The sequence below is a fragment of the Flavobacterium aeripolare genome (assembly GCF_013294025.1).
In the GTDB taxonomy this organism is placed as follows: domain Bacteria; phylum Bacteroidota; class Bacteroidia; order Flavobacteriales; family Flavobacteriaceae; genus Flavobacterium.
Map to the genome: position 1 here is coordinate 1 of NZ_JABSNL010000010.1, position 115,343 is coordinate 115,343.

Consider the following 115,343-nt stretch of genomic DNA (forward strand, 5'->3'; position numbering starts at 1 on the left):
CCGCCTGCGCAGATGGTACTGCAGTTATGTGGGAGAGTATGTCGTCGCCTTTCTTTATCCTGAATTTATTTTAGGATCTCTAAGAACCCTTATCCAATCGGATAAGGGTTTTTTGTTGTGTAAAATGTCACGTCCAGAAATAGATCAACTTATCCAAACATATCCTATAATTATATTTCATTTATGTGTCGTGTAGTTTTGTAGATTGTTGAAAATTAGAGAAATAGCTTAATTTTATTCTTTGGAAAAGATTATTAATTGTGATCGTTTCCTCTAAATATTCTTATGATTTCACTATTTTCCTTTAATGAGACTGTAGTTAATAAGCTATCTTAAAAAGATGTTATTTAGTGTTATTTAATTATGTATTCGAATATAATTGATTTTAGATTAGATAAAAGCATTTAATTTTATGGTTTGTTATGGCTAAGATCTTTAGTAATTAAGGATCATAACGAAAACCTGTGGATTGGGACATATTAAGCATATATATTAGTTAGCCTAAAAAGGAAGTATCCTATATTTCTAACACCTCTATCCCGATAGCTATCGGGAGTGATCTGAAGGCTTTTATTTTGGCATTGAATGATTCTGCAGAGGCATTAGTACTTCTGTTGTCAAAATAATTTAATATGGTCTGATAATGATTTGTAATTGTACGAGAGATTGTTCCCAAAGATTTGAATCCGGATTGATCTACTTTTTCATGCCATTTGGCTAGTTTTGCAAACCCAATGATTTTGTCAGTTGTTCTGTCAAAGATAGCACGCAAGTCTTGTGTTAAATCGTATGCTTTTAAAATGTCTGGATATAATTTAAACATTAAAGTGGCACGTTGCGTTTGGTTTTGCATCCATCTTGATTTGTTTTTGTATAGAAAATAGTGACTTCTTGCGAGTAATTGCTTAAGTGTATCTCCATTTGAAATTATTTGAGATTCGAAATTTGATTTGCTTTTTTTTGCTTTTTCAATAGCATTATTTTCTTGATCAATAGCTTCCCAACGATATTTAATCCTGATTTCCTGCAAAGCCTCTGTAGCTAGTTTTTGAACATGAAATCGATCTGTAACACGAGTTGCATTAGGAAAGCATTTTTTGGCAATCAAATTCATATTTCCCGCCATGTCTAAAGTTATTTCTTTAACTAGATTTCGTTGTTTAAGAGCAATTTTTTCTATCACTGCAATAACTGTATCGGATTTAGTTCCTGCAATCATAGCTACAATAGTTCCCTTTCTTCCTTTTCCAGATTTGTTAGTTAAAATAGTGTAGAGTTCGCCATTTGAAAGAGACGTTTCATCTATTGATAGATTCATTCCAATGTTTTGCGGAAAAATAAGCCATTCTTCTGAATGTTTTATTTGATCCCAAGCTTTAAAATCACTTAAAAAGTCTTTGTATTGACACTGGAGGTTTTTGCCAGAAACTCCATAGAAAGAAGCAATAGTATTACAATCATTTGGGCTAGAATCTATTGATCTCTTTTAAAAAAGACGCAAACTCCTGTATTACACGAGTTCCGTCTGCTACTAAATTCCTCCCGAAGCTTCGGGATTGAAAACAATTTTACCTGTGTCCTCATTAAGCCATCTTCTACGAGTGATATGAAGATAGACTTTATAACCACGGATAGGGAAATCCTGGACTGTTATTTCAGCAAAGAATCCTCTTGAACTTAATTTGTTTTGATGATATTCTTTTGGTAGTGAATTAATCTCTTTTAGATAAAGATGGAGAGCTTCATTTTCTTTTTTATAAGATGTAAGTTCAAAATAGTTTATTATTATCTCAGGTAGTAATAATTTTAGGATCTCATTAAAAGATTCTTGCATTGGGATAAGATTTTAAAATACAAATATCCTTATTTAAATATTTCCCCACAACTTTTTGTCTTGATCCGTAATTAATCTATTTAAATAATGTACATTATGCGGCTTCCCTTTTTTAATAGGAGATTAATTTTAATTATTTGATTGCAATTGAATATTTTGGTCATTATATTCCATTTCACACGTAATTTATTGTTATGTATATGGTCGGAATTTTGCAAAATATATCTTTTTGTTTGCAAATATTTTAATATGAATTAAACCCTAAATTAATGTTAAATCAAATTAGGTACGCTTTATTAAAATGATTGGTTTAAATCATTTTGTTTATTATTCCTTATTTTTGTGTTCAAAAAATAAATTTTAAGATGAGAAAAATTTTAATGTTGCTTACTGCGGGTTTTATTTCAAATTTGTATGCTCAAGAGCGACCGAAACTTGTGGTAGGAATTGTTGTTGATCAAATGAAAATGGAATATTTATATCGTTTTTCAGATGACTTTTCTAATGATGGTTTTAAGCGCTTGATGAATAATGGATATACCTTTCAGAATATGCATTATAATTACATGCCAACTTACACTGCGCCAGGTCACGCTTCAATTTACACAGGTACAACACCTGCTTCTCATGGAATAGTTAGTAACGAATGGTTTAGTAGAAAGCTAGGTAAAGATATGTATTGTACTGATGATGCTGACGTGAGTACTGTAGGTAATGGAACAAAGGAAGAAGGTGAAATGTCTCCTAAAAATTTATTGACTACTACTATAACAGATGAATTAAGACTTGGCACAAATTTTCAAGGTAAAGTAATAGGTTTGAGTCTTAAAGACCGTGGAGCTATTTTGCCTGCTGGACACTTTGCCAACTGGGCATTTTGGTATAGTAAAACGGGTTCTTTTATTTCTAGTAGTTTCTATGGTAATAAATTACCTGATTGGGTTCAAAAATTTAATGATGAGAAGCATTATATGCCTTATATCAATAAAGGGTGGGACCTTTTGAAACCAAAAGCTACATACAATGAAAGTCTAGACGATAATAATCCATATGAGGGTAAATTATATGATAGTGCAGTACCGGTTTTTCCATACAATCTTAAAGAGATGTATGCTAAAAATGATGCTGGTGTACTACGATCAACACCTTTTGGAAATGATTTATTAGCTGAGTTTGCTAAAAAAGCTTTAGAAAAAGAAGAGCTTGGTAAAGATAATATTACTGATTTTTTAACTGTTAGTTTTTCTTCTACGGACTATGTTGGTCATTTACTAGGACCAAGATCAATGGAATTACAAGACACCTATTTGAGATTAGATCAAACTATTGCTGACTTTTTGCAATATTTAGATAAAACTGTTGGTAAAGATAATTATTTATTGTTTCTAACTGCTGACCACGCTGGTGCCGAAAATGTAAGTTTCTTGAAGGATCATAAGTACAACGTTAACAGCATTAGCCCAAAGGATATTCGTGCTAATTTAAAAGATTTCTCAATGAGAACTTTTGGTGCTGATTTAGTTCTTAATTATGGAAGTTTCAATTTGTTTTTTAATAAAGAGATCATAAACGCCAAAAAACTAGACCTAACTACTGTTAAAAATTCTTTTAAAGATTATTTAATGAAGCAAGATTACGTAAAGAGAGTGTATACAGAGGAAGAAATTTTAAATGCTACAGGAAATGATTATTATTTAAATTTCATTGCTAAAGGATACGATGTTACTCAAAATGGTGATTTGATTATATTAGATAAGCCAGGCTACATTGAATATCAAGGTACTGGTACCTCTCACGGTACTACTTATACTTATGACACACATGTTCCTGCTATTTTTTACGGGTGGCATATCAAGAAAGGAGAATCTTTCAATAAAAAGGTAATTACTCAGATAGCTCCAACAATAGCTCAAAAAATTAAAGTTGCTTTTCCTAACGGAACTGAAGCAAACGTTCTTGAAGAAGTTTTAAATGAGTAATCATTATAATTTTTTGTAGAAAAAAGGTGTATTTATAAAATACACCTTTTTTTTTAACTTCTTTTATACTGTTGTAGCTGGTAATGAAATTTGATTTTTTAGTAAATCTTCAAATGTTTCATGAGCACGAATTAAGTGACCTTGACCATTCATCCATAGTACTTCTGCTGGTTTGTATCTTGAATTATAGTTGGAGGCCATTGAGTAACAATAAGCACCTGCATTTCTAAAACTTAAAATGTCGCCTTCCTTAATTTCTGGTATTCTTCTGTTATTTGCAAAAGTATCTGTCTCACATATATATCCTACTACCGAATAAAAGCGCTCCTTTCCTTTAGGATTTGAAATGTTTTCGATATGGTGTTGTGATCCGTATAACATCGGTCGTATAAGGTGGTTAAATCCACTATCAATTCCTGCAAAAACTGTAGAAGTAGTTTGTTTGATTACATTTACTTTTACTAGGAATTGTCCCGCTTCACTAACTAAAAATTTCCCTGGTTCAAATATTAAGGTTAGGTCTTTACCGTATTCGATACAGAAAGCGTTGAATCTCTTAGATAATTTTTTTCCTAACTCTTCAATATCTGTTTCAATATCGTCTTTTTTATAAGGAACTTTAAAACCACTACCAAAATCCAGAAACTCTAGATTCTTGAAGTTTCTAGCTGCATCAAATAATATTTCGGCAGCATATAAGAATACTTCGATATCTAAAATGTCTGAACCAGTGTGCATGTGAATACCTACAATGTTCATTTTTGTATTTTCAACAATACGAACAAGATGTGGTAATTGGTGAATTGAGATTCCAAATTTACTATCAATATGTCCCACAGAAATGTTAGTGTTTCCACCTGCCATAACGTGTGGATTGATACGTATACATACGGGAACATTAGGATGTTTAGCACCAAATTGCTCTAGGATTGATAAATTATCAATATTAATTTGAACTCCCATCGCGTTTACCTCTTCAATCTCTTCAAGAGAAACTCCGTTAGGGGTATAGAATATTTTTTCTGGATCGTATCCTGCGTGAAGTCCTAATTGTACTTCTTGTATCGATACTGTATCTAGTCCAGATCCCATTTCTTTAAGTAGTTGTAGTATAGCAACGTTAGACAATGCTTTCATTGCATAGTTGATGCGCAAATTAGGTACCTTAGAGAAAGCTTTAGTTAATCTATTGTACTGTGATTTTATTTTTTCGGCATCATATACATATAGAGGACTGCCAAATTGTTCTGCTAGTTGAAGTAAGTCTTTTGATTGCATCGTTATTATTTTTAAGCAAATTTATTACTCTTTATCTGTTTCCACAAGCGATTATATGATTTCTCACAAAATGTAACAAAAAGTTGTAATTATAACAAAACAACCATTTTATTGTTAATTTGTCTTCAACCAAGTTATAGTTGTAGATAGCTGATAGATACTATAGTTTATTCGAAGGTAACGAGGACTTGTTGCACTACGATACTTATCAGGAAGTATTTTAATCTATAACGATAGTACATTCTTAGGTACTAAAAAATAAAATGGCTGCCTAAATATTTAATTTGGCAGCCATTTTTAACTTATTTATTTTGGTTACAGATTTGGTAGATCACCAGTACCTTTTGTAGGTAAATTTGTTGATCCCATCAAGAATAAATCTACTTCTCGGGCTGCTTCACGACCTTCAGAAATTGCCCAAACAATCAATGATTGTCCGCGACGCATGTCACCAGCTGTGAAGATATTCGGCTTGCTTGTTTGATAATTTGTTGCTTTGTAGTTGCTTCTCATATCTGTTTCAAGGCCTAATTGCTCACTCAATGTTTGCTCTGGTCCAGTAAATCCTAAGGCAAGTAATGCAAGATCACATGGCCAAGTCTTTTCAGACCCTTCTTTTTCTATTAGTTCAGGTCGTTGTCCGGGAGTTATTTTCCAGGCTACTTCAACTGTTTTTAGTCCTACTAATTCTCCTTGATCATTAGCTATGAATTCCTTAGTGTTTATTAACCAATTTCTTTCGCAGCCTTCCTCATGAGATGAAGATGTTTTAAGTTGTAATGGCCAATATGGCCATGGCGTAGTTTCGCTTCTTCCCACTGGAGGTTTTGGCATGATTTCAAAATTTGTAACTGATTTTGCACCTTGTCTGTTTGATGTACCTACGCAGTCAGATCCTGTATCTCCACCGCCTATTACAATTACATCTTTGCCAGTTGCTTTAATTTGGTTAGCAATTTTCTCACCGTAAAGTACTTTAGTTTGTTGTGTCAAGAAGTCCATGGCTTGCACCACACCTTTTGTTTCAATTCCTTTAGTTGGTAAGCTTCTTCTCTCCGTTGCTCCTCCGCATAAAACGATAGAATCAAATTCATTTAATTGATCTACACTATAATTTACACCAACATTCACATTGGTTTTAAAAGTGATTCCTTCTAATTCTAAGACCTTTACACGGCGATCAATGATTCCTTTCTCTAGTTTGAAATTCGGAATTCCGTAACGCAACAAGCCACCAATGGCGTTGTCTCTTTCAAAAACGGTTACCGTATGTCCAGCACGATTTAATTGTTGGGCTGCTGCCAATCCTGCAGGTCCAGAACCTATTACTGCTACAGTTTTTCCTGTTCTTATTTCTGGAGTTTGTGGCTTAATCCATCCTTCTGCAAAACCGCGTTCGATAATATTTTTTTCAATATTTTCAATCGCCACTGGTTCTTCGATAATTCCTAACACACATGATTTTTCGCATGGAGCAGGGCATAAGCGGCCGGTGAACTCAGGGAAATTATTTGTCGATTGTAATATCTCTAAGGCACTTTGCCATTCTTCTTGATGAACCATATCATTAAAATCAGGAATAAGATTTCCTAATGGACATGAGCTGTGGCAAAAAGGAATGCCGCAATCCATGCATCGTGAACCTTGCTCTTTAATTTTATCTTTAGGTAATTGAATAGTGAATTCGTTGTAATTAATTACACGGTCTGCTACTGCTATATTACTTTCGTCTGTTCTATCGTATTCTTTAAATCCTCCTATCTTTCCCATAACTATGCTGTTGCTATTAGTTCTTCAATTTTCTGTTCCTTTGCTAATCGTTGTAACGCAATTTTATAGTCACGTGGCATCACTTTAACGAAGTGTTTTTGTTGGCTTTCCCAATCCTCTAATAATCTCTTAGCAAGTGGACTGTTAGTATACATCGAATGGTTTTTAATTAAACGTCTCAGTTTTATTAAATCATCTTCTTCTAATGTTTCTAATGCAACCATTTCCATATTACAAAGTCCGTTTTCAAATTGCTTGTGTTCATCATAAACATAAGCGACACCACCGCTCATACCAGCAGCAAAGTTTCGTCCTGTTCTTCCCAAGATAGCAACTGTTCCTCCAGTCATGTACTCACAACCGTGATCTCCAATTCCTTCTACAACCGCAGTAGCCCCTGAATTCCTAACACAAAAGCGTTCTCCCGCCATACCATTAATATAGGCCTCTCCGGTAATTGCACCGTAAAGCGCGACATTACCTATGATGATATTTTCTTCAGGTTTAAAAGTAGCTGTAGGTGGTACTTTAATAATTAATTTTCCTCCAGACAATCCTTTTCCAAGGTAATCATTACAATTTCCATGGATTTTAAAGGACAAACCATTGGTTGCAAATGCTCCAAAACTTTGACCTGCAGATCCTGTAAAATCGACTAGTATAGTGTCTTCAGGTAAGCCTTGTGCTCCGTAAATTTTTGATATTTCATTACTTAAAATAGCTCCTACTGAACGGTCTGTGTTTTTTATGTCAAATGTTACTCTAGTTTTTTCTTTTCGATAAATAGAAGGAATAGCCGCTTTTATTATTTCGAAATCTAATACATTATCTAATGCGTGATCCTGTGTCGTTGTATTGTGATTAGGTACTGTTTTAGCTTTTTCTGGCTTGTATAAAATAGTTGACAAATCTAATCCACTTGCTTTATAATGCTTAATTGCTTTATTCACATTCAGTTTTTGAGATTGCCCTACCATTTCCTTTAAGGTTCTAAAACCTAGTTCAGCCATGATCCCTCTTAACTCTTCAGCAATAAAATACATGAAATTAATGATGTGCTCTGGTGTTCCTTTGAAATTTTTTCTTAATTCTGGATCTTGTGTTGCAATACCCACTGGACAGGTATTCAAGTGGCAAGCTCTCATCATGATACAACCTGATGCAACTAATGGTGCTGTTGCAAAACCAAATTCTTCTGCACCAAGTAATGCTGCAATGGCGACGTCACGACCTGTTTTAAGCTGCCCGTCACATTCTAATACTACACGACTTCTTAAATCATTTAATATCAATGTTTGTTGTGCTTCGGCTAGACCAAGTTCCCATGGAATACCAGTATGTTGTAATGATGTTAGTGGTGCAGCACCTGTTCCTCCATCGTAACCTGATATTAAGATTACATCTGCTTTTGCTTTAGCAACTCCGGCAGCAATTGTTCCTACACCAACTTCAGAAACTAATTTTACGTTAACACGCGCTTCTCTGTTGGCATTTTTTAAATCGAATATTAATTGAGATAAATCTTCGATCGAATAAATATCATGGTGTGGTGGTGGCGATATCAACCCTACGTAAGGTGTAGAGTTTCTAGTCTCAGCAATCCAAGGGACTACTTTTTCACCGGGTAATTGTCCACCTTCACCTGGTTTAGCTCCTTGAGCCATTTTAATTTGTATTTCTTTAGCGCTAGTTAAATAATTAATCGAAACTCCAAAACGACCAGAAGCTACTTGCTTAATAGCACTGTTCTTTGAATCTCCGTTTACTTCTTTTTGAAAACGTTTTGGATTTTCTCCACCTTCACCAGAATTACTTTTTCCGCCAATTCTGTTCATTGCAATTGCTAAATTCTCGTGTGCTTCTTGACTAATTGATCCATAAGACATGGCACCAGTCTTGAATTTTTTCACAATTTCGGTCCATGGCTCTACTTCATCAATAGAAATTGGATCTAAATTATTGAACTCAAACATGCCTCGAATGGTCATTAAGTTAGCACTTTGCTGATTAACCATATCAGAATATTCCTTGTAACTCTCTGGACTATTTAAACGAACAGCCTGTTGCAATTTTGCGATAGTCGTGGGATTAAACATGTGTTTTTCACCATTTCTTCTCCATCTATATATTCCTCCAATTTCTAGTGGCAATAGACCAGCAATTTTAGAATTAGGAAATGCTTTCTGATATCTCAGTTTAATTTCTTTTTCGATTTCCATCAAACCAATTCCTTCAATTCTTGACGGTGTATATGGAAAGTACTTAGATGAAAAAGTTTTATTCAAGCCTAATATTTCAAAAATCTGTGCAGCTCTGTACGAATGTAGCGTAGAGATACCAATTTTATTCATGATTTTCAGAATCCCTTTTGCGATAGCTTTATTATAATTTGTAATAGCATAATCAGCATCAACACCTGTAATGAAACCTTTACTTACTTGCTCGCGAATAATTTCGTTAACCATATAAGGGTTAATAGCACTGGCACCGTAGCCAAATAATAAGGCAAAATGGTGCGGTTCACGGGGCTCAGCAGATTCAATTATGATTCCGAATTTAGATCTTACCTGCAATTTGTTCAAAGAGTGGTGGATGTATGAACAGGCTAATAACATAGGGATGGGAGCAAGTTCTTCACTTACACCTCTATCTGATAATATGATAATATTGTATCCTTCATTTACTGCCTTGTAGGTTGCTTGTACACATTTTTCTAAGGCACGCTCTAAGCCATTAACTCCTTTTTCTATTTTATACAAAGTAGAAATTGAAGCCGACTTAAAATCAGGATGGTCAATATTTTTTATTTTATCTAAATCCTCTTTTGAAATAACAGGATTTTGAATTTTTAATTTTTTACACTGTTTCGATTCAATGTCAAAGATGTTGTAGTCACCACCAATGGCTAAACTAATATCAGTGATTATTTCCTCACGAATTCCATCTAAAGGTGGGTTTGTAACTTGGGCAAATAATTGCTTGAAATAGTTGTATAACAGCTGTGGTTTTTCTGAAAGAATTGCTAATGGCGTATCGTTACCCATAGAGCTAATCACTTCGGCACCCTTAGTTCCCATTGGGTTTATTGTAGTATTTACATCTTCAAGTGTATAACCAAATAAACGCAATCTTGTTTCATAGTCTAATTTCTCTGTTGGATTTTCATTGTTTGTATACGGTACTTTTGCAAGTGGTAATAAATTTTCATTTAGCCATTGACGGTAAGGACGTTTTGTAACAATCGCATTTTTAATTTCGTCATCTTCAATGATACGACCTTCGTTCATATCTACAAGGAACATTTTCCCTGGTTCTAGACGACCATGCTGAATAACATCTTCAGGTTTTATATCAAGTACTCCAATTTCTGAAGACATGATTACAAAGCCACTTTTAGTTAAAGTATATCGAGAAGGACGCAGTCCATTTCTATCTAATAACGCACCAATTACATTTCCATCTGTAAAAGGAATAGAAGCAGGGCCATCCCATGGTTCCATAATACATGCGTTGTATTCATAGAAAGCTTTCTTTTCATCAGACATTGTTTGATGTTTTTCCCATGCCTCAGGAACGACCATCATCATTGCTTCTGGAAGTGTACGACCAGTCATCAATAGTAATTCGATAACCATATCCATAGAAGCAGAATCTGACTTACCTTCTAATATAATAGGGAACATCTTTTTTATGTCTTCGCCAAAAATAGGACTTTGCATCAATTCCTCTCGAGCACGCATTCTACTTACGTTTCCACGAAGGGTATTAATTTCTCCATTATGACACATGTATCTAAATGGTTGTGCCAGCTCCCAAGAAGGGAAGGTATTTGTAGAGAATCTTTGATGTACTAATGCTAAACGAGTAACCAAATCAGTATCTGATAAATCGGTGTAATATCTACTAATATCTTCGGGCATTAAAAGACCTTTATATATTATTGTAGTTATAGATAGACTAGAAAAATAAAACATATGACTTTGAGAAATTTTAGAATCTCTAATAATATGTTCGCCTATTTTTCGAGCAGCAAATAATTTTGCGTTAAATTCCTGTTCTGTTAAATCTAAATCGTTTTTACCTACAAATACTTGAACCACTGTTGGTTCTTTTTCAGCAGCAATTTCCCCTAAGTTAGTAACATCGACAGGTACATTTCTCCAACCAATAACTTTTAAATTTTGATCGCTTACTGCTTTTTCGAATGTTTTTTTACAAAAATCTACTTGGTTTGTTTTTTTTGGCAAGAATAGCATCCCCACTGCATATTCTCTAGTTTCTGGAATTTCAAAATCACAAACTTTCTTAAAAAAATTATGCGGAATATCAAAAAGTATTCCTGCTCCATCTCCTGTTCTACCATCTGCACTTACCGCTCCACGATGCTCTAATTTAATTAAGATATCGAGGGCTTTGTGAATAATATCGTTAGATTTTATTCCGTTTAAGTTACAAATAAATCCTGCGCCACAGTTGTCATGTTCAAATTCTGGCAAATAAAGGCCTTGTTCTTTAACTTTCATGCTCTATATTTTTTTTTATACAAAAATACAGGATTCGATAAAAATAATGTATTGATTGATAGTTAAAGCTGATATTTTTATAGTTATAATAGAATAAAGGCTAATTATTGATAATTGTATTGTGAGACTATATCTCAATTAATAAATCAATAATCTAGTACCATTGAAATCACTGAATAATAAATTAAATTGGCATTTAACGCTATTTTAAGAGTAAAATTCAATCGTTGTAGTGTTTTTTATGAGGTAATAATAATAGTCTTCATCTAAATTAAAATGGCAGTTGAGATTCATTATTTAAAGTTTTCGAAAGACAAAAAATAAATTCTTCAATAAGAAATTTTAAATAAACAAAAACATTTCACAGTTTAGTTGAATTTTGCTATTTTTGTGCCACTTATATTCTGAAATAAATTCAGGATTCAGACAAATTCTATATTATGAACATACACGAATATCAAGGAAAAGAGATTTTAGCTAGCTACGGAGTTCGCATTCAACGTGGAATCGTTGCTAATACTGCAGATGAAGCGGTGGAAGCTGCAAAACAATTAACTACTGAAACGGGAACGAGTTGGTTTGTTGTAAAAGCGCAAGTTCACGCAGGTGGACGTGGTAAAGGTGGTGGAGTTAAACTTGCTAAAAACTTAGATCAAGTTAAAGAAATTGCAGGACAAATTATCGGAATGCAATTAGTTACTCCTCAAACTTCTGCTGAAGGTAAAAAAGTAAACAAAGTTTTAATCGCTGAAGATGTTTACTATCCTGGTGAATCTGAAACTAATGAGTTTTATGTTTCTGTACTTTTAAATAGAGCTACAGGTCGTAATATGATTATGTATTCTACTGAAGGTGGAATGGATATTGAAGAAGTTGCTGAGCACACGCCACATTTAATTTTTACTGAAGAAGTTGATCCTTCTGTAGGTTTACAAGGTTTTCAAGCAAGAAGAATTGCTTTTAACTTAGGACTTTCTGGAAACGCTCATAAAGAAATGGTTAAATTCATTGGTGCTTTATACAATGCATACATTGGATCTGATGCTTCTATGTTTGAAATCAATCCAGTTTTAAAAACTTCTGATGATAAAATATTGGCTGTTGATGCTAAAGTAAATATCGATGATAATGCTTTATACAGACAACCAAAATATAACGACATGCGTGATATTCTTGAAGAAAATCCAATTGAAGTTGAAGCTAAAGAAGTAGGATTAAACTATGTGGATCTTGATGGTTCTGTAGGATGTATGGTTAACGGAGCTGGTTTAGCAATGGCAACTATGGATTTAATTAAGTATGCTGGTTTTGAGCCTGCAAACTTCCTTGACGTAGGTGGAACTGCTGATGCAAAACGTGTTGAAACAGCTTTCCGTATTATCTTAAAAGATCCTAACGTTAAAGCTATTTTAATTAACATTTTTGGAGGTATCGTTCGTTGTGACCGTGTAGCTCAAGGTGTTGTTGATGCATACAAAAATATGGGTGATGCAATTAAAGTACCAATCATTGTTCGTTTACAAGGTACAAATGCAGCTATCGCAAAAGAATTAATTGACAATTCTGGAATGCCAATCTTATCTGCTGTTGAATTTCAAGAAGCAGCTGACCAAGTACAAGCGGCACTTTCTTAATTAGAAAAAAATAGATGTACAAAAAAACCTGTTAGTTTGACTAACAGGTTTTTTTATGTTTTAAGCTCACTTATAATTAAGGCTTGAATTCCTTTTGTTTATGAATTGACTATTTGGGCTATATCAGCTGAACTGTATACGTTAAAGCCAGTTGTGTTTTGTAAAGCAATAACTTCTAATGCCTTCGCTACCGTAGTACTTTCAATAGGTTTGTAATTCTTCAGATTTCCAATTAATAAAAATGAGAAAGCTTTCATTACAAAACCACCAATTTTTTCTCCAAAGCGAAACTCATCTCTGTTTCCTAAAAGTATAGAAGGGCGCAATACTGCGACGCTATTAAATCCTGACTGCTTTAAAAATTCTTCTATGCTTCCCTTAGTTTTCAAGTAAAAATTACTCGAATCCTTATCAGCACCCATCGAAGAAATAATCAAAAATTGATTCACTCCGTTTTTTAATGCAATGGTAGCAAATCTTTGAGGGTAGTCAAAATCTACTTTTTTAAAAGCTTCTTTACTGCCCGCTTTTTTAATTGTTGTACCTATTGTACAAAAGAAATCATCTCCTTTAACTAATGATTCGTACGATTCTATAGTATTGAAATCGATAATCTCCTCAATTAATTTGGGATGGCTAATAGCCGTTTTTCTTTTATTAAAAGCAATTACCTTGCTGTACTCTTTGTTATTCAGTAAATTTTGTAACAATGCAGAACCTATTAAACCGGTACTTCCTATTATTAAGGCAGTTTTCATGATTTAACCTTTTTTGTTTTTCCCAAAGTTGAATTTTACCTTTTCTACAACTTGCGTTTTATTGTTACCTTTAGGGAATTGCTTCTTAAATGGTTTTTTAGCTGCGCTAGTTTTAGAAGGAGCTTCATCAGCTCTCGACTGCTCTTCGTCTCTAGGTTTTGCTTTAAACTCTACTCTCTCCTTAGAAGTACTTTTAGCAGGAATTTGTGCTTTATGTTTTGCTAAAACATCATTTGGGTTTTTAGGATTTTCTTTTGTCCCACGTAAGTGTATTACAAGCGCGTTAAGAAAATTGCGAAGAACTTGATCTCCACACTCCATATAATTTTCGTGTTTTTCATCACGGAAAAATGCTCCCAATTCAGATTTAGTGATTCTAAAATCAACTAATTCTAGGATTTCAATTATTTGGTCGTCGCGAAGCATTAATGCCACACGTAATTTCTTAAAGATATCGTTATTTGTCAAGATGTTATGTTTTTTTTACAAAGGTACGTTTTATATTAATTTCAGTTCAAATAAAATTTCAGTAATTACAATAAGGAAACCCCTGTGCCATTACCACTTGAATAGCTCAGCTTTCCGTACTCTAATGTTACACCAGTTGCGATATCTTCTTTTAACAGTAGAGCGCCATCCATATCTACATAGTCTAGCAAAGGTAATAAATGTGCAATCGCCGAAATCCCAACATTTGACTCCGTCATGCATCCTACCATAGTTTTAAGACCCAGTTTTTTTGCGTTTACTAACATTCTTCTCGCAGGTGTTAGTCCGCCACATTTCATTAGTTTGACATTAACCCCGTGAAAGTGGTTGTGACATTTAACGATATCGGTTTCTGTAATGCAGCTTTCATCTGCGATAATAGGTAGAACAGCATTATTAAAAACTTCTTTGTGCCCTTTCCAGTTTGTTGCTTTAAGCGGTTGCTCTATAAATTCTACACCTAGCTCTTTTAGAACGATAGCGTTGTCAATCGTTTCTTGAACTCCCCATCCACAATTTGCGTCTACTCTAAATATTGCGTTACTGTGCTTTCTTAATTCTGTTATGATGGCAATATCCTCTTTTGTTCCTAATTTAATTTTGTAGATAGGCCAAGGCATTTCTTGCATTTTTTGAACCATTTTTTCTATAGAAGCTATTCCTATCGTATAATTAGTTAACGGATTATTTGATATATCGTAGTTCCAATACTCATATAGTTTTTGACCGCGTTGACGTGCACAAAGATCTGTAAAAGCCATGTCTAATGCACAAAGTGAGAATAAATCATGTTTTAAATGAGGGAGCATTTCATCCCAGAATTCCTCAGGCTTTGTTGCAGCTGATTGTTCAATTATAGGAGTTAGTTTTTGCAGTGTCAGTTGCATTTTTTCTACGGTGATTTCGTAATAGGGATTGGCAGTCGCAGCGCCATATCCTGTGAGGCCGTTTATAGTGAGAGATACAATCAAAGTAGGTTGCACATCAATCGACACTCGTGATATAGTAAATGTATGTTGTAATTTAAGATCGTATTTTTTTAAAGTCAGCTGCATGAGAATAGGTGTTGGAATAAAAGTTGTGTGCCTACAATAAATATAGTGAAATACTTAATAACCTAGCCACAATAAAGCAGTAACAAAATTATCTCGCCACAATTTTTCATTATGCTTACCGTGTTTAATAATTTCTTTTTTCAAATTTTTGTCATTAAATCCTTTCTGTGAAATCAGTATGGATTCTAATTTTTTGCTATCGGTTGTCATGCTGTCATCTTCCTCGTCTCCTGATAATAAATATATTTTACTGGATATTTTATTCGAAAGTGACACTGCTTCAAATATTTTATTCGAAAACCATAGCGAAGGAGAGAATACAGCCAGTTTCCCAAATACATCAGGGTATTTTAAACCGCTATACAAGGTCACTAATCCTCCCAGTGAACTACCCATCATTAAGGTATTCTTGCGATTAGATTTGGTTCTATAACGACTGTCAATTTCTGGCTTTAAAGTTTCAACGATAAAGTCAACATAATTACTTGCGTTGCCACCGCCATATTTTTCATTTTTAAAAGGTGTAAGTTCCGTTATTCTATTCTCATTACCGTGTTCGATTCCTATTACAATGATTTCAGCCTTTAAACTATCTAATTTTTCATCGACATTCCATTCTCCTGCATAAGCAGTTTTATCATCGAATAAATTTTGAGCATCGTGCATGTAAAGTACTGGAAACCTTTTGTGAGTCTTCTCATAATTATAGGGAAGGTAAGCCCATATTTTCTTATTCAAGTGCAACTGTGGTGAGGCGAGAGTAAAACTAGGCAATCGATTTAAAGCTGTTATATTTTGCGCTTGATTGCTAGCACTGATAAAAAAAACTATAAAAAACAGCCAAAATTGTTTAATCATCATTTCTTCTTGGGTTTTAGTATTAAAAAGGATATTTTAGCTAAAAAAAAATATAATGGAAACTTACGAAGAAAAAAAGAATCTGCTTTTAGATATGATTGCATTTTCTACTGAAGATGGTGTATTGCCAAAAAAAGACTATGATTTCCTGTTTGTTATTGCTAACGCATTAGATTTAGAAAAAGGTGATTTTAATAATCTATTTCTGTTGGATTTACCTGTGATAAACGCAAAAACGGGATTTAGACGTATGCAGCAGTTTTACCGTTTGGCTTTTTTAATGCACCAAGGGAAAGTTTTGAATACGAATGAATCGAATACTATTCACCAAATTTCGATTAGTATGGGAATCAACCCAGACGCGACTAAAAAGGTGTTACGTAAAATGGAAAAAATGCCTAACACTGTAATTTCTCCCGAAGCCTTATTGAAAATATATAAAGAGTTTCACGATTAGTTCATTTGCTTTTGTAGATTTTTTATTTCGTCACGCAGTTTTGCTGCCTGCATAAAGTCCAAATCTTTTGCTGCTTTTTCCATAGATTTACGTTTCTCTCTGATTAATTTATCAATTTCAGGTTTTGATAAATATAAATTCTCTGGTTCAGCAGCCGCAGATAGGCTGTGTCCCAATTCCTGCTCAATTAACGGACTCTTGATAAAAGCACTTTCTATCTTCTTATTCAGTGCTTGTGGCGTGATATTGTTTTTAGTATTGTAATTGATTTGCTTGGTTCTTCTATAATCAGTTTCATCAATAGTTTTTTGCATGCTTGCTGTTATTTTATCAGCATACATGATCGCTTTACCATTTAAGTTTCTTGCAGCACGACCAATTGTTTGCGTTAAAGAACGGTGACTTCTCAAGAAACCTTCTTTGTCAGCGTCTAGAATTGCCACAAGAGAAACTTCTGGTAAATCAAGACCTTCACGAAGTAAGTTGACACCAATAAGAACATCAAACAACCCTTTACGCAAGTCTTGCATAATTTCAATACGCTCTAGTGTGTCTATGTCAGAGTGTATGTAGCGACAACGTATATTAACTTTAGTCAAATACTTAGCTAATTCTTCTGCCATTCTCTTTGTTAAGGTAGTAACAAGAACACGCTCATCTAGCTCGCATCGTACATGAATCTCTTCGATTAAATCGTCTATTTGATTCAAGCTAGGACGAATTTCGATTATAGGATCTAATAATCCTGTAGGACGAATGACTTGTTCTACCACCACACCCTCAGTTTTTTGTAATTCATAATCAGCTGGAGTAGCGGATACATAAATTACTTGATTTTGCATAGCTTCAAATTCGTCAAATTTTAAAGGACGATTGTCCATTGCCGCAGGTAGTCTAAAACCGTATTCTACTAAGTTTTCCTTGCGGCTACGGTCACCACCATACATCGCATGAACTTGAGATAGTGTAACGTGACTTTCATCGACAACCATCAAGAAGTCTTTGGGGAAATAATCTAAAAGACAGAATGGTCTTGTTCCAGGAAGTCTACCATCTAGATAACGAGAGTAGTTTTCGATACCAGAACAATAGCCCAACTCCCGTATCATCTCTAAATCAAAATTGGTTCTCTCTTCTAGTCTTTTTGCCTCAAGATGTTTTCCTATTTCTTTAAAATAATCCACTTGCTTTACAAGATCTTGCTGTATATCCCAAATTGCACCTTGTAAGACATCTGGAGAAGTCACAAACATATTTGCTGGATAGATGGTCAATTTCTCAAATTTCTCTATAACCGAAGCGTCTTTGACGTCAAATGACTCTATCTCTTCAATTTCGTCACCAAAGAAGTGAATTCGAAAAGCATCATCAGCATAACTAGGGTACACCTCTACAATGTCGCCTTTAATCCTGAAATTCCCAGGATTGAAATCAGCTTCGGTTCTTGAATACAAACTTTGCACTAATTGATGCAGCAATTTAGTTCTAGAAATTACTTGGTCTTTCTCAATTTCGATTACATTCTTTTGGAATTCGACAGGGTTACCTATACCATACAAACAAGACACCGAAGCCACAACAAGAATGTCACGACGACCTGAAAGAAGGGAAGAAGTAGTACTTAAACGCATCTTTTCTAACTCTTCATTGATAGATAAATCCTTTTCTATAAAAACACCCGTTACAGGCATGAAAGCTTCGGGTTGATAGTAGTCGTAGTACGATACAAAATATTCTACAGCATTGTTAGGAAAAAACTGTTTAAACTCAGAGTATAATTGTGCTGCCAATGTTTTATTATGAGCAAGAACTAAAGTAGGTCTTTGCACTTCTTGAATTACATTTGCAACGGTAAATGTTTTACCTGATCCTGTAACCCCTAGTAAAGTTTGAAATTTTTCACCATCAACAATACCTTGACTTAATTTGTCAATTGCTAGTGGTTGATCTCCTTTAGGTTGATAATCTGATACTACTTGAAAATTCATAATTTGATTGACAGACATTAATAGAGTACAAAGTTACGAAGTTTAAAATCAATCTTATCTTAACTAAAATCTAAAAAAAAACCACCATGATAGCATGGTGGTTTAGATAATATAAAAACGTTTTATTATAGACTCAAACTCAATCTAGCAAAAACAAATCTTCCGTTTTGTCCAAATTGTGATGTGTTTCTTGAATAAGTAAATTGATTTCCGTTTGACAAATCAATTGAATTATTTGATCCTGTAGTAGGAGAGTAGATTATGTTTCCACTAGCATCAATTCCAGATGCTCTTTGAGCAATTGTTTGTGGTCCTAAATTTCTAGTAGGGTAAATATCAAAGATGTTATTAGCACCTATTACGATTTTAGTCGTGTTCGAGATTTTGTATCCTACAGATAAATCTGTTACAATTCTAGCATCCCATGTTGGGTGTTCGTTTTCAACCACTTGGTTATTTACTACAATAGCATTGATTCTACCATCTCCATTTGCATCTACGATATTAGGATCTGTTACTTGACCAAAATATACATTTCTTAAGAAGAAATCGAATTTTTTAACCGTCAAAGTATTGGTTAGGTTAGCTTTTGCTCTTGGAACAGCTTCTTCAAGATATATTCTACTTGTTTCAGAGAAGTATCTGTTTGTTTGTCCGTTATCCTTTAGAATTTGAGACCCTTTAATGTCTCCAACTTTATTTGTTTTAGAAACCGTTCCAGATAAATCTGTTTTTAACGTTAAACCATTACCTATGTTTGCTTTGTGGCTTATTACAACATCGATACCTTTTGATTGTGTGTCAATTGCATTTGCAAAAAATGTCGCAGCAGTTGCGTTTGCTCCATCAAAAAGATTTTGCAAATCTCTTTGTGTAGTTCCAGTTGGATAAAAATAATTTGGAGCAACACCACCATCAGCTTTTTCTAATTTAGGTCTAGAGAATTGGTCAGTAAGCACCACTCTGTTTTTGATTTTCACGATATAAGCATCGGCAGTAATAGTCAATTTTGCTTCTGGAATTTTAGCAGTAAAACCAAAACTAGCACTTTGCGAATCTTCTTGTTTCAATTGCGGAATTCCTAATAATTTTGCAGCAGGAGAATCATTGCTGAATGTTCCTACTTCAAATGGGACACCACCTACGAATTGTGTCGCAGTAGAGTTGTAGTAAATTTGGTGTAACGATGGCGCTCTAAATCCTGTAGAAACTGCACCACGTAAATTTACATTGTCTGTAAGTTTGTAACGGGTAGCAATTTTATAGTTTGTAGTTCCTCCAAAATCAGAATAGTTTTCATAACGCAATGCCCCGTTTAACAACCATTTTTCTGTTACGTCATATTCAAGATCTGCGTAAACTGCACCACTTGTACGACCTTTGTCAACTGCATTTGCAGGTTTGAATCCTGGGAAAACTTGTGCTCCTCCAGCTCTTTGTCCATTGTAAGCAGTGGTTGCTGATCCATAAATAGCCCCAGCATAACCGCCTAATACACCGTCATAAAAATCAGTAGCTTTGATGTTATTTACAGTTGTAGCAGTCACAATACCACCGTTTATATCATATTGATTATACGAATCTTCTTCTCCTTCTTTAATTTGAAAGTTTTCATGTCTAACTTCAGCTCCAAAGGCAACATTTAATTTGTTGATCTTTTTCGAAAGGTCCAAATTTGTTGTGTTTTGAGAGAAAGCCAATCCTCCTGCATCAAATTTAGTTGGTGAATTTTCTCTTAAAGAAGAGTTTAATGTGTTTTCAATATTATAGTCAAAACCATTTCTACCAAAAGCATTACTTAAGTCAAATTTCCAATCTTTAAAAATTGTACCTCTAATTCCTGCAGCAGCAGAGATGTCATTAATTGTAGAGTGAATTTCAGGTAAAAAACCATTAGGGTATAAAGCAGTGTACGTTCTAGATTGATTTGGTTTTCTATAGAAACCAGCTGCTTCTCCAGTTCTATTGCTTGTTCCTCCAAAGGCGTAAAGTTCTAGATTATCGTTGATAGGATACGCTGCGTTTACAAAAAATTGAGCACTTTGTAAAGACGACTGTCCAACATTCATGTTGAAATTATTTCTTTGTAAATTTCTATATTTTAACTCTCCGGCTGTAGCATCAAAGTTCAATGCTGTTTGCATGTCAGCTATTGTTGCTGCACCAAGAATTGAAGCTTGTTGTCCTGCAGTAAAATAATCAACATCTAAAGCTGATGTTTTAATAGTAGATAATATTTGAGCCGAATTAGGAGTGTTGTTAATGTTTCCCCATAGCGCATTTATATTTGTGCCATTTTCAGTAGCTCTTTGTTCGATAGCATTGAATGCGCTAAATAAGTTTCCTGTGGCATCGTTTGCTCTACTTGTTTGTCCTCTTAATTGAAAACTTCCGGTAACGTTGATAAAACTTTTTTCTTTACCAAGTCCTGTACCATAATTAACATCTAGTTGAGCATTGTTACCATCGTTTCCTCCTCTGTGGTCATTAGCTCCTTGAGATAATTGTGTCCCTCCTAGAATGTTGATGTCAAGTTTATTTGTTGCTTTTTTTACGTTTACGTTAATAACACCAGCAATAGCATCAGATCCATATTGTGCAGATGCACCATCTCGCAATACTTCAATTCTTTCTATTGCAAAAGCAGGAATAGCATTTAAATCCGTTCCTACTGATCCTCTACCTGGAGAACCGTTAATATTCACAAGTGAAGAAGTGTGTCTTCTTTTTCCGTTAACTAATACCAGTACTTGATCTGGTCCTAAACCCCTTAATTGTGCTGGATCAATATGGTCTGTTCCATCGGCTACAGTAGTTGTATTTGATGTAAAAGAAGGAGCTACCATATTCAAGATTTGGTTCAAGTTGGCTTGTGGGCCTTGAGAAGCAATGTCTTTCATGCTAATAACATCAATAGGCACCGCAGATTCTGTTACTGTTCTAGCAGCACTACGTGAGCCAAGAACGACAACATCTTGCAACGTTTCTCCACTACCTGCTAATGATATATTAATGGTTGTTGAGCTGACCTTGATAGTCTTAGTCTCAAGCCCTACATACGAGAATTGCAGTAAGTCTCCCATTTTTGCCGAGATGGTATATTTACCATCTACATCTGTAGAAGTTCCCTTAGTGGTCCCTTGTACTAATACTGACGTTCCTGGTAAGGGACCGTTTGTGTCGTCACGCACAACACCAGATACTTTAACTTCCTGCGCGCTAATAATACCGCTGAAAATTAAAGCCATTAAGAGTAAAATTTTTTTCATGAGTTTTGTTTTTGGTTTCATTTCAAAAATACAACAATCTTAAACTTATGTTATTTTTATGTTAACAAATGGTAAATAAATATTTTTCATCAGCTTTTATGTCAAATTCTTGCTGAATTGCTAGAAATATACAGTTGAAATAGTATTTTGTATGCAAGAATTCTATCGTGGATGGGGACTCAAAGTTCTAATTTGAAGTACATTTTCGTTGCATTGACCAGTAAAACGTCTTGCTAACGCTACATTACTGAAATTTACCAATAAAAAAAGTGGCTAACCTCTTACTGGTTAACCACTTTCATTGTACTAAATGTATCTTGTTTTAAAAATTTATTCAAATTTCCAAGCTTGCTGTTGCTCTTCGGTTAAGAACGTCCAAGCTACAATACGACTTGTTTTTTGGCCTTGAGCCATATCGATTGTCTTAATTGTAGCAACATTAATTTTGTTTAATGTTTTGTATATACTTGCTAAGTGCGATTGCTTTGCCACTAAAGTTGTAAACCACAAACATTGCATGGGGTACTTTGCACTTTCATAAATCATTTGCGTAATAAAACCAAGTTCGCCACCTTCACACCAAAGTTCTGCATTTTGTCCTCCAAAATTTAAGACCGGTTTGGTGGTCTTCTTATCTTGTAAATTATTTACTTTTCTTAAAGAGCCTTTTTCGGCTTCTAGCTGAGAAGAATGAAAAGGAGGGTTGCAAATAGTGAATGCAAATTTATCTTGAGGAGTGATGATGTTTTTGAAAATAAAACGTGCTGAAGTTTGTTGTTGCAAACTAAGAACATCAATTAGTCTAGGATTATTTTCTATAATTGTCATGCAATTATCAATGGCTTTCTCATCGATATCTGTTCCTACAAAGCTCCACCCATAGGTTGCATTCCCTAAAAGGGGGTAGATGCAATTTGCTCCAAGACCTATATCTAATCCTTCAACCGTGGCGCCGGTAGGAATGACACCATTGTTAGTAGTGGCTAATAAATCAGCGATATAGTGAATGTAGTCCACTCGCCCAGGAATAGGAGGGCATAAGTAATTTTCAGGAATGTCCCAATTTTCAACATCGTAGTATGTTGCTAGGAGTGCTCTATTTAGTGTCTTGACCGCAGCAGGATTGCTAAAATCAATAGTCTCAATATTGTGTTCATTGATTGCTACAAATTGTTTCAATTCAGGACAATTTGTAATCAGTATATTAAAATCGTATCTAGATCGGTGTAGATTTCGAGGATGTAAATTTGTTTTTTCTGTAATTTGTTTTGACATTATAATTTTATTTCAGTTTAAACGAAAATTAGTATCTCGTTAAAATCAGGGGCAAGGTATATAAAAAGTAGGACATTTTTTGTGAGCTGCTACTAATTGGGTCAATCATTGCACTCCATTAATAGTAAATCTCCTGTATCGTGAGTAATTGTCACTAAGCCATCTAATGTTACATGATTGCTGCTTCCGGTTTTGTAACCTATCATTAAATCATCTTTTTCTAAGGGATAATATAGGTTAGTTGAGGTAATGCCACTTACTAATCCTATCGGAATTAATGATATGGGTGTTTTAGCCGTATACCACTTTTCGAAACGACGTTGCAATACAAATACCTTAGAGTGGTCATCTAGAATTACAATTTTCAATAAATCTCTGTAGCGAACAATATTTGTCAAGTTGGTTATAGTGTGATCGGTTCGTTTTCCAGTTGCCCAAACAACATTTACTGCAGGAATTTTTCTTTCGATCAAATAGTCAAACGCTTTTTCTAAATCGGTTTTATCTTGATTAGGAGTATGAACAATTTCAATAGGATATTGTTTCTCGCGATAGTATTCTGCATCAAAATTTCGATCAAAATCACCTAATAAAACGTCGACTTTTATGTCTAATTTCATCACACGCTCCATTGCAGAGTCAAGTACAATAACTAGGGGAGACCATTCTAATAGTTGTCCTAATAATTCAGGGTTACATGAAGCGCCATTGGCAATAATTAAAGCGGGTTCTTGATCATCTCTTACAATGTGATGTGAAGACATAGGTATTGTTTTTAAATGGGTAAAGGTAAGTAAAGGAACTATTTTATTACGCTGTTATAATTTGAAGAATTAAATAGTAAAGTAATATAACCTAATTATTACTCTACCGTTATTTTTTTGCTATCTGTTTCTCCTAATGAAAAATATCCTAATGCGTAGTCATCTTTATTTGTCTTATTAATGATGTTTCCACGTACTGTTGCTGGTGGTGATTGAAAGGGTCCGCCACTGTCGCCACCTGATATTTTAATTAATATTGTCAAGTAATTAAAGTAGGTTTGTGATATGCCGTAATGGGTTACTGTCACTTCATCACCTACTTCAATATCATCTTTTCGAGACAAACTAAAAAATCGGTTCCCTTGAAAAAATTCGTCATCAGAGGTGGATAGATTTTGGTACAGTTCGTTTTTATAAGCGTATTGAAATAAATAAAAATTAGGCTCATTTGCAGGATCATTGAAATAGGATTTAATTTGGATTTCGTCCTTCGTTATTCCACCTTCATTGTCTTGTACTACCTCTGTGATTGGAGCAACTGCCTGAAGTTTTTCGGTGGCAGTGTATGTAACTCCGTTTAATAGAATTGTCAAGGTATACGTTTCGTTTATTTCAGGAATAAAATTGCTGCAATAATATTCTCCTACTTCATCAACTTCGATAAAGTCAAAAACGCGATTGCTGCTATTCGCCACCGTAACTTTTGCTCCAGAGACCGTTGGGATTTTATCACTAAAAAAAGCGGTGGTTGTAGATAATGTTATTCTTTGTGTTCTACCGCTAGTATTTTTTTGCCACTGTAATGGTGCCTCAACAACTAGCCTAGTTTGTGCTGTGTCGAGATCAACGTCAATTACTTCCTCGCAACTGCTAAATAGGATTGTCAATAATAGGACTATAGATGTATATGTTTTTTTCATGAGTTAAAATTTAAAATTATAGCTAACCGCTGGCACCATACCAAAAATGGAAGTTTTAATAGCTTCATTTGCGCCAGTATCTAGGTTTTGACTAAAATTGATCGAAGCTGCATTTTTTCTATTGTACAAATTGTAGATGCTAAAAACCCATTCTCCTTTCCAGTTGCGGTCTTGATTTTTTGTAGGCGTCAATGTTGCTGATAGGTCTAAGTGGTGATAAGTAGGTAGTCGATTTCCGTTTCTCAATCCATAGTTAGGAATAATTACGCCCAAGTAAGAATACTGCCCATTTGGGTACGTTACTGGTTGACCTGTTTGTAGCGCAAAATTAGCACCATACGTCCATTTCTTACTTTGCTGGTATGAGGCTGTAACGGCGATATTATGAGTCTTATCGTAAATAGAACGGTACCATTGTCCATTGTTGATTCCTAATTCAGCTGCTGTTCTGCCGGGAGTTTGTTGCTCAGACTTAGACAAAGTGTATGAGATCCAACCGGTTAATTTACCTTCATTTTTGCGAAGCATCATTTCTAATCCGTAAGAGCGCATGCGACCATTTAAAATTATTTGTTCTATGGCGTCATTTGCGATAAGATCGGCTCCATCAATATAATCTAAGCGATTCTGAATTTTTTTATAAAATGTTTCTACTTCAAGCGAATATTTATTGTTCGAAAAATTTTTAAAATAGCCCAATGCAACTTGATCAGCGATTTGGGGTTTGATGTAATTGTCACTTGGTGTCCAGATATCTAATGGAGTAGGAGAGGAAGTGTTCGAAATTAATTGCAGGTACTGTACCATTCGATTATAACTTGCTTTAAGTGCCACATCATCACTTAATTTATAAGAGACTGCTAACCGTGGTTCTAAATTAGCAAAGCTTTTTAAGACCTTGTTCTTATCATAGAATTTTGTACTAATAGGAGTTGCTTTCTCATAAATTTGTTGATCAGCGTTGAAAATTACGGGGCTGTCATTATCGTATAAATTCAAAATTGACTGCCCTAATCTATAAAATAAGCTGTAACGTAGACCGTAAGTTAACGCTATTTTATCAGTCACATCATGCTCTGCAGAGAGGTATAATGCAGGTTCGAATGCATATTTTTTGTCTAATTGATTAAAGTTAATACCGGAATCTGCATCTGATGGTTTTATGGTTCCAGGATTAAAAGAATAGTAGATAGCATTCAAGCCATAGCTTAGTTTGAAAGTATCTGAAATGTAGTTTTTAAAATCATACTTTATATTGTAATTCTTAATTCCTGAATCCCATTTAAATCCAATAAAGTTCAGGTCTAAACCATAGTAGTAGTCGCTATAAATTAAGGAGAAATTAGAGAATAATTTGTCTGAGAATAAATGATTCCATCTTAAATTTAAGGTTGTATTCCCATAAGTATTGCTGAAACTATCGCTGATAGCAAACACATCTCTACCAAAGTATCCCGAAAAATACAGGTTGTTATTAGGGTTTAATTTATAGGAAAGCTTGGCATTTAAATCATAAAAGTAGGCTGAATTATCTTTGTTCTCTTCAGAAAGTTTTAAGAATAAATGGGCATACGAACTACGACCGCCTATCAAGAACGAACCTTTATCTTTCACAATTGGGCCTTCAAGTAATAATCTACTAGAGATAAGGCCAATTCCTCCATTGGCATGAAAAGATTTACTGTTTCCATCCTTTTGATAGATATCTAAAACAGAAGAAGCGCGTCCGCCAAAATTTGCTGGAATACCTCCTTTGTATAATTTTAAATCTTTGATTGCATCAGGATTAAAGACTGAGAAAAAACCGAATACGTGTGACGAATTAAAAATGGTAGCCTCGTCTAAGAGAATTAAATTTTGATCAGCGCCACCACCTCTTACGTTAAATCCTGAAGCTCCTTCACCAGCATTAGTCACACCGGGAAGTAAAAGAAGTGATTTAATAACATCGACTTCCCCTAGAACTACAGGCATTTTTTTTATCGAAGAAATAGAGAGTTTATTCACGCTCATTTCGGCAGTTCTTATATTACTTTTTTTACCATTATCAAAGATAATTACTTCTTGTAGCTCTTCACCATTAGATTGCAAAGCAAAATTCAGTTTCACATTGTTAGTTAGCTCGATAATTTTAGAGCTAGTTTCAAAACCTAAATAGCTAGCAAGTACGGTGTACCTCCCTTCAGTCAACGTGATCGAATAAAAGCCGTATTGATTAGTACTTACACTAGCATTTAATTCAGGTATGTATACATTGACACCTATAAGAGTTTCGTTACTTTTACCATCAGTTATAGCGCCACTCAAGGTATACTTTGACTGACTATAAGAACTTATGCTGATAAATAAAATTGCAATTAAGACCTGAACGCTTTTAGAAAACATATGCTACTTTTAAAATTGTAAACTGCGGAAAAGATAAGAAATTTTCGATTAATCGAGATTAGTTATATCGTAAAAAAAAGGCAACTGTTTCCAGTTGCCTTTACTATTGTTACTTAAAATTGTTAATTACACAATCTTAGTAAGTAGTGTATTAAGTGTTGCACTTGGGCGCATTGCTTTACTTGTTAATTCAGGATTTGGTTGGTAGTACCCTCCAATTTCTTGAGGTTTACCTTGAGCTCCTATTAACTCTGCATTGATTTTCTCTTCGCTAGCTTTAAATTCTGCAGCGATAGGAGTGAAGAGCGCTTTTAGTTCAGCATCTTTATCTTGAGCTGCAAGAGCATCTGCCCAATACATTGCTAAATAAAAGTGAGAACCACGGTTATCAATTTGGCCTATTTTTCTTGAAGGAGATTTATCATTTCTTAAGAAAGAGTCATTAGCTTCGTCTAATGTTTCAGATAAAACTAGTGCTTTAGCATTATTTAAAGTCTGGCCTAAGTGTTCTAATGAAGCACCTAATGCTAAGAATTCACCTAATGAATCCCATCTTAAATATCCTTCTGCTGTAAATTGTTCAACATGTTTAGGAGCTGATCCACCTGCACCAGTTTCAAATAATCCACCACCGTTCATCAATGGAACGATTGATAGCATTTTTGCTGATGTTCCTAATTCTAAAATAGGGAATAAATCAGTTAAGTAATCACGCAATACATTTCCAGTTACTGAGATTGTATCTTGCCCTTTTTTAATTCTTTCTAATGTGAAATTAGTAGCTTCAATAGGGTTTAAAATTCGAATATCAAGACCTTCAGTATCATAATCTTTTAAGTATAAGTTTACTTTTTCGATTAATTGTCTGTCATGTGCTCTTTGATCGTCTAACCAGAAAACTGCTGGAGTACTTGATAAACGTGCTCTGTTTACAGCTAGTTTAACCCAGTCTTGAATAGGTGCGTCCTTAGCTTGACACATTCTAAAAATGTCTTTAGCTTCAACTTCTTGCTCCATCACAACATTTCCTTTTGTGTCTACAACACGTACAACTCCGTTAGCAGTCATTTGGAACGTTTTATCATGAGAACCATATTCTTCTGCTTTTTGAGCCATTAAACCTACGTTAGGAACACTTCCCATTGTAGTTGGGTCAAAAGCACCATTCTTTTTACAAAAGTCAATTGTAGCAGTATAGATTCCAGCATAAGAACGATCTGGAATAATTGCTAATGTATCTTGTGATTTTCCATCTTTATTCCACATTTGTCCAGATGTACGAATCATTGCTGGCATAGACGCATCAACAATCACATCAGATGGTACGTGAAGATTTGTAATTCCTTTATCAGAGTTTACCATAGCTAAGGCAGGACCATTTGCTATAGCGTCATTAATCGCTTGTTCAACTTCTGCTTGTTTTGCATTTCCAGCAATTTTAGCATAAACATCACCTAAACCATTGCGGGTGTCAATATTTAATTCAGCAAATAGAGCAGCATATTTTTCAAATACCGCAGCGAAGTAAACTTCTACTATTGCGCCAAAAATAATTGGATCAGAAACTTTCATCATTGTCGCTTTCAAGTGCACAGACAATAGAACGTTTTTCTCTTTTGCTTCAGCAATTGCTTTAGATACAAATGATTTTAAAGCTTGTAAGTGCATTACAGAGCTATCAATAATTTCACCTACTTTTAAAGGAGTGCTTTCTTTTAATACAGTTGTAGTACCATCTTGAGCTACGAATTCAATTTTTACATCTGTAGCTTCGTTGATCGTTACTGATTTTTCACTTCCGTAAAAATCACCACTTTCCATAGATGTTACTGAAGTTTTAGAATCAGATGACCACGCTCCCATTGAGTGTGGGTTTACCTTTGCGTAATTTTTTACTGCTTTTGGTGCTCTACGGTCAGAGTTACCTTCACGCAATACTGGATTAACAGCAGAACCTAATACTTTAGAATATTTTTTCTTTATTTCCTTTTGTTCATCATCTTTAGGCTCTTCTGGAAAATTAGGAACCTTGTAACCATGCGCTTGTAATTCAGCGATAGCTTCTTTCAATTGTGGTACAGATGCAGATATATTAGGTAATTTAATAATATTTGCTTCTGGTGAAGTAGCTAGTTTTCCTAGTTCAGTCAATGAATCTTTAACTTTTTGATCTTCTGTTAAAAATTCTGGGAAATTAGCTAAAATTCTACCTGCTAATGAAATATCCTCAGTTTCAATTTCGATACCAGCAGTTGCAGTAAACGCTTTAACAATAGGTAGTAATGAATAAGTTGCTAACAAAGGAGCTTCGTCAGTTAACGTGTAAATAATCTTAGGTTTCTGTGTCATTTTTATATTTTTATAATCGTATCCTCAATAAAGAGAATGTTGAATGAATCGTATGCTTAAAATTAAGCGATGCAAATATAATGAAATCAGACCATATCTTGGCTTCGTTTAGAGTAGAATTAATTGAATTATAGTATTGTTAACCTGATGGTATCGAATTTATTGTTTTGTTTGTAGAATGGCCCAGTTTCAAACAATGCTACTGTATTGTGAAAATAAAAGGCAAAAAAAAACCCCATTCCGAATGTTCGAAATGGGATTTTTTAAATAAAAGGACAGTAAACTATCTTCTTTTATCTTTGATTTTTGCTTTTTTACCAGTAAGTTCTCTAAAGTAGAAAATTCTAGCTCTACGAACTGCACCTTTTTTGTTGATTTCAACTTTTTGTAAAGCTGGCAAGTTTACAGGGAAGATACGCTCTACACCTATTGCACCTGACATTTTACGAATAGTAAAAGTTTCTGTGTTACCAGAACCTCTTCTTTGGATAACAACTCCTTTAAAAAACTGTGTTCTAGTTTTTTCACCCTCTTTAATTTCGTAGTAAACTGTGATTGTGTCTCCAGCTCCGAATTCAGGGAATTCTTTTTTAGTAACTAATTCGTTTTGAACGAATTTCATTAAATCTGCCATGATAATTGTAATTATGGTTTTTTAAATAGAGTAACATTCACGGATTTCGCCAGAGGTTAGTCTAAAGTGGGTGCAAAAGTAAATAAAAATGTTTAAAGTTTAAAGTTTATTTTGTTTAAAGTTCAAACGTTCAGTGTTTTCAATTTTAAACTAATTTTATTCTTCCTCAAGTAAATCTGGGCGTCTTGTTTTTGTATGTTCATAAGCCATATCTTCACGCCACTGATCAATTTTTCCTGAATGGCCGCTCAACAAAACATCAGGAACTTTCCAACCTTTGTACTCGGCTGGTCTTGTATAGATAGGTCCAGAGAGTAAGCCGTCTTGAAAACTATCTGTTAAAGCTGAGGTTTCGTCGCTTAACACACCAGGAATTAAACGAATTAACGCATCTGATAAAACAATGGCGCCTAGTTCACCTCCTGATAAAACATAATCGCCTATAGAGATTTCCTTTGTGATAAAATGATCTCTCACACGTTGATCAACTCCTTTATAATGACCACATAAAATGATGATGTTTGTGTACATCGACATGCTATTAGCCATTTTTTGATTCAACGTTTCACCATCAGGAGACATATAAATTACTTCATCATACTCGCGCTCACTTTTTAAATGGCTTATGCAAGCATCAATAGGTTGTATTGTCATGACCATCCCAGCACCACCTCCATAAGGATAGTCATCGACGCTCTTTTGTTTATTTACGGTATAGTCACGCAAATTGTGAAAGTGCACTTCAACGAGACCTTTGTCTATAGCGCGTTTCATGATGGAAGCTTCAAACGGACTCCTTAATAATTCAGGTAAAAGGGTAACAATATCTATTCGCATAATTCTATTTTTCGAGTGTAAAAATAGTTTTTTATCGGGGATAAATTTATTTTCAAACAAATGATTTAAGTAAAAAAGGCAATCTCATAAATAAAATGACTGCGGTCCTACTTTATTTATGAGATTGCCTTTTAATGATAAAAGTGTTTTTTTACATTAATTTATTAAAGAATATAGCGTTCCAGAACAATTTTTCGGTCCCCAACCAAAACGCTCTAAAATTAGTGTTATCAGTAAAAAGCAATACTTTACCGTTACCATTGCGAAACGCTTGAAAAGGGACTGTTTCTTTTAAAATAGCCAAATTGCCTTTAGAAATATAACCGCTCATTAAAGGATTCTTTGTGTACTTGATGGGATTTGCGTAGCTGTTCACATTAGGTTCGATAATAATGGATGTATTCCTAAAAAGTGGTAATGTATTTCGTGGCATACCAAAGTTTACAGGATGGGATAAGTCCAGATTAGCTTCAAAAATAGCTCCAGATATCAACTGTGCTCCTCTAAAATCTGCCCTTTGCTCATAACTGATATTCTTAGCTTCTTCTTTGTTTTTTATGTAATTCACATCGATCATCTTCCAGGTAGTTAACCATTTTATGGCGTCTTGATACGCAATTAATGTTCCGCCATTTTGTACCCATTGCTCTATTTTACTAATAGATTCTTTAGATAATCCACTGTAATTTCCGTTTACTAATATTAAAGTATTGTACCTGTTTAAACTCACATACTGGAATTGATCGGTATCAATTTTTGTCAAAGGCATAGCTGCTTTTTGATCGAATAAATGCCAAACTTCACCTGCATCTGCAGGGTCAACACCTTTGCCTACGAGCATAGCGACTTTAGGGAGCTCGATCGTCTCAAAGTTAGGGTTTCCTAGATTGATGCCTTCTGTGAACCCTGTTTCAACTGCGGTAATATCAAAATTGTATTCAGGAATAACGGTGTTCAAATAATCATAGATATCCTCTGATGGCATTTCTTGATTTTGTACTGGTACGAATAAGCTTCCGTAAGAGAATTTTTTTCCACTGTGGGTAAATGGTTGCGAACTCACTCTTACTCGTAATCCTTTTGATAAAAGCTGGTTTAATAATTTAGGTGATTTGTAGTCTGTCCATTCGATTAAATAACCAATATTACTTTTTGACGTTACTGTTCCACTCTTTAATGTAGGCTCGTATTTAGATCCTGCATCGGATAACGAATTTACTCCTTCAAAATTCACGTTGAAAGCCAAATCAAAACTCCATGCCGATATATCGTAGAACAAGCTATCTGTGAATTTTGTTTGACGGTCAAAGATTGCATTAATCATTTTGCTATTTTGCTGTTGTACAGGAATAATATAACTGTTGTCTTTTGTAAATTTTTTGTTGTTGACTGTGATGTCATTTTTTAAGGCTAACATTTCAATTTTGTGCTGGCTTAATATCTTTGCTAGTTCGTTAACTCTAGTAGCGTCATTTTCATCTCCTATTATATACCCTTTAACTTTGCTGTTTTTACTATCAGTACTTGCTTTTACATAAAAATCACGTTGGTACTTCAGTAACTCTGTTCGCATCTCACTAGTTGCTTGTAATGTAGATAAGCTTGTTGTAAATTGGTTTCGAATAGTAAAAGGAAAGGTTAGAATTCCGTTTGCGCTTTCCTGAGCATGTCCTCTCGAACTTGCCTGTTCAAATAAAATTCCAATAGAACCATTAATGTCAGGGTAAGATGAACCTTTACCATAATAAAAGTCGTCATAATTTTCTTCGATAAAATAAGAACTACCTATTTTATCTAGTGCTTTGGCGTGATAACCTGCAATTTTCATGGTGAGTTTTTGATTCAACTCTGGTGTCAAAGGATTTGTTCGGCTCGGTTCCCCTGGCTGGAAAAAATAAGTATCGTTGGTTCCCATTTCGTGAAAATCACAAAGTACATTTGGCATCCATTTTCTGAATGTTTTTATGCGTGCCTGGCTCTCAGGAAGCTGAACAGGCAGCCAATCTCTATTCATATCAAATAAGTAATGATTGAATCTACCACGCGGCCACCCTTCATTAAATTCTCGATCGTTAGGATCTGTGACTAAGTTGGCGCTTTTATTGCTGTTTACCCAAGTAGAAAATCGCTGAATTCCGTCAGGATTAAAACAAGGGTCTAATAAAATAACGGTGTTTTCTAGGGTTTTTTCAAGCTCCCGACTCTCGCAGGCTGCAAGGTAGTATGTCAGAGCAATTGCCGCTCCTGAACCGCTTGATTCATTACCATGTATAGAATATCCTAGATAAACAATCACGGGCATATCTTCTATGTTTTGCTGATTGTTGTCTCCAGCTAAATTAGCGAGATGTGCTGCATTGATTTCGTTGATTCGAGCCAGATTTTTAGGACTTGAAATAGTCAACAATTGTAACGGACGATTTTCATAAGTAAACCCTGTTGTTTCGATTGCAATACGGTCAGATAATTTTGCAACTTCCTTCATGTAAAATGAAAGTTGTGTGTGATCAGTATGCATTTCGCCCAACTCAAAATTGAAAAAACTTTTCGGTGTGGGTATACTTTTATTGTACGTAACATCTTGTGGCAAATAATACTCTAACGTAATCTTTTGCTGTTGCTGCGCGCTAACAGTTAGGGTTATAAAAAGCGCGAAATAGTAGAGTAGCTTCATAGTAATAAATTTGGTTGGTTTCGGTTATTGATTAGGGCGATAAATACTTGATTTTCTATTATGTTGCATAAATAGTAAGTGCCATGCAATTATTGTTCAGACAAATATAGGGATATTTTTTTGAGCTATTTTTTGAGAAGAATTGTCTTGAAACTCGCTGTGTTTTTACAACTTTAACCATTGTAGAAACTATGCAAACCAATTTTTTACTTACTTTTATGATCGAAAATAAAATAAACTCAAACTATGAAGATTTTTTCAAATATAATCTTATCAGGCTCCATGCTTGTGTTAGCATCGACTGTGCAAACGGTACATGCCCAAAATAAATCAGTAAAAATGACCAATCCATTATTACAAAAAAGTGCCTTGCAATATCAAGCACCCAACTTTAGTTTAATTAAAGACGAAAATTTCAAGCCAGCTTTTGAGTATGGTTTAGCAGTGCACGATAAAGAAATAAAAGCAATTGCAGACAATTCAGCAAAGGCTACTTTTGAGAATACGGTGCTGGCATTGGAGACTTCTGGAGTTGATTTAAAAAGAGCAACTAGTGTTTTTTACAACTTAACAGGATCAAATACTAATCCCACTTTGCAGGCTTTACAAGCAGAATATGCGCCTATTTTTTCAGCACATAGTGATAAAATGTATTTGAATACTAAATTATACAATCGTTTTAAAGCTGTTGATTTGAATTCTCTTAAAGGCGAGGACAAGAAATTGACAGAATATTATTTGCAAGAATTTGAACTAGCAGGTGCTAATTTATCTGATGGCGATAAAGAAAAAATGAAAAAGATTAATGAAGAGCTAGCGAGTTTAGGGACTTCATTTGGAAATAAGTTATTAATAGCGCGTAAAAATGGGGCGGTTCTTTTTGATAGCGCTACAGAGTTAGATGGTTTGAGCGCTAATGAAATTGCTGCTGCAAAAGCAAAAGCGACTGAGGCGGGTCATGACGGTAAATATTTAATAGGTTTGTTAAATACTACGCAACAGCCATTGCTACAAAGCTTAACAAATAGAGCGACTAGAGAAAAACTATACAAATCGTCGTGGTCTCGTGCTGAGAAAAATGATGATGGTGACACACGTGAGGTCTTAGAGCAAATGGCAAAATTACGTTTGCAAAAAGCAAACTTAATGGGTAAAAAGAATTTTGCTGAATGGAAAATTCAAGATCAAATGGCACAAACACCTGAGCGAGCAATGGATTTATTAGCAAAAATTGCTGGTCCTGCAGTTGCAAAAGCGAAGGTTGAAGCTTCAGAAATCCAAAATCTAATAGACGATCAAAAAGCAGGTTTTAAATTAGAACCTTGGGATTGGAACTTTTATTCAGAGCAAGTTCGTAAAGCTAAATATGACTTAGATGAAAGCGAAATCAAGCCTTACTTTGAGTTAACAACAGTACTTGAAAAAGGAGTTTTCTTTGCTGCAAAAAAAATGTACGGAATTACCTTTAAAGAACGTAAAGACTTACCTGTTTACCACCCAGATGTAGTGGCTTACGAAGTATTTGACCAAGACGGAAAATCAATCGCTATTTATTACCTAGATTTCTATACTAGAGACAATAAAAATGGTGGTGCATGGATGAGTAATTTTGTTGATCAATCGCACTACTTAAAACAAAAACCAGTAATTGTAAATGTTTACAATTTTGCTAAACCTGTCAACGGAAATCCTTCATTAATTAGTTTTGATGATGTAACCACAATGTTCCACGAATTTGGTCACACTTTACACGGTTTGTTTGCAAATCAAAATTACGTTAGTCTTTCTGGTACTGCTGTGCCTCGTGACTTTGTTGAATTTCCTTCTCAAATTAATGAGCACGCTGCACTAGATCCAGAAGTATTGAAAAATTATGCAATACACTACAAAACTAAGGTAGGTATTCCACAGGAATTAATCGAAAAAATTAAAAAAGCAGAGACTTTCAACAAAGGCTATGATGTTACTGAGCTTTTAGCTGCTTCAACACTAGATATGGCTTGGCATACGGTAAGCAACGAAGCTGATTTTAAACCAGCATTGGTTTTTGAGAATGAAGCGCTTACAAAATATGGTTTACTAGTAAATGAAGTTCCTACAAGATACCATACACCTTATTTTGCACACATTTGGTCAGGCGGATATTCTGCAGGTTATTACGCATATACGTGGTCTAAAACACTAGATTACAATGTATATGACTGGATGAAAGCTAATGGTGGTTTAACTAGAGAAAATGCTGAAAGGTTTAAAAAATACATTTTATCTGTTGGTAACAGTGTGGATTTAAACAAAGCTTTTGAAGAATTAATAGGTCACAAAATGGAGATCGAACCTTATTTAAGAAATGCAGGTTTATCAGAAAAATAGATAGCAGCAAGAATAATCTAAATGGCATTCATCACGAGTGCCATTTTTTTTGTGCTTATTTTTCAGGAGCTATTTCCAGCTTTCCACTCTATCTTTTCTTGCTTAAAGACAGCAATAAAAGGATGCCGCTGCAATCTGGGCTAGAACCTACATTTCTCGAGAGTATCTAGGCTAAGCAAATTGTAAAGTTTTCCTAAAGTCTGTTTAGACCAAATCTTTCTGCTTAATTTTACAATCGCAATGACAATAACGAGCTTTATGAAATTAAAATACTTCTATATACTTCTCCTCATCAGCTGTGCTTCATTTGCTCAGCAAGAGAAATTACAGTGGCTAGACCTCAATTTAACAAATTACGATTATCCATATCCCGTACATTATATCACTTTAAATGTACAGCAGCAGGAACTTAAAATGGAATATATGGATGTCAAACCTGAGAATTTCAATGGTAAAAGTGTCCTTTTATTGCATGGTAAAAACTTTAATGGAGCGTACTGGAAAAGAACTATCGATGCCTTGACTAAAAAAGGTTTTAGAGTGGTGGTTCCTGACCAAATTGGTTTTGGAAAATCAGATAAACCAGATAATTTTCAATACACATTCCAGCAGTTAGCTGAGAATACAAAACAAATTTTAGATACGTTAGGAATCAAGAAAATCGCAGTTCTAGGACATTCGATGGGTGGAATGGTTGCGACGCGTTTTGCATTGATGTATCCTGAGGTAACCGAAAAACTAATTTTAGAGAATCCTATTGGCTTAGAGGACTGGAAATTAAAAGTGCCTTACAAACCAGTAGATTGGTGGTATGAAAACGAACTTAAGCAAAGTTATGATCGCATTAAAAAATACCAATTAGATAGTTACTATGACGGAAAGTGGAAACCAGAATATGACGAATGGGTAAATTTATTAGCGGGTTGGACTTTAAATTCTGATTTCGATAAAATTGCTTGGAATGCTGCTTTAACTTATGATATGATTTTTACACAGCCAGTAGTGTACGAATTTCAAAATATTAAAGCACCTACTTTATTAATTATAGGAACAAGAGATAGAACGGCTTTAGGAAAACCATTAGTATCAACAGAGGTACAAGCTACAATGGGATTGTATGCCAATCTAGGTAAAGAAACGCAAAAGAAAATTCCAAATGCTAAATTAGTTGAGATTCCTAATATCGGGCACATGCCACATATCGAGAGTTTTGACAAATTTATTACGCCATTAATAGATTTTCTACAAAAATAAAAATAGAAGAATACCCTAGCGATTTTGTTGAGGAATCACCAGTAAAGAAAAACGTAATGGATAAATTTCAAGTAGGGAATTACCATTGCATTTATTTAATTAAATAACAGAAATTATGAGTAAAGAAAATAACAACGCAAGCTTACAAGCAACATTAGACCAAGCTAAGAATGCATGGGAAGCAAAAGCTCCAGAACAAGTTAAAGAAATATATGCTGACGGTATTGCTGATGTGACCCGCCAGAATGTAGTTGCTAATTCTAAAAAGAATAGTGATAAGGCACCAGATTTCACACTTACAAATGCAACTGGAACAGCCGTTTCATTGAGCGAATATCTTAAAAAAGGACCGGTAGTTTTGACATGGTACCGCGGTGGATGGTGTCCTTACTGTAACATGACACTACACTATTTGCAAGAGCAATTACCTACAATTAAATTAAAAGGTGCAAATTTATTAGCATTGACTCCTGAATTGCCAGATAAATCAATGTCAACTGCTGAGAAAAACCAATTACAATTTGAAGTATTAAGTGATGTTGGTAACAAAGTAGCACACGACTACGGGATCGTTTTTAAATTGACTGAGGCAGTTGCTGAATCTTATCAAAACGGTTTTGACTTGCACGGTTACAATGGGGATGAATCTAATGAGTTACCTCTTGCTGCTACCTATGTAATTGATCAGGACGGGACGATAGTATATACTTTCTTAGATGCTGAGTATAGAAATAGAGCAGAGGCAAAGGATATATTTGCCGCATTAGATGCTATTAAAAAATAAAATACATAGCTGAACATAATAGATACCCTCAAAAGGAATTTGCTTTTGAGGGTCTTTTATTTGCGTGTTATGGCATGCTGGAAAATAAAAATCACAAAAATATAGATCGTTTTATTACGCAATGAATTTATCAAAAAAGAATGTCTTATTTATGGCAGCGGCTACAGGTTTAATAGTAGCCAATTTATATTACTGCCAGCCGTTAATAGTTTTAATAGCAGACGAATTTAATATACCCCATGCTGATGCTGGGACAATCACATACCTTACTCAAGCAGGCTACGCCATTGGTTTATTTTTTATGGTGCCGCTTGGTGATAAATTAGAGCGTAAAAGCCAAATCATGTACACCACATTTGCATCAGTCATTGCCTTGATTATTGCTGCAACAGCACAAAGTTACTTGATTCTAGAGATTGCTTCACTCTTAATAGGAATCACATCAATTGTACCACAACTTATTTTACCATTGGCAGCAGCACTAAGCGCACCTGAAGAAAGAGGAAAAGTGGTAGGAACAATCATGAGTGGTCTACTGGTAGGGATCTTACTGTCAAGAACCTTGAGTGGTTTTATTGGCGAAGTATTAGGATGGCGTGCTATGTTCTGGATTGCTTCAGGGCTTTGTTTGCTTTTGTTCTTTATTATAAAAAAACAATTTCCATATAACAAACCCGTTTTCAATGGCTCATACGGCCAATTAATTAGTTCGCTATTTACTTTGATAAAGGAGCAACCGTTGTTAAGAGAAGCAACTTTGATTAACGTTTTTAGTTTTGCTCAGTTTGGTGCTTTCTGGACCACTATGGTATTGCTACTCTCTGCAGAACCTTTCAATTTTAATAGTGCAACCATTGGATTGTTTGGTATTGTAGGAGCGTCAGGAGCATTAGCAGCGCCGCTGGTTGGAAAACTAGGAGATAAAGGGAGTTCTAGAGTAGCGGTTGGTTACGGTTGTATGCTAATTGCGTTGAGTTTTGCAGTTTTCTACTTCTCTGGTTCTAGTGTTGTGGGAATCGTTGTGGGAATCGTTTTAATCGATATCGGTTTACAAGGAGTACATATTTCAAATCAAACCCGAGTATATTCGATACTGCCTGAAGCTAGAAATAGAATGAATACCGTTTTTATGTCATTTAGCTTCTTAGGAACTGCAGCTGGATCAGCTTATGGACTCTTCTTATGGCAATACGCAGGATGGCATGGTGTAACACTAGGTTGTTTGTTATTATCAGCAATGGCCTTAGCAGTCTATGCTTTCACGTACAAATCAAAAGCAAAACGCGTACAAAGTGTTAAAGGATAAAAAATTAATTTGTAAATTTGCAATTCAATAAAAATAAATAAAGATGGAAAACGGAATATATGCTAAATTCAACACTGCAAAAGGTGCTATTTTAGTAAAATTAGAGCATGAATTAACACCAGGAACTGTAGGTAACTTTGTTGCTCTTGCAGAGGGAAACATGGAAAACAAAATCAAACCTCAAGGGCAAAAATTCTATGATGGTTTAAATTTTCATAGAGTTATTCCTGATTTCATGATTCAAGGAGGTTGTCCTCAAGGAACTGGAACTGGAGATCCTGGATACAAATTTGATGATGAATTTCACCCAAGTTTAAAACATGACAAACCAGGAATTTTAGCTATGGCTAATTCGGGACCTGGAACTAATGGTTCTCAATTTTACATCACTCACGTACCTACTTCATGGTTAGATGGTAAACATACTGTTTTTGGTCATGTTATCGAAGGACAAGATGTTGTTGATGCAGTTGCTCAAGGTGATAAATTAGAATCTCTTGAAATTGTAAGAGTAGGTGAAGAAGCTCAAAAATGGAATGCTATCGAAGCTTTTGTTGGATTAAAAGGAGCTCGTTTAAAAAAACAAGCAGCTTTAAAAGCAGAGTCTGAAGCAAAAATGGAAACATTGGCAGCAGGATTTGAAAAAACAGAAAGCGGATTGCGTTACCAATTTATTCAAAGAGGTGATGGAAAACAAGCAGAAACTGGTAAAACAGTTGCTGTACACTATGAAGGATCATTAGAGTCTGGAAAAGTATTTGATTCATCTTACCCAAGAAAAAAACCAATCGAATTTAAATTAGGTCAAGGACAAGTAATCGAAGGATGGGATGAAGGTATTGCTTTACTTAAAGTAGGTGATAAAGCTCGTTTTGTTATTCCTTCTGATTTAGGATATGGACCAGCAGGTGCAGGAGGAGTTATTCCACCTAACGCTACCTTGATTTTTGACGTAGAATTAATGGACGTTAAATAGTTTTTATCTCTTGATTTTAAGTAGTTTCACTTGTGTTTCTACTTTATTTTCGAAAATAAAAATAATACCTTAATAAAAACGCCTCGAGATTTATCTTGAGGCGTTTTTTTATACCATTTTCACAAGTGGGCTACTGGTTTTAGGCAATTGTTAACTGTGTGTTAAAAGCTGCTGTAAATACCTACTTTGTTAATCATACGGTAATCTACACTTAATTTACATTCGATCATTTAAAAATACTTTTGATGCAATTAAATTATTAATTTAAACAGTATCAAAAACGATGAACTTTAAGCATCTCTTTACAGTATTAGGAATTCTATTTGCCTTCACAATGAACGCTCAAAACAAGGCAGTTTTATCAGGAACAGTCAAAACAGATCAAGGGAAATTAGTAAAAGGAGCTACAGTTAAAATAGTAGGATCAGATACTAAAACGATTGCAACTGAAGACGGTAAATTTACCTTTGAAAATCTCGTTCCTCAAGAGTACAGCCTATCGATTACATTTAAAAATTATTTTCCTTTAGAAAAAACGATTACGCTTACAAGCGGACAAAATAGTATGGATTTTACCTTAGATGAAATTCCTTCCATGCTTGAGGGAATCGTGGTAACTGCCCAAAAAAGAGAGCAAAAAAATAAAGATGTGCCTATTGCAATTACGTCTTACGGGAATGAATTTATAACAAAGCAAGGGACTTTTGAATATGATGCCTTGTCTGATTTTGTACCTGGTTTTCAAGTGCAAATTCAAAGTGTGAATAATCCTGGTGTGGTAATTAGAGGAATTACTAGTGATAGTGGTGATTCTCGTGTTGAGCCTAGGGTTTCTATCTTTCAAGATGGAGTTTCTATTAGTAAATCGAGAGGTTCAGTTGTAGAATTGTACGATGTCGAGCGGGTAGAAGTACTTAAGGGACCTCAAGGAACATTATTTGGGCGTGGAGCACAAATAGGGGCCATGCATATTATTCAAAATAAAGCTAAAAATGAAACTTCGGGATCTTTAAAGGTAGGTTACGGAAATTTCAATCAAGTTTTAACAACCGCATATTTTAATACCCCATTGATAAAAGATAAATTGTTTATTAGGGCAGCTGGAATCTACAACGGTAGAGACGGATATATTGAAAACCGCTCTGGTGGCGATTTAAACGGCAAACAAACACTAGCTTTTAGAACGGCTTTAAAATATGTTTATTCGAATAATACTAAGATTGACGTTATTGCAAACTGGCAAAAAGATACTCCTCCAGGAACTTCTTTTAAAAGCGGAAGATTTGCTCCATTAGGAGGAGATTTGAGTCCGAATAGTTTTGCTGATTTAGAGAGAGGAAATGAATTAGGTGTTGATAGAACAGTTCAGGGAATTACGGCAATCATCAAACATAAAATAAATAGCAACTGGGATTTAACTAGTACTTCGGCTTATAGAGATTTCGCTTCTGATGAAGCTTTTGATGCAGATGGTACAGCGGCTCCAGCTCTTTATTTTAAAGAAGTAGCTGATGGAAAACAAATTAGTCAAGAACTGCGTTTTAATTTTGATAACAGTTCAAAATTTAGAGGTTTCTTTGGTGGTAATTTCTTTGCCGAAAAAGGGAAACAATATGTTCCATGGTTTGTAAACGAGCAAAGTTTTGCCATGCTTCTTTTAAATCCTTCAAATTTTGTGGTAAACGGTGTACCACAATTTTTACCAAATATCCCTAATGATCCGGCAACTTTTGGTCCAGCAGCCGGCCTTCCTTTAAGTGCTAGTAACTTTGAAGGTAATACAAATTATTCTAAAAATGCTTCAGGAGATATTTTTGCAGATGGATCTTATGACCTAACATCAAAATTTTCTATTACAGCAGGATTGCGCGGAACGTGGGAAAATAGTAATGCTGGCTACCGCGTGCAAAATGCTACAACAGCATCAAACGCAGGATTTTTAACGGGAGCGTATCCTAACAGCCTTTTTGTAGGAACTAATGGCGAGCGAATTGAGGCAAACAAGAATTTTTTATCTGTAGTGGGAAGGTTTGCTCTAAATTACATGCTTAATGATAACATCACACTGTTTGGAACAACTTCTAGAGGACGCCGACCAAATGTGATTAATATTACTGCAGCAAATACTAAAATATTAGCAAATGAGATCGTATGGTCTTATGAAGTGGGTGCAAAATCATTATTTTTAAATAACAGCTTGCAGTTTGATGTTAATGCGTACATTTATAACTACTCTAATTTTCAAACTAATGTGACTACATTTGTTGATGGTGTTTTTCTATCGACGACCCAAGATAGTGGTAATGCCTCTTCTTTTGGTTTTGAAGCTGCTTTTCAATATGCTCTTTCAAGACATACTAGTTTCTTTGCAAATTATGGTTATATCGATGCCTCATTTGATGACGAAGATGCTAATGGAAACAAGCAGGCTCTTGCTGGAAATACCTTTAGATTAACACCTAAACATTCTGTATCTGCCGGGCTGGATCTTAATATAGCAGTAAATAAAAGTACAGAGTTCTTTTTTAGACCGTCTTATACTTACAAGTCAAAAGTGTTTTTTGAAGAGACTAATTTGCCAAATATTTCACAGGCAGGATATGGAATGCTTAATTCTAGAGTTGGCTTTATTATTAACAAAAAATATGAACTTAATTTTTACATGAATAATATCTTTGATAAAAAATTCATTGTAGATGCTGGAAATACGGGTGGTGCATTTGGTATACCTACATTTATCGCAGGACCACCAAGATTATTTGGTGTGCAAGCTTCAGCAAAATTTTAAAGAAATCTAGGAACACATTTAGTGACCTACTAAAGCAACAACAAAATGAAAAAATACTTTTTAGCCTTTGCCTTTGTAAGTTTGTGCAGCAGCATAGCAACTAGTCAAGAAATTGCAATCAATGAAAAACTGTCAAATTTAGATCATATAATCGCTGTAAATGAAGCTAAGGTAAAAGGGATAAAACCTGATAATGAAGCCAAAATTATTTGGGCTGATGCCAAAGTGTACAAGAAAACTGATATTGCATTTGTCTACCTGCACGGTTTTGGAGCAAGTAGTAGAGAAGGTGAACCGGTGATGAGCATGCTAGCTAAAAAATACCATGCTAATGTGTATATGTCTCGTCTCAAAGAGCATGGAATAGACAGAGAGAATAGCTTTGAATATCTTACACCTGAAAATTATATTGCTTCTGCTAAGGAGGCTGTAGCTATAGGAAAACGACTTGGTAAAAAAGTAATAGTGGTAAGTACGTCTACAGGAGGTACTTTAAGTTTAACTCTTGCCGCGCAAGATAAAGAGATTGATGGTCTAGTTTTATATTCTCCATTTATTGATGTCATTAATCCACAAAGCACTGGAATATTGACTAAGGAAGGTAAAGAAGGATTTATTAAAATGAACGGAGGACCGGTACAAATTCAAAAAAGGGAAGGGGAAGAGGCAAAATACTGGAGTACTGCTTACCATGTAGATGGTTATGTGGCACTTATAAAAATGCTCAAAGATAACATGACAGTAGCTACATTTAATAAAGTTACTTGTCCCGTATTTGTAGGTTACTATTATAAAAATGAGAAAGAGCAAGATCCTGTTGTGTCTGTTCCAGCAATTTTAAAAATGTATGAAGAACTAGGAACAAGCAAAGACAAGAAAAAATTAATGGCTTTTCCTGAAACAGGAAATCATGTTATAGCCTCTGATTTGCGTTCAAAAGATTGGCAGTCTGTATACGATCAAACAGTAGTTTTCTTAAACGGAATTAATTTAAAATAAAATGAAGAAAATCATCCTGATTGCCTCGATAGTTGCTTTTTCTAGCTGTAGTAAAAAACTTGTTGATAACAGTAGCGTAGCTACAAATACGGCTAATAAGACCTATAGCTTCGAATTGCAAGGGCATCGTGGAGCTAGAGGATTAGCGCCTGAGAACACAATAGCTGCCTTTCAAAAAGCGCTTGCTCTTAATGTCAATACACTAGAATTAGATGTTGTGGTTACTAAGGATAAGCAATTAGTGGTGTCTCATGAACCTTGGCTTAATGCTAAAATCACCTTAGATCAGGCTGGGAAGCATGTGACAGAAGAACAAGCTTTAGCTTATAATATTTATCAACATAATGTTGCTGATGTACAGTCTTATGATGTAGGGAGTTTGGGAAACGCATTGTTTCCTGAGCAAAAGAAAGAGAAGGTAAGTAAGCCATTATTATCAGCAGTATTTAACATGGCTGAAAAAACGAATCCTAACATACTTTATAATATCGAAATTAAGAGTACTGTTGAAGATGAGGAAAAAGGGTACCAACCTACAGTGGCAGAATTTTCAGATTTATTGGTGAGTGAAATAAAGAAATCTATTCCAAAGGAACGCGTGGTTATTCAAAGTTTTGATACACGTGTGTTACAATACTTGCACACAAAGGATCCTGAATTTACATTATCATATCTAACCTTTGAGAACAATTTTGCAAAAAACATTGAGTTATTAGGATTCACACCACAAATATACAGTCCGTACTACGTTTTGCTTAATCCTGATGAGGTTAGTAAAATGCATTTAAATAAGGTGAAAATAATTCCATGGACTGTAAATACCGCTGCCGAAATGCGTGAGCTACTAGAGATGGGAGTGGATGGTATTATCTCAGATTATCCTAATTTGGCACTGCCACTAAGGAAGTAAAAGGTTTGTTTAATTTTTTTTTTATTAAAGCGTCTCGAAATTTATTTTTTGGGACGCTTTTTTATTCGAATAAAAATTAGCACTACTTCCACTTAATACCACAGCCTATGCTTGGTTTTTGTTCCTTGTTTAAGCTGCGATTGTATAAAACACTGTCGATGGCACCACGTAAATCATTTCCGCTAAGGGGGATTCCGTTTCCAGGGCGACTATCATCTAGTTGTCCTCGATACACTAAGACGTCTTGATTGTCAAATAAATAAAAATCAGGGGTGCAAGCTGCGTGGTATGCCTTAGCTACATCCTGTGTTTCATCATATAAATAGGGGAATTCAAAATTATTTTCAAAAGCATACTCTGTCATCAATTTAGGAGCGTCTTGCGGGTAATTAATCACATCATTACTACTAATAGCAATGACTGCTAGTCCCTGCACACGGTAATCATTTGCAATCATGATTACCTCGTCGATTACATGATGAACAAACGGACAGTGGTTACAAATAAAAAGTACTAGAGTTCCTTTTTCCCCTTTTAAATCAGCAAAAGAAAACCAGGCGGTTTCAGAAGTGCGATCATTCAAAAAGAATTCAGGTGCTTTTGTCCCTAACGGAAGCATATTTGAGGTGGTTCTAGCCATTTTAAATTATTTAATTGTGAACTTTAAAGTTACTAAAAATCGATTGCTTTTACGCTAAAATGACTATTTTTAGTTTGTAACGCATAAATAAATCTCCAAATGGAAAATAATATAAGTTGGCAAGAATTCGAAAAAATAGAAATGCGAGTAGGAACTATTTTAGCAGTAAATGATTTTCCTGAAGCTAGAAAACCTGCATACCAACTAACCATTGATTTTGGAATCGAAATAGGTATATTAAAGTCATCTGCTCAAATCACTAAGCGGTATTCAAAACAAGAATTGGTACATCGCCAAGTTGTAGCTGTTGTTAATTTTCCTAAAAAACAGATTGGAAAATTTATGAGCGAATGTTTGGTTTTAGGAGCAGTAGGGAAGGAAGCTGAAGTGGTATTATTAGCACCTGATTTCAAAATCGAAAACGGATTACGAATAGGTTAAAATGTTTTGTAGCTTTCGCCAAAGCGTGCTTTCTAAGAATAATTACTTGTACAATTATTCAATAAAAATGTGCTGACGAGCTACCTGAGTATCAATAATTCTAAGGCTATTCAATTAATCGATAGGTAGGCTTTTAATTTGTCCCCATTCGGTCCATGAACCATCGTAAACAGCTTTTGAATTATTGTCTCCTACAATTTCGTAGGCCATCAAATCAATACAAGCGGTAACGCCTGAACCACAGCTAAAATAGATTGGTTTATTATGTTGAGGTAAAACTGTAAGCAACTCTTCCTTAGATAAAAAGTGACCATCACGAAGCACTGTTGTGTATGGAATATTTATCGATCCAGGAATGTGACCGCTTCGTAATCCAGCTCTTGGCTCTTGCGTCTCTCCTAGAAAGCGATCGTTTGATCGGGCATCAATTACTGTGGCTTCCTTTGTTTGAATGTTTTCTAGAATCTGCTCTTTGGTTTTAAAGAAATTCGGCTTAAATTTTGATTCAAAATTTCCTTTTTCATATACTCGATTCTCACTAGTTTCTAACGGCAGATTTTCTTTTGCGTAAGCAGGAAGGCCACCATCTAGAACCCAGACATCCTCATGTCCCATAATGGTGAACAACCACCAAGCGCGCGGACTAGAATAAATACCAAGACTATCGTAAATCACTAGTTTGCTATTGCTATTGATACCAAGCTGTTGTGCAGCAGCAGTAAATTGGTCAGCGGTAGGGAGCGTATTGGGTAATGGATTTGTAGTATCGCTAAAATCGTTCTTCATGTCAAAAAAACGGGCGCCTTTTATTTGTATTCCTATAAATTGTGACGCTAGCTGAGCTTGGTTCAGCTGCTGACTTGCATCAAGAATAATTAATCTTGGGTCTGCTAAATTTGATACAAGCCATTTTATAGATACAATTGGTGTTTTCATTTACGCTTTTTTAAAAACCTTTTTGTCATAAATATAGGAAACAACTAGCAATATCATTGCTGCTAAAGCTGTTAGATGACCGCCATCGTTAGCAATGATATGCGCACTGAAAGCCAAAATAAAATCAAAAAAGAAACCAGCATAAGCCAATTCTTTTAAGAAAGTAGATTTCTTAGTTAAAATAGCCAGAACACCTACTATTTTAGCGAAAGCCAAAGGATAAATAATGTAGGTAGGATACCCCAAACTTTTAAATATTCCTTCGACCATGACGGTGTTAAAAAGGTACATTCCAGCAGACATGCACATTAGTAAAGACAGTAATATTGTTGAGGTCCAATATATGATTTTATTCGTCATAGCGATTTTGAGAATTTTTTTTATAAATTTTAATCCATGCAATATAGGGTTTAAGTTAGGTGTTTTTACATCTTTTGTACCATTTATAAATTTCGATCCACAAAACAGATATGCCGCTTACGGTAATGCATAGTAATAATTGATTGCTATTTAATGGGATAACTTCAAAAAATGTTGCGACGGGATTGACATATATAATAAGACCTAGCATTAATAAAGTGAAAGAATTTACAAAAACCATCATGTTATTTTTATTTTTTAAAGATGTAAATAACGAGTAGTAGAAGGATCGATTCACTAATGATAAAAGAATATTGGCTAATACCATGGTCGTAAAAATTAGTGTGCGTGTTGTATTTTCATCAGCTCCATTATGAACGCTGATTTGGTATAAAATTAAGATTCCAATAGTGATGATAAGTCCCTGAATGATGCTTATTCCCATTTCCTTTATAGACAAGAACGTCGTGCTTAAATGCCGGGGTTTTTGAGTCATACTATTTTTTTCTATCGCTTCGTTTTCATAAACAATAGAGCACATTGGGCCCATTACTAATTCTAAGAATATGACATGTACTGGAGAGAAAATATCTGGATAGGTCCAATCAAGAAATAATGGCAATGAGACGGTAAGTATGATTGGGATGTGGATAGACACTATATATTGTACAGCCTTTTTTAAATTAGTATAAATGCGACGTCCAGCAGCTATTGCTACAATCATTTTAGATAAATCATCATCAACCAATATTAAATCTGCGGCTGTTTTAGCGATTTCGGTTCCTTTTTTCCCCATGGCAATCCCTATGTGAGCTGCCTTTAAAGCAGGGCCATCGTTTACGCCATCACCAATCATGGCGACTACCTGGTTATCATTTTTAAGCGACTTGACTACTGCTAGTTTAGCTGCTGGAAACATACGAGTTAACAAGGTGTTTTTATGGATGCTTAGTAAGCGATTCACCTCATCTAATTTCATGAATTCACTTCCTTCAATTATAAATTCAGGATTCTTAATACCAGCCATGGTCGCAATTGCTTGCGTGGTGACACTGTTGTCACCTGTAATTACTTTGACTTGGATGCCGGCTTGGTAAAATTGGTCCATTACTTTCTGGATATTCTCTTTTGGTGGATCGTAAAAAATTACCAGTCCTACAAAATAAAAAGGGAGCTCTTGTTGATGAGCCGGGAAATTGCCTCCTACAAAATGTGATTGTGCTACACCCAGTATGCGGTAGCCTTTAATAGCAAGTGCCGCAATCGTTTTTTTTATAGTTTTTTTCTCAGGCTCAGTTAAGTTTGAAACTTCTAAAATAGCCTCAGGAGCTCCTTTTGCAGCAATTATACGATTGCCTGTACGATTTTCAAAAACATGTGTCATCATAGGTGGCTTACCGTCTAATGGGTACTCATGCACCATAGTATAATCACTTTGCTGGTCGTTTAGAGTTGTGGCTTTATATTCTAGATGTAAGCTCTGCTCCATGGGGTCAAAAGGAACAGGTTCACTTGCCCACATAGCGATTTCAATTACTTTTATTGCAGCATCAGTGTGAAAATTTTCTTTTTCGAATAATACATTGCTTTCATAATTATAGACAGATTGTAAGCTCATTTTATTCTGGGTGATTGTACCCGTTTTATCCGTGCATATAACGGTCGCGCCTCCAAGAGTTTCAACAGTTCTAATTTTTTTGACTATGATACCTTCTTTCATTAATCGCCAAGATCCTAATGCCATGAAAGTTGTAAAAGCGACTGGAATTTCTTCAGGTAGTATAGATATTGCTAATGTCAAGCCTTTAAGTAAGCTATTTAATAGGTCATTAGTTTTCCAGAAATAGACTCCCCAAACTAAAAGGAATATGATTATACCAATTATAGCCATTCCTTTTACAAATTTTTCTATTTGTAGCTGTAGTGGCGTAGGTTCTTCTTTTATGGATAAAATAGAATGACCTAGTTTGCCTATTTCTGTTTTTAAGCCTATATGAGTTGTTTTGTATACTGCAAGTCCTGAGGCTACTAATGTGCCGCTATAAACTGTTTTATTGCCATTTTTTTCAGATTTAAAGACAGCATAGGGTTCTCCCGTTAAAGCAGATTCATTTACAGAAAAGTCGTTGCTATGCACAATTTCTCCATCGGCATTGATTGTGTTTCCTTCCTCTGCAATTACGAGGTCATTTATTACAATCTCTCGCGTGGGAATTTCGATAACTAAACCATTACGCAAAACGCTACTTAATGGCTCGTTTAGTTTTTCTAATGCTTCTAACGCCGTTCTACTGCGACTATCTTGAAAAAACGAAATTCCGGAGACAGCAAATATTGCAGCCAACATGAATAAAGCTTCGCTGTTTTCGCCTAATATAAAATAAATCACAGCAACTGCAATTAAAAGTAATAGCATAGGCTCTTTGAACAAGTCAATGAGCGCTAGCCACCATTTATATTGTTGTTTCTGAATTTGTTCATTAGTGCCAAATTTAGTTCTTGAGACCAGCACCTCCTTATCAGTTAAGCCAATAATGCTTGCTGGGATATTGATTTCTTTAGCCATGTAATACGTATTTATTCACATTCAAATATAGGCTATTTAATTGCTTTAATATATGATAGTTATCAGTGTAATATGATGATTATTAGTTAGAAATTATTGTAAGAATTGATAAAAAAAATACCTGAAAACTAAATCTTCAGGTATTTTAAATAAAGTATGATTGTGAGTTACTTTTCAGCTTCAACTGGCTGCGCTTGGTGTAATACCATCTGTGGAAACGGAATTTCGATGCCTTCTTTATCAAAAGCAGCTTTAAGACGTTTGCGCAGTTCTCCGGTTACTTCCCATTGTTTACTAGGAAGTGTTTCGCCTAATATTTTCATCATTATAGCTGAATCTGCAAAGTCATTTACTCTCAAGAACAATGGTGGCGCAAGGATTGACGTTTTCCACTCAGGGTCATTTGCTAGATCGTTCCCCACTTTGTTGATAACTGTAATTACTTGTTCGAGGTTAGAATTGTAGCTTACACCCATGTCTAAATTTATTCGGGAGAAATCCTTTGATAAATTGGATACTTTCTTGATTTCCCCATGAGGAATGTGGTGTACGGTGCCATCCATATCTCTAAGGGTTGTTTTACGAAGGCTTATCTCTTGAACTGCGCCACTAGCATTGTCAAAGCTAACAACATCACCTATGCGGTACTGATTCTCTAGAATTATAAACAAACCGCTTATAATGTCTCGTATTAAATATTGACCTCCAAATCCAAAAGCTAAACCTACAATACCAGCTGCGGCTAAAATAGGAGCAATCTCAATGCCAAATTCCTGTAGAATCATCAAAGTAGCCATGATGATTAAGGCAATTTGAGCCGTTGTTGTAAATATTTGGATTAGTGTATTTTCTCTTTTTTCCTCTGCTTCTGGAGAACTAAAATGATCCGGTCTAACGGCTATTTTGACTGCTTTAGCAATAAATTTAGCGAGTACTTTATGGATTATAAGTGCAACGATAATAATAAAAATAATTTTTACTCCGCTTGTAAGCAACCACGGAACAATTAATTCGCTGTATTTTTCTAAGCTTTTTTCAAAAATCTCTTTCATGTTGTTTTCGATTAAAATTACAAAAGTTGTGTAAAGTAAAAAGCCCTAAAAACCGTTAGGTCTTTGGACTTTAAAGTGTATTAATATGTTTATTAAATTTTAAATGTCATCAAAATTGATGTCAGTGAAGCTTGAAATACTTGGTATTGCTTCTTCCATTTCGACTTTTTCAAGAAGATACTCTTTTTTGAAATCCTTTTGATGTCTTTCTGATATTACTTCTTCGCCTTTGTGATTAAGCACATAAGAGGTCATGTCGTTTAATATTTCTGAAAATGATGCAAAATCTTCTTTGTATAAGTAAATTTTATGCTTTTTAAAATGAAAAGAACCATCCTCTTCGGTGAATTTTTTACTTTCAGTAATCGTAATGTAATAATCATCAGCTTTTGTAGCTCTTACATCAAAAAAGTACGTTCTTCTTCCTGCACGTAAAACCTTAGAAAAAATTTCTTCTTTTTCTAATATATCATTTTCTCTCATAATCCGTTCTATCAATTAATGGTTGTTAAGTAGTAACCAAAAATCATAAAAATTAATGTATTACACAACAATTAAAGCAATTCTTTTTCTGAAAGTTGCTTGAGGTATAAGGATGCATAATAGCCTTCTTCATTTAGTAATTGATTATGAGTTCCTTGTTGGATAATCTTACCGTCTTCAAGAATAATTATTTTATTTGCATTCTTGGCAGAAGAAACACGATGGCTGACAATTATCGTGGTTTTGTCTTTACATATTTCGAATAAATTATTTAAAATAGTTTCTTCGGTTTCTGTATCTACTGCTGATAAACAGTCATCAAATAATAAAATTGGAGGGTTTTTTATGATTGCTCTTGCAATAGAAACACGTTGTTTTTGTCCTCCTGACAGAGTAATGCCTCGTTCTCCAAGTACTGTGTCGTATTTTTTATTAAAGCCCATGATGTTGTTATGCACCACTGCACTTTTAGCAGCAGCCATAACCTCTTCATCTGTAGCATCTTCTTTACCAAATTTTATATTGTTCTTGATAGAGTCAGAAAATAAGAAAGCATCTTGTGGGACGATACCAATATTATTACGCAAGTCGTTTAAATTCAAACTTTGTATGCTGTTATTGTCGATTTTAATACTTCCATCTGTAACATCGTATAAACGCGAAATTAAAGATAAAATACTTGATTTTCCAGAGCCAGTTTTACCAAGAATAGCAAGAGTTTCTCCTTTTTGTACTGTAAAAGATATGTTTTTTAAAGCGGTAATATTAGTATCGGCATAAGTGAAGCTTACATCGTTAAACGATATGGCACCGTCGATAACAGAACGCTCTGGATTGTTGTTTTGAATTTCGGGTTGGATTTTTAAAAACTCATTCAATCTTTTTTGGGAAGCCTCAGCCTCTTGCACCATTGATGAAACCCATCCTAAAGATGCAACAGGCCATGTAAGCATGTTTACGTATAAGATAAACTCAGCGATCGTACCTATACTTTGAATCGTTCCATCGATATACATCAATCCTCCAAAATATATTACCACCAAATTACTAATCCCTATAAGCGCTAGCATCAGGGGACCAAACAACGATTGCACTTTAGCAAGATTCAAGCTCTTGCTTTTACTCTCATTAGCAAGATTCACCATGTTGTTGCTGTGTTGCTGCTCTAATGAGTAGGCTTTTATTACACGTAACCCCGAAAATATCTCTTGTGAAAAACTAGAAACTTTAGAAAGGTATTGCTGGAAGATAGTACTTCGTTTATTGATCTCAGTACTTAATTTAAAAATACCATAAGACAATAGCGGTAGCGGCAGTAACGTGTAAGCAGTTAAACGCGGTGACACATTGTACATATAAATGATTACGATAGCAAAACGAATGATGGTATTTATACTGTACATCACTGCAGGACCTACATACATTCTTACCTTAGAAACGTCCTCACTAATGCGATTCATCAAATCTCCTGTTCGGCTTTGCTTATAAAAGTTTTGACTCAGATTTTCATACTGTCTAAAAACTTCGTTTTTTAAATCAAATTCGATATGACGAGACATAACAATTAATGTTTGTCGCATCAAGAATGTGAGTATTCCTGCAACAATTGTTGTGGCAACAATTAGTAAAACATTCGAAATTAACTCTTCTCTAATGACTGTTGTGGAGACCGTTTTATCTTTTGAAAACTGCTCAATAACCTTAAATGATTGGCTGATTAATTTAGGAGTAAACAGCATGAAAATTTGAGCAATGATTGTAAATAAAATACCTAGTGAAAAACTGTATTTGTACTTAACGAAATATTTATTTAAATAACTTAGTTCTTTCATTTTTTTGTGAAATTCTCTATTGAAATTGATGTTCTTTTATATAATTCTTTACAGAATTATTATTTTTTAAAATTTTATATAAGTCCGTATTTTAGAGTAAATGCATTTTTATCATAAAAAAATGAAAGATATGCATATTTTGTGTAATTTTGATTTGTCTTTTTGACAAATTCACAATTATATCACTTTAAAATAAAGCTATATGGATGCAACTTTTGCAACTGGAAAGGACCTTCAAAAAATGGATCCAGTTTTTGGACAACTATCATTTAATGATCACGAACAAATTGTATTTTGCAACGACAAAGATACGGGTTTAAAAGCAATTATTGGTATTCATAATTCAGTTATGGGACCTGCTTTAGGAGGTACTAGAATGTTTGATTATGCTAACGAATGGGAAGCGTTAAATGACGTTTTACGTTTGTCTCGTGGAATGACGTATAAAGCAGCAATCACAGGATTAAATATTGGTGGAGGTAAAGCAGTTATCATAGGTGACTCTAAAACTAAAAAGACACCAGAGTTAATGCGCAAATTTGGTGAATTTGTTCACGGATTAAGCGGACGTTACATTACTGCTGAAGATGTAGGAATGGAAACGAGAGACATGGATATTGTAAGAGATGTTACTCCTTATGTAACAGGTATCTCTGAAGAAAGAGGTGGTTCAGGTAATCCTTCTCCTGTAACTGCTTATGGAGTGTACATGGGAATGAAAGCGGCTGCAAAACATAAATTTGGAACAGATTCACTGGCTGGAAAAAGAATCTTGGTTCAAGGAATTGGACATGTAGGAGAAACTCTGGTAGAATATTTGACAAAAGAAGGCGCTGTTGTAACTATCGCTGATATTAATGAAGAGAAATTATACGAAGTAGGAAGTAAATACAACGCTACCATTTATACTGGAGCTGATTTATATACTGCTGATGTAGATATCTACGCACCATGTGCAATGGGAGCAACAATTAACGATGCAACTATCGATAAAATTAAGGCTAAAGTTATCGCTGGAGCTGCAAATAATCAGTTAGCAAACGAGGATATTCACGGTGCTAAATTGCAAGAACGTGGCATATTATATGCTCCAGATTTCTTGATTAATGCTGGTGGAATTATCAATGTTTATGCTGAATTAGCGCATTATGGTAAAGCTGAAACCATGACAAAAACAGAGAATATCTACAATACTACGTTAGAAATTCTTGATTATGCTGTTGCAAATAGCATCACTACACATCATGCTGCACTTAAAATTGCACAAGATCGTATTGATCAAAGAAAGCTAGAAAACAGTAAAAAATAATTCATTATAGTTAGCTAGTATTCCGTGTGGTGCTTTTAAATTGATTACAAAATTGTCAATATAAGAGTGCTTACACGGAATGCTTTTTTAAAATAAGCATTTATATATTTTATTATAAAAAATGAAATTCTTATTTTTGCACCCTAATTTAATAAAAGTTCTTACAAGGTGGTAAATAGAAGACACATTCGCGTGAAGGTGATGCAATCCATTTATGCGATGCATCAAAATGGTTCAGATAACTTAGAGAAAGAAGAAAAATTTCTTTTCTACAGTATCGACAATATTCAAGATTTATACCTTACGATGATTTCTTCCTTAATGGAAATCTGTAAAAAAGAGGCTGAGTTTTTACATAAATCAAGCCTTAAACACCTTGCAACTCCGCAAGAACGTAAACCTAATGAAAAATTTGTAAAGAATAGTATCTTTCAAATTCTTGCCGAAAACAATTCTTTAAGTATTGCTTTAGAAACAAGAAAAATTGATGCATGGACTCTTCATGAAGATTATATCTCGTTGTTATTGACTGCCATTAAAGCAAGTTCATATTACATCGACTATATGAGTAAAGAAGGTTCAACATTTGAAGAAGATAGACAGCTTATTGCAAATCTTTTTGGTGAAGTTATTGCTCCTAATGAAAAGTTATATGAGTTCTTAGAAGATGATCAATTAACTTGGATAGATGATATTCCATTAGTAAATACGCAAATTTTAAAGCAGCTGAAATCAATGAAGCCTATCATGGATGATGATTTTACTGTACCAAAAGTGTATAAAGATGCAGAAGATAAAGCATTTGTAAAAGATTTGTTTCGAAAAACTATTTTGAACGAATCAGAACTTGCAAAAGAATTTGTAGACAAAACACCAAACTGGGATAGCGAAAGAATTGCTGAGGTAGATACAATCATTTTGAAAATGGCTATCTGCGAATTTTTAAAATTCCCATCAATTCCAGTAAAAGTTACTTTAAATGAATATTTAGAGCTTGCAAAAGAATACTCTACTCCAAAAAGTAGTATTTTTATCAACGGAATTCTAGATAATCTAGTTAAAGAATTAGAATCGAATAAAAAAATGCAGAAAACCGGTCGTGGTTTAATGTAATATTAATAAACAAAAACAGAATTTAAAACTATGGAAAACTTAACTCAATTTGCGCCTTTTATTTTAATGTTTGTAGTAATCTATTTCTTTATGATTAGACCACAACAAAAAAGAGCAAAAAACGAAAAAGAGTTTGAAAGCACTTTAAAAGTAGGGGATAAAATTATTACTAAAAGTGGTTTACACGGAAGAGTAGCTGAATTATCAGAAGGTACTGTAGTTATTGAAACTATGGCTGGAAAGTTAAAAATGGAGCGTTCTTCAATTTCAATGGAAATGAGTGCTGCTTTAGCAAAAAAATAATTTCAGTATTTGAAATAAAAAAAACCGATGTGCAAACATCGGTTTTTTTTGTTTTTATGAACTGCATTTCAGTCTGAAAATAAAACTACTTCCTTTCCCTTCGGCGCTCTGTACTTCGAGCGTGCCATCATGAAGATCAAGTATTTTTTTAACAATAGCTAATCCTAATCCGGTACTGTTTTTTATATCACTATAATTATCAGATCGGTAGTATCTAGCAAAAATACGTTCTCGATCTTTATCAGGAATACCAATACCATTATCGCTTATCGAAATCTTGACATGATCGTTGTGGCATTTCTCTGTAACAATAGTGATGTGTCCGTTTTCAGGCGTAAATTTAATCGCATTGTCAAGTAAATTTTGAATCACTCTTTCGATTAAAGAAATATCTGCAAATACAGGTGCTAATTCTTTCGATAAAAAAGTTTCGATTGTGATGTTCTTTGTCTTAGCAATAAGGTTGTATTTAGTACCAATATCATTTACTAATTCACTGATGATAAAATTTTCTTTCTCTGGTTTTATTTGGTTTGCTTCTAATTTTGATAATTCGAACAATTCATTTACCAGTTTTTCTAACTTTTCTGAGCTCTTACTCACCGTGTCGATGTATCGCTTTCGTTCTTCGGCAGATATCGAGTTTTCTTTAATTTGCAATGTTTCGAGGTAGCCTCTAATGATTGCTATAGGTGTTCGTAAATCATGAGAAACATTGGCAATTAATTCTCTTCTTAAGTTTTCTACTTCTTTGAGCTTATTAATGTTATTCGTTAAAATGTCGGCCATTTCATTGAAAATTTCTGCTAATGGTTTTTCGCTTCCAATGGTTTTTAAATCAACTCTAGCGGTTAACTCCCCTTGCTTAAATTGCTGCATGACATGAAGAATCTTACTGTAATTTCGAGTAATAGTATTAATAATTAGAAGCCCAATTGCAAAAGTAAAAAATAAAGTTACTCCCATGGTTCGGTAGCTAATTTGCAGTAAGTAGCTAGTGAAAAGTGCGTCAGTATTTGGTTTCTCCTTCTCGCCATTTAAAACGACATAAATATAAGCGTACAGCATATTATTCATGGTTAAGGGGTGCGCAGAGAAAGCTTTTTGGGTGGTAGGATTTAGCGGATCATCTCCCTTAATAAATTTCTCTTCTTTATCATTTATAAATGTTTTTATAGGTGTTAGATTAACAGTAGTCGCTACTAAATTCTTCTCTGGTGGATACCATGCTAGAATTTTCCCAGCAGGATCAACAAGATATACCTCAAGATTGGGATTGATTGCTCTTACGTGGTGGAACATTTCGTTAAGAGCGGGCTTGATAACTTGGCCATTATAGAAAGGAGTAGAGTTCTCTATAATATTTTTAGCAGTATCTCGATTCAAGCGTTGGTCTACTTCCTCTAAATATTCTGTAGAATATTTATAACTAATGTAAATATGAACAACACCTACAGTTGCAAGGAGAAAGAAAAAAACTACCGATATTTTCCAAAATAATGGATTAAACTTTTTTTGTTCCATGGTTATATTATTTCATCTGAAAATCTGTAACCAATACCCCAAGTAGTTAATATAAATTTTGGATTGGTTAGATTGGATTCTATTTTTGTTCGAAGGCGGTTAATATGTGAGTTCACCGTATGCTCGTATCCTGAAAACTCATAACCCCATACTGTGTTTAACAGTGTTTCTCGAGAGTAACTAATACCAGGATTAGACATGAATAAGTGCAGCAAGTCAAACTCTTTAGGGGTAAGATCTACTACTTCGTCTTCTAGCGTTACCTTTCTTTTTAGCGTATCCATCGTTAAATTATGGCGTTGTAGTATTTCAGGTACGGGTAGGGGTTCAGGAGTAGACATTTCGTTGCGTCTAATTAGCGCTTTTACTCTTGCTATAAACTCCCTGATACTAAATGGTTTTGTCAAGTAATCATCGGCTCCTGTTTCTAGACCTATGATTTTGTCAATTTCTTCACTGCGCGCCGTAAGCATCATGATAGGTGTGGTATTTTTTTCGGCTCTAATGCGTTTGCATATTTCGATACCGTTGATATCTGGTAACATTAAGTCTAAAATGATAACATCATAATGATTTGCTTTCACAAGATCTAAGCCGTCAAAACCGGTGTATGCCTTTGTTAATTCAGCATGGATGTCTTTCAAGTGAATTTCAACGAGTTCAACAATGGCAGGATCGTCTTCGATAATTAAAATGTTTTTCATATTCTTTATGGTTACGTATTGATGCGCGCTAATGGGAGTAGGATGATAGTAATGGTAAAATACAACTATTTATTTTATTTAAACAAAGCTTTTATTTTTTTTGGTAGACAATCCCAAAGGAAAGAATGTTGTTAGCGTAAACATTTTTTGCCTTTACTATGGCACTGTTTGTATTAAAATATTGAGCAGTGATACCAAAATTTTTGCCTAATTCATACATTCCGCCTACTGATACGGCAGTGTAGGTCGTACCGTCTCCTCTAATAAAATCTGCAAATTGAGGTCCTTTACCTACGCCTGTTTGTATGATTAGCTTGCTATTTAACCACAACTTGTCGAATGCTTTGTAGCCTGCTTCAACTCCAGATTGAAACTGGTTTTGAAAATCACGCTCTTGATATTTCGTTCTATAATTGAAAGCGCTAAACGCACTTGCGTATAATTTTGAAGGTATAAAAGAGTGAGAAACAGCTAGTGTCGTCCACACATTAAATTCGCCATCTCCTGATGGTAAGTTAATTTGATCTAATGGGTTTTGCTTGTTAGTAGCAAAATTATTGGCTTTACCAGTAGGTAATTCTGGAGCGATAGAAATAGATAACGGAAACGATTTTTGAAGTAATTGGTACTTTAGCTCTAATCGCACATCACCAAAACCGCTAACGTTATTTGTGGTTTCGTAACCATTTTGTTTAAATAACGGGATAGATGTAATTGCTGTTAAGCGATCAGTAATTCCGTACTCACCATAAATGGAAGCTGCTTTTTGAGAGAATTCACTTGTTTTGATGCTTTTTCCATCGTTGTTTCTAAAGTCGGTTGATTTATACGAACTATAATCTAATTTAAAGAAGTAGTCATTTTTTGCTTTTGTCCAGCCACTTTGTGCATTTGTTTGTATCGATAAGGTAATAGCAAATAGTAAAAATATAGTAGAAATTTTTTTCATGTCGTGTGATTTTATTTTAAAAACAAAAGACATTGATAGCGTAATCAATGTCTTTTGTTTGAAGAAAGTTTATTTTATTTTAATAACCCATTTCCAAACGGTATGTTTGCAGAACCACACCATACGATTACGTAATCTAAACCTGCAGGTATTGCTCCGTCAACTTTGTAAAAAGCCTCACCGTTTTTACTAACAATTCCAATTAATTTTAAATCAGGATTTCCTGTTCCTGGGCTTGCTGTAAAAGTAGCTGTTCTTGACAGGTAAATTGTTGCAGTACCAGTTCCTAGTTCTGTTGTAAAATCTGAACCTAAGTGTACAAAAGTAGTGTTGCTGTTATCGACACCAGTTTCAATTAAACCTTTTGTAGGTGTGCCATTTTGAGCTGTTAGAGTTCCTGCTTTTGAAACAGTAAAAGCGCCTACTGGACTTGCTGTGTCTACTTGTACTTCTACAGTTTCATTGTTGTCAGAAGAACAAGCAACAGTTGAAATTGAAACTAAAGCTAATGCGATCATTGTAGTAAAAATTCTTTTCATAATTCTAATTTTAAGTTTGTGATTAATTTCATTGATGCAAATATCATCGAGAAGTATCACGAAAATGTTCTGAAAGAATAACAAAAGAATATTTCTCACATATTACAGTAAAAAAGCCTGCATTAGCCGAGATTTTGAATAAAAAAAAGCCAATCAGTACCTTTACTGATTGGCTTTTTGTAGGATTAAAGTAAAATAATTGAGAACTATTTTTTCTTTTTTTCTTTAGGAATTGGTAAACTGTAATTAGGCAAAGCTGTTAATTCAGCTATTTTTACAATTACTTCAACTGCTTTTTGCATGCTTTCTACCGGTACATACTCGTATTTCCCATGAAAGTTGTGTCCACCAGCAAAAATATTAGGACAAGGTAATCCCATATAAGAGAGTTGGCAACCATCTGTACCACCTCTAATGGGTTTAATTAACGGCTTTATGTTTACTTCTTTCATTGCTTTTTCGGCAATATCAACAATATGTTTTACAGGAACTACTTTCTCCTTCATGTTGTAATATTGATCGTTGATTTCAGCAATTACAATATCTTCACCAAATTGCTTAGCAAATTTTTTATTGATTTTAGCAGTAATTTTTTCGATTTTATCTTTGCGTTTTTCGAATTTTTTCTTGCTGTGATCTCTTATAATAAGCTCGAGTACGGTTTCTTCAATGCTTCCTTTTAAGTGGTGCACATGATAAAAACCTTCATAGCCTTTTGTTTCTTGTGGTGTTTCATCTTCTGGTAATGCATTGATAAAGTCATTGGCAATAAGCATCGAGTTGATCATTTTACCTTTGGCATAACCAGGGTGCACACTTTTACCTTTGAAGGTGATTTTAGCTCCAGCCGCATTAAAATTTTCATATTCTAATTCTCCTATCTGACTTCCGTCCATAGTGTATGCCCATTCAGCACCAAATTTCTCTACGTCAAAATGATGTGCTCCACGACCAATCTCTTCATCTGGTGTGAAACCAACTCTAATTTTTCCGTGTTTGATCTCAGGATTGTTTATTAGGAATTCCATTGCCGTAACAATTTCTGTAATTCCTGCCTTATCATCAGCTCCTAATAGTGTAGTACCATCAGTGGTGATAAGCGTTTGTCCTTTGTATTGTAGTAAATCTTTGAAATAGCTTGGAGATAAAATGATGTTTTCTGCAGCATTTAATACAATGTCTTTACCGTCATAGTTTTCAACAATTTGTGGCTTTACATTTGCTCCCGTAAAATCAGGAGTAGTATCAAAATGCGCAACAAATCCCACTGTAGGTACTTCGTGCTCCACATTGCTTGGAAGCGTTGCCATGATGTATGATTTATCATCAATTGTAACATCTTGCATACCAATTTGTTTCAACTCATCTACAAGTTTATTGGCTAGATCCCATTGCTTTGCAGTACTTGGAGTAGTTGTTGAATTTGGATCTGACTCAGTGTCTACCGTTACGTAACTAATGAAACGATCAATAATATGTTGCATAAAATATATATTTGTATTGAGTAACAAAGATAATATTTATTTATAATTGAGGTGTTAAAACAGTCATTAAGGTCGCTTAATTGCCGCTGTATTCTTAATTAATGCATCATTTGAGCGCCCTCTGTGTTAGAACTAGCAGCGCCATATTTAATCACACCTACATTTATAGTGCCGTCTGCTTTTATCAACATCATAAAGGCATTGTCATATTCTTGATCAGCGATCGCTTCTACAGGTCTCGTTCCTCCAAGGGCTTCCATTGTTTCAAGAACAGTATTAGAGTGACCTACAATTAAAATTGTTTTGTTCTGGTCTTCTTTTATCACTTTTGCAGCAAATTCTTTTAGTTTGCTAGCGTCATAAATTTGTACGGGAATTTTATTTAAAGTCGCCGTTGGTTGCGCTGTATTGCGAGTTCGCTTATAATCTGTGCTATAGGCTACATCTACACCTGTGTCTTCTAATTCTTTTGCAAGAACTTCGGCTCGTTGTATTCCTTTTTCGGTTAGTTCTGGATCACGTTCTTTAGGATTGTCTGTCATTTTTTCGGCGTGGCGTACAAGAACAATTCTCAATTCGCTATTTGACTGTCCAAAAACTGTTATCGAAGCTAAAAATAAAAATAGACAAATAAATTTTTTCATGGTTCAAGTTTTAGAATTGCTAATTTATCGTATAATATTTAAAATTGAGCACTTTAGGCTCGGTTAAATGCGTGCTTTCTTTTTTAGACTTTATTATTTATTTATTGAACAGATAATTCTATTTTTGCACACACAACTAAAAAGCTATGTACAAACAACTTATTCGCCCATTATTTTTTCTTTTCGATCCAGAGAAAATTCATTATTTTACTTTTTCGCTGGTTCGTGCTACGTCAAAAATCCCTGGTTTTGCGGCACTGTATCGTTCGATCTATCTTGTAGACGATAAACGATTAGAACGTGAAGTATTTGGTTTGAAATTTAAAAACCCAGTAGGTTTAGCAGCTGGTTTTGATAAAGATGCTAAATTGTACAAGGAGTTATCTAACTTTGGTTTTGGTTTTATCGAAATAGGGACTTTAACTCCTAAAGGACAAGATGGTAACCCAAAGCAGCGTTTATTTCGATTAAAAGAAGATTCAGCGATTATTAATCGAATGGGTTTTAATAATGGAGGAGTTCTTGAAGCTGTCGAAAGGCTAAAAGCCAACAACGGTGTACTAATAGGAGGAAATATTGGTAAAAATAAAATTACAGCCAATGAGGATGCTACAAGCGATTACGAAATATGTTTTGATGCTTTATACGATTACGTTGATTACTTCGTAGTTAATGTTAGTTCGCCAAACACGCCAAACCTACGTGCACTGCAAGACAAAGAGCCATTGACGCAGTTGTTACAAACATTACAAAATAAGAATGTGGCTAAGCCAAAGCAAAAACCTATCTTGTTAAAAATAGCTCCCGATTTGACAAATGAGCAATTGTTAGATATTATAGATATCGTTGCCGAAACTAAAATTGCAGGAGTGATAGCAACCAATACTACAATTAGTAGAGAAGGGTTGCAATCAGTTAATAAAAGCGAAATGGGAGGTTTGTCTGGAAAGCCTTTAAGAGATAGAGCCACTGAAGTGATTCGCTTTTTATCTGAAAAAAGTAATAAAGCGTTTCCTATTATAGGAGTAGGAGGGATACATACTGCCGAAGATGCTTTAGAAAAATTAGATGCAGGTGCAAGCTTAGTGCAATTGTATACTGGTTTCATTTATGAAGGTCCAGCCTTAGTGAAAGCAATTAATAAAAAGCTTCTTGAAAAGATGAAGTAACTTTTACCAACATATAAAAAAGTCTGTTATGTAATTCATAACGGACTTTTTTTGTTTAATGAGATAGTGTAGTAAATAATAAACCAGTTCCCAGTGCAATTCCAAAACTAAGTAAAGTTCCTATAAGCACATATTCAGTTAATCTACGATCTTTAGCTTCCTTTAAATCGCCAAAACGAAAAATGGATTTAGCTGCCAATAAAAACCCAATCGCTTCAAAATGACCCGTTATAATAAAAGTAAATACAAACAGTCTTTCTAATATTCCTATATAATTTCCTGCGTTAGATAGCGAACTCTCTTTTTTGTGTTTGTTCTCTGGAGTCCAGATCGAAATTGCATTTTTAATTAAAATAGAGCAGGGTTTAGTCAAGAAAACGGCTGCTGTAATTAAAAGGAGATTGGTATTTGTGAATTCTAAAAAGTGTAAAGTACTATTTGTATACAATTGAAAAACAGCTACAATAGTAAGTAGGTGCGCTACTTGATCCAGCCAGAAATATAGTCGTTTCGTTTTGTTTTTTTGAAATTTAAGTTTAATAAAATCTATGATACCATGTATTATCGCTAGGCTAATTCCAAAGGCTATAAAATCTGTGTTTCCCACAATCACGCAAGCCAAAAAAGCATGCAAAGCAATGTGATAATACAAGTACTTGCTATGGTGTTTTTTTATCTCTTTATCAATAACCCAAGAGGTAGGTTGCAGTAGGAAATCGCCCAAAATGTGCGCCAAAAACAATTGTACTAATAAAATCATGCGTTGAGTAATTTTATTTTTTTTCGAAAATAATTATCTAATGCTAGAACGAGATCAAATTTTGTACGGCTTTTTCGTCTACTTACTGCAGCTTGGTTAATTTGTAACAGTCGTCCAATTTCTTCTTGAGATAATGTTGGGTTTTGTAAGGATATTAGAACAAATTCAGCTGACTGTACCAGCCACGAATCCATGAAGCTCAATGATAGTTGCAACATTAAATTAAGTTCCTCGTTAAGTGAATCACTTGCTGTAGCGATGGCCAAATTGATTTTTTGCCTCTTTAAAGTTTCAAAAAGTTCTCCAGAGTGTATAAAAGCACTCCCGTTACTCTCAGAAATAGACTGCCCATTGTACTTTTTATCACCTATACCAATCGCCATTCGGGCATCGAGCTTTATGCTTCTTAAATACGATTTAATTAATAAAGCATAGTGTAAGGATAAGCTAGGATCGCTTATCTCAATTTGAAACTCGTCTCCACGATAGATTTCCCAGACATCGGGAGTGGCTCCTATAGTATTTAATAGTGCTTTTAAGCCTACTATCCAATCTGTAGAATCTTGCTTTCGTGAATTGATTATGTCTCCAGTAATGATGCTTGTCATACCCAAATATAATTAAAATTTTAATCTAAAGTTAAAAACGTATCGATGTAAATATATTACATATTTATGTAATATTATATGTTATTACGTTATTATGTAATATTGCGAATTATTACGTAAATTGGAGATCAGTTAAAAATAATAAAAATTAAATAGAGATATTTAGTAATCTTAATTGTTTTTCTATCTTTGAAGCTATATGAAGCAAGTAAAAATTATAGAATGTCCTCGTGATGCAATGCAAGGTATCAAGCCGTTTATTCCTACAGAGAAGAAGGTTGCTTATTTGCAAGCATTACTGCGTGTTGGTTTTGACACCTTAGATTTTGGTAGTTTTGTATCTCCAAAAGCGATTCCGCAAATGATTGATACAGCAACAGTACTATCACAATTAGATTTATCACAAGCAACCAGCAAGTTGTTAGCGATAATTGCTAACACCAGAGGAGCCCAAATGGCAGCAGAACATCCCGAAATTCAGTATCTAGGGTTTCCATTCTCTATTTCTGAAAACTTCCAAATGCGTAATACACATAAAACAATCGCAGAATCGTTAGTTACACTTACAGAGATTCTAGAAATTGCAGATCAGTCAAATAAGGAAGTAGTTGCTTATTTATCTATGGGATTTGGAAATCCTTATGGCGATCCTTGGAATGTAGATATAGTAGGAGAGTGGACTGAAAAAATGTCTACTATGGGTGTGAAAATATTGTCATTATCTGATACTGTGGGCAGCTCCACTCCTGATGTAATTAATTACTTGTATTCAAATTTAATTCCTCAATATCCTGAAATGGAATTTGGCGCGCACCTGCATACTACAGCTGATAGTTGGTTTGAGAAAGTTGATGCCGCCTATACAGGTGGATGTAAGCGATTTGACGGTGCCATTCAAGGTTTTGGTGGTTGCCCTATGGCCACAGATGACCTAACAGGGAACATGCCAACAGAGAAATTACTATCCTATTTTACGGCAAACAAAGTAACCACAAACCTCAATCCGCTTAGTTTTGAGAGTGCATATAACGAAGCTTCTAAGTTATTTGGGGAATACCATTAAGCGATAAAGGCTTAAAATCTTAATGCAAACTTTAATTATAACGTTTTATAATGCTATATCTTAGCAACCTTAAATCTTTATAATGAATTCGAAACGCTTTTTTGTATTTGCCATTCTACTCTATTGTAATCTCTTTTTAAGTAGCTGCTCAAGTGATTTAAATTTTGATCAAATTAACGACTTTAGCGCTGAGCCTGAAATAGTGGGTAATCTCGCTTATTTTGAATTACCTATCCCTAGTTCAATACCTTCGTTACCTCCATTTCCATTTCCAACCGTTAATGCAAAATTCGATATATTAAGAGACGCATCAGTTAGTGACCGACTTTTAGAGGCAACTTTGTTTTTTGAAGTTGAAAATATTAATGTAAAACAATATGAAATTATTGTCGAATTTAAAGATGTTAATGATCGAGTCTTAGATCGAATTTCTATCCCAGAAGCACATGCTAAATATGATGATATAAATAAAAAAATCTCTCAAACTGAAAGTTATACTAATTCTCGATTGAATATATTAAAGTCAGCAACAAACATCGATTTTACAGTTTTAAAAATAGCGTCGACCACACCGATAATCGTTACCTCAAGTGACACATTAAAATTTCGTTCGACTGCAACCATAAAATTAGCACTATAATGATAAAATGTTATGCTCTTATATTGCTTCTTTGTTGTCTAGGTGCAACCGCTCAAAATAAGCAATTGCTATATAATTTTACGGCAATTCCGCAATCTACTATGGTAAATCCCGGCGCTGATTTAAAACAAAATAGTCACATTGGTATTCCCGTACTTTCGGGAGTAAGTGCTAATTTTGGTTCGACTGGCTTTTCAGCTTACGATTTATTTGCAGATAATAGCACTAGTTTCAATGACAAGTTGCGCAATACTATAAACAGGGTTTCAAGTAAGGACCGTGTACTGTTAAACGAACAAGTTGAAATCCTATCTGCAGCTTTTAAAGTAGGACGCTGGGAACAACAAAATTACTTGTCACTGGGTATATATCAAGAATTTGATTTCGTTTCCTTTGTTCCTAAGGACCCTGCTATCTTGGCGTTGTATGGCAATAGCACTTACCTTGGTAAACGATTTGATTTGTCGCATTTGAATGCACAAGCAGAATTGTTAAGTGTTTTTCATCTTGGCTTTCGAAAAAAAGTCTCAAATAAATTAATACTAGGAGCTAGAGGTAAAATTTACTCGAGTATTGCTCATGCGAGGACAACTAGAAACAGCGGTTACATCCTAACCGAAGATAATGGATCACCTAATTTTTACGATCAAACAATTGATGCAAATGTCACTTTGAATTCTGCTGGTGCTTCACAATACTTTGATGATGATAATCAAGGATATACCACAAATAATATCTTGAAAAAAGCCTTATTTGGGGGTAATCTGGGCTTAGGACTAGACATAGGAGCGACCTACTACCCTAAAAAAAACATTCAATTGACTGCGAGTTTACTTGATATGGGATTCATACATTACGCTAAAGAAGTAAAAAATTACACGTATAAAGGATTCTATAAATACAATGGATTAAATCCAAATTTTACAGGCCCTAGTACATCAGGAAGTACCTATGACGAATTCAAAAGCGCTGTAGTTTACGACTCAACCACTACAAAATACAATAGTCTACGACCTATAAAGTTTAATGCTTCTTATCAATATTCGTATCACGGTAAAAACGATGATGCTTGTAATTGTTCGTCAGATGCTGATAATTATCGCAATGCTATTGGTGCTCAATTGTTCTTTCAAACCCTTCCTAAAGCGCCTACAGCTGCACTTACCGGCTTTTATCAACACAGTGTTTCAAACTCATTTCAATGGAAAGCGACCTATACGATTGATGCGTATTCATACACTAATTTAGGTTTAGGTATTGCTGGAAATTTAGGTAGATTGAACGCTTATATTCTCGCTGATAATTTATTAGAACTACGAGACATAGCAAAAACAAACGCTTTTTCGCTGCAATTTGGATTCAATATAATACTCAAGGAGCGAACAACTTTCTACTAATTTTAAGGAGCTATTTCCAGCCTTACATTACAAGCAATAAGAGTAAATACTAATTTTCTAAAGCAATATAAGAGTTTCCTTTGGTCGCTTTATCTCGCTAAGAAAAATTAGAGTATTCCCTTCTTATGGGCTTTCCATTTCAGTCTGGGCTAGAAATAACTACGTATCATCATACTATTGTGACTATTATTTGTAGTGTTATTACGCGTTTTTAGGGTAGTTCTAGCCGTTAATAATCTTAAAAGCAAGTTAAAGGAACCTTTATATCAAATAATTTGCTATATTTGCACGCAATTCAACTAGAAATTGCACCATGATAGCACACAACTCCAAGATTATCGGCGAAGGTTTAACGTACGATGATGTATTATTAGTTCCTAACTACTCAAATGTGCTTCCTCGTGAAGTGAGTATCCAATCTAAATTTTCAAGAAATATTACACTAAACGTTCCTATAGTATCAGCTGCTATGGATACGGTTACCGAAAGTGCAATGGCAATTGCTATGGCTCAAGAAGGAGGAATAGGTGTTTTACATAAAAACATGACTATTGAGCAACAAGCAGCTAAAGTACGTAAAGTGAAAAGAGCAGAATCTGGTATGATTATCGATCCTGTTACTTTGCCGCTTACTTCTACAGTTGCCGACGCTAAAAACGCGATGAAAGAATATGGTATTGGCGGTATTCCTATCGTTGATTCTCAAAAAATATTAAAAGGTATTGTAACTAATAGGGATTTGCGTTTTGAGAAAAACAATGCAAGAGCTATTATCGAGGTAATGACTACTCAAAACTTAGTTACTGTTGCTGAGGGTACTTCTTTAGAGCAAGCTGAGGTTGTGCTTCAAGGACATAAAATCGAAAAACTTCCAGTAGTTAACGCTGATTATAAATTAGTAGGTTTAATTACTTTTAGAGATATAACAAAACTAACTCAAAAACCTATTGCTAACAAAGATGTTTACGGGCGTTTGCGCGTTGCAGCAGCAATTGGAGTAACGGGTGATGCAGTAGAAAGAGCTGAAGCTTTAGTAAATGCAGGTGTTGATGCAATCATTATTGATACAGCACACGGACACACACAAGGTGTTGTGAATACTTTGAAACAAGTAAAAGCAAAATTTCCTCAAATTGATGTGATCGTAGGTAACATTGCGACTCCTGAAGCTGCTAAATTTTTAGTAGAAAATGGGGCAGATGGTGTTAAAGTAGGAATCGGACCTGGTTCTATCTGCACGACTCGTGTAGTTGCAGGTGTTGGTTTTCCTCAATTTTCTGCAGTGCTAGAAGTAGCTGCTGCTTTAAAAGGAACCGGTGTTCCTGTAATTGCTGATGGTGGAATTCGTTATACTGGTGATATCCCTAAAGCAATTGCTGCAGGTGCTGACTGTGTGATGTTAGGATCACTTTTAGCCGGGACCAAAGAATCTCCAGGAGAAACAATCATCTTTGAAGGAAGAAAATTCAAATCATATAGAGGAATGGGTTCTGTTGAAGCTATGGAAACTGGTTCAAAAGATCGCTACTTTCAAGATGTTGAGGACGATGTTAAAAAATTAGTTCCAGAAGGAATTGTAGGGCGTGTTCCTTACAAAGGAGAGTTAAACGAAAGCATGTTACAATTTATTGGTGGTCTTCGTGCCGGAATGGGTTATTGTGGTGCAAAAGATATTCCGACATTGCAAGAAACAGGTCGTTTTGTACGCTTAACTTCAAGCGGAATTGCAGAGAGTCATCCTCATAATGTAACTATAACAAAGGAAGCTCCTAATTATTCAAGATAATACCGAGTTTAAAATTATAAAAAAAAGGCAAAAGTGTTTTCACTTTTGCCTTTTTTGTTTTTACTCTGGGAATAAAGCGTTCATTAATTTATTGTTTCCTACTATCCAAAGAATATCGTCTTTTTGTAAAACGACACTCGACTCAGGATTTAAAATTCGTTCGCCATTACGTTCCATACCTACTAGCAAACCATTAGTGCGTTCTCGCAATTTTGATTGGCCTACACTCAATCCTATAAATTCATTGTTACTTAGTTCAATTTGCTTTAATACAAGATTATTATCTGCTTTTACAGGGTCTTTTATCTCATTTGATTTTAAGTACGCTTCAAATTCATCTACTTGAGCATCAGATCCAATAACGCAAATCTCGTCACCAGGAAATAATCGTTCTAGCTTATTAGGGATTTGAATAGTTAAATCACCACGCTTTATAAAGGCGATATTGATTCCTAAATCTTCTCGTACTTGCAGTTCGCGAAGGGTCTTTCCAGCAAGATTTGATTCTGCTGCAATTTCAAATGTAGACATATGCCCATCCCATGGTGTTAGATTGGCATGGCGACGGTCGACTTTTTTGAGTTCTCTGTTGTTTAAATTTTTCAAAAAACGATTCTCAATTCTGTGATACATCGCATGTAGTTTCTTAGGAAAGAAAAAATAAATTACAATCGAGGCTACTAATGCAAAAAAGGCAATGATAGGAGAAAAGAAAATGTTCAACAAGAATCCTATGTAGAATACGGCTAACCCAATTCTAAAGAAAATCATCATCAATATTGGGCCACGATATTTACGCTCTTTATATAAAGTATCTACTTGTTCTACTGCAACTCTGCGCAATGATAGTGCCCATAAAAATGGCGAAATCGCAACTAAAGTGATTAATGCTGCTATGGCGTTTCCAAATTTAGACTCTTCTACTAACGGTAAAATATAATTTGCCGATAATAATATGATCGAGGTAATGATAATAGTGTTTAATATAATCTGAATTAAATAGGCTCTAATCACAATTTGCCAGGTGCTTACTGATCGTATCGCTTGAGCATTTGTACTATAACGTGCGATTTTTTTAACCCATTTTTTAGGTAATTTACGTTCTAAATATTCTGAGAATGGCACCGCTGATTTTACCATAAAAGGAGTCGTAAATGTAGTAATCGCTGATACCGCTACAACAATAGGGTATAAAAACGAACTCGTTACATTCATAGACATTCCTAGTGTAGCAATAATGAATGAGAATTCACCTATCTGCGATAAACTCATCCCTGTTTGCACGGATTGTTTTAAAGGTTGTCCGGATATTAACGCTCCTATAGTCGAACTTATAGATTGTCCAAAAATGGTTACAAACGTTAGAATGATTACAGGAATGGCATGTTCGTATAGCATTACAGGATCAATTAACATCCCTACAGATACAAAAAATATCGCCCCAAATAAATCTTTTACCGGCTTAACTAAATGCTCAATATGTTCTGCTTGAGTAGTCTCGGCGATGATAGACCCCATAATAAATGCACCTAACGCTGGTGAAAAACCAACATTTGAAGCAAGTATAACCATCATCAAACACAAAGCTAGTGAGATAATTAAAAGCATTTCGTCAGTAAGTAAATCCTTTGCCTTTTTTAATAGCGAGGGAATAAAGAAAATCCCACCTAAAAACCATGCTGTTAAAAAGAAAACCAACTTCAAAACTGACATAATAAGTTCAGTACCTGAGAACTTTTGGCTCACTGCTACTGTAGATAGTAATACCATCATTAAAATGGCAACTATATCTTGCACAATAAGAGATCCTATAACGATTCCGGCAAACTTCTTTGCTTTTACACCTAGTTCATCAAAGGTTTTTAAAATGATCGTAGTTGAGGAAATGGATAATATTACTCCTAAAAATATGGAATCCATTTGGCTCCAACCCATCCATTTTCCTACTAGAAATCCCATCATTACCATAGAAATAATCTGGGTGACGGCGGTTATGGAGGCAGTTCCCCCCACCTTCATCAACTTCTTAAAACTAAATTCGAGCCCCAAACTAAACAGTAGGATGATCACTCCAATTTCGGCCCAAACTTCTACGCTTTTAATATCAGATACTGATGGGAAGAAGTCAAAATGCGTTCCTGCTAGAAATCCCGCAATTAAATAGCCAAGAACTAGTGGCTGTTTCATTTTTTTAAATAGCAAAACAGCTATTCCGGCCGTCATTAGGATTAATCCCAAATCGGTTATTAATGGTTCCAAGTGTGTCGTCGTTTCGGCTACTGTTGCTGCGGTACTCATAATTTATTTTTGTAGCTAATCCAGCTTTTCATTTCAAGCTTTTGGTCACAAAACTTTTTTATAAGGCAATCGTCAGGAGTTTCCTTTGGTCACTCTGCCCACTGCCATAAAAATAGTTTTCTTCCCGCAAGGCTTTCCATTGCAATCTGGGCTAGTATGTTTTGTAATAGTAATTGTGTAATTATTGTAAGATAACATTTACTGCTACCTCACAAAAAAAGCTACCGATAAAGATAGCTTTTTTTACATATTTTATAGTAAAAATCAAGGTTGCCTAGCTACTTTTATCAAATTGAGAAAAATAGAATCAAAGTATTAAATGATTTTTAGTACATTTTTTAAATACCCAAGAAATTACTTGGTGTGATCTGCATTAATTCTGCTTTAATTTCCTCTGATACATCAAGAGTAGCAATAAATCCATGAATGGCTTTTTTATCAATTGCTTCATTGGTTCTTGTTAATCCTTTTAGTGCTTCGTAAGGATTTGGGTAACCTTCGCGGCGTAAAATAGTTTGAATCGCTTCTGCAACTACGGCCCAATTTTTCTCTAAATCTTCGTGAAATTTAGGTTCGTTTAATAACAATTTATTCAAACCTTTCAATGTTGCTTCAAATCCTATGATAGTATGACCTATTGGCACTCCTATGTTTCTTAAAACAGTACTATCTGTTAAATCACGCTGCAATCTTGATAACGGTAATTTTGCCGAAAGGTGCTCAAATATAGCGTTTGCAATTCCTAAATTCCCTTCAGAGTTTTCAAAGTCAATCGGATTAACTTTGTGTGGCATCGCCGATGATCCAATTTCTCCTGCTTTGATTTTTTGTTTGAAATATTCCATAGAAACATAGGTCCAAACGTCTCTATCTAAGTCAATGATAATGGTGTTGATTCTTTTTAAAGCATCAAAAAATGCTGCAAAATGATCGTAATGTTCGATTTGTGTTGTTGGGAAAGAATGGTGTAATCCTAAATTAGACTCTACAAATTTACTACCAAATTGTTTCCAATCGATATTTGGGTACGCAACGTGATGTGCATTATAGTTTCCTGTTGCTCCACCAAATTTAGCCGCAAACGGAATGTTAAATAACAAACGCATTTGCTCTTCTAAGCGCTCCACAAAAACTAGAATTTCTTTACCCAAACGAGTAGGAGAGGCAGGTTGTCCGTGTGTGCGTGCAAGCATTGGTACTGCAGCCCATTCCACGCTCAACTCTTTTAACTTAGCCGTTAGTCCAATTAATGAAGGCATGTATACTTTTTCAAAAGCTTCTTTTGTTGAAAGAGGGATTGCCGTATTATTGATATCTTGAGATGTTAATCCAAAATGGATGAACTCTTTGTATTGCGATAAATTTAATTTTTCAAAAGCATCCTTGATAAAATACTCTACTGCTTTAACGTCATGATTGGTAACCTTTTCTGTTTCTTTAATCCAAAGTGCATCCTCAGTTGAGAAGTTTTTATAGATGTTACGCAAACTTTCAAATAATTCTGGTTTTACACCGACAAGCTGTGGTAATGGCGCCTCGCACAAAGCGATAAAATATTCGATCTCAACTAGTACGCGGTATTTAATCAAAGCTTCTTCAGAGAAAAATGGCGCTAATGAAAGGGTTTTACTTCTATATCTTCCATCAATTGGTGATATAGCATTCAATTCGTTTAAAGTAGTCATTGGTGTGTTATTTATTGGAAAAGCACAAATATAAACCTTTAAAAGCAATTTTGAAAAGGAATATTTTTTAAATAAACTCTTGTAACATGTTTTGTAATTGTATCATTCCGGTCGAAGCGTTATCAGCAATAACGTGCAATTCATTTCTAAGATTCGGAATCTTAATAGGCTTGGGATCAAGATAAAAAATAGGGGTGTTGGACTTTGTAAAATCGATTAAACCTGCCGCAGGATATACTTGTAATGACGTTCCTATTACAGCAAAATAATCAGCTATTTCGGTTATTTCGATAGCTTGCTCTAGCGCTGGAACTTCCTCACCAAACCATACAATATGTGGACGAAGTTGGTGGTTATTAGGATCTACGTCCTCAAAGCTTAAGTCGTCTTTCCAGTCCACAATATAATTGTAATCTACAGTACTTCTTACCTTCAATAATTCGCCATGTAAGTGCAGTACCTTTTGACTGCCTGCTCGTTCATGTAAGTCATCAACGTTTTGTGTGATAATGTGCACATCAAAGTCATTTTGTAATTGTGCTAGAATCAGGTGCGCAGCATTAGGTATTACCTCTTTGAGTTGTTTGCGACGCTGGTTATAAAAATCGAGTACAAGTGCGGGGTTTTTACGCCAACCTTCAGGTGTAGCTACGTCCATTACATTATGCCCTTCCCATAAGCCATCACTATCTCTAAAAGTCTTGATGCCGCTCTCGGCACTAATTCCAGCTCCAGTTAAAACTACTAGTTTTTTTTTCTTCATCTCATTGAATTGTATTTCGATACACGAATTTATAATTTTATTGCAAAGTATTTTCTAAATTTGGGTTAAAGTAATCCTAGAACTAAAACGCATGCATAAAATATACTTTTTGCTCTTATTTGTAAGTTCGTCGCTATTGTATTCTCAAAGTAATACGTTTTATAAGGACAAGGCCAAATTTGCCGATGATTCTCTTACTATTTCTTCGAGTATTTTTAAAGATAGATTGCTTTCATTCGATTATAAGGAGCAATCAAAAGCATATTCTATTTACAATCCAAAACCAGGTTTAAACAGTTTTAAAATTGTTCCTCAGAATTACTATTCATTAGAAAATACAAATCGTCTTTTAGGTAACGAAATGAAGAATATAGAAAAGGAGCCTGTTTATCCAGAAATGAAAAAGCAAACTTTTGGAGAAGCTGTGTTTTCAGGCATTATTGATTCAATTTTTGACAAGTAAAACACCTTCTTTTTACTATTTTTGTCAAAAAAAATATAATGACCGATTTGAAGTACCTAGAATTCCTTGAAAATATTTTAACAGACAATCGTAAGGAGAAATTTTTGAAAGTACTTCAAAACAGGACCAATCATTTTACTATTGCGGTTGAGGACATCTTTCAAATGCATAACACCAGCGCCGTAATGCGTAGTTGCGAAGTTTTTGGTATTCAAGAATTGAATGTGATCGAAGAGCGTTACGGAAAAAGTATTGATAAGGAAATAGCCATGGGGGCTCAAAAATGGGTCGATATTAATACGTTCGATTCAGTTACGAGTTGTCTAGATGCAGTAAAGGCTAAAGGATACCAAATCATAGCTACCACTCCGCATGAAAATGATTGCTTAATGGAAGATTTTGATATTACAAAACCAAGTGCTTTATTCTTTGGTACCGAGCGTGACGGACTTTCCGAAGAGATTTTGCAACGAGCTGATGGTTTTTTAAAAATTCCGATGGTAGGATTTACAGAAAGTTTGAATATCTCCGTTTCTGCAGCGATTATCATTCAGAACTTGACTAATAGGTTGCGTCAATCTGATATTGACTGGAAACTAAGCGAAGAAGAAATGCTTGTTAAAAGATTAGCTTGGGCAAAAAGTTCAATAAAAGATATTAAACGTATTGAAGCGCGTTACTTCGAAGAAAACCCTAATTAAGGGACTAATTCTTAAACTCAGATTGCATTGCGATTAAACACATACAAAACTACTTGATTCCTTAGTTTATGATCAATCATTTATTTTACTAACTAGGAGCTAGCTATTAATAGTTATGGTGTTTAGCTAACATTCTGATTATATAAATTTTTTATTTTAAGTTGAAATCGGAACCTAATTTATTACGCATAGGGGTTTATTATGTGGAATTTGAATTTCGCTTTAATCAACTTCATCGTTAATTAATTTCAAAGCGAAAATTAAGGATGCATTTTCATTTTTTAAATATTGCTCTAAAGTTGGAATAACTTTGTAGTGTGGTTTCACTCCACTGCCAATGGGTAATTTAGGCTTAACATTCATGATGAATTGAAGTGCAGGAATATAAATTTCAATCTTAGAATGTGGTAAAGTCAGTTTTCGACTGTAGCCACTAGTATTACCTAGATAACCACCAGCTGTTTCTTGACCTATAAATGTGGCTTTAGTTTGTGAATACATCATATTTGAAAATTCACTTCCGCCAGAATAGGTGACAGGACTAATTAACACATAAGTTTTACCATTAAATTTATTTTCGGGCTCTTTCTTAAAAGCCTTCAAGCCTAAGCCCATACCAGCTTTCCTTTCTAAACTACCGTCTTTCATACGTTTGGTTGTAATTAAACGTTCTAGAAGTCCGTAGGCTTTTAATTTTATAGGCTTGTCGATTCCATTATCAAGTAGCGCTTTTTGGGTTTTTGCTCTCACTTTTAAATATTTTTGATAATTGTTTCCAAAATAAGAATACAACAAGCCTTCGTTGCCTTCATTTCCGCCACTGTTTTGGCTCACATCTACAATTAAATTTTTAATTTTTTTATCATTAATTATTTTGAAGCTGTATTTAAGGAATTTCTTTAGCGTTTTAAATTGGCTCCCTTGCTTAATCTCACTATTGGAAAAAGTTTGAATATCAATGTATGCAGTTTCTGAATCTATTATTTTAAATTGTAAATAATCTGATTCTACATGGGCTGAAGATTTTTTGGCACGCTGATCTACATTTTTTTGTATCGTCACAATCGGTAATGCTTGCACTGCCATAGACTGGGAATGATCTTTAAATTCTAGTTTAAATTCATTTGTAGTTCCGTAATAATAGTAGTAATATCTTGAAAAGCTGAAGCCTTCCATATCAGCATATTTCACACTTTTAATATAACCATCAGATGCAAATAAAGTTCCAATTTTCGAAACTACCTGCTGGGGAGTTTCTCCGTTAATTTTAGTAATTTCTAAGTTTTCCTCTAATCCGCTGTTGTCAGATCCATTTCTAGTTATATATAATTTGTCACCCAAAAACACAACAGTAAATGGTAAAAATTTTATCTGTTGAATGGTATCTATTTTTTTTAGTAACTCTTTTGGTATTTTAATATCTGTGTGATCTTCTCTAGAAAGAGCTACTAATGGAGCGATAATTTTATGAAATTGAAGCAAGTTTAAGTTAGTTTTGATTAAATCATTAGCATTGCGGAATGCAATATCGACACTATCTTTTGGTGTGTACCAATACATTCCAGAATGAAATTTATCTAAACCTTGATGTAGTAACTCTAAGTCACCTTTTAATTTTTGTTTTTCAAGTAGAGGTAGATTGCCATAATCTTGCGCATTTACATTGCTATAAGCTAAAAGTAGCAGTATGGTTAAGATTGTTTTTCTTAAAGTTATTAAGGTCGTAGTTTGCATTTTATCTTTTTTGTATTCGAAAGATAGCCATTTCTTTTATGGTAAAGCACTCTAGCATAAAGATTAAACGCAATCTTGTCACTGCTAAATAATCTCTATATTAGATTAGCAACAATGAGTCGTTTTATTCAGCGGTATGGTAAAATGGGCTTTCCGTACTGATAGGCAGCGTACGAAAAGCGATTCGGTATATAATAACAACGCATTTGAAGTAACTGCTGACGCAAAGCAAATCTACAATTTTGTCATTCTGAAAGGATCTCTAACTTGGATTAGAGTTATTCTTTGGCTCGAAATTTTCGTTATTTACAAATACTGTAAACAAAGTAAGACCAGTGATTTCCCACTATAAAATTATAATGCTTATTGTTGACTTAAATAAAATTATTAATAAAAATATGAAAGTAAACTATTAGGTGAAATGACCTTCTTTTAATTATTGTTTATTATTTAAGGCTTGAATTTGAAAATTAATTTTTTATAATAATTTCTTTAGGCTGCATCTTCTCTTTCAAGTTAAATATAATATTGATTAAAACTAGTGCAACTAGATTTATACTTAGGTTGGTTGTTCTAGTATCTGAATTGATTTTAAAATCCCAAGCTGAAACACCAATGTTATAGGTCAAAATAGTATCTGTTGTTAAGTTTAATCCTATGCAAAGGTAAACGCCGGAGTAGAATTTAAATGCAAATCCTAAAATTGTAAAACTCAAAACTTGAAGTAATTGGTTTAGAATTGAATAATCTAATCCTTTTTCGTAGTGTTCTTTTAATATCAAATACCCACAAAATATCGAGAAAAAGTACAGCGCTAAAAACAAAATAACAATTTTAAATATTGCTATATCCGAAATACCATAATTGGCTAATAGATATGAAGTAGTAACTAATCCAATTAGACCTCCCACAATTTGATATATGCCAATAATTTTAAGTCTCTTTATGCTTGTAACCATTTTCAAATTGATTGTTTAAAAATATATTTTGTTTCACCGCTGCTGTGTGAATTCTCCCGACTTCATATCCACTTCTATTTACTATTGCAATGTATTAATTTTCTATGAAAAAACGTACAGTGTTTTTAAGACCGTATTAATTATTTACTCACTATTGTGAATACAAAGTCAGAGACATTCACACAGCTTACGTACTGTGTTGAATACTTTGAAGCGATCGTGAGGATAAATGGGCTTTCCCAAGTGATAGGAAGCGTAGCAAAAGCAATTTGCTGAAAAATAACAACGCATTTGAAGTAACTGCTGACGCAAAGCAAATCTACAATTTTGTCATTCTGAAAGAATCCAAGACAACGATTTTCCTTATTTAGTTAAAAAGTATTTGTGTTTCCTTGGTGGGCACGGGCAAATACTTGCATTAGCCTTTAACTGTTTAATTTGGTTGATGAAAAAATTAAGATTACAATAGTTGACTATTTTATTAAGAGTTGCACATTTGGAAATAACCTCTTATTGAAAGATATCAAAAAAGGTATCTTATTTTTCACATTTGGAATTATGAAAAGGCAGAATACTCATTAAGCGGTAATTATAGATTCAAAATATACTAGATACTAGCAAGTCCCTAGCCCTGATAGCAGTGAAAATCCTTTTCCTTTTTAATGAAAAAGGAAAAGATTGTAACGGATAGCAGGAAATAGCTCCTAAAAATGTACACCAAAAGAATGTTGTTTATAGATAAAAAAAACCCCCAACTACACAATTGTAATTGGGGACTTTTATTTTCAAGCTGTTTATAACAGTTTAGAGAGTTTATTGCAATGATTACTCATTAACGATTACCCATGTTCCTGCCGCTACTAGAGCTTCTGCTTTTTTATATTTCATTACTTCTGTTTTTCCAGTAGCAATTTCTTTTAACGTTACCGTATCGTTGCGGTTGATTTTTGGCATGTCTCTTACGATTGTCTCGGTAACTTGACGTTGCTGTGTTTCTCCTGCTTCACGATTTGCTGCTTCACTGCTCACAATTTCATCTTTTGAAGTTTGGTAGTCCTCAACTGGAGCGACTTCTTTAGCTTCTTGAATTTGTTGGTTTTGCTGTGCAGGTAAGTCTCCTTTAAACAAGAACGAAATCACTTCTTTATTAATACCGTTTAACATGGCATTAAATAAGTTGAAGGCTTCAAACTTGTAGATTAGCAAAGGATCTTTTTGCTCATGAACAGCAAGTTGAACTGATTGTTTCAACTCATCCATTTTGCGTAAGTGTTTTTTCCAAGCTTCATCAACGATTGCTAATGTGATGTTCTTTTCGAAATCAGCAACTAATTGTTTTCCTTTAGTGTCGTACGCCTTTTTCAAGTCGGTTACTACGTTAAGTGATTTTACACCATCAGTAAACGGAACTACGATGCGTTCAAACTGATTGTTTGGATCTTCGTACACGTTTTGTATGATAGGGTAGGCTTCTCTAGCACTACGTTCTGTTTTTTCAGTGTAGTATTTTAAAGCTTCCTTATATACTTTAGCTGTAAGTTCGATTTCAGTCATTCTTACAAAATCACTTTCTGAAACAGGAGAAGTAATTGAGAAGTAACGGATAATTTCAAACTCAAAGTTTTTAAAATCATTTGATGGTTTTGTTTCTTGCAGGATCAATTCGCAAGTATCATACATCATGTTTGCGATGTCTAATTTAAGACGCTCACCAAACAAGGCATGACGACGACGCTTGTAAACAACTTCACGTTGTGCGTTCATAACATCATCATATTCTAATAGACGTTTACGAACACCAAAATTGTTTTCCTCTACTTTTTTCTGAGCGCGCTCAATAGACTTAGTCATCATAGAATGCTGGATTACTTCTCCTTCTTCTAATCCCATCTTGTCCATTACTTTAGCAACTCTTTCAGAACCAAATAAACGCATCAAGTTGTCTTCTAGAGATACGTAGAACTGTGAGCTACCTACATCTCCTTGACGTCCTGCACGACCTCTTAACTGACGGTCAACACGACGTGAGTCATGACGTTCTGTACCTATAATTGCTAATCCACCTGCTTTTTTCACTTCGGTAGACAATTTAATATCGGTACCACGACCAGCCATATTTGTTGCAATAGTTACTACTCCAGGTTTACCAGCTTCTTCAACGATTTGTGCCTCTTGCTTGTGCATTTTAGCATTCAATACATTGTGTTTTACACCTCTCATTTTAAGCATACGGCTTAATAATTCAGAGATATCTACAGATGTTGTTCCTATTAATACTGGTCTTCCAGCCTGAGAAAGTGCCGTTACATCTTCGATTACAGCGTTGAATTTTTCACGTGTAGTTTTGTAGATGTAATCTTCTTTATCTTGTCTTGCCATTGGTCTGTTTGTAGGGATTTCTACAACGTCCAATTTATATATTTGCCATAACTCACCAGCTTCTGTAACTGCAGTTCCAGTCATTCCACCTAGTTTGTTGTACATTCTAAAGTAGTTTTGTAAAGTTACCGTAGCAAAGGTTTGTGTCGCTGCTTCGATTTTTACATTTTCCTTAGCTTCAATCGCTTGGTGTAATCCGTCAGAATAACGACGACCATCCATGATACGACCTGTTTGCTCATCGACAATCATAATTTTATTGTCCATGATCACATACTCATTATCTTTTTCGAATAAAGAGTAGGCTTTTAATAATTGTGTTAACGTATGGATACGCTCACTTTTGATTCCGAAATCTTGGAATAATTTTTCTTTAGCTTCTGCCTCAGCATCTTTCTCCAAGTTTTTCTTTTCGATAGCTGCGATTTCAGTTCCAATATCTGGAAGCACAAAAAAGTCAGCATCAGTATCACCAGATAAGAATTTGATTCCGTTATCGGTCAATTCAACTTGGTTGTTCTTTTCTTCGATCACAAAATACAATGCTTCATCAATCTTATGCATTTCGCGATTGTTGTCAGCCATGTACTGGTTCTCTGTTTTTTGAAGCAATTGTCTAATTCCTTCTTCACTCAAGAATTTGATTAATGCTTTATTTTTAGGCAAACTTCTGTATGCTCTTAAAAGTAAAACACCACCTTCTTTAGTGTTTCCTTCTTTGATTAATTTTTTCGCTTCCGATAAAAATCCGTTGGCTAACTGACGTTGGATTGCAACTAAGTTTTCGATTTTTGGTTTCAGCTCGTTGAATTCGTGACGGTCACCTTGAGGAACTGGTCCAGAAATAATCAATGGTGTTCTCGCATCATCAATCAATACAGAATCCACCTCATCGACAATCGCGTAGTTGTGTTTTCTTTGTACTAAGTCATTAGGTGAATGCGTCATATTATCTCTTAGGTAGTCAAAACCAAATTCGTTATTGGTACCATAAGTAATATCTGCGTTGTAAGCCGCTTTTCTTCCTTCAGAACTAGGTTGGTGATTATCAATACAATCAACAGTCATCCCGTGGAATTCAAATAAAGGCGCTTTCCAAGTACTATCACGTTTTGCTAAGTAGTCATTCACGGTTACTAAATGCACACCGTTTCCTGTTAAAGCATTCAAGTAAAGAGGTAAGGTTGCTACTAATGTTTTTCCTTCTCCCGTTTGCATCTCAGCAATTTTACCTTGGTGCAGCACCATACCACCTATCAACTGAACATCATAGTGAATCATGTCCCATGTGATTTCTTTACCAGCAGCATTCCATTTGTTTTGCCAAACAGATTGATCACCTTCAAGCGTTACATAAGGTTTGATAGCAGAGAATTCTCTGTCTTTCTCAGTTGCTGTAACTTTGATCTCTGAGTTGTCTTTAAAACGTCTAGCTGTTTCTTTTACCACAGCAAAAGCTTCCGGTAAAATCTCTAATAATGTTTTTTCAGATAATTCATAAGCTTCTTTTTCTAAAGCATCGATAGACACATATAAGTCCTCTTTTTTATCAATATCTTCAACACCTTCTACTTCTTTTTTCAAAGTAGCGATTTTCTCGTCGATATTGGCTCTAGCTTCCTTAAGCTGGTCCTTGAAAAAGAAAGTACGTGCTCTTAATTCGTCGTGAGACAAAGCAATTAATGTGCTTTCAAATGTTTTAATTTTAGTTAAATAAGGCTGCAGTGCCTTAACATCTTTCTCGGATTTGTCTCCAACAAAGGCTTTAATAATGCTATTTATGAAACTCATACTATTATTATATTTCTAATTTATTTTCTCGTGTAAATTTAACCAAAAAAAAAGCCTCTTGAGAGACTTTTTCTTAGTTTATTCTTTTAATATTCATCCTCATTCCAAAGATAATCTTCGTCTGTAGGGTAATCAGGCCAAATTTCTTCCATTGACTCGTATATTTCGCCTTCATCTTCAATAGATTGTAGGTTCTCTACTACTTCTAATGGAGCACCAGCACGTATAGCGTAATCAATAAGTTCATCTTTGTTAGCAGGCCACGGTGCATCACTTAAGTACGATGCTAATTCTAATGTCCAATACATCTTTTGTCGATTTAGTTTTGTGCAAAAATAATTTTTTTACTGAAAAAGACAAGTAAAAATCTATTTATTTTATAAAAAAGTTAAGAACGTTTGTTTTTTAATGCTTTATTTCGAGCGTTTTCAGTCTCAGTTTACTTTGATTGTGTTTAGAGTTTCCAGTCTCGGTGTTCAGTCTCAGTTTACTTTGAATGCCTTTAGAGTTTTCAGTCTCGGTGTTCAGTCTCAGTTTACTTTGAATGCCTTTAGAGTTTTCAGTCTCGGTTTTCAGTCTCAGTTTACTTTGATTGCCTTTAGAGTTTTCAGTCTCGGTTTTCAGTCTCAGTTTACTTTGATTGTGTTTAGAGTTTTCAGTCTCGGTTTTCAGTCTCAGTTTATTTTTATTGTGTTTATAGTTTTCAGTCTCGGTGTTCAGTCTCAGTTTACTTTGATTGTGTTTATAGTTTTCAGTCTCGGTGTTCAGTCTCAGTTTACTTTGATTGTGTTCGAGTTTTCAGTCTTGGTGTTCAGTCTCAGTTTACTTTGATTGTGTTTAGAGTTTTTAGTATCAGTTTACTTTTGTTTTCTTTAATTTTATTATCAAATTATTGTAAACTATAACTAATCGCAGTTTTTCTTTAAAAACAAAAACGGCCAATAATCATATCAATAATTATCAAATAATAATAAAATAACCACAATCAAACTAAACTGAAAACTGAGACTGCAAACCAATCACCACAATCAAAATAAACTGCTCACTGCAAACTGCGACTGCAAACTGAATACAGCAAACCAATCAACACAATCAGACTAAACTGAATACTGCGACTGCCTAACTGCAAACCAATCCCCACAATCAGACTAAACTGAAAACTGCGACTGCTTACTGCAAACCAATCACCACAATCAGACTAAACTGAATACTGAAAACTGCGACTGCAAACTGAATACAGCAAACCAATCACCACAATCAAAATAAACTGTAAACTGCGACTGCTTACTGCAAACTAAATACTAAAATCTACTTCCTAGGAATCCACTTCACTTCATCAGCTTTTAAGTCAAATGACAACTTTCGTGCCAACACAAAAAGGTAGTCAGAAAGTCGGTTTAGGTATTTAATTGCGATAGGAGCGATGGGCTCATTATGATCTAAATGTACTGCAAGTCGCTCTGCTCGGCGGCAAACACATCTTGCAATATGACAATATGACACGGTAGTATGTCCTCCTGGTAGCACGAAATGAGTCATGGGTGGCAAAGCCCCTTCCATAGTATCGATCTCGTTTTCTAATAGTTCGATATCGCTCTCTGTAATTCCTAAATTTTGTAAACGCAATTCGCCGTTTTTCATCACTTCTTTCTCTGGTGGAGTCGCTAGAATGGCGCCTACAGTAAACAAGCGATCTTGAATTTCGATCAAAATAGTTTTGTAATGCGCATCCATCTCTTGGTCGCGAATAAGTCCTATGTGCGAATTCAACTCGTCTACGGTGCCGTAGCTTTCAATGCGCATGTGGTCTTTAGGTACGCGCGTTCCTCCAAATAATGCTGTTGTTCCTTTGTCTCCTGTTTTAGTATATACTTTCATAATTTTTTATAATCATTTTAGTGGTGGTGTATCGCTCTATTTTAGTGCTACTAGCTGATTTTTTTTCGAAAAAAAACCTTTGTCTGCTTTAAAAAAGCTCGTCTTTAAAATTGCGATTAAGTTGCTGTCATTTTTAAATCCCTTCAAAGATAAACGAATGAATGGGAATGAAAAATTATCATTTTGAATTTATCATAATGCCATAAAAAAAGCCATTCTTTCGAATGGCTTTTAAGTGAAGTAAAATACGTCAGATTAGTATCCGAATATTTCTTCTAGTGACAATTTTTTAACCGCACCTAATTGTTTCAAGTCGTCCATAGAAAGGTTTTTCTCTGAAGCAACAATAGCATAAGTGTATGGTTTTTTTGCAAATTCTTTATTTTCAAATGCAACTACATCACTCATTTGGATACCATCTACAGTCGCATAAGTTTGCTTTCTAATATCATCAGAAAGACCTAACTCCTGTGCTGCTAAATAGCTAAAAATGATGTTGTCTTGCGTGATACGTTCTGTTTCAATGTCTTTTTTAACCTGTGTTTTAGCAAGTGCTAAGTTTCCAGCTAATTCAGGCATATCATTAAGCAATTCATTCATACTTGCCGTAGCATCTTTGAATTTATCTGCTTGGCTACCTACGTATCCAATAAAGTAATATTGATCTTTTTTCTTTGCAGGACTAATATAGTATCCAAAAGTACTATAAGCTAATGCTTTACTTTCTCTAATAGTTTGAAATACAATTGATCCCATTCCGCCACCAAAGTAGTTGTTAAATACATTTACCATAGTGTTTTTCTTTGGGTCATAAGTGTCTGTAGTTCTAATCCATCTTGTTTCTGCTTGTACCATATCATAGTCAGCAAAAAGTACTTGGTTTTCCTGTGGAACCACTTGCTTGAAATCTTTAGCTACTGCTGGAGTAACAAATTTAGCAGGGATCTTATGGTTTTTTTGCAAATCAGATACAAGAGACTTCATGTCTTTTGGTCCGTAATAAATTACTGTTTGCTCGTAGTTGTTGATGTTTTTGATTCTTTCGATCAATTCTGCGGCAGTAATTCCAGCTAATGCATCATTAGACAAGTTGTTATTAAACTTGTTTTTTGCACCGTACATTGCGTAGCTAGTCAATCCAGATAAAATGGCATTTTTATTTAATTTAGCATCATTTCTAGATTTAGTGATTCTAGCAACTAATGCTTTTAAGGCGGCTTCATCAGGTTTTACATTATTGATTACTTCTTCATACAGTTTTACTGCTTTGTCAAAGTTCTCTTGTAATCCCTCAATAGATACGGTAGTGTATTCTTCACCAGAGCTCACGTTAAAGCTACATGCAATTGTGTAAAACTCTTTAGCAATCTCTTCAGATGATTTTTTATCTGTACCTAAATAACTAATGTATTGTGTTGCGATTGCTTGCTTCAAGTCATTTAAAGTTCCCACTTTGTAGCGGTATTTTAAACGGAAAATATCGTTGTCTTTATTGGCAACGTACAATACATTTGCAGCACCTACTTTGCTTTTTTGAATGTCTTTATTAAAGTCAAGAAAAACTGGTTTACTTGCATTGTTTGGCATTGCCTCAATACTTGTTACAAATGTAGATTGTTTGTCAGCATTTGTTGCAACAGGAGTAATAGTAGGCTTTTCGATATTCTCTCTAGTTGCTTTTTCTCCTTTTTTCTTGAATATGGCAACGTAGTTGTTTCCTAGATACTTATTGGCAAAAGCCACAATATCTTCTTTCTTAATTTTAGATAAGTCATTTACATAAGCAACTTGGTCTTTCCAGTCTAACTCAGATGTAAAGGCATCCATTAAATTACTAGCTCGGTCTGAATATTTTTCAGTTTCGTAAATCTTACCTTTTTTGATATTGTTGATAATCGAAGTAATCAATTGGCCATCAAAATTACCTTTTTTAAGATTTTCGATTTCGTTCAATACTAATCCTTTTACCTCTTCAAGCGATTGCCCGTTTGTAGGTGATGCAGATAAGTATAAAATACCGTGGTCAATCAAGGTGTATGTAAATGCGCTTGCATTTAGTAATTTTTGTTGTTTAACTAAGTTAAGGTCTAGCAATCCTGCTTTTCCATTAGTTAAAATTTTACCTACTAAGTCAGCTAATAAAACATCCTTGTCTTTGTTTCCCGGTAAACGGTATCCAAAAGTGATGCTTTCAGCATCTGGACCTACAATCTCTTTGATAATTGGTGCTTCGATAGGTGCTTCTTCTTGAAAAGTATATTTCTCGAATGGTTTCGCTTGCATTTGACCAAAAGTTTGATCAATTTTTGCAATCACCTCATCTGGATTAAAATCTCCCGAAAGAATGATTCCCATATTATTAGGAACGTAGTATTTGTTAAAATACTTTCTAATCTCAACAAGTGATGGATTTTTTAAGTGTTCAACAGTACCTATTGTAGTTTGTAAACCATAGTTGTGTTTTTTGAATAAGCTAGCAAATAACTCTTCAAATACGCGTGTTCCATCGCTGTCAAGTGTTCTGTTTTTCTCTTCGTAAACCGCCTCAAGCTCTGTATGGAAAATTCTAAAAACTGGGTTTCTAAAACGTTCTGCTTGCACGGCTAAGTATTTGTCTAGTGAGCTACTAGGTACATCATCAGTGTACACTGTTTGCTCAAACGAAGTAAAAGCATTAGTTCCTTGCGCTCCCATTGCCGACATCATTTTGTCGTACTCATTTGCAATTGATAATTTACTCGCTACACCTGAGATAGAGTCAATCGCTTTGTAAATTGTCTTGCGCTTTGCATCATCTTTTGTATGGTTGTACTGCTCATATAAATCAGCAATTTTGTCTAGCTCTATTTTTTCTTTAGGCCAGTCTTGTGTACCATATTTGTCAGTACCTTTAAACAACATGTGCTCTAGGTAATGCGCTAGTCCAGTGTTTGTTGCTGGATCGGTTTTACTTCCTGCTTTGATGGCAACATAAGCCTGAATTCTAGGGTCCTTGTTTGTAGGACTTAAAATTACGGTTAGACCATTTTTTAAAGTATAAAAACGGGCCTTTGCAGGATCATTGCTTACGTATTTATAATCGTAACCATTGCTGCTTTCTTTTTTCCACTCAAACTGCTCTTGGGCAGTTCCCGCTACAGTGACAAAAAGAGTTAAGATTCCAAAAATCGTGTTTCTCATTTGATTGTTTGTTAGTTAATTTTGTTGGTTTGTATGTATTAATTTGAATTAGTAGGCGTCATTTCTTTGCGTATATCGCTCTCTACCACACCATCGCGCAGTCTTATCACGCGGTGGGCATATTCAGCAATTTCTTCCTCGTGAGTAACCAGGATTACCGTATTTCCCTGTGCGTGTATTTCGTTAAAAAGGGTCATGATTTCAACCGAAGTTTTAGAGTCTAGGTTTCCCGTAGGTTCATCGGCTAGTATTATCGAAGGCTTGTTTACCAGTGCTCTTGCCACCGCCACACGCTGTCTTTGTCCTCCTGAGAGTTGGTTAGGGTGGTGGTCCATTCGATCGCCTAGCTTCACTTGGTTCAATACCTCTTCGGCTCGGGCGGTGCGCTCACTTTTAGAGTACCCTGCATAAATCATGGGTAATGCCACATTGTCTAATGCAGTGGTTCTGGGCAACAAGTTAAATGTTTGAAAAACAAAACCTATTTCTTTATTTCTAATTTCGGCTAGTTCATCGTCTTTCATCTTGCTTACATCCTTATTGTTCAAAATGTAACTTCCAGAGGTAGGGGTGTCTAAACAACCTAGTAAATTCATTAAAGTCGACTTTCCAGATCCTGACGGACCCATTAAAGCCACATATTCTCCCTTATTGATCTCTAAGTCAATGCCTTTAAGAACATATACAATCTCTTCTCCTAAAGCAAAGTTTCGCTTTATATCGCTGATTTTTATTAATGGATTTGCCATTGGTGTACGGTGGTTTGAATAAAATTATAAGTTTAAAAGTACAAAAGTCTTTGTCAACTACAGTATAAGTAGCAGGAAATTACTTTTTGTTACAGCAATTAATTAAATAATGTTTTCGCTTTCGCAAAAGTACCACTGCTTCAAGGGCTGCTTTTGGATTAAAATGTGTCTATAGTATTCCTTATATAGTAGTCCTAAAAAGCTTGCTCGATAGCGATAAATAGCCGTTTTCATAATTTTAAACAATCCTTATAACATTAACATGTTTAGCTTGAAGTAGATGCAATCGCTTATATATTTGCTTCAGAATAATCAACAAAACAAAATCGAATCATTATGGAAAGTAAAAAATTATTTTTAGGAGTAGCAGCAATAGCATTAGGTCTTACATCTTGTAAAGGTGAAAAAGAAACACAAGCAGAGAAAACAGTAGACAACTATGTAGTATATGTGGACTCATTAGAAAACGTATCTGCAGAAGATGCTACGGCAAACTGGCAAACTATCGAAGCTAATTACGAGCTAAGAAGTAGCCAAGCAGAAACAGCGCTTGCTGACCTAAGAGATGATGCAAAAGCTAAAGAGAAATTAGAAGCTTCTAAAATGAAATACGAAGCGATGAAAGCTAAAATGCAAGAAGCGATGCCAAGCAAACAACAAACAATGAGAAATGCATTATTTGGTGAAGGTAAAGTAGGTGAGGACATGAGTTTTGCATGGGTAAATGCAGCTAACATTCACGAAGTGTACCAGCAGTTTGTGCACACAGTTGAAGATAACAAAGATAGTTATTCTCGTGAAGACTGGGACGAAATTAAAATGATGTATGAAGCCTTAGATAGTAGAAAAAATACTGTTGAAAAAGAAGGTCTTTCATCAGAAGATAATAGAAAAATTGCTGGATTAAAATTGAAATTTGCTCCTATGTATACCGTTAATAGAATGGGTGCAAAATCAGAGGAAATGGATGCAGCAAAAAAATAATTAGGTAGTCAATTCAACAAAAAATGACAGTCAGAGATGGCTGTCATTTTTTTTGTGCTTTATTTTTCAGGTTTTATTCTTTTTTTTATTCGAAAAAACAAAAAACGGTAACTAGGTAATTTTATAAATCGCCATGATGTCTTTTAGTATTTCGTCAAAATCGATTTTTAAGTCAATCAATTTTCCGCTGTGAATGTCAAAGATCCAGCCGTACACTTTTAAGTTGCGCTCGCGATTGGCTTTTTGCACTTCGGCAGTTTTAATGATGTTCATGCACTGCTCTTGAACATTTAATTCGGTCAAGCGTTTGTATTTCTCTTCTTCATCTTCTATGGCGTCCAGTTCTTTTCTATGAATGCGGTACACATCTCTTATATTACGCAACCACGGGTTTAAGATCCCTAGGTCAGATTGTTGCATTGCCGCACGCACACCACCACACCCATAATGACCACACACTACAATGTGGTTTACTTTAAGATGCACCACCGCATAGTTAATAACCGACATCGAGTTGATGTCTGTATTAGGAACCATATTAGCAATATTACGGTGCACAAATACTTCGCCTGGTTGCAATCCCATTAATTCTTCTGCTGTAACGCGACTATCAGAACAGCCTATGTATAAAAATTCTGGTGATTGTCCTTGACCTAACTTATCAAAAAATTCAGGGTCGGTTGCAAGTTGTTTGCTGACCCAACTGCTGTTGTTATCAAAAATTTTCTTGATGTCCATAATAACGTAATTAGTAAAATTATTGTCGAATGATAAAATGCTCCTTAGGTTGTTCTCTTCTAAAAAAAACCAACTGAAAATAATAGCTGTCTACCGTCACCGAAACTTCGGGCTGTTGCTTGATGTGTTCCCATGCTTCTCTAGTCGCTTTGCTTTTATGCAGTTGGTTAAAAACCCAAACGCTGTCGTTAGTACTACTTGGTAGCGTTGTTTTGAAAGCAGTGAGTAGTTGCTGGGTATCACTGTAATTATCAAAGTAGATAAAGTCGTACTGCTGTTGCGCATCCATACGCATGCTGTCTTTTAATGAGGCAGTTGTAAAAGCTACTTTAGTATCCGCTGGTAAAACTGCTTTCATGGTTTCAAGCGGAAAAGTCGCAGCAGCTTGAACGTTTATCTTTTTTGTTTTACTCGAAAGCGCCACTGCAAGAACCGCAAGACCGTCTGTTGCTTCACTGATAAAGCTGTGATCGCAATCAAAGTAGGCATGTAAGCGGTATAAAAACTGACTGTTCTTTTGCGAAAGCGCCGCGCTAGAACGTAATTGTTCGCTGTAAGATAGGCTTGTCTTTAATAGAGTATAGGCGGGCTTTGGCTTTCGATCATAAAAACATTTGGTCAACAAGCTAAACACAAAAGGCGAGTGTACGGCATGTTCATTCTTAGAATGCCATAAAAATTGGAGGTATGATAGCGTAGGGAATGTCATGAAATTCGTTGCTTTTCTATAGGCACAAAGATACCACTATAAATGCAAAAAGGGAACAAGCAATTTTGTAGGAAAAGGATGAATTTTTACTGCTACAAAATAGTATTCAAACATCAAAATAACTGTTAATTTATTTAACATTTATAAGAATAAATCTGCGTATAAATACCTGATTTTTTTGTTTGCTGACGTTTTCTTACTAAAAAACTAATAATTAATAGTAGGTTAATTCTTCTTAAAAATTATTAAAGTAGGAAAATTAATCGACCAAATACATCAAAAACCGCTATACAGCAATTGTGTCCTTAATGTGTTAAAATTTTAAAATAAAGGTTTTTTTTTTAGAATGGGTTTTTAAAATGTACTTAATTTGTAACAAACAGAAGTGTTCTATGAACCCAAACAGACAACTCTTACTGGTCCTGCTACTAGGTGTTTTTTCATTTTCGGCCTTTTCACAGGTCAAAATTGGAGATACACCGTCATCTATTGATGCCTATTCAATACTAGAATTAGAGAGCGACAAACTGGTGTTTGTAATGACTAGAATGACTACTGCTCAAATGAATGCGGTGCGACCAATTGAAGGTGCACTTGTTTACAACACCACCGAAAGATGTATTTACTTATATAAAGAAACTAACTGGAATAGCTTGTGCGAAGCAGGCGTGAAAGTTACCACAGGGAATACTGCGCCAACAGTAGCTACATCTGGAGACTTCTGGATCAATAATGCAGGAACGAGGGCAGTTACTAATATATATGATGGAGCCAACTGGATTGCGATTAATGCCAACCCAAAAAGTGGTGCTGGTGATCCCAACACAAAGACGGGTTTAAATCCTTTAGCAGGAGATATCTATGTGGATGAAACTGCAGGATCGATCTATATTTATAACGGAAGTAGCTGGGCAAACAATACATCAGGAACGACAGTGACAGCTGGTAACGGACTCCAATTAACGACAGCCAACCAAATCGAACTAGGTGGTGCGTTAACAAAGCCTACGGTTTTGCCTACCACAAATACAAACACACTAGCCATAACAGGATTAAGCGCGCCTACTGCAGCTGATAATCATGACTTTGTAGTGGTCGATAGAACTACCGGCGTTTTAAATAAAGTAGCCGCTATTGATGTCTTGCGCGAGGAGGAAATTGTAGTAACAGCAAGCAACGGCCAAGTGCAGTTTTCGCCACCAAAACCAGTAAACAGTAAAAGACAAATAGACGTCTACCGCAATGGCGTGCGCATCGAGTTCAGCGTGGTCAACACCACAACTATCGAGCTAGAACCCGAAGCAACCTGCTATGCAGGGGACAAAATTAGAATAGTACAAGTATATTAAAGAGTAAAAATAATTATAACCCAAATTAACCATTAAATTTTAAAAAAAATGAAAAAAACATTACAAAACACATTAAAAGTAGGAGCGATAGTCGCTTTAATGTTATCTGCAGGAGCAGTTAGCGCACAGCAAGTCGCTGGCGATGTTGCTAAAGCAGAAAATGCTACTGCAGGTAAAGTAGATGGAGCAGTTCGTGTTATAGATAATAAAGGAACAATTAAATATCTACAATCTTCAAACGGTATTACTACATTAACGAATACAACTAATAATGTTACAACGACGACTTGGCAATTAGGAGGTACTTTAGCTAGTGATACTGAAATTAATGCTGCTGCTCAAGAGTTTGCAATTACTTTAGACGGAACTGCGGGTAAATTTACTCTAAACGGAATTCAAGAAGTAACTGATAGTGCCGCATTAGCTATAGATGCCACAACAGGATATACATTGTTAGTTAAGGATGCAGATGGTCAAGTTAAAAAAGTTTTAGCATCTAAATTTGTGACCGCAGGTAGATTTGAAGGCAGCATTCCTACCAAAGGAGAAACAGCTGTTACGGTCAAAGGATTACCGGCAGGTATAGATTTTAACAAAGTCTCTGTTTACAGAAATGGAGCTAAGTTAAGAGCAGTTGGCGATTATAATCTTGGTGATGCTGCTATAACACTAACGCCAAGCAATTCGGATATAGAGTCAAGTGATTATTGGGATACTAATGCCGGAGATGTCATAGAGGTTCAGTGGGTTAACTAATCCACTATAAATTAAATCTATTTCTTGTTTAAAATAAAGAGTTGGTTCATAATTAACCAACTCTTTATTACAAGAGAAAATCACTTTAAGAGCAACTACTTTTAAATAGAAACATCCTTTTTTTTGTTGTTAGTTAAAAAGCACTTACTTTTCTCTTTTTTACTTTATGTTTATTCTTTGTGCAGTCAAGCAGTGCACAAAAAGTTACCGTAATCAATCAAAAAGGGACAAAAGCGACTGTTATAGATGCTACAATAAAAGCGATTAATTTTTATAATAAAGTGGATTGCCAAAAAGAAGCTAATAAAGCACCCTACTAAAATTTTCAAGACGATAGCGTCTTGTGAAAAGACTACAAGTTTACCATGAAAAAGCTAGTATTTTTCCTTGTCTTATTTAACGCCTTACCTTGTGTATACAGCCAAACAGCGTTCCACAATTCAGGAAACATACAAATGCACGCTAATGCGCAAGTGGGTTTCCATACGAATGTGATCAACGATGGTACTTTTAACAAAAATGAGGGTAGCGCAGGATTTTATAATCTAGATCAAAGTTTAATTGTATCTGGAACAAACAAGATGATTTTTAAAGATGTGACCGTCGAGGTTTTTGACGATTTATTTTTGTCTACATCTATGGGGGTTACTAACGACCTCATTTTAAGCATGGGCCTTGTTAACACACCTACAACTGATAAGTCGGTTAGCCTGGATTTTCTAGACAACCGCATGTATGTGGGTGCAGACGACAACAGACACGTTGATGGGTATGCCTTAGTTACTAATAGCGGTGAGTTTACATTTCCCATAGGTAACGCAGGATTTCTACGACCTATGATTTTACCTAATTCCCTTAGAACAGGAACGTTTAAAGGAGCCTATTTTAAACTAGATCCTAATTATCCCAATACTGCAGCTACTCCTACGGATTTTACCACAGCTTTTGATACCAATGCTAAGGACATTACTTTAACAGCTGTGAACACTGAGGAATTTTGGGATCTCGACGGCAGCGATGTGACTTCGATAAAACTGACTTGGGATAAAAATAGCAACCTAGGAGCGCTCACTCAAAAAATCAATGATTTGCGTGTTGTGGGTTGGAGTAATGATTTCGAGATTTGGGTAGACCTCGGAAACGCAGGTGCAGTAGGTGACATAAACAGCGGATTAATACAATCGACGCCGTTCATAGCTGATGAATTCGAAGTTATTACCATAGGAACTGGTAAAGCCGCGGAAAATATTGTCTTTGGAAATTATGGTATTTCGCCTAACGGTGATGGAGTCAATGATACCTTTAAAATCAAGGGCATAGAAATAAGCCATAACAATACCTTACGTATCTATAACCGCTGGAGCTTACTGGTTTATTCAAAAAATGACTATGACAACTCATGGGAAGGTTTCTCAGATAATAAATTGAATGTAAAACGTGAGCTAGGGCTTCCAGATGGAACCTATTTTTATGTTTTAGACTTTCATGATTTAGGAATCTCTTGGCAAGGATGGGTCTACGTAAAACGTTGATGCAGGACTGTAAAAAAGTTACTCAAAAATTAAAAGACCGCTCTCGAATAGTTACATTTACCATAATATAATTACAGTTACAATGCCACACAAAAAACTATTTCTTTCACTATTAGCACTACTCTTTTTGCAAATTACTGTTGCGCAAAAGGTCATTGCTATTGACCAGAAAGGAACAAAAGTAACCGTTATAAATAATAAAGTTACTGACTCGGTGAAACCACACGCAAATCCAAATTCGAATGATGTTTGGTTTGATACTAGTACAACCCCCACTGCAGTCAAAATCTATGATGGTACCACTTGGTTGATTATGGAACACAAAGGGACAGAAGGGTCTTTGTTTTTTGCAGCAAAAAATGGTTTGCCAACGGAGGATAATTCCCAATTGTTTTGGAATGCAGCTAATAATAGGTTGGGGGTAGGAACAAATTCACCATCAGATAAATTGACTGTTAATGGATCTGTCTCGTCAATGGGGATTTTTAACACTGGTGCGATTTCCAATAGTGGTTTATTTACCAATGGTGCGGGTATTAATAATACGGGAACTATAACAAATACTGGAGCGATTACTAATAGTGGTCTATTGACTAATAATGCTGGGATTGTTAATACTGGTGGTATCACTAATATAGGACGTATTAAAAATGATAATGGAGCTGTCGGTACGCCTTCGTACTCTTTTACGGATGATACTAATACAGGAATTTATCGTCCTGCAGAGGATCAGCTAGCTTTTTCTACAAAGGGAACACAGGCTCTGTTTATTGATGCAGCCCAGCAAGTTAATTTTTTAAAGAATGTTCGTTTAGCGGGCAAATTATTGGATGGTAGCAGTTTATCCGGAACTGCAGGTCAAGTGCTAACTTCTACAAGCTCAGGAACCAAGTGGCAAACCAATACTAACTGGTTGATTAGTGGAAATTCAGGCACAACGGCGAGTAATTTTTTAGGAACAACGGATAACGTTAAGATGACTATACGCTCTGATAATTTGCCTATGTTAGAATTTGGGCGTAGAAAAACATTAAATTTGACTGCTAATTATCCTGATTATAGGGATGACAGTCAACCTGTTGTTTATGTACGCGGAGATACTATTAGATCTGCTTTACAGTTTGCTGCAGATGGTGCATCATTTTATAAACCTATGTTTTACACTGTAAAAAATGGTAGCTTTAGATTAAAAGGTAGTGCTGGAGGAACAGATATGTTTGAAATAGGTTCAGCTGGCTCCAACAATAATGGGCGATTGGAGTTTATTGTTGGTGATGATGGTAAAGAACCTATGATTTTTAGCAGATATGAATTCAGACCAACTAGTCAAGGTCTTAAGGAATTTTTTCGGGTGCAAGGTTCCAAAGACGCTGAAAATGCTAAGACAAGATTTGGTATTAACTTGAATCCTACCTCTGTGCCTTTAGATCCAACATACAATACTGATGATAATGGTGCAATAGCCAATTCCACCTTTCAAGTAAATGGGTCTATTTCTAATTCTATAATTGATACAGGTACGTCTACGACACTCACACTGAATGAAGATCATTACGCAATTATTTTAAAAGATAATTTTCGTCAAATAATTACACCAGCAGCTGATAGCTCGAAAGGAAGAATTTATGTCATAAAAAATCCTACACTAAGAGATGTCGCTATTTCGTCTTATAAAAATAATATAAACGCTAACTCGAAGGTAATTGCTTCTGGTACAACTTTATGGATTCAAAGTGATGGTACTTACTGGCAACAAATTTCACCTGATGGAGGGAGTAGTGGCTCAACTGTTAAATCTGGATCGTTTATTATTGAAGGTCCTTTTACCGCTAATCTTGTTAATAGTTCTAATGCAGTAGTGGGTAAATATAGAACAATTCCACTTCCAAATTTTAAATTTAATCCATCTCAAATAACCTTCACTACAAATAGTACTGTTGATAGTGAAAATATGGCAGCAGTTACAGATAGTAATGCAAATAGCTTTGGAAATAGTACTGGGTATTATAGCAACGATAATGGAACTATTAGCCAGCAGTTCAGTTTTTCAGGAGGGAGTAACAGAGTTTATGGTAATGCTTATTATATTGCACCATCTAGCTATGCTTCATCTTCATATTGTATTGGTGTTGTATATTATGATTTGTATGGGAGAGAATATGGGAGAATAAGTGCTAGAGTAAGTGCTACAACTAGTACTACTGTGACTCTAGAAGTGTTTTATGTTGAAGGCAATAGCGGTGGGCAAATTTACAATAAAAAACTTTTGGTTTTATATACTGCTAACAAATAGAATTGTATAATGTTGTCGTTTTTAGTAGGATTACATTATTTTGATAGCTAATTTATTTTAAGTTTTATAATAGTCTTACAAACCGATTATATTAATGCACTGTTAAGTTGATGTAAATCATGCTTAACCCTTCAAATCTCCCTTGCTCACAGCCTTTAACTCATTGGAAAATATATTGTTAAGCGATCAATAATACAAATTAATCCTACTTAAAATTTGGAGTTGGCTTCGATGTTTTATAAATTGAGATAATTTTATAGAAATTAAGTATTGTAAATCAATTAATTACATTTTATTATTTGCGATTCTATTCTCATTTTACTAACGTCAAAGTAGATTATGCTAATAAAAAGGAACTCGGTTTTTTTACTGCTCATTGTAAGCTTGTGTTTGCTACAAAAAGGTTTTTCGCAAAAACTAGTGGCTATCAACCACAAAGGCACAAAAGTTCCCATAATTAACAATACCATATTCACCACAGACACTGAACCTGCTGCAGCCAATCAAAATGATGTGTGGTACGATACGAGTTTTACGCCTCGTGCCATTAAAATTTATAACGGAATCACATGGGTAAGCATGGAGCATCGCGGTACTGCAGGTTCGCTCTTTTATGCAGATGAGAACGGCGATCCCTCTGAAAACAATACAAGACTTTTTTGGGACAAGGATAAAAACCGGTTAGGTGTGGGTACAAATTCACCTACGCACGTACTCGAAGTAGAAGGCGCTACCGCTACCGAGGCATTAGTAAATTCTGATGGAACAACAGGACGCCCATCCTACCGCTTTAAAGACGACGACGACACCGGAATGTACAGTCCCGCCGCCGATGAACTAGCTTTTAGCGTGGGCGGTTACGAAGCACTTCTTATTGACGAACCCACAGTGGGAGTGACCAAGGTAATCGTCAATCAAACCCTAGAATTAGAAGGTCCCGTGCTTGATGAAGCAAATTCCCCCGGAACTGTTGGTCAAGTTTTATCAGCAACAGCTGCAGGTACGAGTTGGATTGATAATACGCCTATTCAAACCACAACTACGATTACAAATACCATCTCTGGAAGTAAAATAGCAGACTACAAAAATGAAGTTAATGATGTTGTCCCAATTAATGAGACAGTAACAAGTTTAACACAAAACGTCAGTTCGTCTACAGGAGAAATTACCTATACTGATGAAAGAGGAGGCGTAACTGGAAAAGCAAGAGTCGTTAGCGCTGATTTTAATAATACCCTTGCTGTAGGCTCTGATGGTGGTAGTTATTTAGGTTCGACAGTATTTACAGATTATTTTATAATTAGTCCGCCAGGAGGCACTGGAGGAAACCGTTCTCAAATGATTACCATCAATGATCCCAAATTTAAGCCATCTCAAATTACGTTTGTTGCAAATGCAAACGTTGAAGAAGAACTCGTTAATGGATCAGGTTCCATTTTAGGTAGTGATTTGGATAATTCCTTTGGGACAACAAATGGATTTGCAAGAAATATTGATGGTACTATTTTTAAACAACAATTTAGTTATATTGGTGCTTCAGGAGGAGTTTCATTGACTAATGCCACTTCCCGTTATGCAGCACCTGGATATTGTCTTGGCATCAGGTATAGTAGTCAAGGCGGTAATGATTTAGGTAGAATAACAGCAAAAGTGGTTAGTTTTAATGATTTGGGTTTTACTCTCGAAGTAACTTATTCTCAAGGAGAAAACATATTACTAGTCGATCGAAATCAAGTTTTTAGCGAGAGTCTTCTAGTTTTGTATACTGCTTATAGATAATTTTTTTTTCGAAAATGAAGCTGATTTATCCAGTACAATAAAATGGTCAGATGCTAATATTTTAAAACTATCTTTGCGCTCTTAAAAATAGAGCAATTAAAATTTTAGCAGATGGTTAATGAAGTAAGAACAAATGAAACAGCACTATCACTCGAAGAAATCGAACGTTGTATTGCTGTTTTAACGCAGCTTAATACGGCAACAGAATTGATTTTTGATATTCCAAAAGAGCAACGTACCGCTTTATTAATTGCTGCAGGCCAGTTTTCAAGACCAGATCGGGACGAACTAGCACGCCGTAAAAAAGACGGAAAAGCCATAGCCAAACGTAAAAAAGAAAAGCAAGATCGTACCGCTCGTAAAGAGACTGGAATTCGTTATGCTCGTGAAGCAGCCGTTTTTGAAGCACCAAAATTACTTGCTGCAACCGATTTGCAAAGTAAGGAACAACTGGAATTAAAAGTAGCCCGCAACTGCTATGTTTGTAAAACACCATTTACTTTAATGCATCATTTTTATGATACGATGTGCTGCGATTGTGGTGATTTAAATTATACCAAACGTTTTCAAACAGCAGATGTAAAAGGACAAGTGGCAGTTATTACGGGTTCTCGTTTAAAGATTGGTTACCATATTTCGTTAATGCTTTTACGCGGTGGAGCAACTGTTATTGCAACGACTCGTTTTCCAGTAGATTCGGCTATTCGTTTTGCTAAGGAAGCCGACTTTCATGACTGGAGTGACCGCTTAAAAATTCATGGTCTTGATTTAAGACACATTCCATCAGTTGAAATTTTCTGTAATTTTATCGAACAAAAATACGATCGTCTTGATATTCTAATTAATAATGCAGCACAAACAGTGCGTCGTCCTGCAGGTTTTTATACGCACATGATTAAAAATGAAGAGCGTGCAGTAAGTACGTTGCCATTAGAAGTGCAAGGTTTGTTATTAGATCATACTAACTGTCTTGATGAACTGAAAGTATTGACCTCAGGCGCTTCATCTAATCAGAATATGCCGGTAACTTGGCATGGTCCCGAACCTGGAATTGGTTTGCGTGCTTCGGCTAAGTTGTCGCAGATTCCGTACTCTTTTGATAATGCGCTAGTAGCAGCGGAGGTATTTCCTGAGGGCGAACTAGACGCCGACTTACAACAAGTAGATTTACGAAAAACGAATAGCTGGAGATTAAAGTTGGGCCAAATAGAAACTACTGAAATGATCGAAGTGCAGTTGGTAAATTCTGTGGCTCCTTTTGTGCTTTGCAATCGCTTATCAGAAGTGATGAAGAAAGACAACACAGGACAAAAGCACATCATCAACGTCTCTGCGATGGAAGGTAAGTTTCATCGTTTTTTTAAAGAAGCACGTCATCCACACACTAATATGGCAAAAGCAGCATTAAACATGCTTACGCATACTGCCGCCGGAGAATTAGCAAAATCGGGAATTTTTATGAACGCTGTCGACACCGGTTGGGTAACTGATGAAGATCCCGCCGAACTAGCAAAAAAGAAACAAGATCTGGAAGATTTCCAACCTCCATTAGACATCGTCGATGGAGCAGCGAGAGTAATGGATCCTTTATTTGACGGAATCAACACAGGCAAACACTGGAGTGGCAAATTTTTAAAAGATTATTTTCCTATCCCGTGGTAGCGTTTTATTTTGATTGCGAGTATTTAGTTTTCAGTTTACTTTGATTGCGGGTAATTAGTTTGCAGTCGCGGTTTGCAGTCTCAGTTTACTTTGATTGTCTTTTTAGTTTTCAGTCGCGGTTTACTTTGTTTGCGAGTATTTAGTTTTCAGTCGCGGTTTTCAGTTTTCAGTTTACTTTGATTGTCTTTATAGTTTTCAGTCTCGGTTTGCAGTTTTCAGTTTATTTTGATTGTCTTTAAAGTTTGCAGTCGCGGTTTGCAGTTTTCAGTTTATTTTGATTGTCTTTGTAGTTGTTAGTCACAGTTTACAGTCACAGTTTACTTTGATTGTCTTTAAAGTTTTCAGTCGCGGTTTACTTTGATTGCGAGTATGTAGTATTCAGTCACAGTGTTCAGTTTTCAGTTTACTTTGTATGTCTTTATAGTATTCAGTCTCGGTTTATTTTGATTGCGAGTATGTAGTGTTCAGTCGCGGTTTTCAGTTTACTTTGATTGTGATGGGTAGTTATTATGCGGTTGCAGTTTTAAGTCTCACTTTATTTTGATTGTGGATATTTAGTACACAGTTTTAGGTTCGTTTCGCTATTTATTTCGAAAAGGAAGTACTGCAAACTAGTAATGTCAGTAAAACTCACTATCCACTGAGACTGTATACTGCCAACTTATAAACGCAATAAAACTCACTGCCCACTAAGACTGAAAACTGAGACTGAAAACCGAGACTTAAAACTGCCAACTTAAAAACGCAATAAAACTCACTGAAAACGGTTACGTTGCCGCTAAAGTTAATTTTAAAAGTAGTTATTAAGTCCCTAAGTTAATTTCTATTTAAGGAATGATTTATTAAACAATTTGAAATAGGAAAATGGTCAAACAAGGAAATGTATCATATTTACAATTATTTATATGTTCTGAATCTCGTTTCCTCTTTTTGTAATTCTTCAATAAAGAATTCATAATTAGTAATTTGTTTTTCACTTTCCGATTGAAAATGGTCAATAGTATCTTTAACTTTTTCCTCGAAATCGCCAAATTTTTTTCTTAGAAGCACGTTGTGATAAGATTGATACACTGCATTTATTATAAAAATAAGTAGAATAAAGTAAAGGAAACCTTCATAATTGCCGTTTGGCTCACTACTGTTTTTAGAGATTAAAAAAAGCATGATTACAGGAGCTATATAATTGAAATATGATAATGCGTTAGTTGCAAAATGAGATTTTTTGAATTGCTCAATATCACTTAATATTTCTGAGTAATTTTGAATTTTAGTTCTAATTCTCTGTATTTTAAATAACTTGTAGTTTCTTATTTCTTCATTAATTTTTTGATTGTCGGTCATGATTTGTAGGTTTGTTGGGGTTAGAATCAGTTTTGTTAACAAGAAGTATTGTAAATATAATTGTTTAAAATAATAAAACAAATCTAATATTAGAGGAAAAAACAAACTAACAGATCAGTGAAGTAAAATTATAAACTTTGTAGCTACTAAAAATTATTGCTCACTGTAATCTAGCAAGCGCAATAAAGCTAACTGCACACTGAGACTGCCCGCTGCAAACTAGTAAACACAATAAAAAAAAACTGCAATCTAACAAGCGCAATAAAACTAGCTGCCTACCGAGACTGACTACTGCCAACTTTTAAAGTGAATAAAGCTAACTGCACACTGGTGCTGCCCACTGAGACCGGAAACTGCAAACTAGTAAGCGCAATAAAACTAACTGCCTACCGAGACTGTTCACTGAAAACTCGTAAGCGCAATAAAACTAACTGCCAACTGAGACTGAGACTGAAAACTGCAAACTTTCAAACGCACCCAAATTTACTTGGATTTTGCATCATGAAATTTAAGATTTTTCCAACTTCAATACTTTTACTATTTAGTTCTAGTAGAGTTTCATAGCTAATATAATTGCATTCAAAAGCAAAATCCAACCAAACACTGGTTTCTGAGTTTTCGGCATCGCTATCTGTTAGTTTACTAATGAAATGTTTGACATATTTTCGCTTTCGATAAGACTCAGCAATATTAGCAGGAACACTCCTAGACGAACGCCTGATTTGGTCAGTAAGTGAGTACTTCTCCTCTTTAGGAAATGACTTTGATATTTCAAAAATAGCCATCGCTAACTCAAACGATTTTTGATACGCTAGTAAATCTTTAAAATCCATGCTCTTTTTTATTTTAGTAAATCGTAAAATAAAAAATAAAAGGCTATAAATCAAAGATTTATAGCCTTTTATGCAAATGATATTTTCTTAAAAATTTAATTGCTATTTTTATCGGTATGGATAAACTCAATTGACAACAACGTAAAATACGTAAATTAGATCAAGCTAATCTGAATACTGCAACTACAAAAACAATCAAAATAAACTGAGACTGAACACTGCGACTGCAAGTACAAAGACAATCAAAATAAACTGAAAACTGAGACTGAATACTATTTACCAGCAATCAAAGTAAACTGAATACTGAGACTGAATACTAATTACCCACAATCAAAATAACTGAACACTGCGACTCTAAAGACAATCAAAGTAAACTGAGACTGCAAACTGCGACTCTAAAGACAATCAAAATAAACTGCAAACTAAAAAACCTACCCCTCCATTTTAGCACTTAATTCAAACCAACGTTCTTCTTTTGCCTCCATTTTATTGATGAGGTTTTGTAACTCGTTTCCTTTTTTCTCAATAGCGTCTTCGGCTACAGTTCCCTCTGAGAACTGCTGCTCGATTTTTGCTTTTTGTTCTTCTAGGTCTTTAATTTCGCGCTCTAGTTTTTGATATTCTTTTTGTTCGTTGAACGTTAGGTTTCCAGTGGGATTGTTTTGTTTCCAATCTTTTTTCTCTGCTTTGTTTTCCTCTTTTTGAGCAACATCTGCGCTATCTTCATAGGCTCTAAAATCAGAGTAGTTACCTGGGAAATCTTCGATAACACCGTCTCCTCTAAAGATGAACAAGTGATCTACAATTTTATCCATAAAATACCTGTCGTGAGATACTACCATTAAACATCCAGGGTAGTCAAGTAAGAAGCTTTCTAGGACATTCAGTGTAACGATATCTAAATCATTTGTGGGCTCATCCAGAATCAAAAAGTTAGGATTTTGAATTAGAACAGTACATAAGTACAAACGCTTTAATTCTCCACCACTCAAGCGGTCTACAAAATCATATTGTTTTTTAGCATCAAATAAGAAACGCTCTAACAACTGTGATGCCGAGATCATTTTCCCTTTCATTAAAGGTATAAACTCACCGTATTCTTTGATCACATCAATAACACGTTGCCCTGGTTTTGGGTTGATTCCGCTTTGTGTGTAGTAGCCTACTTTGATCGTTTCTCCCATTACCACTTTTCCTGAGTCAAGAGGTAAAGTACCTGTCAATAGATTCAAGAAAGTGGACTTACCAGTTCCGTTTTTACCAATGATTCCAATGCGTTCTCCACGTTGAAAATCAAAGCTAAAGTTGTCTAAGATCACATGATCCTTGAACTTTTTAGAGATTTTGTGAAGCTCGATAATCTTGCTCCCCATACGCTCCATGTTGATTTCCAGTTCAACCTTGTTTTCGCTACGGCGGCTTTGTGCTTTCTCTTTGATGTCGTAAAAGTCATCTTGACGCGATTTAGATTTGGTTGTTCTCGCTTTTGGTTGGCGACGCATCCATTCTAATTCTTTTACAAATAGGTTTTGTGCTTTGTCTACGCTAGAATTTTCTGAGGCAATGCGCTCTTCTTTTTTCTCTAAGTAGTACGAGTAATTCCCTTTGTATTGGTATAATTTTCCGTTGTCTAATTCGATGATTTCGTTACACACACGCTCTAGGAAGAAACGGTCGTGCGTTACCATGAACAACGTAATGTTTTCTTTAGTAAAATAACTTTCTAACCATTCGATCATTTCTAAATCTAGGTGATTCGTAGGTTCGTCTAAGATTAATAAATCAGGACGATTGATAAGAATGATGGCTAGTGACAAACGCTTTTTTTGTCCTCCCGAAAGGTTTTTTACTTTCAGTTTAAAGTCTTCTAACTTTAATTTGAACAAAATTTGTTTGTATTGGGTTTCAAAATCCCAAGCATTATGTTGGTCCATTCCGTCAAAAGCTTTTTGGTACGCTTCCTCGTCTTCAGGATTCTCTAATGCTTTTTCGTAGGCTTCTATAATTTTTAAGGTCTCGTTATCTGAGGCAAAAATACTTTCTTCAATTGTCAATTCGTCTTGCAAATTGTTGTTTTGAGATAAAAAAGCCATTCTAATGCCTTTACGCAATACCACTTGTCCAGTATCAGGTTCGTCAAGACCATTGATAATGCTCATAATGGTCGTTTTTCCAGAACCATTTTTGGCTATAAAAGCAATTTTTTGATCTTTATTAATTCCAAACGAGATGTCTTTAAAAAGGGTGCGTTCTCCAAACGACTTTGAAATATTCTCAACAGATAAGTAATTCATGCGTGTAACTAGATGTAAATGTTATATTTAGTGCGGTTTTAATACTGATTTGGGCTGTAAAATCTATCGATTTCGAAGGCCAAAAAAAAACCACCGTGCAAAGGTAGTTTATTATTTTTAGGTTAAAATTATTTGCAAACAAGAACTTTGCCTATTGCCGTGACATTTAGTGAGAAACAACCGAATCAACTGCTAAAACAAGTGCCTTTTAAAGGTTTAGTACGCTTACAGCAATTTAAGTAAGGCAAGAATAATCCCCACAAGTCCTCCTACTACCGCGCCATTTAATCGAATATATTGTAAATCGTTACCTACTTTATCCTCAATTTGAGCCACTAGTTCTTTATTATTTAACTTCATCATACTCTCTCGCACCATATTCCCAATCTCACTGTGGAACTTAATAAGCATTTCTGAAATAGTGGTGCGCATCCAGCTGTTCATTTTCTGCTGTGCAGCGGCGTCTTGCTGTAAATCGTCAATTAGCTTTTTTGCATTCGAAATAAAGAATTGCATTAACGAACTCTCTTCATCTTGAAATTGTGAAGCTAAGGCTTGTTTTGAATTGTGCAGTAGTTTTTCAATCACATTTTCTGCGGCGATGTGCTGCATTGCAGTGACTTTTAGATTATCGATGAGTAGTGTTGCTTTCTCGTCACCTGATTTTAATTGTTGTGCAAACTCTAAGATCCATGCATCAAATTTTAATCGGATGGGGTGTTGCGGATTTGTTTTTGCTTCCGTTAAGATTTCGGTGGCTTTCTCTAATAATTCTTCAGAGATAATATCTAAGTCAATACCGCCACTTTTTCTCGCTAGAAATAAGGTAGCCTTTTTAAGAAAACCTTTGTGACCGTACTCTTCTGCGACGATACTGAGCTTGTCTAAAAGCAAGTTTTTAGTCTCTGGAGTAGCGATAGCATGTGCTGTTTCTTGAATAATTAATTCCCAAATTTTATGATGATCGCCGTCTTTAATAGCATTTTCCATCCAGTCTCCTATGGGTGTATTGATATCAATTGTTGCAATTTGTTCATTCAATATTTTTTGTAACGCTTTCGCGAAAGCGGGATTATCGAGTTCGTTTACAAATTTCATCGCCATCTCTTGAATAATACGCAGTGCACTTTGTTGATTTTTTGGTTGCTGTAAAAAGTCTAAAATCGTTTTTGCAAGATCTACTTGCTGTAATTTTTCGGTGATTATTTCTGGGGATAACCATTTGTTAGTGACTAAATCCACAATTCCTTCGGTAAGTTTTTCTCTATTTTTTGCAATAATATTAGTGTGTTTTCTAACAAACGGAATTGGGATTTCGTGGAACAAGGCGCTCACGGCAAACCAATCAGCAAAACCACCTATTGTCGCGGCTTCAAAACCAGCAGTCACAATGCGCCAAGCTGGATGCGATAAAACGTCTAGGCGTAACAAGCTTTCGAACAAAACCAAACCTCCAAAGGCGATTATTAAAGAAATAGATCCAAGATTGTTTTTCATAAAGCGAATTGTTTTACCGGCAATGTTCAATTTTACAAGTAGAAAAGTACGTATTTATAGATTGATTTTATGCAAAGAAATGCTAATTTATAGTTCAATATTTTTTAGCTAGTTTGTGGTAGCTGGCAGTTTTGATATTAATAAATATACTTTCTTAGATCAATAAGATGCAGTTGCTGCGGTATGTTTAAAAATGGTTTTCTAGTAAACTGCTCGTTACTAATGTAATAATCCAAACCATCTGGACTTGTGATGCCTTCAACTTGATGAAAGGGGAGGCGCAGTTTAATTTTTCGTTTGTTTCCTGAAAAAAAGTTGTTGCCTTCAAAATGAGAAAGCAAGTAGATAAACGGTTGCAGTGTTTTACTATAACCTGATAATACAATGGCATTTTTAATAGCATCATAATGAGCATCAGTGATTAGGCCTTTTACGTCTAGCGTGGCGATTTTAGTAGCGATTTGCTTGCCAGCTACATTGGGAAGCTTGTATAAAGTAGTAGCGCCAGCTGACCATTGTTTGCTAAACAAGTAGATACTGCCGTTTTTTATGATCAATGCTTCACAATCAAAGTTGGTTGTGTTTGCCTTAACTGACTTTAAATTATCTTGGTCATCATAAGAAAACCAAATGGTATCTATTTGTTGCTTTTGTTCGAATAAACTTTTTTTAGCAATTTTAAGAATGTGTAAGTCGTCTCTATTTCCAGATACGTTGTTCCCAAAATCACCTATATAAATATGAGTGCTGTCTTGTGTGATTGCCTCCCAATCAGTATTGGTTACATTATTAATAGTGACAGTTTTAATGATTTTTCCGCTAGTATCCAATCCGTATAGCTGGGTATCAGAGTCGTCATTAAATGTCCACAATAGTTCATTGTAATAAATTAATCCTGAAGTTTCCTTGATAGAAATGGGGAGTTTGCTAGTTGTTACGGCTTTGATTTTTGCCGATTTGTAATTACAACTACCATTATTTACAGCAGCATTCTTGTTGTAATTGATCGAAAGCGAATCTGTACAACCGGCTATCTGGCTGTAGCTAGTACTAAAAACAAAAAGGAATAGTAAATAGTGTGTCTTCATGTTTTCAAAAGTAAGAATTTAATAAGAGCTGTAATCTGTAAATAGAAGCTTTAAGAAATAGTTGTGCTGGCTGTTGTTATAAAATAGCTGTAGATTACAGTTGTAATTTTTGCTTAAAAAAAGAAAGCTTTGTTATCATTGAGCGTTAAAAATTAGTAAATTCGTCAAGAAAAGAAGCGGTACAGAACGTGTTACTCACTTTATAAAAACGGCGACACAAATTCATTGTGTTGATTTATAGCTAAGTAAAAAGCGCAAATAAAGGCTTAGTACGTATTGAGTAGCACAGCAACCTGAGGAATATCGCAAATTATTAATTTGCTGGAATTAATTGAAAAATTATATTAAATGTAATTTATGTTTAAAATATTTAGTAATTTCGCAAACTGAAAACTAAAACCACCTTTTAGGTTAACAATATGGCAAGATTTGAATTAAAACTTCCAAAAATGGGAGAAAGCGTCGCAGAAGCAACTATTACAAACTGGTTGAAAGAAGTAGGTGACAGGATTGAAGCTGATGAAGCAGTACTTGAAATCGCTACTGATAAAGTAGATAGTGAAGTGCCAAGTGAAGTTTCAGGTGTATTGGTAGAGCAATTATTTGGAAAAGACGATCTTGTTCAAGTAGGCCAAACAATTGCTATTATAGAAACTGAAGATGGTGCTGCAACTCCAAGTAATACTGAAACTGTGGCTGATCAAGCAGTGGCTGAGGTTTCAAAAACAGTTGATGCAGCAAAAGACAGCGTAGCAAGTCCAAGTAATCTGGCTGCTGATTATGCAGATTCAGACAAATTCTTTTCTCCATTAGTAAAGAATATTGCTAAGGAAGAAGGTGTTTCTGTAGCTGAACTGGAAGGAATTTCGGGAACGGGTAAAGAAGGTCGTGTTACTAAGAATGATATTTTAGAATATGTAAAAAATAAGGATACGCATACAGTTGCTGCGCCACAAAAGGTAGCAGCTCCTCAAAAAGCGGCTCCGACTCCAGTAGTAGCTCAAAAAGCGGCTCCAGTATCTGTAAATGGTGGTGATGAGGTAGTTGAAATGGACAGAATGCGTAAGCTGATTTCTGGATACATGACAGCTTCAATTCAAACATCGGCTCACGTACAGTCGTTTATTGAAGTAGATGTGACAAACATCGTGAAATGGAGAGAGAAAAATAAAAATGCTTTTGAAAAAAGAGAAGGGGAGAAGTTAACGTACACGCCTATCTTTATGGAAGCGGTTGCAAAAGCAATCAAGGATTATCCTGGAATTAATATTGCTGTTGATGGTGATTATATCATTAAAAAGAAAAATATTAACCTAGGAATGGCTGCGGCATTGCCTAACGGAAACTTAATTGTTCCTGTAATTAAAAATGCAGATCAGTTGAATTTAGTAGGGATGGCTAAGGCAGTAAATGACCTAGGAAACCGTGCAAAAATGGGTAAATTGAAACCAGACGATACGCAAGGAGGTACATATACGGTAACTAACGTAGGTACTTTTGGAAGTGTGTTTGGTACGCCAATTATCAATCAGCCGCAAGTGGGTATTTTAGCATTAGGAGCGATTAGAAAAGTTCCTGCAGTTATTGAAACTCCAGAAGGTGATTTTATAGGTATTCGTCAAAAAATGTTCTTATCGCACAGTTATGACCACCGTGTTGTAGATGGTGCTTTAGGAGGAAGCTTTGTAAAAAGAGTAGCAGAGTATCTAGAAGCATTTGATGTAAATAGAGATTTGTAGTAAATACAATAACATAAAGATATAAAAACCCGATAGTCGACTAGATTATCGGGTTTTTGCTTTTGTGGTATTCGAAAATATTAATTGTGAATTTTGGCAATATATTGTCGTTTTCTCTTATTGAATTCCGCCGCAATCCTTTATATTTGTAATCAATCAAACAATAAAAATGGAACTTAAACTCAATAAACCAATTTGCTTTTTCGATCTTGAAACTACTGGAATCGATATAGGAAAAGATAGAATTGTAGAAATATCAATATTTAAAGTTTTTCCTAACGGGAATAAAGAAAGTAAAACTTGGTTAGTGAATCCTACCATTCCAATTCCTGCGGTAACGACGGCTGTTCATGGTATTACTAATGAAAAAGTAGCTAACGAACCTACGTTTAACGAGCTAGCGCCACAGGTTTATAATATGATTAAAGACAGTGATTTGGCTGGTTTTAATTCAGATCGATTTGATATTCCTTTATTAGCAGAAGAGCTATTGCGAGCAGGAGTAGATTTTGATATGAAAAATAAGGTTTCTGTTGATGTGCAAACAATCTTTCATAAAAAAGAAGAACGCACATTAGGAGCTGCGTTGAAATTTTACTGTGGAAAAGGCCTTGAAAACGCTCATTCTGCCGAGGCGGATACGATGGCAACTTATGAAATATTATTAGCGCAATTAGACCGTTATCCAGATTTAGAGAATGATATAAAATCGCTATCTGAGTTTTCTACTCGAAAGAAAAACGCTGATTTTGCTGGAATGATTTCGTTTGATAAAGATGGAAATGAGATTTTCTCTTTTGGAAAACACAAAGGAACAAAAGTAGAAACGGTTTTAGAATCAGAGCCAGGATATTTTAGTTGGATTCAAAATGCTGATTTCCCTTTGTATACTAAAAAGGTTTTGACGGCCATTAAGTTAAGAAAAATGAATACTAAAAACTAAGTAATTAGTGATTGGTGACTAGTGAAAGAGACTAATTGCTAATTACTGTTTGCTATTCACTATAAAGAAAATGAAGATAATTTGTATAGGTAGAAATTATACCGAACACATCGCCGAATTAAAGAACGAGCGTCCTACTGAGCCTGTCGTTTTTATGAAACCGGATTCGGCAATATTGTTGAAGCAGCATCCATTTGTTATTCCTGAATTTTCAAATGATATTCACCACGAAATCGAAATTGTGGTAAAAATTAATAAGGTAGGTAAGTATATCGAACCAAAATTTGCTCATAAATATTATGAGGAATTAACAGTGGGAATTGACTTTACAGCTCGTGATTTGCAATCTAAGCTTAAAGAAAAAGGCTTGCCATGGGAAAAAGCGAAAGCATTTGATGGATCAGCAGTTGTGGGAGATTTTTTAGATAAATCACAATTTAGTTCGTTAGAAAACCTTACTTTTGAATTAACTAATAATAATAAAACTGTTCAAAAAGGAAATTCTAGTTTAATGTTGTGGCAAATAGATGAGCTTATTGCTTACGTGTCTCAATATTTTACTTTAAAAATTGGAGATCTTATTTTTACAGGAACGCCCGCTGGAGTGGCTGCTGTAAAAGAGGATGATGTATTAGAAGGATTTTTAGAAGGACAAAAACTATTTAGAATACAAGTAAAATAATGGCTTTAAACTATAACCTTTCAAAAGTGTACGCACTTTCAGATAACGACCCAGAGTTTGTAAATGAGATTTTGACTCTTTTTGTAACAGAAGTTCCAGATGATTTAAAACAAATTAAAGAGGGGATTAAGAAAAAAGATCACAAACATGCCTATGCTTATGCGCATAAGATAAAACCAACGTTAGATTTGCTGGGTTTAAATGTAGCATTTGAAGAAATCCTGCAAGTAGAAGCATGGACAAAAACCGAAGGAAAGAAAAAGGAAATAGAGCATACTTTTGAAAGTATTAAAACACAAGTAAAAGAGGCGATTAAAGAGATCAAAAAAGATTTTGATCTTTAAAACTTTAAGGTGCTTTTATAAATAAAAAATTAGAAATTCAATATTCAGTGGTAGCATTGGGTGTTGAATTTTCTTTATACGATAAAATCTAAATTTACAATTGCAAGATGAAAGCAGTGATAATTACCATAGGTGACGAAATATTAATTGGTCAAATAGTCGATACTAATTCGGGTTTTATAGCTAAGTCGCTAGATAGAATAGGAGTGGAGATTGCAGAGATGATTTCGATAAGTGATGACAAGCAACACATTCTAAACACCTTTAATGCATGGCAGGATAAGGCTGATTTAGTAGTGGTTACTGGAGGCTTAGGACCAACAAAAGATGATGTAACAAAAAAAACGTTCTGTGATTATTTTGAGGACGAATTAATTGTGGATCAAAAAGTACTTGCACATGTTACAGAGTTGATTGAGGGGTTTTATAAAAGACCAATCACGCAAATGAATAAAGATCAGGCATTAGTTCCGTCTAAGGCTACTGTCTTGCACAACAAAGTGGGAACTGCTCCAGGAATGTGGGTTAAAAAAGGAAATACGGTATTTGTATCACTGCCAGGAGTGCCTTATGAAATGAAATATTTGGTCGAAAACGAGGTGGTTCCTAAAATTGTTAGAGAGTACAGCAGGCCGTACATTATTCATAAAACAGTACTAACCTACGGTCAAGGAGAAAGCATGGTTGCGGAGCGTATTGAAGCATGGGAGGATAGTTTGCCTGCATTTCTAAAACTTGCTTATTTGCCCAGTCCTGGTCGCGTAAAATTACGTATTTCTGCTAGAGGAACTGATAAAGCATTTTTGGATCAGGCATTAGAGGAATATTTACATTCTTTAGCGGCTATTATAAGTGATATTATTGTAGGGTATGAAGAAGATGAAACCATCGAGGTAATGCTAACGGCGGCCTTGCAAAAGCAGGGAAAAACGATTGCTACGGCAGAAAGTTGTTCTGGCGGAACAATAGCATCGTTGCTAGCGGCGGTTCCAGGAGCTTCAAAAAGTTTTAAGGGTAGTGTTGTGGCTTATGATACTCGCATTAAAACAACGGTTTTAGGAATCCCAGAAGCAGTGATTGAGGAGTTTTCAGTGGTCAGTGCGGAGGTTGCAAAAGCAATGGCTTTAAGTATTCAAAAGATGATGCAAACAGATTATGCGATTGCGACAACTGGTAATGCGGGTCCTTCAAAAGGAGATTCTGATGCCGAGATTGGAACTGTTTTCATTGCACTTGCTACTCCGGAGGAAGTTATTGTCGAAGAATTTAATTTTGGCCAACCACGTGAGAAAGTGATAGATAGAACTGTATATAAGAGTTTAGAAATGTTACAGAAAGAAATTTTTAAAAATCTCCTTTAAATATTTTGCTTAATAGGTTTATTTTTCTTTTCTTTGCACCCTGATTTTGAATAACGATAAAAGATAAGTATAATGTCAAGAGTTTGTGACCTTACAGGTAAAAGAGCGATGGTAGGAAATAACGTTTCTCACGCTATGAATAAAACTAAGAGAAAATTTTCTGTTAACTTAGTGAAAAAGCGTTTTTATCTTCCAGAAGAAGATAGATGGATTACTCTTAGAGTAGCAGCATCTACGATAAAAACAATTAACAAAAATGGAATTGCAGCTGTTTTGAAAAAAGCGCAAACGCAAGGGTTTATTAAATAAACTTTTTCCAACATAAAAAAATAGCAAGATGGCAAAGAAAGGTAATAGAATCCAAGTAATTTTAGAATGTACTGAACACAAGACAACTGGTGTTGCAGGAACTTCAAGATACATTACAACAAAGAACAAGAAAAACACTCCAGATAGATTAGAGATTAAGAAATTTAATCCAGTTTTGAAACGTGTGACTCTTCACAAAGAAATTAAATAATAATTAGAGATTTAAATATTTTCTCGAATGAATTCATTTGAATACATATTAAAATACATATAACATTTAAATCATGGCAAAGAAAACAGTAGCAACGTTACAAACTTCTTCTAAGAGATTATCAAAAGCCATCAAAATGGTGAAATCTCCAAAAACTGGTGCATATACTTTCGTAGAAACTATTATAGCTCCTGAATTAGTTGATGAGTTCTTGAAAAAGAAATAATTAACATAAGCATTATATAGAAAAGCTACTTTCATTCGGAAGTAGCTTTTTTATTTTCTATCTTTACCCATTAGAAATAGTATTAGTTCAGTGTGTCTAGTACTCCATTTTAACATGTTTACACTATGAGTTTTTTCAAAAGAATATTTTCGTCAGAAAAAAAAGAATCCTTAGATAAAGGTCTTGAAAAATCAAAAACAACTTTCTTTACAAAACTAAGTAAAGCAGTTGCCGGAAAGTCAAAAGTTGATGATGACGTTCTGGATAATCTAGAAGAAATACTTGTTTCTTCTGATGTGGGTGTAAATACTACCTTGAAAATTATTACTAGAATTGAAGCGCGTGTTGCTGCAGATAAATATCTAGGTACAGACGAACTTAACCAAATTCTACAAGAGGAAATCGCTAGCTTACTCTCTGAAACAAATACAGGTGAAGCAACCGAATTTGTGATTCCAATAAATACTAAACCATACGTTTTAATGGTGGTAGGTGTAAATGGTGTAGGTAAAACGACAACTATTGGTAAATTAGCATATCAATTTAAAAAACAAGGGTACAAAGTGGTTCTTGGTGCTGCCGATACTTTTCGTGCTGCAGCTATCGACCAACTGCAAATTTGGGCTGATCGTGTAGGTGTTCCTATCGTAAGACAAAATATGGGTAGTGATCCAGCTTCTGTAGCTTTTGATACGTTACAATCTGCTGTTGCACAAGATGCCGATATAGTTATTATTGATACAGCTGGTCGCTTGCATAATAAGGTTAACTTGATGAACGAACTTACAAAAGTAAAGCGCGTTATGCAAAAAGTTACCGTAGATGCTCCGCACGATGTACTGCTAGTTCTTGATGGATCTACAGGACAAAATGCATTTGAACAAGCTAAACAGTTTACCGCTGCAACTGAGGTTACTTCATTAGCGGTTACTAAACTTGATGGAACTGCAAAAGGTGGTGTTGTTATTGGTATTTCTGACCAATTTAAAATTCCAGTGAAGTATATTGGTGTAGGTGAAGGAATTGAAGACTTACAAGTCTTTAATAAATTTGAATTTGTAGATAGCTTTTTTAAATAATTAGCCATGAAAAATATCAGTCCTTTATACTTATATTTTATTAGTTTAATCTGTTTTGTACTTGCAAATATATTGCGAGACAAGGTAGATTTTGCCTATGGTTTCCTACTGGGTTTTGGTGTCATCACATTTCTATTTGGTTTGTATAAAAAAATCAGCGCGAGATAATTAGTTTGATTTTACTGTTTTAATGTTGAGATGATTGCTATCTTAGTGTTATGAATTACGCCATATCTCCAGAAGAAATTCTTCAAGAACGCATTAAGGAATTATCGTGCTTATACGATGTTTCGTCCATTATTGTACAGCATGAAGGTACTGTTTTAGAAGCTCTTGAGAAAATAGGTATCGTTTTAAAAAATGCATGGCGTTATCCTAGCGCTGCAATTGTCGAATTAAAATTGGATGCTTACTACTATACCACGGCAGCAATTCCCTCTACTACTTTTTTCCAAGAAGCCGTTTTTACCATTTTTGATGAAACCTTAGGTTTTGTAAAAGTGCACTATCCTGCTGATCAATTTTCTGCAAATCATTTTCTAAATGATGAACAAAAGTTACTCGATAGAGTAGCCTCTGATATCAATTTATTTTATGAGCGCCATTTAAATAAGGGAAAGGAAGAGTTGTTAAGACGCAGTTTAGAGCGTGTTGATCGAATGGCTATTTTGGGTGAAATCACAGCGGGTATTGCTCATGAATTAAATACTCCGTTAGGAAATATCCTTGGATTTGCCGAATTTATAAACGAGAATTCATTAGAGAAACAATCTAAAATGGATAGCTCAAAAATTATAAAGGCAGCGGTTTACTCTCGTGAGGTTGTAAAAAAATTACTTTTCTTTTCTTGCGAGATGCCGCAGCACATGAAGCGGGTAAAGGTGATTCCTATTGTACTTGAGGCACTTAGTTTATTGGGGCCAAATTTTAAAAAAGCAAGTCTCGAAATCGTAACTGATTTTGATAATGATGATCTAGAGGCGCAATTAGATCCAATTCAATTCATGCAGCTATTATTTAATATCCTAATCAATGCTATATATGTCTCAGCTCCCAATGCTAGTATTGCAATAAAAATCTACAGTAAAAGCAGTGATTTTTTTATCGAAATTGCAGATAGTGGAGTTGGGATAGATCCTGAAATAAAAGCTAAAATTTTTGAACCCTTTTTTACAACTAAACCTTTAGGTGAAGGCTCTGGCTTAGGATTAAGTGTAGTTCATGGAATTGTAAAAAGTCATCGTGGCACCATTACGACCTATAATAATCAACCGCAAGGAACTGTTTTTCAAGTCTGCTTGCCTTTATCAACAAACTAATGACTTTACAAAAAGAAAATATACTTATCGTTGATGATAACTACGATATGCTTGAATTGTTACACCGTAATCTAAAAGCATTAAATTTTCATACCTATAAAGCTTCGTCAGTAGTAGAAGCAATTGAAATATTAAAATTGAGCAGTATTGATTTATTGATCACCGATTTGCAAATGCCGGGGATCAATGGTATCGAACTTATTAAATATGTACAAGAACATTTTCCTGATATTCCAAAGCTAGTAATCACGGGGTATCCATCTGTGGATAGTGCTC

General features: G+C 34.9%; 91 protein-coding genes (1 of these 91 running past the window's edge). 40 read left to right on the forward strand and 51 right to left on the reverse strand.

Annotated features, from left to right (window positions below; translation table 11 throughout):
• Positions 1–517: 517 nt before the first annotated feature.
• Complete coding sequence (locus tag HNQ00_RS11985) at positions 518–1,477, reverse strand: ISAon1 family transposase (RefSeq protein ID WP_463671354.1); 960 nt, start codon at positions 1,475–1,477, stop codon at positions 518–520.
• Positions 1,478–1,531: 54 nt separating this feature from the next.
• Positions 1,532–1,834, reverse strand: coding sequence for an ISAon1 family transposase N-terminal region protein (locus HNQ00_RS11990; RefSeq protein ID WP_254598515.1), 303 nt, complete (start codon positions 1,832–1,834; stop codon positions 1,532–1,534).
• Positions 1,835–2,199: 365 nt separating this feature from the next.
• On the opposite strand from HNQ00_RS11990, the gene pafA reads away from it, so the two are divergent.
• Positions 2,200–3,813, forward strand: coding sequence for an alkaline phosphatase PafA (pafA, locus tag HNQ00_RS11995; RefSeq protein ID WP_173838744.1), 1,614 nt, complete (start codon positions 2,200–2,202; stop codon positions 3,811–3,813).
• 63 nt (positions 3,814–3,876) lie between these two features.
• On the opposite strand, the gene lysA is transcribed toward pafA, so the two are convergent.
• The 3 genes from lysA to gltB form a co-directional block, all read right to left on the reverse strand.
• Complete coding sequence (gene lysA / locus HNQ00_RS12000; RefSeq protein WP_173838745.1) at positions 3,877–5,091, reverse strand: diaminopimelate decarboxylase; 1,215 nt, start codon at positions 5,089–5,091, stop codon at positions 3,877–3,879.
• Between the two features lie 315 nt (positions 5,092–5,406).
• Positions 5,407–6,861, reverse strand: a complete 1,455-nt coding sequence (locus HNQ00_RS12005) for a glutamate synthase subunit beta (protein ID WP_173838746.1) — start codon at positions 6,859–6,861, stop codon at positions 5,407–5,409.
• Between the two features lie 2 nt (positions 6,862–6,863).
• Positions 6,864–11,384 carry a glutamate synthase large subunit gene (gltB, locus tag HNQ00_RS12010; RefSeq protein WP_173838747.1) on the reverse strand — a complete coding sequence of 1,507 codons (4,521 nt, stop codon included), beginning with the start codon at positions 11,382–11,384 and terminating at the stop codon, positions 6,864–6,866.
• A gap of 440 nt (positions 11,385–11,824) precedes the next feature.
• Here gltB and sucC point away from each other — a divergent pair, with 440 nt between their 5' ends.
• On the forward strand, positions 11,825–13,018 hold the full coding sequence (gene sucC / locus HNQ00_RS12015; protein WP_173838748.1) for an ADP-forming succinate--CoA ligase subunit beta: 1,194 nt from the start codon (positions 11,825–11,827) through the stop codon (positions 13,016–13,018).
• Positions 13,019–13,116: 98 nt separating this feature from the next.
• Here the strand turns inward: sucC and HNQ00_RS12020 are convergent, their stop codons facing one another.
• The 4 genes from HNQ00_RS12020 to HNQ00_RS12035 all read right to left on the reverse strand — a co-directional run bounded on the left by HNQ00_RS12020 (position 13,117) and on the right by HNQ00_RS12035 (position 16,181).
• Positions 13,117–13,776 carry an NAD(P)H-binding protein gene (locus HNQ00_RS12020; protein ID WP_173838749.1) on the reverse strand — a complete coding sequence of 220 codons (660 nt, stop codon included), beginning with the start codon at positions 13,774–13,776 and terminating at the stop codon, positions 13,117–13,119.
• Positions 13,777–13,779: 3 nt separating this feature from the next.
• Entirely contained in the window at positions 13,780–14,244 is a 465-nt protein-coding gene (locus HNQ00_RS12025; RefSeq protein WP_173838750.1) for a DUF1456 family protein, read from the reverse strand.
• A 65-nt stretch (positions 14,245–14,309) separates the two neighbouring features.
• Positions 14,310–15,320: a dipeptide epimerase gene (locus HNQ00_RS12030; protein WP_173838751.1), complete on the reverse strand. Its 1,011-nt coding sequence runs from the start codon at positions 15,318–15,320 to the stop codon at positions 14,310–14,312.
• A gap of 54 nt (positions 15,321–15,374) precedes the next feature.
• Positions 15,375–16,181: an alpha/beta hydrolase gene (locus tag HNQ00_RS12035; protein ID WP_371739202.1), complete on the reverse strand. Its 807-nt coding sequence runs from the start codon at positions 16,179–16,181 to the stop codon at positions 15,375–15,377.
• Between the two features lie 52 nt (positions 16,182–16,233).
• Between HNQ00_RS12035 and HNQ00_RS12040 the strand changes: the two genes are divergently transcribed.
• Positions 16,234–16,635, forward strand: coding sequence for an excinuclease ABC subunit B (locus HNQ00_RS12040; RefSeq protein ID WP_173838752.1), 402 nt, complete (start codon positions 16,234–16,236; stop codon positions 16,633–16,635).
• Here the strand turns inward: HNQ00_RS12040 and uvrB are convergent.
• From uvrB to HNQ00_RS12090, 10 genes are all read right to left on the reverse strand, one after another.
• Positions 16,632–18,623 carry an excinuclease ABC subunit UvrB gene (gene uvrB, locus HNQ00_RS12045; protein WP_173838753.1) on the reverse strand — a complete coding sequence of 664 codons (1,992 nt, stop codon included), beginning with the start codon at positions 18,621–18,623 and terminating at the stop codon, positions 16,632–16,634. The two genes, HNQ00_RS12040 and uvrB, sit on opposite strands and share 4 nt — an antisense overlap.
• 125 nt (positions 18,624–18,748) lie before the next feature.
• Complete coding sequence (locus HNQ00_RS12050) at positions 18,749–21,892, reverse strand: TonB-dependent receptor (protein ID WP_173838754.1); 3,144 nt, start codon at positions 21,890–21,892, stop codon at positions 18,749–18,751.
• Positions 21,893–22,222: 330 nt separating this feature from the next.
• A complete protein-coding gene (gene rlmF / locus HNQ00_RS12055) occupies positions 22,223–23,167 on the reverse strand; it encodes a 23S rRNA (adenine(1618)-N(6))-methyltransferase RlmF (protein ID WP_173838755.1) in 945 nt (314 codons plus the stop codon).
• Between the two features lie 101 nt (positions 23,168–23,268).
• A complete protein-coding gene (locus tag HNQ00_RS12060) occupies positions 23,269–23,931 on the reverse strand; it encodes a thiamine diphosphokinase (protein ID WP_173838756.1) in 663 nt (220 codons plus the stop codon).
• A 98-nt stretch (positions 23,932–24,029) separates the two neighbouring features.
• Positions 24,030–24,851: a DUF4249 domain-containing protein gene (locus HNQ00_RS12065; RefSeq protein WP_173838757.1), complete on the reverse strand. Its 822-nt coding sequence runs from the start codon at positions 24,849–24,851 to the stop codon at positions 24,030–24,032.
• 3 nt (positions 24,852–24,854) lie between these two features.
• Positions 24,855–27,236 (reverse strand): TonB-dependent receptor, encoded by a 2,382-nt coding sequence (locus HNQ00_RS12070; RefSeq protein ID WP_173838758.1) that lies wholly within the window; start codon positions 27,234–27,236, stop codon positions 24,855–24,857.
• Between the two features lie 126 nt (positions 27,237–27,362).
• Positions 27,363–29,585 carry an NADP-dependent isocitrate dehydrogenase gene (locus HNQ00_RS12075; protein ID WP_173838759.1) on the reverse strand — a complete coding sequence of 741 codons (2,223 nt, stop codon included), beginning with the start codon at positions 29,583–29,585 and terminating at the stop codon, positions 27,363–27,365.
• A 283-nt stretch (positions 29,586–29,868) separates the two neighbouring features.
• A complete protein-coding gene (rplS, locus tag HNQ00_RS12080) occupies positions 29,869–30,219 on the reverse strand; it encodes a 50S ribosomal protein L19 (RefSeq protein ID WP_173838760.1) in 351 nt (116 codons plus the stop codon).
• 156 nt (positions 30,220–30,375) lie between these two features.
• Positions 30,376–31,056, reverse strand: coding sequence for a tRNA (guanosine(37)-N1)-methyltransferase TrmD (gene trmD / locus HNQ00_RS12085; RefSeq protein ID WP_173838761.1), 681 nt, complete (start codon positions 31,054–31,056; stop codon positions 30,376–30,378).
• A gap of 151 nt (positions 31,057–31,207) precedes the next feature.
• A complete protein-coding gene (locus HNQ00_RS12090) occupies positions 31,208–33,730 on the reverse strand; it encodes a M14 family metallopeptidase (RefSeq protein WP_173838762.1) in 2,523 nt (840 codons plus the stop codon).
• A 246-nt stretch (positions 33,731–33,976) separates the two neighbouring features.
• On the opposite strand from HNQ00_RS12090, the gene HNQ00_RS12095 reads away from it, so the two are divergent.
• From HNQ00_RS12095 to HNQ00_RS12130, 8 genes are all read left to right on the forward strand, one after another.
• Entirely contained in the window at positions 33,977–36,100 is a 2,124-nt protein-coding gene (locus HNQ00_RS12095) for a M3 family metallopeptidase (RefSeq protein WP_173838763.1), read from the forward strand.
• A 258-nt stretch (positions 36,101–36,358) separates the two neighbouring features.
• Entirely contained in the window at positions 36,359–37,354 is a 996-nt protein-coding gene (locus HNQ00_RS12100) for an alpha/beta fold hydrolase (RefSeq protein WP_173838764.1), read from the forward strand.
• Positions 37,355–37,469: 115 nt separating this feature from the next.
• The gene (locus HNQ00_RS12105) at positions 37,470–38,138 is read left to right on the forward strand and encodes a peroxiredoxin-like family protein (protein WP_173838765.1); all 669 of its coding nucleotides are present in this window, start codon (positions 37,470–37,472) and stop codon (positions 38,136–38,138) included.
• Positions 38,139–38,259: 121 nt separating this feature from the next.
• A complete protein-coding gene (locus tag HNQ00_RS12110; protein WP_173838766.1) occupies positions 38,260–39,444 on the forward strand; it encodes an MFS transporter in 1,185 nt (394 codons plus the stop codon).
• A 43-nt stretch (positions 39,445–39,487) separates the two neighbouring features.
• A complete protein-coding gene (locus tag HNQ00_RS12115; RefSeq protein WP_173838767.1) occupies positions 39,488–40,420 on the forward strand; it encodes a peptidylprolyl isomerase in 933 nt (310 codons plus the stop codon).
• A gap of 283 nt (positions 40,421–40,703) precedes the next feature.
• The gene (locus HNQ00_RS12120) at positions 40,704–43,208 is read left to right on the forward strand and encodes a TonB-dependent receptor (protein WP_254598516.1); all 2,505 of its coding nucleotides are present in this window, start codon (positions 40,704–40,706) and stop codon (positions 43,206–43,208) included.
• A gap of 45 nt (positions 43,209–43,253) precedes the next feature.
• Positions 43,254–44,207, forward strand: a complete 954-nt coding sequence (locus tag HNQ00_RS12125; protein ID WP_173838768.1) for an alpha/beta hydrolase — start codon at positions 43,254–43,256, stop codon at positions 44,205–44,207.
• Position 44,208: 1 nt separating this feature from the next.
• The gene (locus HNQ00_RS12130; protein ID WP_173838769.1) at positions 44,209–45,117 is read left to right on the forward strand and encodes a glycerophosphodiester phosphodiesterase family protein; all 909 of its coding nucleotides are present in this window, start codon (positions 44,209–44,211) and stop codon (positions 45,115–45,117) included.
• A gap of 82 nt (positions 45,118–45,199) precedes the next feature.
• On the opposite strand, the gene HNQ00_RS12135 is transcribed toward HNQ00_RS12130, so the two are convergent.
• Positions 45,200–45,757, reverse strand: a complete 558-nt coding sequence (locus HNQ00_RS12135) for a thioredoxin family protein (protein ID WP_173838770.1) — start codon at positions 45,755–45,757, stop codon at positions 45,200–45,202.
• Between the two features lie 99 nt (positions 45,758–45,856).
• On the opposite strand from HNQ00_RS12135, the gene HNQ00_RS12140 reads away from it, so the two are divergent.
• A complete protein-coding gene (locus tag HNQ00_RS12140) occupies positions 45,857–46,198 on the forward strand; it encodes a tRNA-binding protein (protein ID WP_173838771.1) in 342 nt (113 codons plus the stop codon).
• Between the two features lie 114 nt (positions 46,199–46,312).
• On the opposite strand, the gene HNQ00_RS12145 is transcribed toward HNQ00_RS12140, so the two are convergent.
• The 6 genes from HNQ00_RS12145 to HNQ00_RS12170 all read right to left on the reverse strand — a co-directional run bounded on the left by HNQ00_RS12145 (position 46,313) and on the right by HNQ00_RS12170 (position 53,427).
• Positions 46,313–47,134 carry a sulfurtransferase gene (locus tag HNQ00_RS12145; protein WP_173838772.1) on the reverse strand — a complete coding sequence of 274 codons (822 nt, stop codon included), beginning with the start codon at positions 47,132–47,134 and terminating at the stop codon, positions 46,313–46,315.
• Positions 47,135–47,494 (reverse strand): DoxX family protein, encoded by a 360-nt coding sequence (locus HNQ00_RS12150; protein ID WP_173838773.1) that lies wholly within the window; start codon positions 47,492–47,494, stop codon positions 47,135–47,137.
• 55 nt (positions 47,495–47,549) lie between these two features.
• A complete protein-coding gene (locus HNQ00_RS12155) occupies positions 47,550–50,060 on the reverse strand; it encodes a cation-translocating P-type ATPase (protein WP_173838774.1) in 2,511 nt (836 codons plus the stop codon).
• A gap of 167 nt (positions 50,061–50,227) precedes the next feature.
• Positions 50,228–51,112: a mechanosensitive ion channel family protein gene (locus HNQ00_RS12160; RefSeq protein ID WP_173838775.1), complete on the reverse strand. Its 885-nt coding sequence runs from the start codon at positions 51,110–51,112 to the stop codon at positions 50,228–50,230.
• Between the two features lie 99 nt (positions 51,113–51,211).
• Complete coding sequence (locus HNQ00_RS12165; protein WP_173838776.1) at positions 51,212–51,595, reverse strand: PUR family DNA/RNA-binding protein; 384 nt, start codon at positions 51,593–51,595, stop codon at positions 51,212–51,214.
• Between the two features lie 71 nt (positions 51,596–51,666).
• On the reverse strand, positions 51,667–53,427 hold the full coding sequence (locus HNQ00_RS12170) for an ABC transporter ATP-binding protein (RefSeq protein WP_173838777.1): 1,761 nt from the start codon (positions 53,425–53,427) through the stop codon (positions 51,667–51,669).
• A 202-nt stretch (positions 53,428–53,629) separates the two neighbouring features.
• On the opposite strand from HNQ00_RS12170, the gene HNQ00_RS12175 reads away from it, so the two are divergent.
• The 3 genes from HNQ00_RS12175 (at position 53,630) to yajC (ending at position 56,152) form a co-directional block, all read left to right on the forward strand.
• Entirely contained in the window at positions 53,630–54,736 is a 1,107-nt protein-coding gene (locus tag HNQ00_RS12175) for a Glu/Leu/Phe/Val family dehydrogenase (RefSeq protein WP_173838778.1), read from the forward strand.
• A gap of 201 nt (positions 54,737–54,937) precedes the next feature.
• Positions 54,938–55,849: a transcription antitermination factor NusB gene (gene nusB / locus HNQ00_RS12180; RefSeq protein WP_173838879.1), complete on the forward strand. Its 912-nt coding sequence runs from the start codon at positions 54,938–54,940 to the stop codon at positions 55,847–55,849.
• A gap of 30 nt (positions 55,850–55,879) precedes the next feature.
• Positions 55,880–56,152 (forward strand): preprotein translocase subunit YajC, encoded by a 273-nt coding sequence (gene yajC / locus HNQ00_RS12185; protein ID WP_173838779.1) that lies wholly within the window; start codon positions 55,880–55,882, stop codon positions 56,150–56,152.
• A gap of 54 nt (positions 56,153–56,206) precedes the next feature.
• Here the strand turns inward: yajC and HNQ00_RS12190 are convergent, their stop codons facing one another.
• The 6 genes from HNQ00_RS12190 to HNQ00_RS12215 all read right to left on the reverse strand — a co-directional run bounded on the left by HNQ00_RS12190 (position 56,207) and on the right by HNQ00_RS12215 (position 61,996).
• Positions 56,207–57,676, reverse strand: coding sequence for a sensor histidine kinase (locus tag HNQ00_RS12190; protein ID WP_173838780.1), 1,470 nt, complete (start codon positions 57,674–57,676; stop codon positions 56,207–56,209).
• 2 nt (positions 57,677–57,678) lie between these two features.
• The gene (locus tag HNQ00_RS12195) at positions 57,679–58,380 is read right to left on the reverse strand and encodes a response regulator transcription factor (RefSeq protein WP_173838781.1); all 702 of its coding nucleotides are present in this window, start codon (positions 58,378–58,380) and stop codon (positions 57,679–57,681) included.
• 91 nt (positions 58,381–58,471) lie between these two features.
• Positions 58,472–59,329, reverse strand: coding sequence for a transporter family protein (locus tag HNQ00_RS12200; protein WP_173838782.1), 858 nt, complete (start codon positions 59,327–59,329; stop codon positions 58,472–58,474).
• Between the two features lie 74 nt (positions 59,330–59,403).
• Complete coding sequence (locus HNQ00_RS12205) at positions 59,404–59,868, reverse strand: DM13 domain-containing protein (protein ID WP_173838783.1); 465 nt, start codon at positions 59,866–59,868, stop codon at positions 59,404–59,406.
• Positions 59,869–60,074: 206 nt separating this feature from the next.
• Positions 60,075–61,352, reverse strand: a complete 1,278-nt coding sequence (gene pepT, locus HNQ00_RS12210) for a peptidase T (RefSeq protein WP_173838784.1) — start codon at positions 61,350–61,352, stop codon at positions 60,075–60,077.
• A gap of 98 nt (positions 61,353–61,450) precedes the next feature.
• Positions 61,451–61,996, reverse strand: a complete 546-nt coding sequence (locus HNQ00_RS12215) for a phosphoglycerate mutase family protein (RefSeq protein WP_173838785.1) — start codon at positions 61,994–61,996, stop codon at positions 61,451–61,453.
• Between the two features lie 146 nt (positions 61,997–62,142).
• Between HNQ00_RS12215 and HNQ00_RS12220 the strand changes: the two genes are divergently transcribed.
• Complete coding sequence (locus tag HNQ00_RS12220; protein WP_173838786.1) at positions 62,143–63,165, forward strand: quinone-dependent dihydroorotate dehydrogenase; 1,023 nt, start codon at positions 62,143–62,145, stop codon at positions 63,163–63,165.
• Positions 63,166–63,220: 55 nt separating this feature from the next.
• Here the strand turns inward: HNQ00_RS12220 and HNQ00_RS12225 are convergent, their stop codons facing one another.
• Complete coding sequence (locus HNQ00_RS12225; protein ID WP_173838787.1) at positions 63,221–63,925, reverse strand: DUF3307 domain-containing protein; 705 nt, start codon at positions 63,923–63,925, stop codon at positions 63,221–63,223.
• A complete protein-coding gene (locus HNQ00_RS12230; RefSeq protein ID WP_173838788.1) occupies positions 63,922–64,533 on the reverse strand; it encodes a hypothetical protein in 612 nt (203 codons plus the stop codon). Before HNQ00_RS12230 ends, HNQ00_RS12225 begins: the two co-directional genes overlap by 4 nt.
• A 199-nt stretch (positions 64,534–64,732) precedes the next feature.
• On the opposite strand from HNQ00_RS12230, the gene HNQ00_RS12235 reads away from it, so the two are divergent.
• The 4 genes from HNQ00_RS12235 (at position 64,733) to guaB (ending at position 69,419) form a co-directional block, all read left to right on the forward strand.
• A complete protein-coding gene (locus HNQ00_RS12235) occupies positions 64,733–65,596 on the forward strand; it encodes a beta/alpha barrel domain-containing protein (RefSeq protein ID WP_173838789.1) in 864 nt (287 codons plus the stop codon).
• An 82-nt stretch (positions 65,597–65,678) separates the two neighbouring features.
• Positions 65,679–66,236, forward strand: coding sequence for a hypothetical protein (locus HNQ00_RS12240; protein ID WP_173838790.1), 558 nt, complete (start codon positions 65,679–65,681; stop codon positions 66,234–66,236).
• Positions 66,236–67,633, forward strand: a complete 1,398-nt coding sequence (locus HNQ00_RS12245) for a DUF5723 family protein (protein WP_173838791.1) — start codon at positions 66,236–66,238, stop codon at positions 67,631–67,633. The genes HNQ00_RS12240 and HNQ00_RS12245 overlap by 1 nt, the downstream gene beginning before the upstream one ends.
• Before the next feature lie 313 nt (positions 67,634–67,946).
• Positions 67,947–69,419 (forward strand): IMP dehydrogenase, encoded by a 1,473-nt coding sequence (gene guaB / locus HNQ00_RS12250; protein ID WP_173838792.1) that lies wholly within the window; start codon positions 67,947–67,949, stop codon positions 69,417–69,419.
• Positions 69,420–69,479: 60 nt separating this feature from the next.
• Here guaB and HNQ00_RS12255 read toward each other — a convergent pair whose 3' ends face one another.
• From HNQ00_RS12255 to HNQ00_RS12265, 3 genes are all read right to left on the reverse strand, one after another.
• Positions 69,480–71,717, reverse strand: a complete 2,238-nt coding sequence (locus tag HNQ00_RS12255) for a cation:proton antiporter domain-containing protein (protein ID WP_173838793.1) — start codon at positions 71,715–71,717, stop codon at positions 69,480–69,482.
• A gap of 338 nt (positions 71,718–72,055) precedes the next feature.
• Entirely contained in the window at positions 72,056–73,402 is a 1,347-nt protein-coding gene (purB, locus tag HNQ00_RS12260; RefSeq protein WP_173838794.1) for an adenylosuccinate lyase, read from the reverse strand.
• Positions 73,403–73,469: 67 nt separating this feature from the next.
• A complete protein-coding gene (locus HNQ00_RS12265) occupies positions 73,470–74,165 on the reverse strand; it encodes an SIR2 family NAD-dependent protein deacylase (protein ID WP_173838795.1) in 696 nt (231 codons plus the stop codon).
• 91 nt (positions 74,166–74,256) lie between these two features.
• On the opposite strand from HNQ00_RS12265, the gene HNQ00_RS12270 reads away from it, so the two are divergent.
• Together HNQ00_RS12270 and HNQ00_RS12275 are read left to right on the forward strand one after the other, a co-directional pair.
• Positions 74,257–74,628, forward strand: coding sequence for a hypothetical protein (locus HNQ00_RS12270; protein WP_173838796.1), 372 nt, complete (start codon positions 74,257–74,259; stop codon positions 74,626–74,628).
• Between the two features lie 38 nt (positions 74,629–74,666).
• Positions 74,667–75,329, forward strand: coding sequence for a TrmH family RNA methyltransferase (locus tag HNQ00_RS12275; protein ID WP_173838797.1), 663 nt, complete (start codon positions 74,667–74,669; stop codon positions 75,327–75,329).
• A 222-nt stretch (positions 75,330–75,551) separates the two neighbouring features.
• On the opposite strand, the gene HNQ00_RS12280 is transcribed toward HNQ00_RS12275, so the two are convergent.
• The 7 genes from HNQ00_RS12280 to HNQ00_RS12310 all read right to left on the reverse strand — a co-directional run bounded on the left by HNQ00_RS12280 (position 75,552) and on the right by HNQ00_RS12310 (position 87,999).
• The gene (locus tag HNQ00_RS12280) at positions 75,552–77,063 is read right to left on the reverse strand and encodes a S41 family peptidase (protein ID WP_173838798.1); all 1,512 of its coding nucleotides are present in this window, start codon (positions 77,061–77,063) and stop codon (positions 75,552–75,554) included.
• A 470-nt stretch (positions 77,064–77,533) separates the two neighbouring features.
• Positions 77,534–78,022 carry a hypothetical protein gene (locus HNQ00_RS12285; RefSeq protein ID WP_173838799.1) on the reverse strand — a complete coding sequence of 163 codons (489 nt, stop codon included), beginning with the start codon at positions 78,020–78,022 and terminating at the stop codon, positions 77,534–77,536.
• A gap of 825 nt (positions 78,023–78,847) precedes the next feature.
• The gene (gene secA, locus HNQ00_RS12290; RefSeq protein ID WP_173838800.1) at positions 78,848–82,192 is read right to left on the reverse strand and encodes a preprotein translocase subunit SecA; all 3,345 of its coding nucleotides are present in this window, start codon (positions 82,190–82,192) and stop codon (positions 78,848–78,850) included.
• An 86-nt stretch (positions 82,193–82,278) separates the two neighbouring features.
• The gene (locus HNQ00_RS12295; protein WP_007138072.1) at positions 82,279–82,500 is read right to left on the reverse strand and encodes a DUF2795 domain-containing protein; all 222 of its coding nucleotides are present in this window, start codon (positions 82,498–82,500) and stop codon (positions 82,279–82,281) included.
• A 1,000-nt stretch (positions 82,501–83,500) separates the two neighbouring features.
• On the reverse strand, positions 83,501–84,070 hold the full coding sequence (locus tag HNQ00_RS12300) for a cob(I)yrinic acid a,c-diamide adenosyltransferase (RefSeq protein WP_173838801.1): 570 nt from the start codon (positions 84,068–84,070) through the stop codon (positions 83,501–83,503).
• 255 nt (positions 84,071–84,325) lie between these two features.
• Positions 84,326–87,250 (reverse strand): M16 family metallopeptidase, encoded by a 2,925-nt coding sequence (locus tag HNQ00_RS12305; protein WP_173838802.1) that lies wholly within the window; start codon positions 87,248–87,250, stop codon positions 84,326–84,328.
• A 38-nt stretch (positions 87,251–87,288) separates the two neighbouring features.
• Positions 87,289–87,999, reverse strand: coding sequence for an ABC transporter ATP-binding protein (locus HNQ00_RS12310; RefSeq protein WP_173838803.1), 711 nt, complete (start codon positions 87,997–87,999; stop codon positions 87,289–87,291).
• 336 nt (positions 88,000–88,335) lie between these two features.
• Between HNQ00_RS12310 and HNQ00_RS12315 the strand changes: the two genes are divergently transcribed.
• Positions 88,336–88,983, forward strand: coding sequence for a DUF6565 domain-containing protein (locus tag HNQ00_RS12315; protein WP_173838804.1), 648 nt, complete (start codon positions 88,336–88,338; stop codon positions 88,981–88,983).
• A 111-nt stretch (positions 88,984–89,094) separates the two neighbouring features.
• Here HNQ00_RS12315 and HNQ00_RS12320 read toward each other — a convergent pair whose 3' ends face one another.
• Both HNQ00_RS12320 and HNQ00_RS12325 read right to left on the reverse strand, forming a co-directional pair.
• Complete coding sequence (locus HNQ00_RS12320) at positions 89,095–89,721, reverse strand: carbonic anhydrase (protein ID WP_173838805.1); 627 nt, start codon at positions 89,719–89,721, stop codon at positions 89,095–89,097.
• 19 nt (positions 89,722–89,740) lie between these two features.
• On the reverse strand, positions 89,741–90,430 hold the full coding sequence (locus tag HNQ00_RS12325) for a hypothetical protein (protein WP_173838806.1): 690 nt from the start codon (positions 90,428–90,430) through the stop codon (positions 89,741–89,743).
• 392 nt (positions 90,431–90,822) lie between these two features.
• Here HNQ00_RS12325 and HNQ00_RS12330 point away from each other — a divergent pair, with 392 nt between their 5' ends.
• The 6 genes from HNQ00_RS12330 to HNQ00_RS12355 all read left to right on the forward strand — a co-directional run bounded on the left by HNQ00_RS12330 (position 90,823) and on the right by HNQ00_RS12355 (position 99,801).
• A complete protein-coding gene (locus HNQ00_RS12330) occupies positions 90,823–91,779 on the forward strand; it encodes a hypothetical protein (RefSeq protein WP_173838807.1) in 957 nt (318 codons plus the stop codon).
• A gap of 48 nt (positions 91,780–91,827) precedes the next feature.
• Entirely contained in the window at positions 91,828–92,535 is a 708-nt protein-coding gene (locus tag HNQ00_RS12335; RefSeq protein WP_173838808.1) for a hypothetical protein, read from the forward strand.
• Between the two features lie 365 nt (positions 92,536–92,900).
• The gene (locus HNQ00_RS12340) at positions 92,901–94,067 is read left to right on the forward strand and encodes a gliding motility-associated C-terminal domain-containing protein (protein WP_173838809.1); all 1,167 of its coding nucleotides are present in this window, start codon (positions 92,901–92,903) and stop codon (positions 94,065–94,067) included.
• An 82-nt stretch (positions 94,068–94,149) separates the two neighbouring features.
• Positions 94,150–96,360 carry an autotransporter outer membrane beta-barrel domain-containing protein gene (locus HNQ00_RS12345; RefSeq protein WP_173838810.1) on the forward strand — a complete coding sequence of 737 codons (2,211 nt, stop codon included), beginning with the start codon at positions 94,150–94,152 and terminating at the stop codon, positions 96,358–96,360.
• A gap of 420 nt (positions 96,361–96,780) precedes the next feature.
• Complete coding sequence (locus HNQ00_RS12350; RefSeq protein WP_173838811.1) at positions 96,781–98,139, forward strand: hypothetical protein; 1,359 nt, start codon at positions 96,781–96,783, stop codon at positions 98,137–98,139.
• A 111-nt stretch (positions 98,140–98,250) separates the two neighbouring features.
• Entirely contained in the window at positions 98,251–99,801 is a 1,551-nt protein-coding gene (locus HNQ00_RS12355) for an SDR family oxidoreductase (protein WP_173838812.1), read from the forward strand.
• Between the two features lie 897 nt (positions 99,802–100,698).
• On the opposite strand, the gene HNQ00_RS12360 is transcribed toward HNQ00_RS12355, so the two are convergent.
• The 5 genes from HNQ00_RS12360 to HNQ00_RS12380 all read right to left on the reverse strand — a co-directional run bounded on the left by HNQ00_RS12360 (position 100,699) and on the right by HNQ00_RS12380 (position 106,854).
• Complete coding sequence (locus HNQ00_RS12360) at positions 100,699–101,142, reverse strand: hypothetical protein (protein ID WP_173838813.1); 444 nt, start codon at positions 101,140–101,142, stop codon at positions 100,699–100,701.
• Positions 101,143–101,609: 467 nt separating this feature from the next.
• The gene (locus HNQ00_RS12365) at positions 101,610–101,975 is read right to left on the reverse strand and encodes a four helix bundle protein (RefSeq protein WP_173838814.1); all 366 of its coding nucleotides are present in this window, start codon (positions 101,973–101,975) and stop codon (positions 101,610–101,612) included.
• A 431-nt stretch (positions 101,976–102,406) separates the two neighbouring features.
• A complete protein-coding gene (locus tag HNQ00_RS12370; RefSeq protein WP_173838815.1) occupies positions 102,407–104,269 on the reverse strand; it encodes an ABC-F family ATP-binding cassette domain-containing protein in 1,863 nt (620 codons plus the stop codon).
• Between the two features lie 225 nt (positions 104,270–104,494).
• Complete coding sequence (locus HNQ00_RS12375) at positions 104,495–105,766, reverse strand: DUF445 domain-containing protein (protein WP_173838816.1); 1,272 nt, start codon at positions 105,764–105,766, stop codon at positions 104,495–104,497.
• Between the two features lie 137 nt (positions 105,767–105,903).
• Positions 105,904–106,854 carry a T9SS C-terminal target domain-containing protein gene (locus HNQ00_RS12380; RefSeq protein ID WP_173838817.1) on the reverse strand — a complete coding sequence of 317 codons (951 nt, stop codon included), beginning with the start codon at positions 106,852–106,854 and terminating at the stop codon, positions 105,904–105,906.
• 419 nt (positions 106,855–107,273) lie between these two features.
• Between HNQ00_RS12380 and HNQ00_RS12385 the strand changes: the two genes are divergently transcribed.
• From HNQ00_RS12385 to HNQ00_RS12435, 11 genes are all read left to right on the forward strand, one after another.
• On the forward strand, positions 107,274–108,593 hold the full coding sequence (locus tag HNQ00_RS12385) for a dihydrolipoamide acetyltransferase family protein (RefSeq protein WP_173838818.1): 1,320 nt from the start codon (positions 107,274–107,276) through the stop codon (positions 108,591–108,593).
• 169 nt (positions 108,594–108,762) lie between these two features.
• Positions 108,763–109,536, forward strand: a complete 774-nt coding sequence (locus tag HNQ00_RS12390; RefSeq protein WP_173838819.1) for a 3'-5' exonuclease — start codon at positions 108,763–108,765, stop codon at positions 109,534–109,536.
• A 70-nt stretch (positions 109,537–109,606) separates the two neighbouring features.
• On the forward strand, positions 109,607–110,218 hold the full coding sequence (locus tag HNQ00_RS12395) for a fumarylacetoacetate hydrolase family protein (RefSeq protein ID WP_173838820.1): 612 nt from the start codon (positions 109,607–109,609) through the stop codon (positions 110,216–110,218).
• Positions 110,218–110,562 carry an Hpt domain-containing protein gene (locus HNQ00_RS12400; RefSeq protein WP_026708181.1) on the forward strand — a complete coding sequence of 115 codons (345 nt, stop codon included), beginning with the start codon at positions 110,218–110,220 and terminating at the stop codon, positions 110,560–110,562. Before HNQ00_RS12395 ends, HNQ00_RS12400 begins: the two co-directional genes overlap by 1 nt.
• Positions 110,563–110,669: 107 nt before the next feature.
• Positions 110,670–111,923: a CinA family nicotinamide mononucleotide deamidase-related protein gene (locus HNQ00_RS12405; protein ID WP_173838821.1), complete on the forward strand. Its 1,254-nt coding sequence runs from the start codon at positions 110,670–110,672 to the stop codon at positions 111,921–111,923.
• Positions 111,924–111,995: 72 nt separating this feature from the next.
• A complete protein-coding gene (gene rpmB, locus HNQ00_RS12410; RefSeq protein ID WP_026708183.1) occupies positions 111,996–112,232 on the forward strand; it encodes a 50S ribosomal protein L28 in 237 nt (78 codons plus the stop codon).
• A gap of 28 nt (positions 112,233–112,260) precedes the next feature.
• Positions 112,261–112,443, forward strand: coding sequence for a 50S ribosomal protein L33 (rpmG, locus tag HNQ00_RS12415; protein ID WP_026708184.1), 183 nt, complete (start codon positions 112,261–112,263; stop codon positions 112,441–112,443).
• Between the two features lie 73 nt (positions 112,444–112,516).
• Positions 112,517–112,669 carry a DUF4295 domain-containing protein gene (locus tag HNQ00_RS12420; protein ID WP_084157731.1) on the forward strand — a complete coding sequence of 51 codons (153 nt, stop codon included), beginning with the start codon at positions 112,517–112,519 and terminating at the stop codon, positions 112,667–112,669.
• A gap of 125 nt (positions 112,670–112,794) precedes the next feature.
• The gene (gene ftsY / locus HNQ00_RS12425; protein ID WP_173838822.1) at positions 112,795–113,748 is read left to right on the forward strand and encodes a signal recognition particle-docking protein FtsY; all 954 of its coding nucleotides are present in this window, start codon (positions 112,795–112,797) and stop codon (positions 113,746–113,748) included.
• A 218-nt stretch (positions 113,749–113,966) separates the two neighbouring features.
• Positions 113,967–115,067, forward strand: coding sequence for a sensor histidine kinase (locus tag HNQ00_RS12430; RefSeq protein WP_173838823.1), 1,101 nt, complete (start codon positions 113,967–113,969; stop codon positions 115,065–115,067).
• Positions 115,067–115,343, forward strand: partial view of a sigma-54-dependent transcriptional regulator gene (locus HNQ00_RS12435; protein WP_173838824.1) — the 5' portion only. Its footprint extends 1,064 nt past the window's final position; only the first 277 of its 1,341 coding nucleotides appear in the window; the start codon lies at positions 115,067–115,069; its stop codon lies off the right edge, out of view. The genes HNQ00_RS12430 and HNQ00_RS12435 overlap by 1 nt, the downstream gene beginning before the upstream one ends.

Excerpts from the sequence above, each read along its gene's own strand:
- HNQ00_RS11990 (WP_254598515.1), bottom strand. The coding sequence starts at position 1,834 with ATGCAAGAATCTTTTAATGAGATCCTAAAATTATTACTACCTGAGATA.
- pafA (WP_173838744.1), top strand. The coding sequence starts at position 2,200 with ATGAGAAAAATTTTAATGTTGCTTACTGCGGGTTTTATTTCAAATTTG.
- lysA (WP_173838745.1), bottom strand. The coding sequence starts at position 5,091 with ATGCAATCAAAAGACTTACTTCAACTAGCAGAACAATTTGGCAGTCCT.
- HNQ00_RS12005 (WP_173838746.1), bottom strand. The coding sequence starts at position 6,861 with ATGGGAAAGATAGGAGGATTTAAAGAATACGATAGAACAGACGAAAGT.
- gltB (WP_173838747.1), bottom strand. The coding sequence starts at position 11,384 with ATGAAAGTTAAAGAACAAGGCCTTTATTTGCCAGAATTTGAACATGAC.
- sucC (WP_173838748.1), top strand. The coding sequence starts at position 11,825 with ATGAACATACACGAATATCAAGGAAAAGAGATTTTAGCTAGCTACGGA.
- HNQ00_RS12020 (WP_173838749.1), bottom strand. The coding sequence starts at position 13,776 with ATGAAAACTGCCTTAATAATAGGAAGTACCGGTTTAATAGGTTCTGCA.
- HNQ00_RS12030 (WP_173838751.1), bottom strand. The coding sequence starts at position 15,320 with ATGCAGCTGACTTTAAAAAAATACGATCTTAAATTACAACATACATTT.
- HNQ00_RS12035 (WP_371739202.1), bottom strand. The coding sequence starts at position 16,181 with ATGATGATTAAACAATTTTGGCTGTTTTTTATAGTTTTTTTTATCAGT.
- HNQ00_RS12040 (WP_173838752.1), top strand. The coding sequence starts at position 16,234 with ATGGAAACTTACGAAGAAAAAAAGAATCTGCTTTTAGATATGATTGCA.
- uvrB (WP_173838753.1), bottom strand. The coding sequence starts at position 18,623 with ATGAATTTTCAAGTAGTATCAGATTATCAACCTAAAGGAGATCAACCA.
- HNQ00_RS12050 (WP_173838754.1), bottom strand. The coding sequence starts at position 21,892 with ATGAAAAAAATTTTACTCTTAATGGCTTTAATTTTCAGCGGTATTATT.
- rlmF (WP_173838755.1), bottom strand. The coding sequence starts at position 23,167 with ATGTCAAAACAAATTACAGAAAAAACAAATTTACATCCTCGAAATCTA.
- HNQ00_RS12060 (WP_173838756.1), bottom strand. The coding sequence starts at position 23,931 with ATGTCTTCACATCACATTGTAAGAGATGATCAAGAACCCGCTTTAATT.
- HNQ00_RS12065 (WP_173838757.1), bottom strand. The coding sequence starts at position 24,851 with ATGAAAAAAACATATACATCTATAGTCCTATTATTGACAATCCTATTT.
- HNQ00_RS12070 (WP_173838758.1), bottom strand. The coding sequence starts at position 27,236 with ATGTTTTCTAAAAGCGTTCAGGTCTTAATTGCAATTTTATTTATCAGC.
- HNQ00_RS12075 (WP_173838759.1), bottom strand. The coding sequence starts at position 29,585 with ATGACACAGAAACCTAAGATTATTTACACGTTAACTGACGAAGCTCCT.
- rplS (WP_173838760.1), bottom strand. The coding sequence starts at position 30,219 with ATGGCAGATTTAATGAAATTCGTTCAAAACGAATTAGTTACTAAAAAA.
- trmD (WP_173838761.1), bottom strand. The coding sequence starts at position 31,056 with ATGCGAATAGATATTGTTACCCTTTTACCTGAATTATTAAGGAGTCCG.
- HNQ00_RS12090 (WP_173838762.1), bottom strand. The coding sequence starts at position 33,730 with ATGAAGCTACTCTACTATTTCGCGCTTTTTATAACCCTAACTGTTAGC.
- HNQ00_RS12095 (WP_173838763.1), top strand. The coding sequence starts at position 33,977 with ATGAAGATTTTTTCAAATATAATCTTATCAGGCTCCATGCTTGTGTTA.
- HNQ00_RS12100 (WP_173838764.1), top strand. The coding sequence starts at position 36,359 with ATGAAATTAAAATACTTCTATATACTTCTCCTCATCAGCTGTGCTTCA.
- HNQ00_RS12105 (WP_173838765.1), top strand. The coding sequence starts at position 37,470 with ATGAGTAAAGAAAATAACAACGCAAGCTTACAAGCAACATTAGACCAA.
- HNQ00_RS12110 (WP_173838766.1), top strand. The coding sequence starts at position 38,260 with ATGAATTTATCAAAAAAGAATGTCTTATTTATGGCAGCGGCTACAGGT.
- HNQ00_RS12115 (WP_173838767.1), top strand. The coding sequence starts at position 39,488 with ATGGAAAACGGAATATATGCTAAATTCAACACTGCAAAAGGTGCTATT.
- HNQ00_RS12120 (WP_254598516.1), top strand. The coding sequence starts at position 40,704 with ATGAACTTTAAGCATCTCTTTACAGTATTAGGAATTCTATTTGCCTTC.
- HNQ00_RS12125 (WP_173838768.1), top strand. The coding sequence starts at position 43,254 with ATGAAAAAATACTTTTTAGCCTTTGCCTTTGTAAGTTTGTGCAGCAGC.
- HNQ00_RS12130 (WP_173838769.1), top strand. The coding sequence starts at position 44,209 with ATGAAGAAAATCATCCTGATTGCCTCGATAGTTGCTTTTTCTAGCTGT.
- HNQ00_RS12135 (WP_173838770.1), bottom strand. The coding sequence starts at position 45,757 with ATGGCTAGAACCACCTCAAATATGCTTCCGTTAGGGACAAAAGCACCT.
- HNQ00_RS12140 (WP_173838771.1), top strand. The coding sequence starts at position 45,857 with ATGGAAAATAATATAAGTTGGCAAGAATTCGAAAAAATAGAAATGCGA.
- HNQ00_RS12145 (WP_173838772.1), bottom strand. The coding sequence starts at position 47,134 with ATGAAAACACCAATTGTATCTATAAAATGGCTTGTATCAAATTTAGCA.
- HNQ00_RS12150 (WP_173838773.1), bottom strand. The coding sequence starts at position 47,494 with ATGACGAATAAAATCATATATTGGACCTCAACAATATTACTGTCTTTA.
- HNQ00_RS12155 (WP_173838774.1), bottom strand. The coding sequence starts at position 50,060 with ATGGCTAAAGAAATCAATATCCCAGCAAGCATTATTGGCTTAACTGAT.
- HNQ00_RS12160 (WP_173838775.1), bottom strand. The coding sequence starts at position 51,112 with ATGAAAGAGATTTTTGAAAAAAGCTTAGAAAAATACAGCGAATTAATT.
- HNQ00_RS12165 (WP_173838776.1), bottom strand. The coding sequence starts at position 51,595 with ATGAGAGAAAATGATATATTAGAAAAAGAAGAAATTTTTTCTAAGGTT.
- HNQ00_RS12170 (WP_173838777.1), bottom strand. The coding sequence starts at position 53,427 with ATGAAAGAACTAAGTTATTTAAATAAATATTTCGTTAAGTACAAATAC.
- HNQ00_RS12175 (WP_173838778.1), top strand. The coding sequence starts at position 53,630 with ATGGATGCAACTTTTGCAACTGGAAAGGACCTTCAAAAAATGGATCCA.
- nusB (WP_173838879.1), top strand. The coding sequence starts at position 54,938 with ATGCAATCCATTTATGCGATGCATCAAAATGGTTCAGATAACTTAGAG.
- yajC (WP_173838779.1), top strand. The coding sequence starts at position 55,880 with ATGGAAAACTTAACTCAATTTGCGCCTTTTATTTTAATGTTTGTAGTA.
- HNQ00_RS12190 (WP_173838780.1), bottom strand. The coding sequence starts at position 57,676 with ATGGAACAAAAAAAGTTTAATCCATTATTTTGGAAAATATCGGTAGTT.
- HNQ00_RS12195 (WP_173838781.1), bottom strand. The coding sequence starts at position 58,380 with ATGAAAAACATTTTAATTATCGAAGACGATCCTGCCATTGTTGAACTC.
- HNQ00_RS12200 (WP_173838782.1), bottom strand. The coding sequence starts at position 59,329 with ATGAAAAAAATTTCTACTATATTTTTACTATTTGCTATTACCTTATCG.
- HNQ00_RS12205 (WP_173838783.1), bottom strand. The coding sequence starts at position 59,868 with ATGAAAAGAATTTTTACTACAATGATCGCATTAGCTTTAGTTTCAATT.
- pepT (WP_173838784.1), bottom strand. The coding sequence starts at position 61,352 with ATGCAACATATTATTGATCGTTTCATTAGTTACGTAACGGTAGACACT.
- HNQ00_RS12215 (WP_173838785.1), bottom strand. The coding sequence starts at position 61,996 with ATGAAAAAATTTATTTGTCTATTTTTATTTTTAGCTTCGATAACAGTT.
- HNQ00_RS12220 (WP_173838786.1), top strand. The coding sequence starts at position 62,143 with ATGTACAAACAACTTATTCGCCCATTATTTTTTCTTTTCGATCCAGAG.
- HNQ00_RS12225 (WP_173838787.1), bottom strand. The coding sequence starts at position 63,925 with ATGATTTTATTAGTACAATTGTTTTTGGCGCACATTTTGGGCGATTTC.
- HNQ00_RS12230 (WP_173838788.1), bottom strand. The coding sequence starts at position 64,533 with ATGACAAGCATCATTACTGGAGACATAATCAATTCACGAAAGCAAGAT.
- HNQ00_RS12235 (WP_173838789.1), top strand. The coding sequence starts at position 64,733 with ATGAAGCAAGTAAAAATTATAGAATGTCCTCGTGATGCAATGCAAGGT.
- HNQ00_RS12240 (WP_173838790.1), top strand. The coding sequence starts at position 65,679 with ATGAATTCGAAACGCTTTTTTGTATTTGCCATTCTACTCTATTGTAAT.
- HNQ00_RS12245 (WP_173838791.1), top strand. The coding sequence starts at position 66,236 with ATGATAAAATGTTATGCTCTTATATTGCTTCTTTGTTGTCTAGGTGCA.
- guaB (WP_173838792.1), top strand. The coding sequence starts at position 67,947 with ATGATAGCACACAACTCCAAGATTATCGGCGAAGGTTTAACGTACGAT.
- HNQ00_RS12255 (WP_173838793.1), bottom strand. The coding sequence starts at position 71,717 with ATGAGTACCGCAGCAACAGTAGCCGAAACGACGACACACTTGGAACCA.
- purB (WP_173838794.1), bottom strand. The coding sequence starts at position 73,402 with ATGACTACTTTAAACGAATTGAATGCTATATCACCAATTGATGGAAGA.
- HNQ00_RS12265 (WP_173838795.1), bottom strand. The coding sequence starts at position 74,165 with ATGAAGAAAAAAAAACTAGTAGTTTTAACTGGAGCTGGAATTAGTGCC.
- HNQ00_RS12270 (WP_173838796.1), top strand. The coding sequence starts at position 74,257 with ATGCATAAAATATACTTTTTGCTCTTATTTGTAAGTTCGTCGCTATTG.
- HNQ00_RS12275 (WP_173838797.1), top strand. The coding sequence starts at position 74,667 with ATGACCGATTTGAAGTACCTAGAATTCCTTGAAAATATTTTAACAGAC.
- HNQ00_RS12280 (WP_173838798.1), bottom strand. The coding sequence starts at position 77,063 with ATGCAAACTACGACCTTAATAACTTTAAGAAAAACAATCTTAACCATA.
- HNQ00_RS12285 (WP_173838799.1), bottom strand. The coding sequence starts at position 78,022 with ATGGTTACAAGCATAAAGAGACTTAAAATTATTGGCATATATCAAATT.
- secA (WP_173838800.1), bottom strand. The coding sequence starts at position 82,192 with ATGAGTTTCATAAATAGCATTATTAAAGCCTTTGTTGGAGACAAATCC.
- HNQ00_RS12295 (WP_007138072.1), bottom strand. The coding sequence starts at position 82,500 with ATGTATTGGACATTAGAATTAGCATCGTACTTAAGTGATGCACCGTGG.
- HNQ00_RS12300 (WP_173838801.1), bottom strand. The coding sequence starts at position 84,070 with ATGAAAGTATATACTAAAACAGGAGACAAAGGAACAACAGCATTATTT.
- HNQ00_RS12305 (WP_173838802.1), bottom strand. The coding sequence starts at position 87,250 with ATGAGAAACACGATTTTTGGAATCTTAACTCTTTTTGTCACTGTAGCG.
- HNQ00_RS12310 (WP_173838803.1), bottom strand. The coding sequence starts at position 87,999 with ATGGCAAATCCATTAATAAAAATCAGCGATATAAAGCGAAACTTTGCT.
- HNQ00_RS12315 (WP_173838804.1), top strand. The coding sequence starts at position 88,336 with ATGGAAAGTAAAAAATTATTTTTAGGAGTAGCAGCAATAGCATTAGGT.
- HNQ00_RS12320 (WP_173838805.1), bottom strand. The coding sequence starts at position 89,721 with ATGGACATCAAGAAAATTTTTGATAACAACAGCAGTTGGGTCAGCAAA.
- HNQ00_RS12325 (WP_173838806.1), bottom strand. The coding sequence starts at position 90,430 with ATGACATTCCCTACGCTATCATACCTCCAATTTTTATGGCATTCTAAG.
- HNQ00_RS12330 (WP_173838807.1), top strand. The coding sequence starts at position 90,823 with ATGAACCCAAACAGACAACTCTTACTGGTCCTGCTACTAGGTGTTTTT.
- HNQ00_RS12335 (WP_173838808.1), top strand. The coding sequence starts at position 91,828 with ATGAAAAAAACATTACAAAACACATTAAAAGTAGGAGCGATAGTCGCT.
- HNQ00_RS12340 (WP_173838809.1), top strand. The coding sequence starts at position 92,901 with ATGAAAAAGCTAGTATTTTTCCTTGTCTTATTTAACGCCTTACCTTGT.
- HNQ00_RS12345 (WP_173838810.1), top strand. The coding sequence starts at position 94,150 with ATGCCACACAAAAAACTATTTCTTTCACTATTAGCACTACTCTTTTTG.
- HNQ00_RS12355 (WP_173838812.1), top strand. The coding sequence starts at position 98,251 with ATGGTTAATGAAGTAAGAACAAATGAAACAGCACTATCACTCGAAGAA.
- HNQ00_RS12360 (WP_173838813.1), bottom strand. The coding sequence starts at position 101,142 with ATGACCGACAATCAAAAAATTAATGAAGAAATAAGAAACTACAAGTTA.
- HNQ00_RS12365 (WP_173838814.1), bottom strand. The coding sequence starts at position 101,975 with ATGGATTTTAAAGATTTACTAGCGTATCAAAAATCGTTTGAGTTAGCG.
- HNQ00_RS12370 (WP_173838815.1), bottom strand. The coding sequence starts at position 104,269 with ATGAATTACTTATCTGTTGAGAATATTTCAAAGTCGTTTGGAGAACGC.
- HNQ00_RS12375 (WP_173838816.1), bottom strand. The coding sequence starts at position 105,766 with ATGAAAAACAATCTTGGATCTATTTCTTTAATAATCGCCTTTGGAGGT.
- HNQ00_RS12380 (WP_173838817.1), bottom strand. The coding sequence starts at position 106,854 with ATGAAGACACACTATTTACTATTCCTTTTTGTTTTTAGTACTAGCTAC.
- HNQ00_RS12385 (WP_173838818.1), top strand. The coding sequence starts at position 107,274 with ATGGCAAGATTTGAATTAAAACTTCCAAAAATGGGAGAAAGCGTCGCA.
- HNQ00_RS12390 (WP_173838819.1), top strand. The coding sequence starts at position 108,763 with ATGGAACTTAAACTCAATAAACCAATTTGCTTTTTCGATCTTGAAACT.
- HNQ00_RS12395 (WP_173838820.1), top strand. The coding sequence starts at position 109,607 with ATGAAGATAATTTGTATAGGTAGAAATTATACCGAACACATCGCCGAA.
- HNQ00_RS12400 (WP_026708181.1), top strand. The coding sequence starts at position 110,218 with ATGGCTTTAAACTATAACCTTTCAAAAGTGTACGCACTTTCAGATAAC.
- HNQ00_RS12405 (WP_173838821.1), top strand. The coding sequence starts at position 110,670 with ATGAAAGCAGTGATAATTACCATAGGTGACGAAATATTAATTGGTCAA.
- rpmB (WP_026708183.1), top strand. The coding sequence starts at position 111,996 with ATGTCAAGAGTTTGTGACCTTACAGGTAAAAGAGCGATGGTAGGAAAT.
- rpmG (WP_026708184.1), top strand. The coding sequence starts at position 112,261 with ATGGCAAAGAAAGGTAATAGAATCCAAGTAATTTTAGAATGTACTGAA.
- HNQ00_RS12420 (WP_084157731.1), top strand. The coding sequence starts at position 112,517 with ATGGCAAAGAAAACAGTAGCAACGTTACAAACTTCTTCTAAGAGATTA.
- ftsY (WP_173838822.1), top strand. The coding sequence starts at position 112,795 with ATGAGTTTTTTCAAAAGAATATTTTCGTCAGAAAAAAAAGAATCCTTA.
- HNQ00_RS12430 (WP_173838823.1), top strand. The coding sequence starts at position 113,967 with ATGAATTACGCCATATCTCCAGAAGAAATTCTTCAAGAACGCATTAAG.